This window comes from Klebsiella sp. 141251 (genome assembly GCF_050600725.1).
Classification (GTDB): Bacteria; Pseudomonadota; Gammaproteobacteria; order Enterobacterales; family Enterobacteriaceae; genus Klebsiella; species Klebsiella aerogenes.
Genome location: NZ_JAQIRG010000001.1, coordinates 749140 through 864482, shown reverse-complemented (window position 1 = coordinate 864482; position 115343 = coordinate 749140). Strand labels below are relative to the sequence as shown.

General features: G+C 55.0%; 105 protein-coding genes, 1 tRNA gene and 2 pseudogenes (2 of these 108 only partly in view). 41 read left to right on the top strand and 67 right to left on the bottom strand.

From position 1 onward, the window contains the following. Positions 1 to 34: the 3' portion of a hypothetical protein gene (locus tag PGR09_RS04105; protein WP_047077832.1), read on the top strand. It extends 203 nt beyond the left edge of the window; only the last 34 of its 237 coding nucleotides appear in the window; its start codon lies off the left edge, out of view; its stop codon occupies positions 32 to 34. Between the two features lie 278 nt (positions 35 to 312). On the opposite strand, the gene PGR09_RS04100 is transcribed toward PGR09_RS04105, so the two are convergent. Then, positions 313 to 1203, bottom strand: a complete 891-nt coding sequence (locus tag PGR09_RS04100; RefSeq protein ID WP_430915817.1) for a helix-turn-helix domain-containing protein — start codon at positions 1201 to 1203, stop codon at positions 313 to 315. Between the two features lie 100 nt (positions 1204 to 1303). On the opposite strand from PGR09_RS04100, the gene PGR09_RS04095 reads away from it, so the two are divergent. Then, entirely contained in the window at positions 1304 to 1711 is a 408-nt protein-coding gene (locus tag PGR09_RS04095; RefSeq protein WP_430915816.1) for an MAPEG family protein, read from the top strand. A gap of 2 nt (positions 1712 to 1713) precedes the next feature. Here the strand turns inward: PGR09_RS04095 and PGR09_RS04090 are convergent, their stop codons facing one another. Next, positions 1714 to 2649: a LysR family transcriptional regulator gene (locus PGR09_RS04090; RefSeq protein WP_430915815.1), complete on the bottom strand. Its 936-nt coding sequence runs from the start codon at positions 2647 to 2649 to the stop codon at positions 1714 to 1716. A 92-nt stretch (positions 2650 to 2741) separates the two neighbouring features. On the opposite strand from PGR09_RS04090, the gene PGR09_RS04085 reads away from it, so the two are divergent. Next, a complete protein-coding gene (locus tag PGR09_RS04085) occupies positions 2742 to 3221 on the top strand; it encodes a GNAT family N-acetyltransferase (protein WP_430915814.1) in 480 nt (159 codons plus the stop codon). Positions 3222 to 3702: 481 nt separating this feature from the next. On the opposite strand, the gene PGR09_RS04080 is transcribed toward PGR09_RS04085, so the two are convergent. From PGR09_RS04080 to PGR09_RS04070, 3 genes are all read right to left on the bottom strand, one after another. Further along, positions 3703 to 4719, bottom strand: a complete 1017-nt coding sequence (locus PGR09_RS04080) for a patatin-like phospholipase family protein (RefSeq protein ID WP_430915813.1) — start codon at positions 4717 to 4719, stop codon at positions 3703 to 3705. 78 nt (positions 4720 to 4797) lie between these two features. Further along, the gene (locus PGR09_RS04075; protein WP_430915811.1) at positions 4798 to 5373 is read right to left on the bottom strand and encodes a lysozyme; all 576 of its coding nucleotides are present in this window, start codon (positions 5371 to 5373) and stop codon (positions 4798 to 4800) included. A gap of 132 nt (positions 5374 to 5505) precedes the next feature. Continuing rightward, positions 5506 to 6162 (bottom strand): hypothetical protein, encoded by a 657-nt coding sequence (locus PGR09_RS04070; protein WP_430915810.1) that lies wholly within the window; start codon positions 6160 to 6162, stop codon positions 5506 to 5508. Between the two features lie 721 nt (positions 6163 to 6883). Between PGR09_RS04070 and PGR09_RS04065 the strand changes: the two genes are divergently transcribed. The 4 genes and pseudogenes from PGR09_RS04065 to PGR09_RS04050 all read left to right on the top strand — a co-directional run bounded on the left by PGR09_RS04065 (position 6884) and on the right by PGR09_RS04050 (position 11376). Beyond that, the gene (locus PGR09_RS04065; RefSeq protein WP_430915809.1) at positions 6884 to 8230 is read left to right on the top strand and encodes an amidohydrolase; all 1347 of its coding nucleotides are present in this window, start codon (positions 6884 to 6886) and stop codon (positions 8228 to 8230) included. Between the two features lie 35 nt (positions 8231 to 8265). After that, positions 8266 to 8693, top strand: a pseudogene (locus tag PGR09_RS04060) (LysE family translocator); the annotation flags it as partial. A 1028-nt stretch (positions 8694 to 9721) separates the two neighbouring features. Continuing rightward, positions 9722 to 10162, top strand: a complete 441-nt coding sequence (locus tag PGR09_RS04055) for a hypothetical protein (RefSeq protein ID WP_262854531.1) — start codon at positions 9722 to 9724, stop codon at positions 10160 to 10162. A 368-nt stretch (positions 10163 to 10530) separates the two neighbouring features. Next, complete coding sequence (locus PGR09_RS04050) at positions 10531 to 11376, top strand: hypothetical protein (protein ID WP_262854530.1); 846 nt, start codon at positions 10531 to 10533, stop codon at positions 11374 to 11376. 520 nt (positions 11377 to 11896) lie between these two features. On the opposite strand, the gene PGR09_RS04045 is transcribed toward PGR09_RS04050, so the two are convergent. Next, positions 11897 to 12388, bottom strand: coding sequence for a DUF2938 domain-containing protein (locus tag PGR09_RS04045; protein WP_430915840.1), 492 nt, complete (start codon positions 12386 to 12388; stop codon positions 11897 to 11899). A gap of 80 nt (positions 12389 to 12468) precedes the next feature. Here PGR09_RS04045 and PGR09_RS04040 point away from each other — a divergent pair, with 80 nt between their 5' ends. After that, entirely contained in the window at positions 12469 to 12867 is a 399-nt protein-coding gene (locus tag PGR09_RS04040; protein WP_020079217.1) for a helix-turn-helix domain-containing protein, read from the top strand. Between the two features lie 55 nt (positions 12868 to 12922). Here PGR09_RS04040 and PGR09_RS04035 read toward each other — a convergent pair whose 3' ends face one another. The 12 genes from PGR09_RS04035 to flgB all read right to left on the bottom strand — a co-directional run bounded on the left by PGR09_RS04035 (position 12923) and on the right by flgB (position 23619). After that, positions 12923 to 13309 carry a VOC family protein gene (locus tag PGR09_RS04035; protein WP_047043681.1) on the bottom strand — a complete coding sequence of 129 codons (387 nt, stop codon included), beginning with the start codon at positions 13307 to 13309 and terminating at the stop codon, positions 12923 to 12925. Between the two features lie 203 nt (positions 13310 to 13512). Beyond that, the gene (gene flgL, locus PGR09_RS04030) at positions 13513 to 14472 is read right to left on the bottom strand and encodes a flagellar hook-associated protein FlgL (RefSeq protein ID WP_015704938.1); all 960 of its coding nucleotides are present in this window, start codon (positions 14470 to 14472) and stop codon (positions 13513 to 13515) included. A 21-nt stretch (positions 14473 to 14493) separates the two neighbouring features. Continuing rightward, positions 14494 to 16143: a flagellar hook-associated protein FlgK gene (gene flgK / locus PGR09_RS04025; protein ID WP_015704937.1), complete on the bottom strand. Its 1650-nt coding sequence runs from the start codon at positions 16141 to 16143 to the stop codon at positions 14494 to 14496. A 250-nt stretch (positions 16144 to 16393) separates the two neighbouring features. After that, positions 16394 to 17338, bottom strand: a complete 945-nt coding sequence (flgJ, locus tag PGR09_RS04020) for a flagellar assembly peptidoglycan hydrolase FlgJ (RefSeq protein ID WP_430915808.1) — start codon at positions 17336 to 17338, stop codon at positions 16394 to 16396. After that, on the bottom strand, positions 17338 to 18438 hold the full coding sequence (locus PGR09_RS04015) for a flagellar basal body P-ring protein FlgI (RefSeq protein ID WP_015367323.1): 1101 nt from the start codon (positions 18436 to 18438) through the stop codon (positions 17338 to 17340). The genes flgJ and PGR09_RS04015 overlap by 1 nt, the downstream gene beginning before the upstream one ends. Positions 18439 to 18477: 39 nt before the next feature. Further along, a complete protein-coding gene (flgH, locus tag PGR09_RS04010; RefSeq protein ID WP_015367324.1) occupies positions 18478 to 19179 on the bottom strand; it encodes a flagellar basal body L-ring protein FlgH in 702 nt (233 codons plus the stop codon). Positions 19180 to 19261: 82 nt separating this feature from the next. Further along, positions 19262 to 20044: a flagellar basal-body rod protein FlgG gene (flgG, locus tag PGR09_RS04005; protein ID WP_015367325.1), complete on the bottom strand. Its 783-nt coding sequence runs from the start codon at positions 20042 to 20044 to the stop codon at positions 19262 to 19264. Positions 20045 to 20078: 34 nt separating this feature from the next. Further along, on the bottom strand, positions 20079 to 20834 hold the full coding sequence (locus PGR09_RS04000; RefSeq protein ID WP_430915806.1) for a flagellar basal body rod protein FlgF: 756 nt from the start codon (positions 20832 to 20834) through the stop codon (positions 20079 to 20081). Positions 20835 to 20846: 12 nt separating this feature from the next. Then, complete coding sequence (gene flgE / locus PGR09_RS03995) at positions 20847 to 22061, bottom strand: flagellar hook protein FlgE (RefSeq protein WP_015367327.1); 1215 nt, start codon at positions 22059 to 22061, stop codon at positions 20847 to 20849. 44 nt (positions 22062 to 22105) lie between these two features. Beyond that, positions 22106 to 22783 carry a flagellar hook assembly protein FlgD gene (gene flgD, locus PGR09_RS03990; RefSeq protein WP_430915805.1) on the bottom strand — a complete coding sequence of 226 codons (678 nt, stop codon included), beginning with the start codon at positions 22781 to 22783 and terminating at the stop codon, positions 22106 to 22108. Between the two features lie 12 nt (positions 22784 to 22795). After that, positions 22796 to 23200 carry a flagellar basal body rod protein FlgC gene (gene flgC / locus PGR09_RS03985; RefSeq protein WP_015367329.1) on the bottom strand — a complete coding sequence of 135 codons (405 nt, stop codon included), beginning with the start codon at positions 23198 to 23200 and terminating at the stop codon, positions 22796 to 22798. A gap of 5 nt (positions 23201 to 23205) precedes the next feature. Next, positions 23206 to 23619, bottom strand: coding sequence for a flagellar basal body rod protein FlgB (gene flgB, locus PGR09_RS03980; RefSeq protein ID WP_015367330.1), 414 nt, complete (start codon positions 23617 to 23619; stop codon positions 23206 to 23208). 159 nt (positions 23620 to 23778) lie between these two features. Between flgB and flgA the strand changes: the two genes are divergently transcribed. The 3 genes from flgA to PGR09_RS03965 all read left to right on the top strand — a co-directional run bounded on the left by flgA (position 23779) and on the right by PGR09_RS03965 (position 25253). After that, on the top strand, positions 23779 to 24429 hold the full coding sequence (gene flgA, locus PGR09_RS03975) for a flagellar basal body P-ring formation chaperone FlgA (RefSeq protein WP_430915619.1): 651 nt from the start codon (positions 23779 to 23781) through the stop codon (positions 24427 to 24429). 63 nt (positions 24430 to 24492) lie between these two features. Beyond that, positions 24493 to 24816, top strand: a complete 324-nt coding sequence (flgM, locus tag PGR09_RS03970) for a flagellar biosynthesis anti-sigma factor FlgM (protein ID WP_045397841.1) — start codon at positions 24493 to 24495, stop codon at positions 24814 to 24816. A 2-nt stretch (positions 24817 to 24818) separates the two neighbouring features. Then, on the top strand, positions 24819 to 25253 hold the full coding sequence (locus PGR09_RS03965; RefSeq protein ID WP_315712748.1) for a flagella synthesis protein FlgN: 435 nt from the start codon (positions 24819 to 24821) through the stop codon (positions 25251 to 25253). Between the two features lie 543 nt (positions 25254 to 25796). On the opposite strand, the gene PGR09_RS03960 is transcribed toward PGR09_RS03965, so the two are convergent. From PGR09_RS03960 to flhD, 15 genes are all read right to left on the bottom strand, one after another. Next, entirely contained in the window at positions 25797 to 26201 is a 405-nt protein-coding gene (locus PGR09_RS03960; protein WP_045397788.1) for a flagellar protein FlhE, read from the bottom strand. Beyond that, positions 26201 to 28279, bottom strand: coding sequence for a flagellar biosynthesis protein FlhA (gene flhA / locus PGR09_RS03955; protein WP_380377108.1), 2079 nt, complete (start codon positions 28277 to 28279; stop codon positions 26201 to 26203). The genes PGR09_RS03960 and flhA overlap by 1 nt, the downstream gene beginning before the upstream one ends. Further along, entirely contained in the window at positions 28272 to 29423 is a 1152-nt protein-coding gene (flhB, locus tag PGR09_RS03950) for a flagellar biosynthesis protein FlhB (protein ID WP_430915804.1), read from the bottom strand. The genes flhA and flhB overlap by 8 nt, the downstream gene beginning before the upstream one ends. A 150-nt stretch (positions 29424 to 29573) precedes the next feature. Continuing rightward, entirely contained in the window at positions 29574 to 30218 is a 645-nt protein-coding gene (cheZ, locus tag PGR09_RS03945; protein ID WP_430915803.1) for a protein phosphatase CheZ, read from the bottom strand. Positions 30219 to 30228: 10 nt separating this feature from the next. Continuing rightward, the gene (cheY, locus tag PGR09_RS03940; RefSeq protein ID WP_430915802.1) at positions 30229 to 30618 is read right to left on the bottom strand and encodes a chemotaxis response regulator CheY; all 390 of its coding nucleotides are present in this window, start codon (positions 30616 to 30618) and stop codon (positions 30229 to 30231) included. 70 nt (positions 30619 to 30688) lie between these two features. Further along, positions 30689 to 31738: a protein-glutamate methylesterase/protein-glutamine glutaminase gene (locus PGR09_RS03935; RefSeq protein ID WP_045397782.1), complete on the bottom strand. Its 1050-nt coding sequence runs from the start codon at positions 31736 to 31738 to the stop codon at positions 30689 to 30691. Beyond that, on the bottom strand, positions 31738 to 32610 hold the full coding sequence (gene cheR, locus PGR09_RS03930; protein WP_047043697.1) for a protein-glutamate O-methyltransferase CheR: 873 nt from the start codon (positions 32608 to 32610) through the stop codon (positions 31738 to 31740). Before cheR ends, PGR09_RS03935 begins: the two co-directional genes overlap by 1 nt. A gap of 28 nt (positions 32611 to 32638) precedes the next feature. Next, positions 32639 to 34249, bottom strand: coding sequence for a methyl-accepting chemotaxis protein (locus PGR09_RS03925; protein ID WP_049060369.1), 1611 nt, complete (start codon positions 34247 to 34249; stop codon positions 32639 to 32641). Between the two features lie 83 nt (positions 34250 to 34332). After that, positions 34333 to 36003 (bottom strand): methyl-accepting chemotaxis protein, encoded by a 1671-nt coding sequence (locus PGR09_RS03920; RefSeq protein WP_047065481.1) that lies wholly within the window; start codon positions 36001 to 36003, stop codon positions 34333 to 34335. A gap of 132 nt (positions 36004 to 36135) precedes the next feature. Next, positions 36136 to 36636, bottom strand: a complete 501-nt coding sequence (cheW, locus tag PGR09_RS03915; protein WP_015367343.1) for a chemotaxis protein CheW — start codon at positions 36634 to 36636, stop codon at positions 36136 to 36138. A gap of 33 nt (positions 36637 to 36669) precedes the next feature. Further along, positions 36670 to 38628 (bottom strand): chemotaxis protein CheA, encoded by a 1959-nt coding sequence (gene cheA, locus PGR09_RS03910; RefSeq protein WP_045397768.1) that lies wholly within the window; start codon positions 38626 to 38628, stop codon positions 36670 to 36672. Next, the gene (motB, locus tag PGR09_RS03905; RefSeq protein ID WP_042892855.1) at positions 38625 to 39548 is read right to left on the bottom strand and encodes a flagellar motor protein MotB; all 924 of its coding nucleotides are present in this window, start codon (positions 39546 to 39548) and stop codon (positions 38625 to 38627) included. The genes cheA and motB overlap by 4 nt, the downstream gene beginning before the upstream one ends. After that, positions 39545 to 40435, bottom strand: coding sequence for a flagellar motor stator protein MotA (motA, locus tag PGR09_RS03900; protein ID WP_015704927.1), 891 nt, complete (start codon positions 40433 to 40435; stop codon positions 39545 to 39547). Before motA ends, motB begins: the two co-directional genes overlap by 4 nt. Before the next feature lie 142 nt (positions 40436 to 40577). After that, positions 40578 to 41159: a flagellar transcriptional regulator FlhC gene (gene flhC, locus PGR09_RS03895; protein ID WP_045397765.1), complete on the bottom strand. Its 582-nt coding sequence runs from the start codon at positions 41157 to 41159 to the stop codon at positions 40578 to 40580. A gap of 2 nt (positions 41160 to 41161) precedes the next feature. Beyond that, positions 41162 to 41512 carry a flagellar transcriptional regulator FlhD gene (gene flhD / locus PGR09_RS03890; RefSeq protein WP_015367348.1) on the bottom strand — a complete coding sequence of 117 codons (351 nt, stop codon included), beginning with the start codon at positions 41510 to 41512 and terminating at the stop codon, positions 41162 to 41164. Between the two features lie 1251 nt (positions 41513 to 42763). Here flhD and PGR09_RS03885 point away from each other — a divergent pair. The 4 genes from PGR09_RS03885 (at position 42764) to PGR09_RS03870 (ending at position 47615) form a co-directional block, all read left to right on the top strand. Next, the gene (locus tag PGR09_RS03885; RefSeq protein WP_430915801.1) at positions 42764 to 43687 is read left to right on the top strand and encodes an aminoimidazole riboside kinase; all 924 of its coding nucleotides are present in this window, start codon (positions 42764 to 42766) and stop codon (positions 43685 to 43687) included. Between the two features lie 114 nt (positions 43688 to 43801). Beyond that, on the top strand, positions 43802 to 45172 hold the full coding sequence (locus PGR09_RS03880) for a sucrose-specific PTS transporter subunit IIBC (protein ID WP_045397759.1): 1371 nt from the start codon (positions 43802 to 43804) through the stop codon (positions 45170 to 45172). After that, positions 45172 to 46572, top strand: a complete 1401-nt coding sequence (locus tag PGR09_RS03875; protein WP_315709877.1) for a sucrose-6-phosphate hydrolase — start codon at positions 45172 to 45174, stop codon at positions 46570 to 46572. Before PGR09_RS03880 ends, PGR09_RS03875 begins: the two co-directional genes overlap by 1 nt. Positions 46573 to 46601: 29 nt before the next feature. Further along, positions 46602 to 47615, top strand: a complete 1014-nt coding sequence (locus PGR09_RS03870; RefSeq protein ID WP_045397754.1) for a LacI family DNA-binding transcriptional regulator — start codon at positions 46602 to 46604, stop codon at positions 47613 to 47615. Positions 47616 to 47666: 51 nt separating this feature from the next. On the opposite strand, the gene cynS is transcribed toward PGR09_RS03870, so the two are convergent. Both cynS and PGR09_RS03860 read right to left on the bottom strand, forming a co-directional pair. Beyond that, the gene (cynS, locus tag PGR09_RS03865) at positions 47667 to 48137 is read right to left on the bottom strand and encodes a cyanase (RefSeq protein WP_045397751.1); all 471 of its coding nucleotides are present in this window, start codon (positions 48135 to 48137) and stop codon (positions 47667 to 47669) included. A 36-nt stretch (positions 48138 to 48173) separates the two neighbouring features. Beyond that, positions 48174 to 48821: a carbonic anhydrase gene (locus tag PGR09_RS03860; protein ID WP_045397749.1), complete on the bottom strand. Its 648-nt coding sequence runs from the start codon at positions 48819 to 48821 to the stop codon at positions 48174 to 48176. A gap of 109 nt (positions 48822 to 48930) precedes the next feature. On the opposite strand from PGR09_RS03860, the gene cynR reads away from it, so the two are divergent. The 4 genes from cynR to PGR09_RS03840 all read left to right on the top strand — a co-directional run bounded on the left by cynR (position 48931) and on the right by PGR09_RS03840 (position 52901). After that, positions 48931 to 49818, top strand: a complete 888-nt coding sequence (gene cynR, locus PGR09_RS03855; protein WP_047065492.1) for a transcriptional regulator CynR — start codon at positions 48931 to 48933, stop codon at positions 49816 to 49818. 220 nt (positions 49819 to 50038) lie between these two features. Next, a complete protein-coding gene (locus tag PGR09_RS03850; protein ID WP_045397745.1) occupies positions 50039 to 50476 on the top strand; it encodes a DUF2231 domain-containing protein in 438 nt (145 codons plus the stop codon). Then, positions 50469 to 51773, top strand: a complete 1305-nt coding sequence (locus tag PGR09_RS03845) for a PQQ-dependent sugar dehydrogenase (protein WP_430915800.1) — start codon at positions 50469 to 50471, stop codon at positions 51771 to 51773. The genes PGR09_RS03850 and PGR09_RS03845 overlap by 8 nt, the downstream gene beginning before the upstream one ends. 195 nt (positions 51774 to 51968) lie before the next feature. Then, on the top strand, positions 51969 to 52901 hold the full coding sequence (locus PGR09_RS03840; protein ID WP_348876202.1) for a LysR family transcriptional regulator: 933 nt from the start codon (positions 51969 to 51971) through the stop codon (positions 52899 to 52901). 82 nt (positions 52902 to 52983) lie between these two features. Here PGR09_RS03840 and PGR09_RS03835 read toward each other — a convergent pair. Together PGR09_RS03835 and PGR09_RS03830 are read right to left on the bottom strand one after the other, a co-directional pair. Continuing rightward, positions 52984 to 53071, bottom strand: a tRNA-Ser gene (locus PGR09_RS03835). 143 nt (positions 53072 to 53214) lie between these two features. Then, complete coding sequence (locus tag PGR09_RS03830) at positions 53215 to 54843, bottom strand: ABC transporter substrate-binding protein (RefSeq protein ID WP_315709870.1); 1629 nt, start codon at positions 54841 to 54843, stop codon at positions 53215 to 53217. A gap of 265 nt (positions 54844 to 55108) precedes the next feature. Between PGR09_RS03830 and yccA the strand changes: the two genes are divergently transcribed. Both yccA and tusE read left to right on the top strand, forming a co-directional pair. Beyond that, on the top strand, positions 55109 to 55768 hold the full coding sequence (gene yccA, locus PGR09_RS03825) for an FtsH protease modulator YccA (protein ID WP_015704916.1): 660 nt from the start codon (positions 55109 to 55111) through the stop codon (positions 55766 to 55768). Positions 55769 to 55855: 87 nt separating this feature from the next. After that, positions 55856 to 56185 carry a sulfurtransferase TusE gene (gene tusE / locus PGR09_RS03820; RefSeq protein ID WP_045360166.1) on the top strand — a complete coding sequence of 110 codons (330 nt, stop codon included), beginning with the start codon at positions 55856 to 55858 and terminating at the stop codon, positions 56183 to 56185. On the opposite strand, the gene yccX is transcribed toward tusE, so the two are convergent. Beyond that, the gene (yccX, locus tag PGR09_RS03815; RefSeq protein ID WP_047065499.1) at positions 56182 to 56463 is read right to left on the bottom strand and encodes an acylphosphatase; all 282 of its coding nucleotides are present in this window, start codon (positions 56461 to 56463) and stop codon (positions 56182 to 56184) included. The two genes, tusE and yccX, sit on opposite strands and share 4 nt — an antisense overlap. A 181-nt stretch (positions 56464 to 56644) precedes the next feature. On the opposite strand from yccX, the gene rlmI reads away from it, so the two are divergent. Together rlmI and hspQ are read left to right on the top strand one after the other, a co-directional pair. After that, complete coding sequence (rlmI, locus tag PGR09_RS03810; protein ID WP_047077870.1) at positions 56645 to 57847, top strand: 23S rRNA (cytosine(1962)-C(5))-methyltransferase RlmI; 1203 nt, start codon at positions 56645 to 56647, stop codon at positions 57845 to 57847. A gap of 98 nt (positions 57848 to 57945) precedes the next feature. Beyond that, entirely contained in the window at positions 57946 to 58263 is a 318-nt protein-coding gene (hspQ, locus tag PGR09_RS03805) for a heat shock protein HspQ (protein ID WP_015367415.1), read from the top strand. A gap of 56 nt (positions 58264 to 58319) precedes the next feature. Here hspQ and PGR09_RS03800 read toward each other — a convergent pair whose 3' ends face one another. After that, the gene (locus PGR09_RS03800; protein ID WP_032714178.1) at positions 58320 to 58733 is read right to left on the bottom strand and encodes a CoA-binding protein; all 414 of its coding nucleotides are present in this window, start codon (positions 58731 to 58733) and stop codon (positions 58320 to 58322) included. A gap of 157 nt (positions 58734 to 58890) precedes the next feature. On the opposite strand from PGR09_RS03800, the gene mgsA reads away from it, so the two are divergent. Further along, on the top strand, positions 58891 to 59349 hold the full coding sequence (mgsA, locus tag PGR09_RS03795; RefSeq protein ID WP_045395636.1) for a methylglyoxal synthase: 459 nt from the start codon (positions 58891 to 58893) through the stop codon (positions 59347 to 59349). A 30-nt stretch (positions 59350 to 59379) separates the two neighbouring features. Here the strand turns inward: mgsA and helD are convergent, their stop codons facing one another. Continuing rightward, positions 59380 to 61434: a DNA helicase IV gene (helD, locus tag PGR09_RS03790; RefSeq protein ID WP_047045647.1), complete on the bottom strand. Its 2055-nt coding sequence runs from the start codon at positions 61432 to 61434 to the stop codon at positions 59380 to 59382. 123 nt (positions 61435 to 61557) lie between these two features. Here helD and PGR09_RS03785 point away from each other — a divergent pair, with 123 nt between their 5' ends. Together PGR09_RS03785 and yccS are read left to right on the top strand one after the other, a co-directional pair. Further along, positions 61558 to 62004 carry a YccF domain-containing protein gene (locus tag PGR09_RS03785; RefSeq protein WP_045395640.1) on the top strand — a complete coding sequence of 149 codons (447 nt, stop codon included), beginning with the start codon at positions 61558 to 61560 and terminating at the stop codon, positions 62002 to 62004. Between the two features lie 17 nt (positions 62005 to 62021). Beyond that, positions 62022 to 64157 (top strand): YccS family putative transporter, encoded by a 2136-nt coding sequence (gene yccS, locus PGR09_RS03780; RefSeq protein ID WP_047045644.1) that lies wholly within the window; start codon positions 62022 to 62024, stop codon positions 64155 to 64157. On the opposite strand, the gene PGR09_RS03775 is transcribed toward yccS, so the two are convergent. Beyond that, complete coding sequence (locus tag PGR09_RS03775) at positions 64145 to 64768, bottom strand: TfoX/Sxy family DNA transformation protein (protein ID WP_045395642.1); 624 nt, start codon at positions 64766 to 64768, stop codon at positions 64145 to 64147. The two genes, yccS and PGR09_RS03775, sit on opposite strands and share 13 nt — an antisense overlap. 450 nt (positions 64769 to 65218) lie before the next feature. Between PGR09_RS03775 and sulA the strand changes: the two genes are divergently transcribed. Both sulA and ompA read left to right on the top strand, forming a co-directional pair. After that, positions 65219 to 65728, top strand: a complete 510-nt coding sequence (gene sulA / locus PGR09_RS03770) for an SOS-induced cell division inhibitor SulA (protein ID WP_020079240.1) — start codon at positions 65219 to 65221, stop codon at positions 65726 to 65728. Positions 65729 to 66080: 352 nt separating this feature from the next. After that, positions 66081 to 67133: a porin OmpA gene (ompA, locus tag PGR09_RS03765; protein WP_080473199.1), complete on the top strand. Its 1053-nt coding sequence runs from the start codon at positions 66081 to 66083 to the stop codon at positions 67131 to 67133. A gap of 93 nt (positions 67134 to 67226) precedes the next feature. On the opposite strand, the gene matP is transcribed toward ompA, so the two are convergent. After that, positions 67227 to 67679 carry a macrodomain Ter protein MatP gene (gene matP, locus PGR09_RS03760; protein ID WP_015367432.1) on the bottom strand — a complete coding sequence of 151 codons (453 nt, stop codon included), beginning with the start codon at positions 67677 to 67679 and terminating at the stop codon, positions 67227 to 67229. 185 nt (positions 67680 to 67864) lie between these two features. Between matP and PGR09_RS03755 the strand changes: the two genes are divergently transcribed. Together PGR09_RS03755 and fabA are read left to right on the top strand one after the other, a co-directional pair. Further along, on the top strand, positions 67865 to 69622 hold the full coding sequence (locus tag PGR09_RS03755; RefSeq protein WP_430915799.1) for an AAA family ATPase: 1758 nt from the start codon (positions 67865 to 67867) through the stop codon (positions 69620 to 69622). 69 nt (positions 69623 to 69691) lie between these two features. Then, a complete protein-coding gene (fabA, locus tag PGR09_RS03750; protein WP_015704907.1) occupies positions 69692 to 70210 on the top strand; it encodes a bifunctional 3-hydroxydecanoyl-ACP dehydratase/trans-2-decenoyl-ACP isomerase in 519 nt (172 codons plus the stop codon). 93 nt (positions 70211 to 70303) lie between these two features. On the opposite strand, the gene rmf is transcribed toward fabA, so the two are convergent. From rmf to rlmKL, 6 genes are all read right to left on the bottom strand, one after another. Next, positions 70304 to 70471: a ribosome modulation factor gene (gene rmf, locus PGR09_RS03745; RefSeq protein WP_015704906.1), complete on the bottom strand. Its 168-nt coding sequence runs from the start codon at positions 70469 to 70471 to the stop codon at positions 70304 to 70306. A gap of 254 nt (positions 70472 to 70725) precedes the next feature. Beyond that, positions 70726 to 71289 (bottom strand): membrane integrity-associated transporter subunit PqiC, encoded by a 564-nt coding sequence (gene pqiC / locus PGR09_RS03740; RefSeq protein WP_015367436.1) that lies wholly within the window; start codon positions 71287 to 71289, stop codon positions 70726 to 70728. Further along, positions 71286 to 72926: an intermembrane transport protein PqiB gene (gene pqiB, locus PGR09_RS03735; protein ID WP_042892880.1), complete on the bottom strand. Its 1641-nt coding sequence runs from the start codon at positions 72924 to 72926 to the stop codon at positions 71286 to 71288. The genes pqiC and pqiB overlap by 4 nt, the downstream gene beginning before the upstream one ends. Further along, the gene (gene pqiA, locus PGR09_RS03730; RefSeq protein WP_063414327.1) at positions 72916 to 74184 is read right to left on the bottom strand and encodes a membrane integrity-associated transporter subunit PqiA; all 1269 of its coding nucleotides are present in this window, start codon (positions 74182 to 74184) and stop codon (positions 72916 to 72918) included. The genes pqiB and pqiA overlap by 11 nt, the downstream gene beginning before the upstream one ends. Positions 74185 to 74198: 14 nt before the next feature. After that, entirely contained in the window at positions 74199 to 76106 is a 1908-nt protein-coding gene (locus tag PGR09_RS03725) for an ABC transporter ATP-binding protein (RefSeq protein ID WP_063414325.1), read from the bottom strand. A gap of 12 nt (positions 76107 to 76118) precedes the next feature. Next, positions 76119 to 78224, bottom strand: coding sequence for a bifunctional 23S rRNA (guanine(2069)-N(7))-methyltransferase RlmK/23S rRNA (guanine(2445)-N(2))-methyltransferase RlmL (gene rlmKL, locus PGR09_RS03720; protein ID WP_047065508.1), 2106 nt, complete (start codon positions 78222 to 78224; stop codon positions 76119 to 76121). A 98-nt stretch (positions 78225 to 78322) separates the two neighbouring features. Here rlmKL and PGR09_RS03715 point away from each other — a divergent pair, with 98 nt between their 5' ends. Next, the gene (locus tag PGR09_RS03715; RefSeq protein ID WP_430915798.1) at positions 78323 to 79432 is read left to right on the top strand and encodes a YcbX family protein; all 1110 of its coding nucleotides are present in this window, start codon (positions 78323 to 78325) and stop codon (positions 79430 to 79432) included. Here the strand turns inward: PGR09_RS03715 and zapC are convergent. Next, positions 79429 to 79971, bottom strand: coding sequence for a cell division protein ZapC (gene zapC, locus PGR09_RS03710; RefSeq protein ID WP_045395659.1), 543 nt, complete (start codon positions 79969 to 79971; stop codon positions 79429 to 79431). The two genes, PGR09_RS03715 and zapC, sit on opposite strands and share 4 nt — an antisense overlap. Positions 79972 to 80140: 169 nt before the next feature. Beyond that, entirely contained in the window at positions 80141 to 81151 is a 1011-nt protein-coding gene (gene pyrD / locus PGR09_RS03705) for a quinone-dependent dihydroorotate dehydrogenase (protein WP_020079247.1), read from the bottom strand. 248 nt (positions 81152 to 81399) lie between these two features. Between pyrD and ssuE the strand changes: the two genes are divergently transcribed. Genes ssuE through ssuB form a run of 5 tightly spaced genes read left to right on the top strand, consistent with a single transcriptional unit; the run spans position 81400 to position 85644 of the window. Beyond that, positions 81400 to 81975: an NADPH-dependent FMN reductase gene (gene ssuE, locus PGR09_RS03700; RefSeq protein ID WP_045395662.1), complete on the top strand. Its 576-nt coding sequence runs from the start codon at positions 81400 to 81402 to the stop codon at positions 81973 to 81975. Then, on the top strand, positions 81968 to 82930 hold the full coding sequence (locus PGR09_RS03695; protein WP_213797505.1) for a sulfonate ABC transporter substrate-binding protein: 963 nt from the start codon (positions 81968 to 81970) through the stop codon (positions 82928 to 82930). The genes ssuE and PGR09_RS03695 overlap by 8 nt, the downstream gene beginning before the upstream one ends. Then, complete coding sequence (ssuD, locus tag PGR09_RS03690) at positions 82927 to 84072, top strand: FMNH2-dependent alkanesulfonate monooxygenase (RefSeq protein WP_045395668.1); 1146 nt, start codon at positions 82927 to 82929, stop codon at positions 84070 to 84072. The genes PGR09_RS03695 and ssuD overlap by 4 nt, the downstream gene beginning before the upstream one ends. A gap of 10 nt (positions 84073 to 84082) precedes the next feature. Beyond that, positions 84083 to 84874 carry an aliphatic sulfonate ABC transporter permease SsuC gene (gene ssuC, locus PGR09_RS03685; protein WP_015367447.1) on the top strand — a complete coding sequence of 264 codons (792 nt, stop codon included), beginning with the start codon at positions 84083 to 84085 and terminating at the stop codon, positions 84872 to 84874. Further along, the gene (gene ssuB / locus PGR09_RS03680; RefSeq protein WP_047045623.1) at positions 84871 to 85644 is read left to right on the top strand and encodes an aliphatic sulfonates ABC transporter ATP-binding protein; all 774 of its coding nucleotides are present in this window, start codon (positions 84871 to 84873) and stop codon (positions 85642 to 85644) included. Before ssuC ends, ssuB begins: the two co-directional genes overlap by 4 nt. A 173-nt stretch (positions 85645 to 85817) precedes the next feature. Here ssuB and pepN read toward each other — a convergent pair whose 3' ends face one another. Then, on the bottom strand, positions 85818 to 88433 hold the full coding sequence (gene pepN, locus PGR09_RS03675; protein WP_047065518.1) for an aminopeptidase N: 2616 nt from the start codon (positions 88431 to 88433) through the stop codon (positions 85818 to 85820). Positions 88434 to 88761: 328 nt separating this feature from the next. Here pepN and pncB point away from each other — a divergent pair, with 328 nt between their 5' ends. The 4 genes from pncB (at position 88762) to PGR09_RS03655 (ending at position 94578) form a co-directional block, all read left to right on the top strand. Then, entirely contained in the window at positions 88762 to 89964 is a 1203-nt protein-coding gene (gene pncB / locus PGR09_RS03670; RefSeq protein ID WP_047065560.1) for a nicotinate phosphoribosyltransferase, read from the top strand. Positions 89965 to 90128: 164 nt separating this feature from the next. After that, positions 90129 to 91529, top strand: coding sequence for an asparagine--tRNA ligase (asnS, locus tag PGR09_RS03665; RefSeq protein WP_047045619.1), 1401 nt, complete (start codon positions 90129 to 90131; stop codon positions 91527 to 91529). A 592-nt stretch (positions 91530 to 92121) separates the two neighbouring features. Beyond that, positions 92122 to 93201 carry a porin OmpK35 gene (gene ompK35 / locus PGR09_RS03660; protein WP_213797511.1) on the top strand — a complete coding sequence of 360 codons (1080 nt, stop codon included), beginning with the start codon at positions 92122 to 92124 and terminating at the stop codon, positions 93199 to 93201. Positions 93202 to 93387: 186 nt separating this feature from the next. Next, the gene (locus PGR09_RS03655) at positions 93388 to 94578 is read left to right on the top strand and encodes an amino acid aminotransferase (protein WP_045395708.1); all 1191 of its coding nucleotides are present in this window, start codon (positions 93388 to 93390) and stop codon (positions 94576 to 94578) included. Positions 94579 to 94644: 66 nt separating this feature from the next. Here PGR09_RS03655 and PGR09_RS03650 read toward each other — a convergent pair whose 3' ends face one another. From PGR09_RS03650 to cmoM, 7 genes and pseudogenes are all read right to left on the bottom strand, one after another. Next, entirely contained in the window at positions 94645 to 95292 is a 648-nt protein-coding gene (locus PGR09_RS03650; RefSeq protein ID WP_015367455.1) for an MBL fold metallo-hydrolase, read from the bottom strand. A 13-nt stretch (positions 95293 to 95305) separates the two neighbouring features. Further along, complete coding sequence (locus PGR09_RS03645) at positions 95306 to 95857, bottom strand: YcbK family protein (protein ID WP_015367456.1); 552 nt, start codon at positions 95855 to 95857, stop codon at positions 95306 to 95308. A 302-nt stretch (positions 95858 to 96159) separates the two neighbouring features. After that, complete coding sequence (gene ldtD / locus PGR09_RS03640; RefSeq protein WP_348876210.1) at positions 96160 to 97962, bottom strand: L,D-transpeptidase; 1803 nt, start codon at positions 97960 to 97962, stop codon at positions 96160 to 96162. Positions 97963 to 98146: 184 nt separating this feature from the next. Beyond that, entirely contained in the window at positions 98147 to 102595 is a 4449-nt protein-coding gene (gene mukB, locus PGR09_RS03635; protein ID WP_047045610.1) for a chromosome partition protein MukB, read from the bottom strand. Beyond that, complete coding sequence (gene mukE / locus PGR09_RS03630; protein WP_015367459.1) at positions 102595 to 103299, bottom strand: chromosome partition protein MukE; 705 nt, start codon at positions 103297 to 103299, stop codon at positions 102595 to 102597. The genes mukB and mukE overlap by 1 nt, the downstream gene beginning before the upstream one ends. Beyond that, positions 103280 to 104602, bottom strand: a complete 1323-nt coding sequence (gene mukF, locus PGR09_RS03625) for a chromosome partition protein MukF (RefSeq protein WP_015367460.1) — start codon at positions 104600 to 104602, stop codon at positions 103280 to 103282. The genes mukE and mukF overlap by 20 nt, the downstream gene beginning before the upstream one ends. Further along, a pseudogene (gene cmoM / locus PGR09_RS03620) lies at positions 104599 to 105403 on the bottom strand (tRNA uridine 5-oxyacetic acid(34) methyltransferase CmoM). Before cmoM ends, mukF begins: the two are co-directional and overlap by 4 nt. 121 nt (positions 105404 to 105524) lie before the next feature. Between cmoM and elyC the strand changes: the two are divergent. After that, entirely contained in the window at positions 105525 to 106304 is a 780-nt protein-coding gene (gene elyC, locus PGR09_RS03615) for an envelope biogenesis factor ElyC (protein ID WP_047077864.1), read from the top strand. Here elyC and PGR09_RS03610 read toward each other — a convergent pair. The 9 genes from PGR09_RS03610 to rpsA form a co-directional block, all read right to left on the bottom strand. Further along, positions 106281 to 107174: a YcbJ family phosphotransferase gene (locus PGR09_RS03610; protein WP_047077871.1), complete on the bottom strand. Its 894-nt coding sequence runs from the start codon at positions 107172 to 107174 to the stop codon at positions 106281 to 106283. The two genes, elyC and PGR09_RS03610, sit on opposite strands and share 24 nt — an antisense overlap. A 130-nt stretch (positions 107175 to 107304) precedes the next feature. Beyond that, entirely contained in the window at positions 107305 to 108051 is a 747-nt protein-coding gene (gene kdsB / locus PGR09_RS03605; RefSeq protein ID WP_045395726.1) for a 3-deoxy-manno-octulosonate cytidylyltransferase, read from the bottom strand. Beyond that, entirely contained in the window at positions 108048 to 108230 is a 183-nt protein-coding gene (gene ycaR / locus PGR09_RS03600) for a protein YcaR (RefSeq protein ID WP_042892909.1), read from the bottom strand. Before ycaR ends, kdsB begins: the two co-directional genes overlap by 4 nt. 62 nt (positions 108231 to 108292) lie before the next feature. Then, the gene (locus tag PGR09_RS03595; RefSeq protein WP_430915797.1) at positions 108293 to 109522 is read right to left on the bottom strand and encodes a winged helix-turn-helix domain-containing protein; all 1230 of its coding nucleotides are present in this window, start codon (positions 109520 to 109522) and stop codon (positions 108293 to 108295) included. A 54-nt stretch (positions 109523 to 109576) separates the two neighbouring features. Beyond that, complete coding sequence (gene lpxK, locus PGR09_RS03590) at positions 109577 to 110557, bottom strand: tetraacyldisaccharide 4'-kinase (protein WP_430915796.1); 981 nt, start codon at positions 110555 to 110557, stop codon at positions 109577 to 109579. After that, the gene (gene msbA, locus PGR09_RS03585) at positions 110554 to 112302 is read right to left on the bottom strand and encodes a lipid A ABC transporter ATP-binding protein/permease MsbA (protein ID WP_032707692.1); all 1749 of its coding nucleotides are present in this window, start codon (positions 112300 to 112302) and stop codon (positions 110554 to 110556) included. The genes lpxK and msbA overlap by 4 nt, the downstream gene beginning before the upstream one ends. A gap of 36 nt (positions 112303 to 112338) precedes the next feature. Beyond that, complete coding sequence (locus tag PGR09_RS03580; protein WP_430915795.1) at positions 112339 to 114603, bottom strand: ComEC family protein; 2265 nt, start codon at positions 114601 to 114603, stop codon at positions 112339 to 112341. A 205-nt stretch (positions 114604 to 114808) separates the two neighbouring features. Next, complete coding sequence (gene ihfB / locus PGR09_RS03575; RefSeq protein ID WP_004100704.1) at positions 114809 to 115096, bottom strand: integration host factor subunit beta; 288 nt, start codon at positions 115094 to 115096, stop codon at positions 114809 to 114811. 150 nt (positions 115097 to 115246) lie between these two features. Further along, positions 115247 to 115343, bottom strand: the 3' end of a protein-coding gene (rpsA, locus tag PGR09_RS03570) for a 30S ribosomal protein S1 (protein WP_015367470.1). The gene runs 1577 nt beyond the window's last position; only the last 97 of its 1674 coding nucleotides appear in the window; its start codon lies beyond the right edge, outside the window — the gene reads right to left on this strand; its stop codon occupies positions 115247 to 115249.

Sequence of the window (115343 nt, the reverse complement as noted above, 5' to 3'; positions counted from 1 at the left end):
CGTGGTATTTTTAAAGATTAAAAAGGTGATGTAATGCCCTGTTTATCTCCTTTTTTTAAAGAAATACTTAACGACCTTAAAGTTTATGTCATTATCATTTCTCTTTTTACATTTTATTACTTTACAATTCCAGGATACTGGTTTCTATGCAGTATAGTTACAATAATAATTTATGGTATTATTAAAATAGTTATAGCGTCAAAAAAAAGTAATAAAGGTGCTATTAAATAGTGATGTTACTTTTGGTCGCATTCACTGGTAGCCTGCTCAGAATAATAACTTACCGCATCTTACCCTGACTAATAAATAAAATCACACAGCATGACGCAGCGCCCGTATTCCCTTTCCAGTCTGACGGCGCAGCAACGCCAGCAGCGTTGACACTTCTGAATAACCCACGTCAGCGGTAATCGTCTCAATATCTTTCCCCTCGGCAAGCAGCTGCTTTACTCGTTCGACCCGCAATTGCTGGAAAAAAGCCAACGGTGATTTCCCCAGCGTGGCTTCCATTCTGCGCTGTAAGGTGCGTGGATGCACGTTAAGCGCGCCGGCAGCCGCCTGCAGGGAAAATCCCTGCGCCAGATGCGCTCGCGACCAGTGCGCAAAGCGGTTGATCAGGTCATCGGCATGCTGAGGATAACCTGCCGGCAGGCGTGAAACCTGAGGATGGCGGATATCAGCCGCCATCGCTTTTGCCAGCAAATCGGCAAGCGGCGGGCTGCTCTGGCGAATCAGCCACAGCGCCAGCTCCACATGGCCCATCATTGCGCCGGGAAGGATCGGCGCAGCCGCATTGAGCCATGACGCAGCGGCGGTCTGCTCATTGAGCAAACGGCTATCCGCCAGGATGAAGGTATTTAAACAGGCGGCGGCAATTTTAACGCCGCGCTTCGCCATGTTTTGCAAAAACCGCTTAGCGTCAGCAATATCGTGCCAGCCATCCGGCGGCGATTGTCGTGCGTGAACGTTGATCGCCGGCACCACAATCCAGTCGGGATAATCCAAACCCGATGCCTGATGAGCAGGAATACTCAATCCATGGGCTGATTTAACCTGCCCGGTCACGGCAATCATCTGCACCTCAAAGCGAGAAATATTCATGCTCTGGCGTCGCGCCATATCATTGGCCGCGGCGAACGTATCCAGCAACGTCGATAAGCCGGTGTCGAAAACGCCATCCAGAGTCAGAATATTTATCTTCATGTCGTTAATGGTATTGAAATTGTCATTTTTGCATATGGTTCCATTTTAACCTTAGCCATAGACTTTCCTCTATCGTTATTAATTACCAGAGTCAATTGCCATGAAAAATAATCCTGAACTGATTATCCTTACGTTAATTTGTCTGCTAACGGTTATGATGTGGATACCCTATATTATTGCCCGAGCCGCGCGCGCTAACGTCGCGCCCGCAGCGGGAAACGGCCATTCGTCATCAACCGGGCTGGCGCCCTGGGCGCAGCGTGCGCAAAAGGCGCACGCCAACGCGGTAGAAAACCTCGTTATTTTTGCCCCACTGGTGGTGGTCGCCGCGTTGCTTAACGTCAATAACGCCATAACGTTAATTGCGGCTAAAGTTTATTTGCTCGCGCGCATTGTCCATTATATTGCGCATACCGCCGGGATCCCCGTTATCCGAACGCTCGCCTTTCAGACCGGTTTTGTCGCGACGGTTACCATAGCGATAGTTATTTTAAGTTCGGTTTTTTGAGGTTAAAAACTCCCGGCATTCTCTGCCAACGCCAGGCTTTGTAGCGCCGTCTTAAGCCATTTGGTTGCTCCTCGCTGCCCGCCGCGTTTATGGGAATAGATCTTCACGGTAAACGGGCTTATGGCGAACGGCAAAGGAAAAATCGCGATCGGGGCGGCATGAAGGAACTTCTCTGCGGCATAACGAGGAATCGCCATTAACAGATCGCTTTGCGCCACAATAAACGGCGCGCTGAGCATCGAAGGGGTTTTGAGCGCTATCTGCCGCGTATAGCCTAATTCCTGCAGGCGTAAATCCAACACTCCCTGCTTTTCATTCCACGGCGTGACCACCAGATGCCGCGCGGCGAGATAATCCGCCAGCGTCAGCGCCGTGCGACGGGTATTGCTGATAACCACGTACTCATCCTCAAACCAGTCAATTTCCTCCAGTTCATGATGCCGGATATCTTCAGCGGTGCTGAAGCCCAGCGCCAGATCCACCTCTCCCGCCAGCAGCTCCGTCAGTGCCGGGCTATGCGGCAAATAACGGAGTTCAAAACGCAGTCCCGGCACTTCATGCTGCAGCTTTTGCATCAGCGCAGGAAAAATGCATAACGCGGTGAAATCGGTAATGGCTATCTGGATCCGCTCGGTGCTGTCGGCGGCAATAAACTCTGGCTGTCGCGTGAGTTCCTGATTAAGCAATTTCAATACTGAAGCGATGGAGGGCGCGAGCTGAGTGGCATAGACGCTCGGGCACATCCGATGTCCTTCGCGAAAAAACAACGGATCGTTCAGCGCCACGCGCAGCCGCGACAGCGCGTGGCTCAACGCGGAGGTACTCATCGCCAGCTCATCGGCGGCAAGCCGAACGGAACAGTGGCGATAGATAGCATCAAAAACGAGCAGCAGATTGAGATCGAGGCGTCTGAGCGCCGGATGCATAATATTCATCATTGGGTGATTTCATTGCACTTAATTCTTCTGACAATACCCCCTATGCTTAGCGTCATCAATATCGTTAACGTGTGAAAACGACAGGAAAAATTATGAGTATTACGATTAGACAGGCCCGTGCGGATGACGCTTCCGCCATCTACAACATGATTTATGAACTGGCGGTGTACGAAAAAGCCCCGCAGGAAGTGGTCACCACCCCCGAAGAGATCCGCGAAACCCTGTTTGGCGACGACAGTAAAACCGAAGCGCTGATCTGCGAAATTGACGGTAAAACGGCGGGCTATGCCGTGTTCTTCACCAGCTATTCAACCTGGCTCGGACGCAACGGTATTTATATGGAAGATTTGTATATCTCGCCGGACTATCGCGGCCAGGGCACGGGCCGAGCGCTGCTAAAAACCATTGCCCGGTATGCGGTTGCGCGCCGCTGCGGACGCCTTGAGTGGAGCGTGCTGGACTGGAACCAGCCGGCCATTGATTTTTACCTCAGTATTGGCGCCGCGGCGCAAAGCGAATGGGTCCGCTATCGCCTCGATGGCGAAGCGCTGGTTAATTTTGCGGAGCAATAACCGTGTCTTTTCGTTGTTGGGCTAACGCGACTGTATTTTTTGAAGTGGGTAATAGCATGGCTGTACTGCGAAGAGCGAAGTATCGATCTTAGTCTGCCCGAAGGTATTTTATAAAATCCATGACATTTAACAACATACCGCATAGTAAATACTATGCGGTCTTATTGATCGGCTGTGAATGTAATCAGGTTGCTTGTGAAATAATATTAATCATTGCATTATAAAGATCATCAGATGCTCCACGTAGAGCATCTATACCCTAAATAACTCGAGTTGCAGGAAGGCGGCGACGCAGGGAATCCCCAGGAGCTTACTCCAGTAAGTGACTGGGGTGAGCGAGGAAAGCCAACGCACATGCAACTTGAAGTATGACGGGTATAAACCATGTAATTCAATAGAAACTTATATTCTACCTCCTCATGAATTAGCGCAAAACAATAATGTCAAATTCGGTCCGAGCCGGTATAAATGAAGAGCCCCCCTACGTCTTAAACTTGAAATCCCCACCATTACTGACCAACAAATTAGCAATTTCAGTTAATGTCTCATCAAATACAGCTGCGTTTTGTCGTCCTGCATTACGCAAAAGTTCTAAATTTTCTCGCGATGCGTTATCTAAAGCAGGGTCTGCGCCATATAGCTCAGGCTGTATTCTGTAGTACTTAGAGTTAGTTACCGTTGAGGCAATTTGTTGTAAATAATACGCGGTCATCTGTGGCCCCCCTTCGAGAGCAATATCGATCACAGGTTTTGCCCAACCAAAAGGGCCCCAGTCCTTAATTTCGGAATAGGAGTAACCCTGTAATTTTTTACCAGTACCAAGCGAAACAATAATCATATCTTTGATGCCAGCAACATTGCTGAATTTAATGGCTTCAGAGTAGGCACAGAGCGCAGGGTCGTTTGCCGCCACACCACCATCTACAAGAACAAATTTTTCTGGTACAGGGAGCAATGAGTAAATTCGCGCCGCCTCAAAATACGTAGGTGCCGCAGAAGTACCGCGTAAAACATCTCTGACAAGAAAATCTCGATTCTTAGCTACTGCTGAGTGCTGTTTAAAAATAATGGGGAGACGATTGCTTACATCATAAGCAACAAAACAGGTCGGCCTTAATAATTCGCTCAGTTTAATGTCACCAAATGCCGTGTTTAACACCCTCTCCAGCTCTTTTGCTGAATATTTCTCATCAGCTGCGCCGCCTAATGAACTGATTGTTTTCCAGAGACCAACATCGAAAATATCATCACCGTCCTCAAGATAAAAATTAACAGCTTCTTGAGCGGTGAATTTTGGTTTTCTTTTAGCTCCTGGGCATACATAAGCAGCGCAAAGAATAGCACCAGTACTGGTTCCAGCGACTAAATCAAAATAATCAGCAATTCTTGCTTCTGGTTTCCCTGATATTGATTGTAGTTTTTTCTCCAACTCGACCAGAATCATACCGGGAAGGATGCCTCTGATCCCTCCGCCATCTATAGAAAGTATTCTCATCATAGTTTTCACTCCTCTAAATAAATACAGAACAATATAGGTTTTGCTCCTTTTAGGATACCCACGAACTGAGAACAAAAATTATTTAAATGTTGGCCAATCATTGAGGCTATCGATTTCATTCCATGCTCTAATACAAGCATTTACGGAATCGATACCGATAAAAATGGCCGCTTCTGCCCAGCGACGTCGCAACAAACCAAGGAGTGGTTTACCCTCCTGGCCGATCCACTTACGCATTTCATCTGGCACCTTTGTCTTTTGGTCCGAGTTTATATATTTTAACATTGTTGATTTAGTTAGATTTCCAGCTCCGAGATTATATGTCCACGAGATTAAAGCTGCTGCCTCCCACTCCAGTAGTGGTACGTGGACTCGTTGCTGGACAGTATGTGCAGCTCCTTTCATATCCCGAAGAAGCAAACTTTCTGCATCAGCCTCCGTAATTGGCGCCGTTTGCGGAGTAACCGCTTTGCCTGTTGCATCAATTATGGTGCCATACCCGATAGTCCATGTGCCTCCAGGGATTGAACCGTTATCGTCATAGGGCGAACTATAGAACCCCTCAATTCGCTTGATTACAGATGTAGCAGATTTTGGTACCGTCGCTCGATCCCACTGATTCATGCCAGTAATAATGTTTGAGGTATTAGTCATCATATCTCCAGTTAATGTCTTAATTATCAATAAAACCCATGTAGAAAAACACATGAAAATATAATCACAAAAGAATGACACCATAAGTTATTAAAACCAATACAACTGCAGAGAAAAATAAATTATAAATCCCTAAGGCGTATCAATTTGTTTGTTCTGAGGATGATTATTCTCTTGGGTTAATTCATTACTTTTTTGCACAAATGAACCGATAAACGCCCCAAGAGTTAGTTGAGCCAGATCATAGAACTTAGGAAATACAAGACTTAAAAAAGCTAAAACAACTGTCAAAACGATTGTCGCCAAAGGAAGACCTGTAAGCCCAATCTTTGTAAAAGTACCAGTCATACCAGATAAACTGCTTAATCGAATGTATTCTGTTATAGCCTTTTCATTACCTTCTTTTATTGCAGGGGCTAAAAGCGAATAGTCCTGTGGTGGTATAACCTGCTGCGAGACTGCTCCTGCAGAACGCAACAAACGCATGCCAACCAAGGCGCAAATAACAGCAGATATACACATCAATAGAGGCATCATAAGGAATGAAATTATTGCACCAAAAAAATTATATTTATCTTTCTCGGTCATTACTGTTGAAGTAGGTAATTTAGCATCAAAAGTCTCCCTCACACTAATCATTGGACCTTGTTGAGCAAGATAAAATAAACAATAACCCAAAAGTAAAAAAAGGACTGATGCGCAAAGCAAAAAGAATAACCCACTGTATAAAAATATAGCTGGAGATTTGTGTGTTTGATTGAACAAAGGAACTTCCACAGGAGCAACCATAATTTACCTCCAGTGTACGACAACTAACATTAATTTTAGCCAAGCTCAAAAGAAGAGCATTACAATGTTGACCCGCAAGAATTGTGTCCGCTAACAAATCGTTAAAGCGAAAACCAACCTGAATGGCTATCGCTGATTATAGCCCGCCTTTTTTAAATTATACGCTATCGGATGAAAAAATATTTAATCACATTAGCGATGGGTGCTATGTTTCAGGTTACCCACACTCGGATACCGCCTCTGAAGCTGCGCTGCCAGAGATTACGCAAAAATGGACCAATACCCTGTAGGCTATAGATAAGCAATGTCTTCTGTTGACATATAGTACACCTCCTGAAGCACCGCAAACTCTGCGCACAACGGAAAGCCATCTGAATTCATATATAATATCTGGGGAGAATGACGGTAAGATCCGCTCCGCCCCCGGGGGACACAATAACTTTGGCCGATAAGATAATGTAATCATACCATGTACAACAGGCGTTACCGTACCTTCGCATAAATCGCTATTCTCCCCCTACCTTGCGGCTAAAAAGAACATTTCTCCTACGGGAAGTTAGTAACCCATTGTTACTATGCTGTTTTAGCCGTTTCGCCTCACAAAAACAAATAACGCATTTGACGAATGGATGCTGCTGACGCATACACAAATACCTGTGCTATTCAGTGAGCGGGTTATTTTCCGCGTTCAGGGCAATAATAAAATAAGGAATCAATTAAGATGATGATATCCCGGAGATCGCTTATCGGCAGCGCCATTGCCAGCAGCGCGCTAATGGCCGTAGCGAGTGGACGTGCGTTTGCGCAAAATGCGCCAGCACAGGCGGCCGACAATAAACCGAAGCTGCCTGCGTCAGCGTCGCCGATTTTGCTAAAGAACATCGTTATTGGAACGGCAAGCGCGCCAACGGATGTCCTGATTGCAGAAGGCAAAATAGCCCGTACGGGCCACGCCTTATCCGCAGCGAATGCGCAATCGATAGATTGCACGAGTTGTCTGCTGTTACCCTCTTTCATTGATACCCACGTCCACCTCGACAAAACGCGCTTCGGCGCGCCGGAGCGTCTACACCATATTGCCACCGCCAGCGTAGCGGAACGAGCGGCCAACGAACGCAAACTGCGCGTAGAGCTTAAACATGACCCCTACCTTTATGGTTCCAACCTTGTACGGCAGATGGCGGCAATGGGTACGACGCATCTGCGCAGCCATATCGACATCGACCCGCTTACTAAGCTGTCCGACGTTGAAGCCCTGATGCGCATTCGTGAGAATTTTAAGGGCTACATGAGCATGGAGTTCGTCGCTTTTCCGCAATCAGGGATTATTAAATCGCCAGGCGTTGCGGATTACATGGCTCAGGCGCTGGATATGGGCGTGGAATACATCGGCGGCCTCGACCCGCAGGGTTTTGATAACGACCGCAAAGGCCACCTCGATGTCCTCTTTGCCCTGGCGGAAAAGACCGGTAAGCCGATCGATATTCATTTGCACGAGCCGGGTCACATGGGGCTGGCTTCCATCAAAGAGATTATTGTTCGCGGCAAGGCGCTGGGGATGAAGGATAAAATCACTCTCTCACACGCGTTTTCACTCGGACAAATATCCGAAAGCGAACTGAACGCCGTTCTGGCCGACATGGCTGACTTAGGCGTCCGCGTTATCGGCACGGCTCCGGGCAATGTCGCATTCCCGCCTATCGAACCACTATTGGATGCCGGAATTCTCTACGCCGCGGCGAATGACAATATTCAGGATATGTGGTCACCCTGGGGAGATGGCGATCAACTGCAACGCGCGAGAACTTTCGCCTATAGCGCCAATTACCGTGCGGATGCGCCGTTGATGCGTCCCTTCGAGATGATAACCCGTATTCCGGCCCAGCATATTAATCTGCCGAACCACGGGCTGGAACATCTGAAGGAAGGTAACGCCGCCAACCTGGTGGTTCTGGAAGCCAGCGACGTACCGGCGTCCGTGTTATACACGCCGCCGCGCAAGCTAGTATTCAAAGACGGTATTATTATTGGTCGTGACGGCAAGAGCGCTATACCGCAGAAAATCTGAGTTCACAGGGATAATCTGGTGCGAGCCAATCGCATTTGCTGGCGGTTTCAACGTTGGCTTACACAATTCTGAAAATCGGCGGCACCGCCTATCTGTGCTGGCCTGGCATACAGCTACTGTGCGGCCTCAATCGTCTTTCAACCACGATAATGGCAGCGTATCTTCACACAACAACTGGTTTATCAGAGGGATGCCTGGGAATGTGCTTAACCCCAAAATGGGCATATTCTATATCTCGTTTTTGCCTCAGTTTATTCCTGCCGGGCACTCCCCTTTACTATGGACATTTATCCTGGTCAGCATTCACGTCACGATCGGCACTCTCTGGTCAGTGACGCTTATACTGTCCACGCATTTTGCTTCAACCACCCTGAAAAAAAGCAGTGTTATCAGCATCATGGACAGAGCAACCGGCGGCTTATTTTTGTTTTTGGCGGCTAAACTGGCTATCAGTTCGAGATAATCCTGGCCGATAAATGATGCCCATCTATGGCATCGCTCGGGAGATATGCTTTGAGCGAGAAGCGGAAGTTGGAACTCCCGAAGCCTTGCCTATTCACCCGTCCACTTGGCGCAGACTTCTCCGCTTAACATTATGCTGGTAAATTACCCATGCTATGTCATTGATGGTTCAGGGTTTCTTTTATGTTATCGACTCTGACATTCCTGATATCCGAACTGCGCGAAGATCCATAACGTAAAATCACCTGCTTTAAGTAACTGAATCACGGCAAAAACCGATAAGGTCAAGAGGTGAGTAGCGCATGGTCGTCCATTCACGCTCTGAAACCATTTATGGACATCATATTGCAGAGGATTTAATGGTGGTACATGCATATTTCAGAGCAGGGGTAACAGCAAGGGAGCACTTAACTCACATCAGATTTACCTAACAAAGAAGAACAATTGAGTCACATGCAGTATATTATTCTTGTAAAAATAGACAAATAGTTTATTAGATCGAATATTAGAAAATTCCGAGATTAACATCTTATTTATGCAATATAAAAACCTGCAACCACCGGAGCCAACAAATACACTTTGCATCAACTAGTTATGTATATACACCACAGAATCCAGAGCTTTTTTGCATCCTTGAAATTCAACAAGTTAAATAACCAATAACTTGTAACTCTAAATACTAAACGAGTTGTATAAAAAAATAATGAACCTAAACTTTTGCATTAGGCGACTCAATGGATAGATTATTACCAATCAAAGCAAAGACACTTGCTGTTAAATTCGAGTCATCTGCAGCATTAACAATAACCGCTGTTGATATTAATCAATGGTGCAGGCTTGCGTCTTAATAAATATGGTACGTCTCTTAGCTCAGCATTCCTACAACAGTCATAAAGAGAGAGGTTTTTCATTTAAAAATTTTTAATCAAAAAATATGCAATACCTACCGTGGATATTTCAACAATGTTTTATGATAAAAACAACCACAACACATCTATAAACTAATAATTTTAAAACGAAGAGGTTAAAATGAGAACAAATAATATTCTATATGCTGTAACTGGCATTATCTTCATTATGTCAACAACGACTAACGCAAGCGAAAAAGTACCGAAAGGTGCGTTAGTTGTTCGTTACGGCGCCGCAAATATGGATGAGAATTATGAAAATCAGGATGGATATCCCGATAACTTGCAAAATGTTTCGGCTCTTTGCTCCCGAAAAGACTCTGGCGCGAACCAGGGTTTAGTAAATGATTTAATAGGCTCGGATAAGACTCGAAAGAGCATCTGGAAAAAAGCAGGAGCGACAAAAGCCTCAACTTTAATAAATAAAAATGCCAAAATTGAAGCAGACCCGCTACCAAAGAATCCGAATCATTGTTTAATCAGTAACATTAGCTTAGCGAATATCAAGGGGACATGGGTTATTTATGTTAACCCCCCAGAGTTAAGTGTTCATGGACAATAACTCGCGGACTTAAAAGAACTGCATTTGTTGATATCGCGCAAATGTGTGTAGATATATGCCACTGGTCAGCATGATAAGACTCTATAGCGTATCTACAATCAATTAAAATAAACACACTTCACTAATTACGGAGGTAATATGCATAACTGAAAAATATAATATGCTTATAAACATTTATAGTTAATGTGATTATTTTTAATTCGAGTGTTTCATTTTCGGCATAAGCGAAGGCTCAAACTATATGGCTAGTAATTTAACAAATAACTTGTCATGTAAAGTTATATCATCATCTACATCTAACCTAAATCAAATGTTTTCGTGTTGATTCCATTTGATGTTTACGAAAAACAATATTATAGGAGTTTGCTATGTTCAATGAAAATGCAGTACAGTCGGCACATGAATATTTCAGAAAAATTTATGATTTAAAAGATGCTGAGGTTCTTTCAGAGGATCTTCCACTTGTTCAAGGGCTTTCTAAGGAGGGCGCTGTTCAATATCAAACATATCAATTTAATGATGCTCCAGAAAATTTGAAGGAACAGGTCAAAGTAGGTCGTTTACTAATGGAACGCTTCGTAGGTGTAGCCAGTGCAGCTGTTAATAAAAAGGCACCCAGTAGCACCGACAAGTATAATTTCGAGCAATGGCAAGAAGTCACTAAGTATCTTACCAATGCGTTTTTCACAGATCCTGTTTCAGGTGACAGAAGTTTAAATACGTCAGTACAAGGTATTGAGATTGCAAAAAGTGTAATTAACTTTGCATGTAACGTTATAGCAGGCGATGTTACAGCCTTCGCAAACTTTCTGAAGGGATTTGGCGACGGCCTCAGTGCACAAATGAGCAAAACGCAAGCTGACTATAATTATTTATATGCATATTCTACTCATGATTTATTCAAAGACCAAAGCGGTAACATATTTTACAAACCTAGCTTTCTTGTATATGGAACTTACTTTAGCCAGGAGCAAAAGAAAATATCTACATCCTGTGCCTCATATAATGAAGTCAACCTTAAATTTGGTGTAAATACAATTGGCGGGACATTTAAAATTGAAGAATACATGAGCAACGATAAGTTTAAGGCAGCAGTTGATGATTTTCTGGATAAATATGAAGGGAAATCAATCAAAGATACAGATTCATACTTTGACGGGATATTTAATAACTCATCCCCTTCTGCATCTTATCAATACAAAAAGTCAGAATAAGCCTATTTATCCAATCAAGGTAGAAGATTGACTTATTTAAAAGACTATAAGAGAGTAGGCATTATTTGCCTACTCTCAGTTTTTACAAAAATAAGCAGCGTGTTGATTTTTATATAACTCGACCAAGTAAGGTGGAATTGGTGCTATAAAGCTATACCAGACTGCACGAAAGGTAAGAGCAAGCCCTAAAAGTAGATTCCTCTATTTGCTATCGGAAGGTCCACTTTTGGCTGTGAGTTCTTCGTTTCATGGCCCCCCTTGATTAAGGATAGCGTTGCATCGGCCCATTGAACTCACAGCAAAAAGCAGGTTTCGACGTACAAATGCAACGCGCTAAAAAACTCAATGCTAACAATCTTCTGCAGCTTCTTGTCCAGAAACGTGAGCCTGTACATGAGAGCCCACCACGCTTCTTCCGCCTGGCAAAAAAGCACGTCTTCCGCGTGTAAAAAGAGTCTGCTGCGATACGCCTGCTATACCTGCATTCGCTGACGGTAAAACGCGTACCAGCGAATACCTATCAAAGTAATGAGCACCACGAAAGTACGCTCGTCGCCAGATACAGCCCGATTCCGTAGGCCAGGTGCGCCACCAGGCTCAGCGAACGCGCCAGCCACGGTCGGGGAGTCCGTGAGGCCGCGACGCCAAAACCAAATGCGGGCTGCAGGATCAAGAACGGCGCGAATAAGGTTACGACCCCTGACAGCAGCGCTGTCGCCAGAGTGGGGGCATAAAACCAATCGGCGCCGCTCAACACAAGCGGCACCGCCGCAAAAGCGATACCGATCAGATAATGGCATAACCAGCCAATAAAACGCTCACCCTCTAGCGGAGGGGTTGCGGCGATGGTGTTATGCCGCACTTTCCCCCGCGAAAGCCATAACGCCCAGCGACCGACCAGCGCATAGTTCAGCGGCGCAATCTTGAGTATATGCTTCTGAAAGAGCGACCATAAATCCATGACTAACGTGGCGCCGAGGCCCGTCAGCAAAATTTGCACAGCAACAATCATCTTCAATTTATTCTTCCTTTTTATGAGCCAATGCTACTCTGTTGACCAGTGTGCAACTTAAAGCGAGGTTTAAGTCAATCATGAAAGAACTGGATATCCGCGAGGTCGCGACGCTGTCCGGCATTACGCCTTCAGCGCTGCGTTTTTATGAAAAGAAAGGTTTGATCAAACCGATTGGTCGTCATGGTCTGCGAAGGCAGTACCATGAAAATGTGCTGAACAAGCTGGAACTGATCGTGCTGGGACAGGCCGCCGGCTTTTCGCTTTCTGAAATAGCCGGGATATTTAACGCTGACGGCAAGATAGCCATTGATAACCAACGGCTTGAGCAGCGCGCGCAGGAAATTGATAACACCATTCGTCGGTTACAGCTGTTAAGCCAGGGGCTAAAACACGCCGCCCGCTGTACTGCGCCGGAACATATGCAATGCCCTGAATTTAAAAAAATTGTGGCGAAGGGCATTAGACTGTTTAAATGAACATCCCTGTATTGGGGCTTGCTGAGGAAGAATTAGCGCATTGAGGCGCGAGTCTTTATCCCCACGCTTTATTCTGGAGTACCACCCTGTAGCCATCTGGATCAACGAACGTTTGGCCATTGACATCCCAGTAAGGGTTAAAAGAATTCGTCAAGTTAAAGCCCGCTTCGCGCATTCTGGCGCAAGCATCTAGCCACTCCTTCTTATCCGGGTAATACAGCACGAGTAAATCTTCCTCCGTCTGCAAGGGTTGCACGGGATGATACTGGCACCAGGTAAATTCTATATGCCAGCCGAGCCCCTGTCGCCCTAACATTATTCCATTAAAACCATCGTGATCGTTGAATTCAGCAATTTTGTGTAAGCCCAGTCCCTGGCAGTACATCAAACAGGACCGTGCAAGATCGGTGACGGGTTTAGCGATACGCATATGAGTAAACATCCTGGATTCTCCTGAAGAGGATACGGTGTAAAGGTTGGGATCCGGTTTGAGTTTACACGCTACGATGTGGTGAATTTGTCGCTGAGAGCCCACCCGCTCTCTTCCCTAATCAGGCCCCCGAAAAAAAGGGCACCTCACCCCGCGTACACAGAGAGAACGGGATGTGGTGCCAAGGTGCTAAATGAAAAAGTGGATATTCGTGATTAGCGATTCATCTGAAACAGCGACATGCCCTGCATATCGCTGAAGGTTTTATAAGATGCCTGCAGCGCCGCCTGCTGCATAAAATAAGAAGAGATAGATTCCGCAAGGTCAGCATCAGTCAGGGCGCTCATCTGCAGCTGGTTGGTCATATCACGCTCTTTGCCGATGCTATCGAGCTGATCCATCTCCTGTAGCTGATTGCCCAGCTCAGCGCGCACGCTCAATACTTTGTTGTAGGAGTTATCGAGGCCGCGGTTGGCCTTCGCCAGCGCATCGTTCACCTGCTGTTTGGTGGCGTCATCGGCCCCCTGCAGCGGCGTTTTCAACGCCTCCAGCGCAATATCGATACTGGCGAACACATCGGCGACCGGCGCACTGCCGTCCGGCTCCGGCTTCGGATTGCTGGTCAGCGCCATAAATACCGAATTACCGGTATGGCCGATGGTCATCGTACGGTTGGCGTCAACCTTCTGTTCCACGGTTTTATTGCCGCCCTGATAGCTAATCTTGCCGTTAGTATCGACAAACGGCGGCTTATCATTCTCATAGCCGCCAAACAGGTAGCGTCCGTTGCCATCGGTACTGTTGGCCTGGTTGAGCAGTTGATCCTTCAGCCCCTGTAGCTGGGTCGCCAGCGAATCGCGGTCGTTATCGCTCTCGGTGCCGCCGGCGTTAACAATCAGCGCCTTGATATCAGATATCGTCGAGGTGGCTCCGGAAAGCACGGTCTCTTCCATTGATACGCTCTGGCGGGCGAATGTGCGCGCCAGAGTATACTGATTGTTCTCGGCCTGCGATTGCGACAGCATCACCGCCCGCGATGCCGCCAGCGGATCGTCGGAGGGATTAATCACCTTCTTGCCGGTTGAAAGCTGCTCGGCGGCCTTCATAAACAGCGACTGATTGCCGGTGATGCCGGTCATGTTCTGTTGGTACATCATGCTGGTGCTCATGCGCATGCTGTCAGTTCCTCAATACAATCAACGAATATTCAGCAGCGCGTCGAACAGCGAGCTGGCGGTCTGGATCACCTGGGCGTTCGCCATGTAGTACTGCTGGAAACGCAGGAGCTCGCCATACTCTTCGTCGAGGTTTACCCCGGAGAGCGACTGCTGTTGACGGGCCAGTTGGGTGACGATACTGGACTGCGATTCGCTGCTCACCTTCGCGGCGGCGGTCTGGTTGCCCACGCCGCTGACGATCCCGGCGTAGGCGCCGCTGAGCGTCGCTTTGCCATCCACCAGGTTTTTGGTCTGCAGGTCGAGCAGTTTTTTAGCGTTATCGTTATCGCCGCGGCCGCTGTCATCTTTACCGGCGGCGGCGATTTTCGCTGAATCGGTAATCGCCACTTTCAGGTTGCCCGCCACGTCGCTGACCGGCTTCACCGTAAAGCTATCTTTCTGCTGCGGGTTGCCATCAATGCTGACTTCGAGACCATCAAAGCTCAGCGTCGGGTTACCGTCTGCATCTTTACCGGCGGTGGCGTTGACTTTGACGTTGTCCGGCAGACGGCTGACCTGCCAGTTGGCGCCGTCATACTCCACGCGGTAGTCGTTGGCTTTTACCTTGCTGGTATCGGTATAGGAGACCGACAGCGAGGCATCGCCGGTATTGCGCGTGTTATCAACCACCCGCGCGCCGCTGAAACTGAAGAAATCGCCCCCCTGCTCACCGTTGAGATCGAAGCCCTCGCGGTGCTGCTGGTTAAAGCTATCGGCCATCGCCAGCGCCAGTTGCCCGAGCTGATTGCGCACGCCGTCCAGCGTCTCGCTGCGAAAACGCAGCACGCCGCTCAGGCTGCCGCTGGTGATCTGCCCTTCCGGCACTTCGCTGGCGCCGCTGCCGCGGTTATAGCCGAGAGTCAGGCGCGAAGGGTCGCTGCTGGAAGGGATCGCTTCCACCTGATAGCTGTTGTTGCCCTGCACCAGGGTCAGGCCGTTGGCGAAGGAGACGGTATAAGCGTCGCCGTCCTGCTGGGTTACCTGAACGCCCACCAGTTGGTTGAGTTCGCTAACCAGCTGATCGCGCTGATCGAGCAGCGCGTTCGGTTCGCCGCTGGCGCTGCCGCGCAGGCGGGTAATCTCATCGTTAAGACGGGCAATCTGCTGGCTATAGCTGTTAATCTGCTGGGCGGTGTCGTTAATCTGCTGATTAACGCCGCTGTCCATGTCGCGCAGATATTTATCGGTATTATTAAACTGGTTGACCAGGCCGTTAGCCTTACCCAGTACCGTCTGGCGCGCCGCGTCGTCGCCGGCGTTGCTCACCAGGTTCTGCAAATTGGTGAAAAAATCCTGCAGGCTCCCCGACAGGGTATTAGTTTTGCTGGCCAGCAGATTATCGATCTGCGAAATCTTTTCGTAGTAGGCGTTCTGCGAACCGGCCGCGCTCTGCGCGCCGCGCAGCTGATTAGTGATGAACTGGTTATATTCGCGGTTGACGCTGGTCACGGTCACGCCGTTACCGATAAAACCGTTCATAGTGGCCAGGCCGCCGTTTTGGGCCAGAATCGCCGTCTGCCGGTTATAACCCGCCACGTTGTAGTTAGAGATATTGTTGCTGACGGTACTGAGCGCCACCTGCGCCGCATTCAGTCCGCTCATCGCCGTATTGATTAAGCTATTGGACATCAGGGTTCCTTATGCTGCCAAGTCAATTCGCTCAGCTTGCCCTTGTTATCGGTCAGAGAAGTAAAAACTTGAGTAAATCTGCCTGCAAAATTCCGCAGCCGCTTTTATGCCGGATGTCGCTACCGCTTACCGGGCTACAGCACTGTGCGATGTGGTAGCCCGGACAAGGCGCAATGCGCCGCCTCCGGGAAAACATATCGCAGCAGAATTAACCGGGAGCGCGAGCCGGGAGAAGGCGCGACCTTCGAACCTAGAACAGATCGTTAATATCCGCGGCATAGGCTTTCACCGCCTGCGCCCCGGCGTGCTTCATCTGCTGAATCACGCTGACCAGCTTGCTGGCGTATTGCGGGTCGGTGGCGTAGCCCGCGCGCTGCAGCTCGTGCGCCGCCTGCTCCGGAGTGGACGCTTCGGCAACCGAGGCATAACGCGGGTTGTTGGTCAGCAGCTTGACGTAGTCAGCAATCGCCGAGAAATACGAATCGTAGACGCGGAATTTGGCCTTCACCTTCTTCGCCACCCCCTGTTCAAATTCGGTAGTGGTGATCTCGGTAACCGGCCCCTTCCAGTTGCCCCCGGCCTTAATACCAAACAGGTTGTAGCTCGGGGTACCGTCAGCGGTCAGGATTTCGCGCTGCCCCCAGCCGGATTCCAGCGCCGCCTGGGCGACTATCAGCTGATGCGGGATCCCGCTGCGCTCACTGGCGGCACGCGCCGGCATTGACAGACGGGCAACGAAGTTGCCGTTGTTGAGCGATAGCGGCGCGGCAGCTGGCGGCGCTTTCGGTACCGCCTGGCGGATCATCTGCTCCAGCGCCTGATTCGGCAGCGTCTGCAGCACCTCATTATCCAGCGCCATCGGCGCGGTGCCCGCCGTTTCGCTGGGGACCGCGTTGGCATTGCTCATCTGCTTGACCATCATGTCGGCCAGCCCTAATCCCTTTTGCGACATCTGCTGGGCAATCTGCTGATCGTACATCGAGGTATAGAGCCGGGTCTGGTCGCTGCTGAGTACGCCATCCTGCGGTAGCGCGGCGCGCATGCTCTTTAGCATCATCTGTACAAACATGCCTTCGACCTGCTGCGCCACCTGCTTGAGGTTGCCCTGCGGATCGGCGGCGGCATCGCGCTTCAGGCCGTTCAGCGCCTGGGCGTCATAGGCGGCGCCCGACATCGCCATAACATCGCTGGCCATTAGATAATTTCCAGTTTGGCGCGCAGGCAGCCGGCGCTTTGCATGGCTTGCAGAATCGACATCAGGTCGATTGGCGTCGCCCCCAGCGCGTTCAGCGCGCGCACCACGTTGTTGAGGTTGGCGCTGGCGTTGATTTTCTGCAGCGAACCGCCCTGCTGCTGCATTGAAATCTGGGTATTCGGCGTGACCACCGTCTGGCCGCCGCCGAACGGCGTCGTCGGCTGGCTGACGCTGGTTTGTCGGTCGACCACCACCGACAGGTTACCCTGAGCCACCGCGCAGGAATCAAGAATCACCTCGCGATTCATCACCACCGAACCGGTACGCGAGTTGATAATCACTTTGGCATCCATGGCGCCAACGTTAACGTTGATATTCTGGATCTCGGCGAGGAATCGCACCTGCGAGCTATTGCCCTGCGGCACCAGTACCTGAATGGTACGCGCATCGAGCGGCGATGCGGTGCCGCCGCCGCGCTGGCGGTTAATCGCATCGCTAATCTGCTGCGCGAGGGTGAAATCTTCATCATTGAGCTGCAGGTTGAGCACCCCGCCGCTGCCGAAAGTAGTCGGCAGTTCGCGCTCGATGGTGGCGCCGTTGCTGATGCGTCCGCCAGCCAACTGATTGACCTGTACGCTGCTGCCGCCCGCCGCCGCGCCGGCGCCGCCCACCAGCACGTTGCCCTGGGCCAGCGCATAAACCTGGTTATCCACCCCTTTGAGCGGCGTCATCAGCAAGGTCCCGCCGCGCAGGCTTTTAGCGTTGCCCATTGATGAGACCACCACATCGATATTCTGCCCCGCGCGCGCGAAGGGCGGCAGCTTCGCCGTGACCATCACCGCGGCGACGTTTTTCAGCTGCATGTTAGTGCCCGGCGGCACGGTAATGCCGAGCTGCGATAGCATGTTGCTCAGGCTTTGGGTGGTAAACGGCGTTTGCATGGTCTGGTCGCCGGAGCCGTCGAGCCCCACCACCAGGCCGTAGCCGATTAAGGCGTTATCGCGCACGCCCTGTACCGTCACCAGATCGCGAATACGCTCCGCCGTCGCCGGTAAGCTGGCCGCGCCGATTAATAGCGCAATGATGAGTTTTTTAACCATGTGAATCTCTTTTCAGTAACACCGCAAATGGCCCGCCCATTAGTACGGGGAGACGTTGAGGAAGAACCGCTGCAGCCAGCCCATCGTCTGCGCTTCATTGATGTAGCCGTTGCCGACATACTCGATGCGCGCGTCCGCCACCTGCGTTGAGGTGACCGAGTTGCTACCGCTGATGGTGCGCGGGTTAACCACCCCGGAGAAGCGAATGAATTCGGTGCCCTGGTTAATGGCGATCTGTTTTTCCCCCACCACGTGCAGGTTGCCGTTGCTCAGTACCTGATTAACGGTGACGGTAATGGTGCCGTTGAAGGTGTTATTGGCATTCGCCCCGCCTTTGCCGCCGAAACTGTTATCGCCGGAAATATCCATATCGGCGCGGGCGTTGCCCAACAGGCCGTCTAAGTAGCGCGGCGCGGTGGCGACGCCAAACTTGCTGGAACCGTTACGGCTGGCATTGGCGGAAGAACTCTTGCTGGCGCTGACGTTTTCCTGCAGCACGATGGTTAGCGTATCGCCAACGTTGCGCGGGCGGCGGTCTTCAAACAGCGGCTGATAGCCGTAGTTCATCGGCTGCGCGGCCTGAAAAATAGAGCCGTTCGGTACCGGCGCGGTCGGCGGCGCGGGCTGCGCCGAGGTCGAGCCATCGACCAACGGTTTATGCGGAATGTACGCGCAGCCGCTCAGCGTCAGCATCACCATGCCCGCCAGCAAGCGTTGTCCCTGGCGCGGCAGGGTGGCCATCGAATGTGTGGTTACCACGGGGTATCGCCTTTGTTACACCAAAAAAGCGACGGGCGCAGCAGGCGACGCCCGTCATCAAACATTACAGCTGGGTCAGCTTCTGCAGCATCTGATCCGACGTAGAAACCGCTTTGCTGTTGATTTCATAGGCGCGCTGGGTCTGGATCATGTTGACCAACTCTTCCGCCACGTTGACGTTAGAGGTCTCGACATAACCCTGGTAGAGCATGCCGGCGCCGTTCAGGCCCGGCGTGCTCTCATTCGGCGCGCCGGAGCTCTCCGTTTCCTGGTACAGGTTCTCGCCCACGCTTTCGAGGCCGCTGTCGTTAATAAAGGTGGTTAACGTCAGTTGCCCGACCTGCTGGGCGGCGGTCTGACCTTGCTGGGTGACGCTCACGATGCCATCGCGGGCGATGGTAATGGTCAACGCGTTGGCCGGAATAGTGATCGCCGGCTGCACCTGGAAACCGCTGGCGGTCACCAGTTGGCCGTTCTGATCGATCTGGAACGAGCCGTCGCGGGTGTAGGCCTGGCTGCCGTCCGGCAGCAGCACCTGGAAGAAGCCCTGGCCTTTAATCGCCACGTCTTTGCTGTTGTTGGTCTGCGACAAGTTACCCTGGCTATGCAGACGTTCGGTGGCGACCGGGCGCACGCCGGTACCGATCTGCAGGCCGGAAGGCAGCGTGGTCTGTTCGGAGGACTGCGCCCCCGGCTGACGCATGGTCTGATACAGCAGGTCTTCAAACACCGCGCGCTGGCGTTTAAAACCGTTGGTGCTGACGTTCGCCAGGTTGTTGGCGATCACGTCCATATTGGTCTGCTGCGCATCAAGACCGGTTTTCGCAATCCATAAAGAGGGAATCATTGGTTATTTCCTTTGGCCGCGGGCCGACTGGCTATCAGCTTACTGACAGCAGAGAATTCGCCCGCTGTTCGTTCTCATCCACGCTGTGGATGACCTTCATTTGCATTTCAAAGCGACGGGCGTTGGCGATCATATCGACCATGGTCTCCATCGGCTTGACGTTACTGCCCTCCAGCACGCCCGGCATGACCCGCACCTGCGGGTCGTTGGCCAACTGGTTGCCGCGGCGCTGCTGGGTTTCCGGGGTCAGGCGAAAAAAGCCATCATCGCCGCGCATCACTTCGCGCGCATCGGCTTTCACCAGCTTCAGGCGGCCAATCTGTGCGATGGTGTTCGGCGGGTCGCCGGGATTCAGCGCCGAAATGGTGCCGTCGGCGGCGATAGTGATTTCCGCCGACGGCGGCACCTCAATCGGCCCGCCGTCGCCCTGCAGCGGCATCCCCTGCACCGTTAGTTGACCGTTGGCCGAAACCTGAATGCTACCGTTGCGGGTATAGGCTTCGTCGCCGCCCGGCAGGCTGAGCGCCAGAAAACCGTCCTGCTGCAGCGCCACGTCCAGCGGGCGCCCGGTGTAGTTCAGCGCCCCCTGGCTCATATCGGCGCCCGGCGTCGAGGCCGCCACCAGCGTGCGGGTGGCGAGGCTCGGCCCGTCTACCGGCACCGCGCGCAGCGCGGCGAGCTGGGCGCGAAAGCCCGGCGTCGAGGCGTTGGCGAGATTGTTGGCGGTAATCGACTGTTGCTCCAGCGTCTGGCGCGCGGCGCCCATCGCGGTATAAATCGCGTGATCCATAACTCAGTTCCGTTAGCGCAGGCTGACCAGCGTCTGCAGGATCGAATCCTGCGTCTTGATGGTCTGGGCGTTGGACTGATAGTTACGCTGGGCGACAATCATGTTCACCAGCTCCTGGCTCAGGTCGACGTTGGACGACTCCAGCGCGCCGCTGGTCAGCTTGCCAAAACCGCCGCCGCCGGAGAGTCCCACCCGTGGCTGGCCCGAGGCGCCGGTCTCCTGCCAGACGTTATCGCCCTGTGACGCCAGCCCTTCCGGGTTGGAGAAGTTGGCCATCACAATCTGCCCCAGGACCTGGGTCTGCTGGTTGGAGTAGATACCGACGACGGTACCGTCATCGTTAATCTGGAAGTTGGTGTATTCACCGGCGGCATAACCATCCTGCGCCACTTTACTCACCGAATCGCTACCAACGTTCTGCTGCATACTACCGGCGAAGCTGAGCGTGAAGTTCTGCGCCGGGGCGCCGTCTTTCGCGCTCATCGGAATGGTCATACTGAACTCGCCCGCCTGGCCGTTAACGCTGACCAGGTTGCCGCTGGTATTGAACTCCATGGTGCCCGCGCTGACCGCAGCAGCGCTGCCGTCCTGGGTATAGACCTGCCATTTGTTATCGTCGGTTTTCACGAAATAGGCGTTGATGTTGTGGGCGTTACCCAGCGAATCGTAGGCGGTGATGGTGTTGACGTAGTTATAGCTATCCTGCTTCGCCGGGTCGAAGGTCTTGTTCTCCGGTACTTTATGCGTCGACTTCAGATTGGCGACCATTTCGCCGGAAGTCGACGCTTTGGCGTTCATCATCCCTTCCGGAATGCTCAGCGGTACCGGGTTGGCGCCCTGCTGAATGGTCGGCGGCGTGCCGGCGGCCGGATAGCCGGTAAGCTGCAGCCCCTGCATATTGGTCAGATTGCGGTTTTCGTCCAGCTTAAACTGGCCGTTGCGGGTATAGAAAATGCCGCCGTCTTTATCCTGCATGCGGAAAAAGCCGTTGCCGTTAATCGCCACATCCAGCGCGCGGCTGGTGCCGGTAGTGGTGCCGCCTTTAAAGTTCTGGGTGATCCCGGAAACTTTAACCCCCAGCCCGACCTGCGAACCGGCGAACATATCGGCGAACGACACGCTGCCGGATTTAAAACCCGCGGTCGCGGAGTTAGCGATATTGTTGCCAATCACGTCGAGATTGGTGGCCGCCGCATTTAAGCCGCTGACTGCCTGAGAAAAGGCCATGTTACTCTCCAAATATTGAGGATATCGATAAAATCAGGTGCGAATTACAGGATCTGCCGTACTTCTTCGAGACTGGCGTTACCGGCAAGGCCGAGATCCAGCTTCGCGCCGTTGCTGTCGTTAATCACACCGTTAACCATGCCGAAGTGCAGGCTACGCGCCACCAGCTGCTCGCCGTTGCCCTTGGCGTTAATCGCCACTTTATAGGCGCCGTCCGGCGCGGCGGTACCATCATCCAGCGAGCCGTCCCAAGTAAAGGCGTGCACCCCGGCGGTGAGGCCGCCAATCTCAATGGTCCGCACCACCTGGCCGTTGGCGTTGGTAATGGTTGCCGTGACCTGATCGGCGGCACGCTCCAGTTCGACGCCAAACGGCGTGGTGCTGACCTGGCCTTCTTTGCTGCCGACCAGAATGTTATTACCCGGTACCATCACGCCGTGGCCGATCAGCGCGCTGGCCTGCAGCGACTGGTTGCTGTTGATCTGCCCGGAGATCGCGCCAAGGGTGGTGTTGAGTTTTTCGATGCCCTGTACGGTATTAATCTGCGCCAGCTGCGAGGTCAGCTCGTTGTTCTGCATCGGCTTGGTCGGGTCTTGATTTTTCAACTGCGCCACCAGCAGCGTCAGGAAGCTGTTATGCAAATCCTGGCTGGTGCTGCTTTTGCTGGCGGAATCAAGAACCGCGTTATTGGTCGATTCATTGGTGGTTGCGGCGATAGCCATCGGGATCTCCGGTTACTGACCCAGCGTCAGGGTTTTCATCATCATCGACTTAGTGGTGTTGAGCACTTCGACGTTGGCCTGATAGCTGCGGGAGGCGGAGATGGTGTTAACCATTTCGCTCACCACATCGACATTCGGCATCCGCACGTAGCCCTTAGCATCGGCCAGCGGATTACCCGGTTGATAAACCATCCGCGCGGGCGCCGGATCGTCAACCACCTGTGAGACGCGCACGCCGCCGGTCTGCTGCCCTGGCGCCGCGGCCACTTCGAACACCACCTGCTTCGCGCGATAGGGTTCGCCATCCGGGCCGGTGACGCTATCGGCGTTGGCCATATTGCTGGCGCTGACGTTCATCCGCTGCGACTGGGCCGAGAGCGCCGAGCCGGAGATATCAAAAATATTGAGTAAAGACATTCGCCTTATCCTTGTTGCAGCACCGACATCATCCCTTTGATCTGACCGTTGAGCAGCGTCAGGTCGGTCTGATATTTCAGGCTGTTGTCAGCGAAGTTGGTGCGTTCGCGATCCATGTCCACCGTGTTGCCGTCCATCGACGGCTGGTCCGGCACCCGAAACAGCAGATCCAGCTCCGGTGGCTGCATGGTTTGCGCCGGAATATGACGCGCCGCCGTCAGGTTCAGCGCCATGCCGTTGCCGTTTACCCGCCCCTGTTGCAGGACTTTATTCAGTTGGCTGGCGAAATCGATATCCCGCGCCTGATAGCCCGGCGTGTCTGCGTTGGCGATATTGGCGGCCAGTATTTCCTGGCGCTGGGCGCGCAGGTTCAGCGCCTCCTGGCCAAAACGCAGAGCAGCGTCCAGTTTGTCGAGCATGCTCCCTCCGCAAGGTTAGAATTTGGAGCCGACAGCATAAACGCCCCCTGCGCCAACCTATCGCGGGAATAGGGGCAAAATGGAGCGCTATTTATCTGTTTAGTCCCTCAGGGCAGCCGTTACACTTAACCCCTTTCCGGGTGGCGTGAGGGGAACGCGATGAAAAGTAAAATCCTGCTGGTCGGTCTGCTGTGCAGCCTGAACGCCCGCGCCGACACGCTGGCGACGCAAATCGAAAGCTTCATTAAAAGTAAATTCAACGATAATGCCGTGCAGGTGAAAGTGCTGGTGCGCACGCCGCCCGCCCAGTGGCCGCCGTGTGAATTACCGCAGCTGTCGCTGGCGCCCAATGCGCGAATCGGCGGCAATATCAGCGTTTCCGCCCGCTGCGGACAGGAGCGGCGGTTTATTCAGACCCAGGTGCAGGTATTTGGCCGTTATCTGACGGCGGCGCGCGGTATTAGCGGCGGAACGCCGCTGACCCCGGCGGATGTGGTGCTAAAATCAGGCAGGCTCGATACCCTGCCGCCGCGTACGCTGACCGACAGCAAGAAAGCGCTGGGCGCCGTGACGCTGCGTAATATCAGCCCAGGGCAACCGCTGACGCTGTCGATGCTGCGTCGCGCGTGGGTGATTAAAGCCGGTCAGCCGGTGCAGGTCATGGCCGAGGGCGACGGCTTTAGTATCAGCGGTTCCGGTAAGGCGATGAATAACGCGGCGGCCGAAGATAGCGTGCGCGTGCGCATGGTTTCCGGCAAAATCGTCAGCGGTATCGCCGGGGAGGATGGATCCATTCGTATTACGTTATAAAAAAGTAAAGGTTTGCCAGCCCCTGCCGATAACCCCATTAGAAACCCATTTTGGAGATGGACCATGAGTATCGATCGCACCCAGCGGTTACAGCCGGTTTCCACGGTGCAGCCGCGTGAAACCCCGGCCGACAACCCGCTTCAGCCGCGTAAGGCCGCCGTGGCGGAAACCGCCGTTAGCGCCACCAAAGTGAAACTGAGCGATGCGCAGGCGCGGCTGATGCAGCCAGGCACCCAGGATATTGATATGAACCGGGTTGAGGCCATCAAACAGGCGATTCGCAGCGGCGAACTGAAAATGGACGCGGGCAAAATCGCCGACGCCCTGCTGCAGGATGCGCACAACGATATCCAGCGCCTTGCCGGTAGCAAAACAGATAAGGCCTGATGATGGACAGATTACGCACTCTGCTGGATAAACTGGCGGAAACCCTGCGGACGCTGGATGACGTGCTGGCGCAAGAGCAACAGTTGCTATGTGCGGATGAACTGCCCGGCGTGGCGCTGCAGCGCATCACCGATAGCAAGAGCCAGCTGCTGGCGACGGTGGCCTGGCTTGAGCAACAGCGCCCGACGCTGGAAGCCAACCTTGCGCTACGCGCGCCTTACCCCGGCCATGAAAGCTTCGGCGAACGCTGGCGGCAGATCCAGCAGTTAAGCCAGAGCCTACGTGAAAAGAATCAGCATAACGGTCTGTTGCTCAATCAACAGATCGCCCATAACCAGCAGGCGCTGGCAATTCTTAGCCAGAATAATAAATCGCTGTACGGGCCGGATGGCCAGTCGCGCGCCGCGAGTCTGCTGGGCCGTAAAATCGGCGTCTGAACGCCTTTCTCTGTATTTTCCCCGCTGGTGACGATTACCCGTAGCGCCGTTTTTTGTCAGGTGGCGCTACGCTTACCTGACCTACGCCGGCATGTGATCTGTAAGCCCGCGCAAGCGTAGCGCCGCCGGGCAATAACCGCGGGTAACGACCCATTTTCGCGCCGGATGGCGGCTGCGCCTTATCCGGCCTACGGTCCGTGCTATTGTGAGCTTAAGATCTCTATCTTGTCCCCATGGCTACTGAAACTGCCGGTGTTGGTGGCCTCAAAATCGCTGAGACGTTCCCGGAAGGCCGGGGCAGCCCGCATGGATGCGGGCTGAGGGCCGTGTTTTGCACGGACGCTGCCTCGGCCCGTCCCGAAGCCTGACGGGATAAGTCGAAGGTACCACGAAGTGGCGATTTTGGCGGCCAGAGCCCGGGGGTACAGGGGGCGGCGGCGATTGGCCGCCCCCTGTGCGCTCCCTGCGCCAGGAGAGACATAACGCGGAAGACATTTCGGGAGCGCAATGTGCTCTGTATTAATACAAAACTTTTCCCCACAACTACTGATAATTAACGATAACCTGATTGGCAATCGCCCGCAGCGGCGGGTTTAACGGCCCGCGGGTCTGTACGGAATAGACAAAACGCAGCGGCCCTTCTGCCGCCTCGCCGGCCAACGCGTGGCTGGTGCCGCTGGCGCTGGTCAGCGGAATACAGCGATTCAGGCTACATAAATGCACCTGCAGCCCCGCCGGCTCCGCTGACAGCAGACGATAGCGCCAGCTAACGGTCTCGATGCGCGCATTGCCGCCAGGCAGCGTATTGGGCGGCAGCAGCGCGGCGGAGGAATCACTCATCCCGCCCTGTTCAAGAGTGACGCCGGGCCCTTCGGCAATCCATGAGCCCGACGCCGCGCCGGCGGCAACCGGCAATAAAAGGCACAATAAAGGAAGAAAGCGCGTCATCAGGCCGCTCCAATGGTTGAGGTCATGCGAATCTGGCGATCGTCGTTGATCTCCAGGTTGGAAAGCACCGCCATCTGCGGCAGGCTACGACGCAGGAAGCGCGCCAGCAGCGGGCGCAGCGCGTGGTTAACCAACAGCACCGGCGGCGCGCTAAGCATCTCCTGGCGCTGCAGCGCCTGCCGCGCCTGCTCCAGCAGGCGGTCGGCAAGGCCCGGTTCGAGACCGCCGCCGCCCTGCAGCGCCTGTAGCAGCAGTCGTTCCAGTTGGGTATCCAGGCCGATAACCTGAATTTCGCCATTGCCGGGGAACCACTGCTGGGCAATCGCCCGCCCCAGCGCCACGCGCACGACGGTGGTCAGCTCGTAGGGATCGCTTTGCGTCGGCGCATGCTCCGCCAGCGTCTCGATAATGGTACGCATATCGCGGATCGATACCCGCTCGGCCAGCAGATTCTGCAACACCTTATGCAACGTGGTCAGCGACACCACGCCCGGTACGAAATCTTCGGTCAGCTTCGGCATCTCCTGCGACACGCGATCGAGCAGTTGCTGCGTCTCCTGGCGGCCAAACAGCTCGCTGGCGAACTGGCCGATGAGATGGTTGAGATGGGTCGCCACCACCGTACTGGCCTCCACTACCGTATAGCCCTGGATTTGCGCCTGCTCGCGCAACGCGCTATCGATCCACACCGCCTCCAGGCCGAAGGCCGGATCGATGGTTTTATCCCCCGCCAGCTCGCCGATAGCGTTGCCGGGGTTAATCGCCAGCCAGCGCCCCGGCTGCGCTTCGCCGCTGCCGATTTCCACTCCTTTCATCAGAATGCGGTAGCGGGCGGGCGCCAGTTCAAGGTTATCGCGAATATGCACCACCGGCGGCAGATAGCCCATCTCCTGGGCGAATTTCTTGCGGATCCCGCGGATACGCCCAAGCAGCTCGCCATTTTGCTGAAAATCGACCATCGGGATCAGCCGGTAACCCACTTCCATACCCAGCGGATCTTCCAACTGGACATCGGCCCAGCTGGCTTCCGCGGCCTGGGTATTCTCCTGCACAATGGGTTCGTCGGCGGCTTTCGGCGCCTGTTTTTCGCGCCCGCGCAGCCACCAGGCCAGCCCGAGCAGCGCGGCGGTAAACAGCAGGAAGACCAGGTTCGGCATTCCCGGCACCAGCCCCAGCAGCCCAAGTACCGCGGCACACAGCAGCATGACCTTTGGGTTATTGAATAGCTGGCCGACCATCTGTTCGCCGACGTCCTGATCGGTCGCCACCCGGGTCACGATGACCCCGGCGGCGGTAGAGATCACCAGCGCCGGGATTTGCGCCACCAGCCCGTCGCCGATGGTCAGCAAGGTGTAGCTTTCCGCCGCCGCGCCCAGCTCCATACCGTGCTGCACCACGCCGACCAGCAGTCCGCCGACCACGTTAATCACCATAATCATTAGCCCGGCGATGGCGTCGCCGCGGACAAACTTGCTGGCGCCGTCCATCGAACCGTAGAAATCGGCTTCCTGCGTGACTTCAGCGCGACGTTTTTTCGCCTCGTCTTCGCCGATAAGCCCGGCGTTCATGTCGGCATCGATCGCCATCTGTTTACCCGGCATGCCGTCGAGCACGAAACGCGCCCCCACCTCGGCAATACGCCCGGCACCTTTGGTGATAACCATGAAGTTGATCAACACGAGGATAATAAACACCACGATACCGATGGCGAAATTACCGCCGACCAGGAAGTGGCCGAAGGCCTCCACGACCCGCCCCGCGGCGGCGGCCCCGGTATGCCCTTCCATCAAAATGATGCGCGTCGAGGCGACGTTGAGCGACAGGCGCAGCAGCGTCGAGAACAGCAGAATGGTCGGAAACGCGGCGAAGTCCAGCGTGCGCTGGGTAAACATCGCCACCAGCAGTACCATGATCGACAATGCGATGTTGAAGGTGAAAAGCAGGTCGAGAATAAACGCCGGCAGCGGCAGCACCATCATCGACAAAATCAGCAGGATCAAGATTGGGCCGGCCAGCACCTGCCATTGTGTATCTTTAATATTCCCCGGCAAACGCAGCAGGGAGGCCAAATTAGCCATCAGAGTCACTCTCTTTTGCAAAATCCAGTGCTTCCGGCACCGGTAAACGTTGAGGTTTTTTCGGGATCAGGCCGCCCTCGCGCCGCCAGCGGCGCAGTTGATAAACCCAGGCCAGCACTTCGGCGACCGCGGCATAGAGGGTGGCGGGAATATGCTGGCCAATCTCGCTATGGCGGTAGAGCGCGCGGGCCAGCGGCGGCGCTTCGAGCATCGGAATACGGTGTTGCGCCCCCAGTTCGCGAATGCGCAGCGCAATCTCCCCCGCCCCTTTAGCCAACACCTTCGGCGCGCTCATTTTTTTATCGTTGTACTGCAACGCCACAGCATAGTGGGTCGGGTTAGTGACTATCACATCCGCTTTCGGCAAATCGGCCATCATCCGCCGCTGGGCAATCGCCCGCTGCTGTTGACGGATCCGCCCTTTAACATGCGGGTCGCCTTCCTGATCTTTGAATTCGTCGCGGATATCCTGTTTGGTCATCTTCAGCTTTTTGAAGTGGCTCCACAGCTGATAAAAAACGTCAAACGCCACCATCGGCGTCAATCCGAGCACCACCAGAAATCCGCAATAGAGGATCATCTGCAGCGCATTGGCCAACGCGTCGAGCGGCTGTTGGGTCATCAGATGCAGCATCGCCGCCCAGTTGTGCCACAGGTACAGCCCGGTTACCCAACCGACCAGCGTGGCTTTGAGGATCCCTTTTAACAGCTCCGCCAGCACCTGGGTGGAGAACATGCGTTTCAGACCGGAAAGCGGATTCAGCCGTTTAAGATCGAATTTGAGCGACTTGGTGCTGAATAAAATGCCGCCAAGCAGCATCGGCGCGGCCAGCGCCACCAGCACCAGCCCGGCCATTACCGGCAGCAATGCCAGCACCGCCTGACGCAGCAGCATTCCCAGCTGGCGCAGCATTTGTTTGTCATTGCTGACCATTCCGTGGTCAAAGTGCAGGCCCTGCGTCAGCATCTCCGCCAGTTGGCGAGTGATATTGCTGCCGGACATCAGGATAATGGCGAGCCCGGCCACCAGCATCAGCACCGAGGTCAGCTCGCGCGATCGCGGGATCTGGCCCTCTTCACGCGCCTTCTCCAACCGGTGAGCGGTGGGGGCCTCGCTTTTTTCCAGATCGCTGTCTTCCGCCAAGCCTGCAGTTCCTGTGTCGGGAGGGTAAAGAATGGCGGTCAGCATGCCAAAAAATTGGCGAAGTCATTGGCGGAACAACGGCGAAAAAGAGGGGTTATTTCACGGATGAGGGAAAGGCGGCAGGGGCGCAGCAACTGCGCCCCGTCATATTCAGAAACCGAGACTATCGAGCAGATCGTCAACCTGCGCCTGGTTGGCGATAACGCCGACGCCGTTCTGGTCAAGCTGCGGGCCGTTAAGCAGGCTGTCGTTGGTCCGTTTCTCTTTCACCGGCGGCTCCGGCATGTTTTCCATCAGCACCATCAGCAGCTGCTTTTCAATTTCCTGCACCACGTCCATCATGCGCTTGATAACCTGACCGGTCAGGTCCTGGAAATCCTGCGCCATCATGATTTCCATCAGTTGGGCGTTGGTAAAGGATGTATGGCCCGGCACCTGATCCAGATACTCACGGGTGTCGGTCACCAGCGCGCGCACGTCATCCAGTTCGATCGGATTGGCGAACCACTCATCCCAGCGCGATTTTAGCGCGCTGGCGCCGGACTCCAGTTCGGCCTGGCGCGGCTGCGCCGCCTCCACGCAGCTCAACGCCCGTTCCGCCGCCTGCGCCGTCATGGTGACAACGTAATCAAGGCGGTCGCGGGCATCCGGGATCGCCTCGGCCGCCTGGGCAATCGCCTGATCGAGCCCCAGCTCGCGCATGCTGTCGCGCAGCATGCGGGTGAGCTGGCCGATACGGGAGATTATCTCTCCCGCGGTCGCTGCATCGCTGGCAGGCATTGGAATCTCTCTCATCGCCCTCTCCTTACATGCCCAATTTTTCGAAAATCTTGTTGAGCTTTTCTTCCAGCGTCGCCGCCGTAAAAGGTTTCACCACATAACCGCTGGCGCCTGCCTGCGCGGCGGCAATAATATTTTCTTTTTTCGCTTCCGCCGTCACCATTAGTACCGGCATCGCCGCCAGCGCGGCATCGGCACGAATGGTCTGCAGTAGCTCCAGACCGTCGACGTTGGGCATGTTCCAGTCGGAGACCACGAAATCAAAGCTGCTGGTCCGCAGCTTATTTAGCGCGTCCGCGCCATCTTCCGCCTCTTCGACGTTGTTGAAGCCGAGCTCTTTAAGCAAATTTCTGATGATACGACGCATGGTGGAAAAGTCGTCGACGACCAGAAAACGGAGATTCTTATCTGCCATTACTACCCCTGAACAGTGTCATTTTTAACTCACTTCACACCACGCCGCCGGGACTCCTGGCGGCGTGAATTTAAATTCGCAGCGCCTGGCCGCCGGCTATCTGCGCCAGCATGCGTTGGCTCATGCGCTCCAGTTCAACCACTTCGCTGACCCCGCCGCTGGCGATGGCCTCGCGCGGCATGCCGAACACCACGCAGCTCGCTTCGCTCTGCGCCAGGGTATAGGCCCCGGCGCGATGCATCTCCAGCATCCCCTGCGCGCCGTCGTTACCCATGCCGGTGAGGATCACCCCCACCGCATTGCGCCCGGCGTGGCGGGCCACCGAGCGAAACAGCACATCCACCGAGGGACGATGGCGATTCACCGCCGGGCCGTCGTGCAGCTTGACCTGATAGTTAGCGCCGCTACGCGCCAGTTCCAGATGGCGATCCCCAGGCGCGATATAGGCGTGTCCCGGCAGCACGCGTTCCCCCTCTTCCGCCTCTTTCACCGTGATTTGGCACAGCTTATTCAGCCGTTCGGCGAACGAGCGGGTAAATCCCGGCGGCATATGCTGGGTGATCAGCAGCGCCGGGCTGGTGGCCGGCAACGGTTGAAGCACCTGACGAATCGCTTCGGTGCCGCCGGTGGAAGCGCCAATGGCGATCAGCTTCTCGCTGCTCAGCAGCGGTCCGTGGCTTAAAATCGCCGGCGGCTGGCCATTGGCACGCTGCGGCAGCCGCGCCCGCGCTGCGGTGCGAATCTTTTCGCCTATCAGTTCGCTGTAGGCCAGCATGCCTTCGCGGATCCCGAGCTGCGGTTTGGTGACGAAATCCACCGCCCCCAGCTCCAGCGCGCGCAGGGTAATTTCCGAACCTTTACCGGTCAGCGACGAAACCATCACCACCGGCATCGGCCGCAGGCGCATCAGCTTTTCGAGGAAATCGAGGCCGTCCATGCGCGGCATTTCGACGTCCAGCGTCAGCACCTGTGGGTTAAATTTTTTGATCAGATCGCGTGCGACCAGCGGGTCCGGGGCCACCGCCACCATCTCCATATCGGCGTGGCCGTTGACGATCTCGGTCATCAGCTGGCGCATCAGGGCCGAATCATCAACACATAACACTCTGATTTTACTCATCACTTCTCCTTGGTCAGCCCATACACGGTCTGTCCACGCAGGTAGAAATCCCGGCTGATCTGGCTGAAATTCTCGGAGTGACCGGCAAACAGCAGCCCCCCCGGTTTAAGCAAGGGGACAAAGCGGCGCAGGATGCGCTCCTGCGTCGGCTTATCGAAATAGATCATCACGTTGCGGCAAAAAATCGCGTCGAACGGCCCCGGCAGCGCCCACTCTGGCGCCAGCAGATTCAGCGGCTGGAAGTTGACCCGCGCCGCCAGTTCCTGACGCACGCGCACCAGCCCCTGATGCGGCCCGGTGCCACGCAGAAAATAACGCTGCATCTGCCCGGCCGTCAGGGTACGCAGATCTTCATGGCGATAAATCCCCGCTTCGGCTTTCTCCAGCACCTGGGTATCAATGTCGCTGGCCCAGACCTGGCAACCGCTGGCGCGCTCCCCCAGCGCATCGCCGAGCGTGATGGCAATGGAGTAAGGTTCTTCGCCTGTCGAAGCGGCGGTACTCCACACGCTATAGCCGCCCGGACGCGAGCGCGCATGCTCCGCCAGAATCGGAAAGTGGTGCGCCTCGCGAAAAAAGGCCGTCAGGTTGGTGGTCAGCGCATTGATAAACGCCTGCCACTCGGCGCTGTGCGGGTCGCTTTCCAGCAGCGCCAGGTAGTCGCCGAAATCATGAATGCCCAGCAGACGTAAGCGGCGCACCAGCCGGTTGTACACCATCTCGCGCTTATGCGCCGCCAGCACGATCCCGGCGCGCTGATAGATAAGCTGGCTGATGCGGCGAAAATGCGCGTCGGAGAGCGGCAGACGCTGGGCCATCTGCGCCAGCGCCGAGCCGCTTTCGCGCGGCGCGGTTGATGTTGTCTGCTTCATGCCGGCTCACCGGCAAAAAACGAGCGGTTTATGCGGTTTGACAATCCAGGGTCTCCTTTACCGTGGATGAGGTTTCCGGCGCGACGAAGTTGTCATCCGCCAGACGGAATACCGCCACTGCATCGGCGAGGGTAATCGCCTGCTCTTCCAGCGCAGCGGCGGCGGAAGCGGATTCCACCACCAGGGCGGCGTTCTGTTGCGTGACCTGATCCATCTGGGTTACCGCCTGCGTCACCTGCTCAATGCCGCGGCTTTGCTCATCGGAGGCGGAGGCGATTTCGCCCATGATGTCGGTGACCCGGGTTACCGAGCGCACGATGTCCTGCATAGTGGCGCCGGAATTTTCCACCAGCACCGAGCCGTGTTTGACGCGGCTGACGGATTCGTCGATCAGCAGCTTAATTTCTTTTGCCGCCTGGGCGCTGCGGCTGGCCAGGTTACGCACCTCACCGGCTACCACCGCAAAGCCGCGCCCCTGCTCACCGGCGCGCGCCGCCTCCACCGCCGCGTTAAGCGCCAGAATATTGGTCTGGAAGGCGATGCCGTCGATGACGCTGGTAATCGCGCCGATTTTTTGCGAACTGTTGGCGATGTCGTGCATCGTGGTGACCACATCATCCGCCAGCTCGCCGCCTTTGGCCGCGGTTGAAGAAGCATCACGCGCCAGCTGCGATGCCTGGCGGGCGTTATCGGCATTCTGTTTTACCGTCGCCGTTAGCTGCTCCATACTGGCGGCGGTCTCTTCCAGCGAAGCCGCCTGCTGTTCGGTGCGCGAGGAGAGATCGTTGTTGCCTTCTGAAATCTCCTGCAGGCCGATAAGAATCGACTCCGCACCGTCGCGTACCGCGCCGACGGTACCAATCAGCGACTGTTGCATGCGCTGCAGGCTGGCAAATAGCTGGCTGATTTCGTTGCGCCCATAGACCGCAATCGGCGCCGAAAGATCGCCGCTGGCGATACGTTCAAAGTGGCCGCGAATAATATTCAGCGGCTGCACCAGCATGGTTCGCAGCCACCACATCGCGCTGAGGGTGACCACCAAGAGCATCAGCACCGCCCCGGCAACCAACCAGATCGACCAGCCGTAGGCCCGCTGGCTGGAGGCGCTGGCTTCATCGGTCGTCGCCTTCGCCAGCTGCAGATATTGCACAAAGTCGGCCTCGAAGCGGTCCTGTATTTTCTGCGTCGGCTGGTCCATAAAGGCCTGCAGGTTGCGATTTTCGAGGAACACGATCAGCTCGCGCAGCGCGCCGCGCAGATTCTCGTAGCTATCGCGCGTGGCATCGGCCAACTGCTGCTCCTGCTCATCCGCGCGAGGCGTGTCGAGGAACTGGTTAAAGTAGAGATCGGCTTTTTGCAGCGAGCTGCGGGCGCCGCCCATCAGCGCATCCACCTGCTCCTGCGGCACCTTCAGCGCCGCACGGGTACCGGCGCGGTTAAGGGTATTTCGCGCCTGCAGCAGCGATACCCAGCTCAGGCTAAGCGCATCGCGCTGCTGGCTACTGACGGTAATACGTTCAAGATTGTGGTTGTCGGCGCGCAGCGCGACGTAAGAGAGCCCGGTGCTGATCAGTTGCATGATGCAAAAGGAGATCAGCAGCAGGAAAAGACTGGTAGAGATACGGATTCGGTTAAACATAGCAATCTCCTTGGTAGCCGGTCTCGGCCGGCTTACAACGCAAGAGAGGCCGCCGCGTGTAGGGATGCGGCGGCCGGTACCCGTTAGAACGTCTCCCAGTTATCCTGGTAGTCGCTGGCGCTGGTTTTTTTATGCGTAGCGATGGCGGCAGGCGCGGTTTTATTGCTGACCGGCGCTTTATACTCTTCCTGCCCTTCCGACTTCAGACGGAAGACGGCAACCGACTGCGTCAGCAGGCTGGCCTGCTCTTCCAGCGCGGCGGCGGCGGAGGCCGACTCTTCCACCAGCGAGGCGTTCTGCTGGGTGACGCGATCCATTTCCGCTACCGCCTGGCCGACCTGGTCGATGCCGCGGCTCTGCTCATCGGAAGCAGAGGCGATTTCGCCCATGATGTCGGTCACGCGGGTGACCGCATTGACGATATCGCCCATGGTGTCGCCGGCGCTTTCCACCAGCACCGAGCCCATATCCACGCGGTTGACCGAGTCCTCGATCAGCGCTTTGATCTCTTTGGCCGCCTGGGCGCTGCGCTGCGCCAGGTTGCGGACTTCGCCCGCCACGACCGCGAAACCGCGGCCCTGTTCACCGGCGCGCGCCGCTTCTACCGCGGCGTTAAGCGCCAGGATGTTGGTCTGGAAGGCGATGCCGTCGATAACGCCGGTGATATCGGCAATTTTCTGCGAGCTGCTGGCGATGTCGTGCATGGTTTCCACCACGTTGGCCACCACTTTGCCGCCCTTCTGCGCGGTTTCGGAGGCGCTCAGCGCCAGCTGGCTGGCCTGACGCGCGTTTTCGGCGTTCTGTTTCACCGTCGCCGTCAGCTGTTCCATACTGGCGGCGGTCTCTTCCAGCGATGCCGCCTGCTGTTCGGTGCGCGATGAGAGATCGTTATTCCCGGCGGCGATTTCCGACGCGCCGCTATAGATGGCATCCGCCCCCTGACGCACGCCGCTCACCGTTTCGATAAGCTCGTTCTGCATGTGCTTGAGGCTGGCGGCCAGCACGCCGATTTCATTACGGCTGGTCACCGGGATAGGCTGGGTCAGGTCGCCGGACGCGATCCGTTTGATGTGTTCAATCATGCGGTTCAGCGGGCGCACCAGGATATGGTGGATACCCATCCACACGCCGACGATCGCCGCCAGCACCACGATGATGACCACAATTAAGGTCCAGATCGCCGAGCTATAAGAGCTGTTGCTACCGTCAACGGCGATTTGGTACAGCTTGCCGTTTTGCTGCAGATAGGCGTTATAAGTCTGCTCGAAATCGTCCTGGTATTTTTGCGTCGGCTGGTCGAAGAAGGCGTTGATTTTACCCTCGCCCAGCAGTTGGATAAGCTCCGACAACGCGCCGTACAGGATGCCATACTGCTGCTTAAGCTTTTCCGTCGCCTGCGGATCCTGACGCGGGTCCTGCGGGATTTTTTCATAGGCGGCATAGTTGCGCTCGGCGCGGGCCAGCTCTTCTTTCGCTTTCGCCAACAGCTCGTCGATAGTCGCGCCGCTGCCGATTTTGTTGGTATCCATCATGTAGCGGATCCCTGCGCGGTTCAGGGAGTTACGCGCCTGCAGCAGATCGACCCGGCTTTCACTTAGCAGCAACTGCTGCTGACGGATGGTTTGCAGGACGGTGAAGTTCTCTTTATCGCTTTTCAGCGACGAAAAAAACAGACCGCCTGAAATCAGCTGCAATGCGCCAAATAGCACCAGCACTAATAAGAGACTGGTGACGACCTTAATACGATTAAACATGTTTCCCCTTCCTGGAAGCCTGAACGGCCAGGCTTTACGTATGTGACTGAAAGGGTTATCGGCGTACGGGAGGGGAACTTTATGCCAGGCGGGGACTATTTTTACCGGGCGCGACCGGGCGCGCCCGATTGCTTAGTGGCTTTTGGCGACGTTATCGACCAGCGCCATCTCTTCGCTGCTGAGCAGCTTTTCGATATCCACAAGGATCAACATGCGTTCGCCGAGCGCGCCAAGACCGGTGAGATACTCGGTCGCCAGCGTCACCGCGAATTCCGGCGCCGGGCGGATCTGTTCAGCGGTGAGAGACAACACGTCGGAGACGCCGTCGACCACAATCCCCACCACCCGCTGGCCGAAGTTAAGCACGATAACCACCGTGTTTTCATCATAAGAGACGCCCTGCTGAGCGAATTTTACCCGCAGATCGATAATCGGCACGATCACCCCGCGCAGATTGGTGACGCCTTTGATGAAATCCGGGGTGTTGGCGATACGCGTCACCTGGTCATAGCCGCGGATCTCCTGCACTTTCAGAATATCGATGCCGTATTCTTCATTGCCGAGGGTAAAAATTAAAAACTCCTGACCTACCGTTTCGCCAGCCAGTTTGCTGACGGTTGCTAATCCTGCCATGGTCTGCACCTGTTAATTTTATGAGATGAGTCGTTACGCGGCCGCTGCGCTCAGCAGCTTTTCCCGGTTGAGCATTTGCAGCGCCGACACGTCGACGATCAGCGCCACGCTGCCGTCGCCGAGGATCGTCGCCGCGGAAATTCCCGGCACTTTGCGGTAATTGCTTTCCAGATTTTTCACCACTACCTGATGCTGGCCGATCAGCTGATCCACCAGCAGCGCATAGCGGCGGCCGGCGCTTTGCAGAATCACCACGATGCCCTGGGTGGCCTCGGTTTTCGCCCCGGCGACATCAAACACCCGGTAGAGCTCCACCAGCGGCAGATACTCGCCGCGGACCTGTAGCATCCGCTCGCCGCCGGCCATCGGATGCAGGTCTTCAGCCTGCGGCTGCAGCGATTCCATGACCGCATTGAGCGGCAGAATAAAGACCTCTTCATTGACCTTGACCGACATGCCGTCGAGGATGGCGAGCGTCAGCGGCAGCAAAATACGAATCGAGGTCCCTTTGCCCGCCCGGGAATGGATTTCAACGTGACCGCCCATCTCCTGGATATTCCGTTTCACGACGTCCATGCCGACGCCGCGGCCAGAGACGTCGGTCACCTGTTCCGCGGTCGAAAAGCCCGGCGCGAAAATGAGCATTCCGACCTCTTCATCACTCATGCTGTCGCTGACCGCCAGCCCCTGCGCCGCCGCTTTGGCGAGAATTTTTTCGCGATTAAGCCCGGCGCCGTCATCGATCACTTCGATGCAGATATTGCCGCCCTGATGTTCAGCGGAAAGAATCAGATTGCCCACCTCAGACTTACCTGCCGCCAGACGGGTTTGCGGATCTTCAATACCGTGGTCGAGGCTATTGCGCACCAGGTGGGTCAACGGGTCGATAATGCGCTCGATCAGGCTCTTATCAAGTTCGGTAGAGCTGCCCTGTAGCGTCAGTTCCACCTGCTTATTGAGCTTGCCGGCCAGGTCGCGCACCAGCCGCGGGTAGCGGCTGAATACATATTCCATCGGCATCATGCGAATCGACATCACCGATTCCTGCAGGTCGCGGGCATTACGTTCCAGCTGGCTCATGCTGTTGAGCAGATCGCCATGGGTTACCGGATCCAGATTGCCAGAGCGCTGCGCCAGCATTGACTGGGTGATCACCAGTTCGCCGACGAGGTTAATCAACTGGTCAACTTTCTCTACCGCCACGCGAATGCTGGTCGATTCGCTGGCCTTCGCTCTCGGCGCTTTGGGCGGCTCGACGGCAGCAGGCTGCGGCTGGGCGACAGGCGGCGGCACAACTTCGGCCGACGCCAATGGTTTAGCGGCAGTCGTTGGCGGCGTGGTAAAGCTGATTTGTTCCGGCTCAAGGACAAAACAGAGCACCGCGCAGATGTCTTCTTCGCTGGCGGTGGTCAGCAGGGTCACCTCAAGGCTATTGTCAGTTTGCAGCGGATCCTGTACCTCGCCGAGATTGCCAAGCTCTTCCAGCATCAGCGGAATTTCATTGGCTTTTAGCCCGGTTAAGCTTACTCGCATACCGCCGGCGACGGCCGTCGGCGCAGGCTGGGCCACGACGGGCGGCGCGGCTGGCGCGTCCTGCTGCTGTGCTTCCAGCGCCAGCTGCCGCAGCGCCTGGCAGATATAGTCAAAGCTCTCAGCGTCAGGCTGCTGCGAGGTTTTATAGGCGTCCAGTTGCTCCTGCATAATATCTTTGGTTTCCAGAAACAGATTGATAATTTCGGTGCTCAAGCGCATCTCTTCGCGCCGGGCGCCGTCGAGCAGGTTCTCCAGCAGATGGGTGGTTTCCTGCAATACGGAAAAGCCAAACGTCGCCGCGCCGCCTTTGATCGAGTGCGCCGCGCGAAAAATCGCGTTCAGCGGTTCGATATCGGGGGCCTGCGGATCCAGCTCCAGCAGGTGTTGCTCCATGTCTGCCAGCAGCTCGTCTGCTTCATCAAAAAAAGTCTGATAAAAAGCGCTAATATCCATGCTCATGGGGTCACCTCTGGGTGTGAATCACGGTTAACCGGCGCGGGCGCGACCAGCTTTGGCAGCGCATCCGGCTGGCTAATCTCCAGCGCATTGCTTTCGCCATTTTCATGCTCAATGCTCTGCTGGGTCTCTTTGTTAAGCACCAGTACGGTAATGCGGCGATTAATGGCATCATCAGCGCCGTGCTGTTTCAGGCTCATGGTCGCCGCCATACCGACCACCCGCAGCACCTTCCCTTCCGCCAGGCCGCCGGCAATCAGTTCGCGGCGCGAGGCGTTGGCGCGATCCGCCGACAGTTCCCAGTTACTGTAACCGCGTTCGCCGCTGGCATAGGGGATGTCATCGGTGTGGCCGGAGAGGCTTATCTTGTTCGGCAAATCATTGAGGATTGGCGCTATCGCCCGCAGGATATCGCGCATATAGCTTTCCACCTGGGCGCTACCGGTTTTAAACATCGGGCGATTCTGGCTATCGATAATCTGAATGCGCAGTCCTTCGTCCATCATGTTGATCAGCAGATGCGGACGTAGCGCCTTCAGACGCGGGTCTGACTCAATCAACTGATCGAGCTTGTCACGCAGTTTGTTAAGCCGTAGCTCTTCGGCGCGTTTATCCGCGGTATTGATCTGTTTGCTGACCAGCCCGACTTCACGGGTCGGGTCTTCGCCGCCGCCGGGGATCGGGCTGCTTTCCGAGCTGCTTTTATCTCCGCTGGTCAGCGCCACTTTCAGCGGCGTGCGAAAATATTCGGCAATCTGCGTCAGCTCCTGCGGGCTGGCGATCGCCAGCAGCCACATGACCAGGAAGAAAGCCATCATCGCCGTCATAAAATCGGCATAGGCAATCTTCCATGAACCGCCGTGATGGGCGGGCTGGTGCGATTTGCGTTTTCTGACCAGTACCACCGGGTGATTATGCTTCATGCTTCTTCGCTTTCCGTCGCCTGCGCGGCGGGCGCTTTCACCTGGCGCACGTGCTCTTCGAGCTCAACAAACGACGGGCGCTCGGTGGTATACAGCGTTTTGCGGCCGAATTCGACGGCGATTTGCGGCGCGTAGCCGTTGAGGCTGGAGAGCAATGTCACCTTGATGCACTGCATCATCTTGACCGTCTCGGCGCTTTTTTGCCGCAGCAGCGTCGACAGCGGCGAGATAAATCCATAGGCCAGCAGAATGCCGAGGAAAGTCCCCACCATCGCGTTGGCGATAAGCGCCCCGAGCTCTGCCGCCGGACGGTCCGCCGAGGCCAGCGCGTGCACCACCCCCATTACCGCCGCGACAATACCAAATGCCGGCAGAGAGTCGCCGACCATCGCCAGGCTGCCGGCGGGCACTTCGCTCTCCTGTTCGAAGGTTTCGATCTCTTCGTCCATCAGCGCTTCAATTTCAAAAGCATTCATGTTGCCGCTCACCATCAGGCGTAAATAATCGGTTATGAACTCCACCAGATGGTTATCGGCAAGGATGCGCGGATAATTAGCGAAAATTTCACTTTCCTGAGGATTATCGATATCGAATTCAAGCGACAGCATCCCCTGTTGACGGGATTTAGCGAGCAACAGGAACAGCAGCGCCATCAGATCCATATACAGCGCCTTGCTGTATTTGGAGCGACGTACCATTTTGGGCAACGCCCGCAGCGTGGATTTGATGGCCTTTCCGTTGTTGCCGACGATAAACGCGCCGATGCCGGCGCCGCCGATAATCAGAAATTCCGCCGGTTGGTACAGCGCGCCCAGGTGCCCCCCCACCAGTAAATAGCCGCCAAATACCGCTCCCAGGACCACGAGATAACCCAATATCACTAGCACACGCATACCTCAAATTAACAATGTGGATGGCAAGCGAGGCTAACGCGCCCTGGCGTAAACCAGGCGGGGAATGGGGGGCGGCATGCCGCCCCTGCGTATTACACGTCGAAAATGGATTGCCGTAAGTCGTCGGAACGGCGACCTACATGACGCGTTTAGCCTGCTCGTCCAGCAGTTGAGAGGTTATATCGGCCAGTTGCGGAGAAAGTTTACGTCTTTTTACGGCGCGTGACGGCGGTTGGCATAACGTGCAGACGAAATCGTGCTGCGGATGGTGCGCGTGGGTGATGAATGAGCCGCCGCAGCTATTGCAGGCAGAGAGCTGCAGCATACCGCTATCAACAAAGCGCACCAGCGTCCAGGCGCGGGTCAACGCCAGTAGCGGCGCTTCGCCCGCCTCTTGAGGACACTGTTCGAGGTACAGGCGATAGGCTTTGATCACCGCTTCCACTCCGCTGCATTTGCCGCTCTTCAGCAGGAACAAATAGGCGTTGTAGAACATCGACGAATGAATATTCTGCTCCCAGGTCATAAACCAATCGGTCGAGAACGGCAGCATCCCTTTCGGCGGCGGGCTTCCGCGCAGCTCTTTGTAGAGTTTAATTAAGCGCCCGCGGCTGAGCTGAGTTTCACTCTCCAGCATCTGCAGACGCGCGCCGAGAGATATCAGCTCCATGGCGAGCTGAATATCCTTCGCTTCCTGAACAATACTTTTCTCAGCCATTATCAAACACTTTTCTTCGCCGCAGCGCCTTCTTTGGCGCGGAGCTCTTGCAGCAGGTGACTGGAAAGCAGGATACCGGTATGGATCTGCTGGAGGTCATCAACGCGCGACTCTTTGGTCAATTGCTCGATAGTCTGATGGTCGCTGAAGCGCAGATTACACACCAGCTGATTAGTTTCAGCCAGTTTCACCATCTGCGGTAACGTCAGCTGCGCCAGGGTATCAACCATGGTTTCGTCAATTCCCAAACGAAACATTGCGGATACTTTTTCATCGTTGATCAGCCGCTGTGCTAAAAATAAATACGACAGGTTGAAGTCATAAATATGCTTAAGTAATTCGGAGGTACCCATAATCCCTATCCCGATAAGCCATGTTAGAAAACATACACGGGGCGTGATACTTAATCGCCCGTGACCTCAGTCATTTCCCCAAGACGGCAATTAAAACGCTCACTCGCGATAGCTAAAAATTCAGCTAATCGTCAAATTCGCCCCACTGTTAATAGTTTGTTACAGGTGCAAACTGGAGTGGAGGATGTAAAGAATTTGCTTCGAGAGAGTTGAATTGCCATGAAACTATTTTTAGAAATTCTATAAGAATATTCTTAAGGCGGCGCAACTCTACTCCCGAATCATTAGCACACACAATTAAGTATGGGGAAATTTTGAATATAATGAGATATAGATCACAAAAACAAAAAATAATACCGGTAACAACACCCCATTTCGATCACTTTATAACCAACATTCGATCATTTAACGATCACAAGTAAATGAATTATCTTAAAAAAAGTGTTATCAACCATTGCAATTAGTTTTTTCTGGCACATTTAGAACAAAAAAATAACATTATAAAAATTGAAGAATAAAAATCTGAACAAGCGTTAAATTCAACGTAAATCATTAGTTTTCACCGTAAAAAATAACCATGGTGTAATACAAGGATATTAGATCTACTACTCGGATGATAGTGACGGGAAGAGTATAAAAATCGAACAAAAACGACCTGAGTTAGCCTGTTTTTTCAGCTCAACCAATTGTACAAGATGCGTTCAATTCACCCTATATCGCGACGCCTGACGCTATTTTTCCGCCCCTACTCGTGGCTGAACGCCTCCAGATATGGATAAATTTTTTATAACATTTACGGCCTGACGTATTACCCCAAATAGGTATTTTTCCCGGGTTATTTTTCTAACATTCTTTTAACGAAACGGGCTTATTATCACGTTGTAATAATAAAAAATGAGAAGTAATTAACGGTGTCAAACCCTGGCATAAAGCCATCAGGAATATATTTTTTAGCCGCACCCTGACGGCAAGTTAATATTAATAAATAGATATATGAGGATTTTTCATCCGACAATAAGCGCTCTTTCAACCAGACCTCCCTCCCCCTTATTATTGGTAGGGAAAATGACAGTTCATTTGCCTATTTGTAGTAAAGGAAAAATAGCTAGCGCTAAGCGCGCAATATCGCGGCTGGATCACATTTTATCGTAGCCGATCGCATTTTCATCACTTCCGCGTTCCGTTGGGTTAGGGGTTATGTTTAAATTAGCTAAACCGGTTTAACAAAGTTTAGCAAGAAGGAATTTCAGTATGACAAGTAAAGTATGGGTACTCGGCGATGCGGTCGTCGACCTGCTGCCTGAGGGTGATGGCCGCTTATTACAATGTCCGGGCGGCGCACCGGCTAACGTCGCGGTCGGCGTCGCGCGGCTTGGCGGCAATAGCGGGTTCATCGGTCGGGTTGGCGATGATCCTTTTGGCCGCTTTATGCGCCAGACGCTACGACAAGAGAGCGTGGATATCCGCCACCTTTCTTTAGACCCCGCACAGCGCACCTCAACCGTCGTGGTCGCGTTGGATGAACACGGCGAACGCACCTTTACCTTTATGGTCCGTCCGAGCGCCGATCTTTTTCTACAACCAGACGATCTCCCCCCTTTCGCGGCCGGCCAGTGGCTGCACGTCTGCTCTATCGCCCTCAGCGCCGAGCCCAGCCGCAGCAGCGCCTTTATGGCAATGGAACAGATTAAACGCGCCGGCGGTAGCGTCAGCTTCGACCCGAATATCCGCAGCGATCTGTGGCAGGATCCCCTGTTGTTACGGCGTTGTCTCGAACAGGCGCTGGCATTGGCTGACGTAGTGAAACTATCGGAAGAGGAACTGGCCTTTATTAGCGGTGGCGACGATATCGCCAGCGGTATTGCGCGATTCCGCGAGCGCTTTCAGCCAAAACTGCTGTTGGTCACGCAAGGAAAAGCCGGGGTGCAGGCGCTGTTCCAGCAACAGCATATTCACTTCCCGGCCCGTCCGGTGGTCAGCGTTGATACCACCGGAGCCGGTGATGCCTTTGTTGCCGGGCTACTCGCCAGCCTCGCCGCTCACGGCTTCCCTGACGATGTCGCCGCGCTGGAGCCGATCGTCGCGCTGGCGCAAACCTGCGGCGCGCTGGCGACCACCGCCAAAGGCGCGATGACCGCCTTACCGTACCAGGCCGATGTGAACCGCCAGTTTTAACGATGCAGGCAGGCAAAATAATTAAAACGTTTTAGCAAAATTAGCAAAGCGGCGGTTCGGGGATTCGGACATCCCCAATTGCCCATGATGATGACAGACTTTGTAGAGGGTACTATGGATTTTCAACAGATTTCTCGCACGCTGCTGCCGCTGCTTGGCGGCAAAGAAAATATCGCCAGCGCCGCGCATTGCGCCACCCGCTTGCGTCTGGTACTGGTCGATGACGCGCTCGCCGACCAGCAGGCCATCGGCAAAATTGAGGGGGTAAAAGGCTGCTTTCGCAACGCCGGCCAGATGCAAATCATCTTCGGTACCGGCGTGGTTAATAAAGTGTATGCCGCCTTTATTCAGGCCGCCGGTATTAGCGAGTCGAGCAAATCCGAAGCCGCAGATCTGGCGGCGAAAAAACTGAATCCGTTCCAGCGGATCGCCCGCCTGCTGTCGAACATCTTTGTGCCCATTATCCCGGCTATCGTCGCCTCCGGCCTGCTAATGGGACTACTGGGAATGGTGAAAACCTACGGCTGGGTCGATCCGGGCAACGCCATCTACCTGATCCTCGATATGTGTAGTTCGGCCGCTTTTATTATTCTGCCAATCCTGATCGGGTTTACCGCCGCGCGTGAATTCGGCGGCAACCCTTATCTTGGCGCAACCCTCGGCGGTATTCTTACCCACCCGGCGCTGACCAACGCCTGGGGAGTGGCTTCGGGCTTCCACACCATGAATTTCTTCGGCCTCGAAGTGGCGATGATCGGTTATCAGGGGACGGTGTTCCCGGTGCTGCTGGCGGTGTGGTTTATGAGCCTGCTTGAGAAGCAACTGCGACGCCTGATTCCCGACGCGCTGGATCTGATCCTCACCCCGTTCCTGACGGTTATTATCTCCGGTTTTATCGCCCTGTTGATAATCGGTCCGGCCGGTCGTGCCCTCGGCGACGGCATCTCCTTTATTCTCAGCACGCTCATTGCCCACGCCGGTTGGCTGGCGGGACTCCTGTTCGGTGGGCTGTATTCGGTGATTGTTATTACCGGTATTCACCACAGCTTCCATGCCATCGAAGCCGGGCTGCTCGGCAACCCGTCGATCGGCGTCAATTTCCTGCTGCCTATCTGGGCGATGGCTAATATTGCCCAGGGCGGCGCCTGTCTGGCAGTGTGGTTTAAAACCAAAGATGTAAAAGTGAAAGCCATTGCCCTCCCCTCAGCCTTTTCGGCGATGCTTGGCATCACCGAAGCGGCGATATTCGGCATCAACCTGCGCTTCGTTAAGCCATTTATCGCCGCATTGATTGGCGGCGCGGCGGGTGGCGCCTGGGTGGTCTCCATGCACGTCTATATGACCGCCGTCGGCCTGACGGCCATCCCCGGCATGGCTATCGTGCAGGCCAGTTCCCTGCTTAACTACATCATCGGGCTGGCTATTGCGTTTGTGGTCGCCTTTATCGTTTCGCTGACGCTCAAATACAAAACGGATGCTGAATAATGACGCAGCCTTCTTTGTTACCGGCGGTCCTGCAGGCCGTCATGAACCACCAGCCGCGCGCGCGGCGGGATGTCCACTATCCGCAGTGGCATCTGGCGCCGGTATGTGGGCTACTGAACGATCCAAACGGCTTTATCCACTTCAATGGCCGTTATCATCTGTTTTATCAGTGGAATCCCCTCGCCTGCGATCATCGTTATAAAGGCTGGGGACACTGGAGTTCACCGGATCTACTGCACTGGCGGCACGAACCGATTGCCCTGCTGCCAGACGAGGAGTACGACCGTAACGGCTGTTACTCCGGCAGTGCGGTAGATAACAACGGCGTCCTGACGCTGTGCTACACCGGTAATGTGAAATTTAACGATGGCAGCCGTACCGCCTGGCAGTGTCTGGCGACGCAAAATCCCGACGGTACTTTTCGCAAGCAGGGCCCCGTGCTGGCGCTGCCAGCCGGCTATAGCGGACACGTGCGCGACCCCAAAGTCTGGCGCGATGGCGATCGCTGGTTGATGGTGCTGGGCGCGCGCGATCTGGCCGACCGCGGTAAGGTACTGCTATTCAGCTCCGCTGATTTGATGCAGTGGAGCAGCCATGGCGAAATAGCAGGTAGCGGGCTTAACGGCCTGAACGATGGCGGTTATATGTGGGAATGCCCGGATCTGTTCCCACTCGGGGATCGGTATATATTACTAAGCTGCCCACAGGGGCTACCGCGAGAAGCCCAGCGCTTCCTGAACACCTATCCGGCGGTCTGGATGCACGGGCATTTCGACAATGCTGACGCGACTTTTAGCCACGGCGCGCTCGAAGAGCTGGATAGCGGCTTCGAATTCTATGCGCCGCAAACCACCCTGGCGGAAGATGGTCGGCGCCTATTGGTTGGCTGGATGGGCGTTCCCGACGGAGAAGAGATGCAGCAACCTACGCGGGCCCACGGCTGGATCCATCAGATGAGCTGCCTGCGGGAACTGAGGTGGTGCCACGGCACGCTATATCAAAATCCCGTACGCGAACTGGCGGCGCTGCGCGGCGAGGCGCAAGGCTGGCAGACCGAACCGCTGGCGCTGCAGCCGATGGAACTGGCCTTCGAGGTCATGCCAGGCGATGCGCTGAGGCTGGATTTCGCGGGTGCGCTGCAGCTTTCGCTGGACAGTCGCGGCGTACGCCTGGCCCGTCGAAGCCTGGTAGCTGATACTGTCGATTACCGTTACTGGCGCGGCTCGGCGCATAAACTGCAGATCCTCATCGATCGTTCCAGCGTCGAAATTTTTATTAATGATGGCGCCGGGGTGATGAGCAGCCGCTTCTTTGCCGATTATCCAGGAGAACTGGTATTCAGCGGCGCGACGCCGGGGGCATTCTGCTGCTGGCCGCTGCGGCCATGCATGGTAGAATAAGCGTTTTGCTTTCAGGCGCCTGGCTCGTGATGAAACCCAAACGCATTACCATAAAAGATATCGCCGAACTGGCTGGCGTCTCCAAAGCCACCGCCAGTCTGGTCTTGAACGGTCGCGGCAAAGAGCTGCGCGTGGCGCAGGAGACGCGCGAACGGGTGCTGGCTATCGCCCGCGAGCAGCACTACCAGCCGAGCATTCACGCCCGTTCACTGCGCGATAGCCGCAGCCATACCATTGGTCTGGTGGTACCCGAGATCACTAACTATGGTTTTGCCGTTTTTTCTCACGAGCTGGAAACCCTGTGCCGCGAAGCCGGCGTACAGCTCCTTATCTCTTGCACCGATGAGAATCCCGGTCAGGAGAGCATGGTGGTCAATAATATGATTGCCCGTCAGGTCGATGGCCTGATTGTCGCCTCTTGTATGCACAGCGACGCCGACTATCTGAAGCTCAGCGAACAGCTGCCGGTGGTGCTGTTCGATCGCAATCCAAACGATAGCGCCCTGCCGTTGGTGATGACCGACTCACTGGCGCCGACGGCGGAACTTATCGCCCGTATCGCCGGGCAACACCCGGATGAGTTCTGGTTTCTCGGCGGGCAGCCGCGGCTCTCGCCTTCGCGCGATCGGCTGGCCGGATTTAGTCAGGGATTAGCCCAGGCAGGCGTTGAGTTGCGCCCGGAGTGGATCATCAACGGCAACTATCACCCAAGCTCAGGCTATGAGATGTTTGCCGCGCTGTGCGCCCGCCTCGGGCGGCCGCCTAAGGCGCTGTTTACCGCCGCCTGCGGCTTGCTGGAAGGGGTACTACGCTATATGAGCCAGCATAACCTGCTGGATTCCGGGATCCATTTAGCCAGCTTCGATGACCACTATCTGTATGATTCGCTGTCGCTGCGCATCGACACCATCCAGCAGGACAACCGCCAGTTGGCCTGGCACTGCTACGATCTCATCAGTCAGTTGATCGATGGTAAAACGCCACAGCCGCTGCAGCGTTATCTGCCCGCCACATTGCAAATGCGTTATCAGCCCGCCAGATAATAACGGGCCCGGATCGTGGTTCAGGCCCGTGCTGTTAACGGTTAATTGTCATCAGAAAGGTTTCGTTGGCAGATATTTTCCATCGAAGGTGATCACCGCGCGATGTCCGCCTTCCGGATCGCTGACCTTTTTCACATCCAGCTTAAAATTAATCGCGCTGATGATCCCGTCGCCGAATTTTTCATGAATGAGCGCTTTCAGGGTGGTGTCGTAGACCTGCAGCATTTCATAGAAGCGATACATCGTCGGGTCCGTTGGTACGCGGTCTTCAATAGAACCTCTGACCGGGATGGTTTGCAGCAGCAAAATATCATCGTCGCTGAGCTCCAGTTTTGCGCCTACCATTTTCGCGACTTCGGCAGGCAGCGGATGCTGGCCCAATAGCGCGGCCGTCACGAAGGCTTCTGATAAACCGGTGCCTTCAACAAGCTGTGCAAAGGAGAGATCCTTTTTGGCTTTAATCAGCAAAATTTTATTCGCTAACTCCAGACGAACTTCGCGGCTAACTTGAGACTGAATCATGGTGTTACCTCGTTATATCGTAGTGAAATGAAATGACTAACCGTAAACCGGCACCGCTCGGGTATCCGGATGACCGGCCAGCGAAATAAAAGCTCTGGCATTGCCGTCATAGGCGGCAATCTCTCCCGTTTCAATGTCATACACCCAGCCGTGTAGCGCCAGACGTCCTTCCTCAAGCGCCAGACGCACCGCCGGATGGGTTTGAATATTCGCCAACTGGGCAATCACGTTTTCATGCACCATCGCCGCGGTTTTGGCCTGCGGGTCGCGATGCTCGCGGGCATCGTTCACCACTTTTGCCGAATCCGCATATTGCAACCAGTGCTTAACGGCGGGGACATGATCCAGACAGCTACACTGCGCAATCGCCGTCATCGCCCCGCAATCGGAGTGACCGCAAATCACAATATCCGTGACCTTCAGGACGGCAACGGCATATTCCACCGATGCCGACACGCCGCCGGGCTCCGGACCGTAAGAAGGGACGATATTGCCGGCATTACGGATGACAAATAGATCGCCGGGTTCTCGCTGGGTAACCAACTCAGGAACCATCCGGCTATCGGAGCATGAAATAAACAGCGTACGGGGGCTCTGCCGGGAGGCTAAACTTTTAAACAGTTCAGCGCGTTCAGGAAATGCATCACGTTGAAATTTAAGAAAACCATCAATGATTTCTTTCATGATAATGTCTACCTCGCTGTGGAATGTCAGGGAGGTTACGCGCCGCGTGGCATAAAATAAAAGTCTTGTTTATAATCAAATTCATTCAAAAAACTTATGAGTTGAACGTGTGAATATTCGCTATGTCAGATATTTCCTCGCCGTCGCCGAACATCAGGGCTTTACCCGCGCGGCGGAAGCCCTGCACATTTCGCAGCCTGCGCTCTCACAGCAAATCAGGATGTTAGAAGAGAGCCTGGATGCGCAGCTTTTTGACCGCAGCGGCCGGCATATTCACCTGACAGATGCAGGTGAGGTGTTTTTGCAGTATGCGCGCCAGGCATTTCAACTGCTGGATGAGGGCCAACGCGCCATTCATGATGTCGAAGACCTCAGTCGCGGTTCTCTACGCATTGCCGTGACGCCCACCTTTACTTCCTATTTCGTCGTCCCATTAGTGGCGGAATTTCATGCGCGTTATCCGCATATCACGCTGGATATACAGGAGATGTCGCAGGAGAAAATGGAAGGTATGCTGCTGGAAAATGAGCTGGATATTGGTATTGCCTTTGCTGGCGGAATTGCGCCGGACATCGTTTCCACCCCATTGCTACAGGAGGTGCTGGCGCTAGTTGTCGCGGACCATCACCCGCTGGCCCGCGAAGACTCCCTTTCGTTGAGCCAGCTGGCCGCGGAGGAGTTTATTCTGCTTAATCATCATTTCGCCACCCGGTTGCAAATTGACCACTGCTTACAACAAGCCGGTTTCCACCCGCAGGTGACCATTGAAATGCATTCGATCAACGCCATCCTCGATATCATCCAGCGAACCCAATTAGTGTCCATTCTGCCGCTGAAGGTCGCCGCCCAGCGTACCGGCCTGACGACCCGATTGCTTAAAGAAGCCGCGCTTGAGAGAACCGCGGTGTTAATGCAGCGCAAAGGCGCCCGGCCAAAAGCTGCAGCGCGGATTTTCGCCGAAATGGCCCAGCAGCTGGCTGCCCGAATAGAAAGTTAAACGTACGATGGCGCGGCCAGCATCTGGCCCGCCTCCTCCCTTCTGCAACAATCTTACCGTAGCCAGTATGACCATTTGCGCAAAACAGATTTCCCGCGATTGGCATACTGAAATTGTTAACAATATGTATAATTTTATCTGCTAAGCGGTATTCATTATTCCGGCTTGAACGTCAGCATTATTTTCATCCTACCTTATTCCCCCTGACAAGGAATTGACAATGAGTGAACGCTCTCATGACCGAGGTAATAGCCTTGCGATGGTCATATATAATCTACTCAATCCGGTGCCTTACGGCTTTTTTATCGCCGGTCTCATCTTCGATATTATTTATCTCTACAGTACGAACGTGATGTGGGGAAAAAGTGCCAGCTGGCTTATTGCCCTTGGCCTTATTTTTGCCATCATTCCGCGATTGATTAATCTGGCGCAGGTGTGGTTTTTTACTCCTCGACGCCCGGCGGCAAAAATTGATTTCTGGCTAAACCTTATCGCTATTATTGCCGCGTTGGTAAACTGTTTTGTTCATAGCCGCGACGCCTGGGCGATTGCGCCGCAGAACGTAATCTATTCATCGATTACCGTTATCTGCCTGCTGGTCGCCAATATTATCAGCTCCACTTGCCTGGCTAATAATAAGGGGATTCGCCATGAATAAATTACTACTGCCCCTGCCCGTTATGCTCGCCATGGCGCTTGCCCTGTCCGGATGCGATGAGAAAGCGAAACTTAGCCCGGATCAGCAGGTAGGGCCCGATCCCGTAATGCCGAAGGCCCAGGATTTCCTGATGCCGCCGATGCAGGTTCCCCGCGGCGTGGGCTGGAAGACAGATGGGCAACCGGCGGTTGCCCAGGGGCTGAAAATAGAAAAAATAGCCAATGGATTCCTGCATCCCAGAATGGTCTATGTCCTGCCAAACGACGATGTACTGGTCGTTGAAAGCAACGGTCCTGGCGAGGAGCCGCTGACTACGCCGAAGCAGCTGATTGCCGGGATAGTGAAAAATCAGTCAGGCAAAGGTGGAAAAGGCGGGAATCGCATTACGCTATTGCGTAAAAACGCCAGCGGCTGGGAAAAACATATTTTCCTTGAACACCTGCACTCGCCTTTCGGTGTCCAGCTGATTGGCGATAATCTATACGTCGCCAATACCGGCAACATCATGCGTTATCACTACCAGCCAGGGGCGACACATATCAGCGATGCGGGGAGCGAGCTGGCTGACCTGCCCAGCACCGTCAATCACCACTGGACCAAAGCGTTACTGGCAAGCCCGGATGGTAAGAAGCTGTATGTGGGCGTCGGCTCGAACAGTAATATCACCGAGAATGGGCTGGATATCGAATATCGTCGCGCCACCGTTCTGGAGGTTGATACGGCAACCGGCGCAAGCCGTATCTTCGCCAGCGGTATCAGGAATCCTACCGGACTCGGCTGGGAACCGCAGACGGGCAAGCTTTGGGCCATTGCCAATGAGCGCGATGAGATCGGCGCCGACCTGGTGCCTGATTATTTAACTTCGGTGCAGGATGGCGGATTTTATGGCTGGCCGTGGAGCTATTTCGGACAGCATGTGGATCGCCGCGTACAGCCGCCGCGCCCGGACATGGTCGCTAAAGCGATCAAACCGGATTATGCCCTGAGTTCCCACGTTGCGCCGCTGGGAATGCTGTTTTATACCGGAAAAATTTTGCCGCAGACCTATCAGGGCGGCGTGTTTATCAGCGAACACGGCAGCTGGGACCGTTCGCCGCTGAATGGCTACAAAGTCAGCTTTGTCGCCTTTAAAGACGGCAAGCCGGTCGGTAAACCTGAGAGCGTGGTCACCGGCTTTGTCTCCCGCGATGAGAAAGAATTGTACGGCGCGCCGGTCGGACTCGCGCAGGATAACGAAGGAGCGTTAATCATTGCCGACGATGTCGGTAATACCGTCTGGCGCGTCAGCGCAAAATAAAATATAACTATCAATTATCCGGCTTCCCGCAGTCAGGGAAGCCTTTTTTATATCCTGAGAATCATTATCCATAGATATTGCCGGGAATAATTCGAGAAACAAAGTGATAAGCTGTGACATCAGGACCGCTATTGTAGTCGGCTACACCAGAACAGGTTGCTGAGAAACATTCATCATCAATGAGACGTAAAACAGATGAACCATTTATCCGCAATCAGAACCTTCGTCAGCGCCGCTGATCATCAAAGTTTCAGCGCCGCCGCCAAAGCCTTAAATATTGAAGTATCCACCGTCTCTCGCCATATTTCCGAGCTGGAAGCGTATTTACAGGTGACGTTGTTTAACCGCTCTACCCGCGGATTAGCATTAACCGAAACCGGAGCTTTTTTTTACTCGCACGCCCAACAACTGTTATTACAATGGGAGGAAACCCGCCAGTTAACTTCCGCACTGGATAAACAACCTTCCGGCCTGCTGCGGTTAAGCGTACCCAGTACCTTTGGCCGTCTGCACGTTATGCCTTTTGTTGATGAATTTCTTCGCCTGCACCCCAACATTTCGCTGGATATCAGTTTTAACGATGAAGTGCAGGATCTGATTGAAGCGCGCATCGACCTGAGTATTCGCATTGGCATTTTGCCTGACTCCTCGATTCATGCCCGTAAACTGGCTTCTCAGACGCGTTCAGCCTGGGCCAGCCCGCAGTGGATTGCGGAAAACCGCCCTTCTGCCACGCCGGGCGCCGACCAGCAGCAGATCAATATCGTGATGTTTTCTCGTCTGCATGGCGCCGGTTGGTATACCCGTAAGACGGGTTCAGAAGATGAATGGCAGCGCATCCCGATTCACTACCGACTGAGCGTTAGCGATAGCGCCGCCATGCTTTATGCCTGCGTCAATCACACCGGGATTGCGATTTTACCGAACTGGCTATCGCAGCAGGCTGAAGAACAAGGGCTTATTCAACGCGTCTTCCCGGAGTGGGAATTTAGTATGTTCCCCAGCGAAACCGCCATCTGGATGCTGTACCCGCAAAACAGGAGAGTGCCGCATAAAGTCCGGGCCTTTATCGACTTTATGGTTGAAAAGATTGGGATGCCGCCCTACTGGGAGGAAGAGATTCATTAACGACGAGAATGGGTGAAGCAGTGATGTGCCGGAGGATCCCAAAGCAAAAAGGGGTTACCTTTCGGTAACCCCTTTTCATATTTGGCGGAAGCGTAGAGATTCGAACTCTAGAACCCTTTCGGGTCGCCGGTTTTCAAGACCGGTGCCTTCAACCGCTCGGCCACGCTTCCGGTATGGGGCGCACTATAAACACCTCTGCCGATGCTGTAAAGCATCATTTTGTTCAACTGCCTTAAAAACAAACAAATCTGCGTTATTCGTCTGAATTTCAGGCAGTTTGCGCAGAAATTCGGCGTTAAGAACGCCCTTTGACTCAATGTTTTATGATGTACATATCTTTGGTGTAGTAATAGCCCAGCTTATCCGGCTCGAACCCGCCGACCCACGGCTTCACTAAATGGGTACGCACATAGTGATAAACAGGAATCGCGGGCACATCCTCAGCCAACAGATCCTCCGCTTGCTGATAGAATTTGCCTCGCGCGGCGGTATCCGCCGCCTTCGCCGCATCATGCAGCGCTTTATCATAGGCCGGGTTACTGTATTGGCTGGTGTTTTCGCTATCGCCGGTGCGGAAGTTATTCAGGAATGACGCCGCATCGTCATAATCGGCGATCCAGGCATAACGCACGGCATCAAAATTATGCGTATGCATGGTATCCAGCATCGTCTTCCACTCCTGGTTCTGCAGCTTCGCCTCTACGCCGAGATTTTTCTTCCACATTGAACTGGCGGCGATGGCAATGCGCTGGTGCGTCTCCGAGGTGTTATAAAGCAGGTTAAAGACTAAAGGATGACTTTCGTTAAAGCCCGCCTCGTTAAGCAGTTTTTTTGCCTCGGCAATGCGTTTGTCGCGCGGCCAGCTGGCGTAATCCGGTTGTTTCAGCGTGACGCCGCCAATATCGGGCTGGCTAATTAGCCATGCCGGACGCTGTCCCTGCCCCATCACCTTATCGGCGATGATATCTTTATCCAGCCCCATGTTGAGCGCCCGGCGCACTCTGGGGTCATTAAAGGGCGGTTTAGTGGTATTGAGTTCGTAATAGTAGGTCGCCAGCTGCGGAGAAACATTCAGCTGCGAGCCCATCGTTTTCTTTAGTAACGCAAACTGGTTCACCGGCACCGTATAAACAATATCTATCTCACCGGCTTTATAACGATTCACATCCGCCGCTTCGGAGGTAATCGGCAGATAGGTCACTTTATTAATTACCGTATGTTCATTATCCCAGTACTTAGGGTTGCGTTGCGCCACGATGCGCTCGTTGACGACCCACTTCGAAAGCGTATAAGGGCCGCTGGTGACAATATGTTCCGGTTTAGTCCATTTGTCACCAAAGCGCTCCACCAGCACCTTATCAATAGGCACCAGCGACGGGTGAGCAAGCATTGCGAGGAAGGCGGCGTTAGGCTGATCTAACGTGATCTGCAGCGTGGTATCGTCCAGCGCTTTTACGCCGAGAGTTTCCGGCGGCTGTTTTCCCTCCGAGATATCGCGGGCGTTAACGATATGCATATTACCCGGATAGCTGGCGTACGGCGAAGCGGTGGTCGGCGTGACCAGCCGCTGCCAGCTCCAGACGATATCCTGCGCGGTAATCACGGTCCCATCGGACCAGGTGATGCCAGGACGCAGATGGAAAGTCCAGACGAGGTTATCTTTATTCTCCCACTTCAGCGCCAGCCGCGGCTGAATCTCACCCTGCGGCGAAACGCTCACCAGCCCTTCGAACAGATCGCTGATGATATTAAACTCGACGTCGCTTTCGACCTTATGCGGGTCGAGCGAAGCGGGTTCATTACCGTTGTTCCTGACGAGCTCCTGTTTTGCTGCAAGTTCGGTACCCTGCGGGACCTGGGCGGCCATTGCCGTGGCCGCGCTGCCGAGTAAACCCAGGACCAATAATGCGTGTGTGATGTGGTTATATTGTTGTCGTTTCATTTCCCTTGCCTTTATGCTTCGTTGATACCCTTTCCACACTTAGTCGCTGACTGGCATTAAGGCAATATTTTTCAGTGACCTATAAGATTCAGATCTGCTTTCCGTCGTTGAACGCATAAACATACTGTCTTAATCTATTTTACCAGAATAAAACGCTACCCAACCGGCACCGGGATCTGAGTAAAGATGGGTAAAAGCATTATGGCTTTCGGCTCGCTTTTCTTATGCTTCATAACTAATTACATCTGTCATAAGAGAGTGACTCATGGATCGTATAATTACCTCATCACGTGACCGTTCATCGCTGCTCAGCACGCACAAAGTTCTGCGTAACACCTATTTTCTGCTTAGCCTGACGCTGGCGTTTTCGGCGATCACCGCCACCGCCAGCACCGTGCTGATGCTGCCGTCTCCGGGGCTCATCCTCACCCTGGTGGGCATGTATGGTCTGATGTTCCTGACCTACAAACTGGCTAATAAACCAAGCGGTATTCTGGCGGCCTTCGCCTTTACCGGCTTCCTCGGCTACATCCTGGGGCCAATGCTGAACGCTTACCTGTCCGCAGGCATGGGCGATTTGATCGGTCTGGCGCTGGGCGGCACCGCGCTGGTCTTCTTCTGCTGCTCGGCTTACGTATTAACGACGCGCAAAGACATGTCTTTCCTCGGCGGCATGCTGATGGCGGGCGTGGTGGTCGTCCTGATTGGTATGGTGGCGAACATCTTCCTGCAGCTGCCGGCTCTGCACCTGGCCATCAGCGCGGTGTTCATCCTTATCTCTTCCGGCGCGATTTTGTTTGAAACCAGCAACATCATCCGCGGCGGCGAGACCAACTACATTCGCGCCACCGTTAGCCTGTATGTTTCGCTGTACAATATCTTCGTCAGCCTGCTGAGCATCCTCGGCTTCGCCAGCAGAGACTAACCTTCTCTCCTGCAACACCAGGCCTCGCTTATGCGGGGCCTTATTTTTTGCTACACTGCGCGCAGTTTCCGCATTATGTGAAAAATCATGTTTATCTTTGAAGGCAGTGAAATAGAGACCGATAGCGAAGGCTATCTGAAAGAGACGACTCAGTGGAGTGAAGCGATGGCGGAAGTTATCGCCGCTCAGGAAGGGATCACCCTGTCCGTCGAACACTGGGAAGTGGTGCGCTTCGTGCGCGATTTTTATCTGGAGTTCAACACTTCGCCAGCCATCCGTATGCTGGTCAAAGCGATGGCGAATAAATTCGGTGAAGAGAAAGGCAACAGCCGCTACCTGTATCGATTATTCCCCAAAGGCCCGGCTAAACAGGCGACTAAAATCGCCGGTCTGCCGAAGCCCGTAAAATGCATTTAATAGAGAATAGCGAATTTTTGCCACTCTCTGGTGGGTTGATGGGGCTCGGTTAACACCCTGTCGACCCTTGCGCTACGCGGCCCGCCGGCCTTAAGCCAGGCAATCAGTTTCTCCACCTGCTCCACTTCCCCGCAGGCCAGCACTTCCACGCTGCCATCATCCAGATTTCGCGCATAACCTGTAAGCCCCAGCTGCAGCGCTTCACGCTGCGTTGAATAGCGGAATCCCACGCCCTGAACGACTCCGTGAACCCATGCCATCGTGCATACCTTCGCCATATTACCCCCTCTACTACGCTATCCTGTTGCAGAGAATAGCAAATTCTCTCCAGCATACTCACTTTTGCCTGACGCTAAAACATCCGCCCGGCGGCGGCAGGAATGGTGCTTGCCCCAGCCAGTTATGCTAATCTACGCGCCATTTTTCGGTGCCAACGCTCCGTCGCTTAAAGGTAGCCCCATGACAGATTCCATTATCCCACGCTTAGTATTAGCCAAAGGACGCGAGAAATCCCTGCTGCGTCGCCATCCATGGATTTTCTCCGGCGCCGTCGCCCGGATGGAAGGTAAAGCTCGTTCCGGCGAGACGATTGATATCGTTGATTCCCAAGGGAAATGGCTCGCTCGCGGCGCCTATTCGCCCTCCTCGCAGATCCGCGCCCGTGTCTGGAGTTTCGATCGTCATGAAGCTATCGATAATGCTTTTTTCGAGCGTCACCTGCAGCAGGCGCAAACCTGGCGTCAATGGCTGGCAGAGCGCGATGGTCTTGACAGCTATCGTTTAATCGCCGGGGAATCCGACGGCCTGCCTGGCGTGACAATCGATCGCTTTGGCGATTTCTTCGTCCTGCAGTTGTTGAGCGCCGGCGCCGAATATCAGCGTGCGGCCATTGTCAGCGCCCTGCAGACCCTGTTCCCGCAATGCTCTATTTACGATCGCAGCGATGTGGCGGTGCGTAAAAAAGAAGGGTTGGATCTGGCGCAGGGCCCGGTGGTAGGCGAACTGCCGCCGGCGCTGCTGCCCATTACCGAGCACGGTATGCAGTTGCTGGTAGATATCCAGGGCGGCCATAAAACCGGCTACTATCTCGATCAGCGCGATAGCCGTCTGGCGACCCGCCGCTACGTCGCCGATAAGCGCGTCCTCAACTGCTTCTCTTATACCGGTGGATTCGCGGTTTCTGCGCTGATGGGCGGCTGCCGTCAGGTCACTAGCGTTGATACTTCACAGGAGGCGCTGGACGTCGCCCGGCAGAACGTTGAGCTCAATAAGCTGGATCTGTCCAAAGCTGAATTCGTGCGCGATGACGTATTCAAACTGCTGCGTAAATATCGCGATCAGGGGGAAAAATTCGATGTCATCGTCATGGATCCGCCAAAATTCGTCGAAAACAAAAGCCAACTGATGGGCGCCTGCCGCGGCTATAAAGACATCAACATGCTGGCGATCCAGCTGTTGAACCCCGGCGGCGTGCTGTTGACTTTCTCCTGTTCCGGCCTGATGACCACCGATTTATTTCAGAAAATCATCGCCGATGCCGCAATAGACGCCGGGCGTGATGTACAATTTATAGAGCAGTTCCGTCAGGCTGCCGATCACCCGGTGATCGCAACCTACCCGGAAGGACTGTATCTGAAAGGGTTTGCCTGTCGCGTCATGTAACTTGAAAAGCGGAACATCGCCCACACGTTATTCTCATGACTCAAGAACATTTGAAGATGATGGATACAGTGGGCGCCAGCGTTTCCCGGGAGGTGACTATGATTGCCAGCAAATTCGGTATCGGCCAACAGGTTCGCCATACGCTACTCGGCTACCTTGGCGTAATCGTTGATATCGATCCAGAGTATTCGCTTGACGAGCCCGCCGCGGATGAAATCGGCGCCAACGATGAACTGCGCGCGGCCCCCTGGTATCATGTTGTGATGGAAGATGAGGACGGCCAGCCGGTCCACACCTACCTCGCGGAAGCGCAGCTCAGTAGTGAAGCCAGCGATGAGCATCCTGAGCAGCCATCGATGGACGAACTGGCGCAGACTATCCGTAAACAGCTGCAGGCGCCGCGGCTGCGGAACTGACTGGCCTTTGTTCCCGATGCTTTGTTAAAAACCCCGTTAACACGGGGTTTTTTATTTTACTTCGCTAGCCCAAGCCGCGGAATTTCAATCGCAGGGCAGCGGTCCATGACCACATTTAACCCCGCTTCACGCGCCATAACCGCTGCCTGTTCATTAATAACGCCAAGCTGCATCCACAACGTCTTCGCTCCGATGGCGACGGCCTCTTGCGCCACGCCCCACGCCGCTTCGGAATTGCGGAACACATCGACCATATCGACCTTTTCAGGTACCTCCGCCAGGGTGGCATAGCCTTGTTGACCGAGCAGCGTTTTGCCCGCCACCTTGGGCGAAACAGGAATGACATGATAGCCCTGTTCCAACAGATATCTCATTACCCGATAGCTCGGGCGATCGGGCTTGTCGCTGGCGCCTACCAGCGCAATCGTCCGCGTCGCGGTTAGAATGCCGGCAATATCGTTCTCTTTCATCATAATCCTCCTGCTCTTTAGCCCTAGTGTAAGCTAATACGGGTAAAGCAGCCATCCAGACTAACTCACAGATACAGCAAAAATTTTCTCCCCAACGCTTGCAGCATCAGTCACTTCCAGTAATCTGTCTGCAAGTTAATATAAGTGGAACCCCATTATGGAACTGACAACACGCACCTTGCCCGCACGCAAACATATCGCGCTGGTAGCACACGATCACTGCAAAGATCTGCTGATGAAATGGGTCGAACGTCACCAGGCGCTACTGGCTCAGCACCAGCTCTATGCAACCGGGACCACCGGCAACCTGGTCTCACGCACCACCGGGCTGGAAGTGAAAGCGATGCTGAGCGGCCCGATGGGCGGCGACCAGCAGGTGGGCGCGCTGATTTCTGAAGGGAAAATTGATGTGCTGATCTTCTTCTGGGATCCGCTGAATGCGGTGCCCCACGATCCTGACGTCAAAGCGCTCCTGCGTCTGGCGACGGTGTGGAATATCCCGGTTGCCACGAATGCCGCCACCGCTGACTTTATTATTCAGTCGCCGGATTTCAACCAGCCTATCGATATTCTCATCCCTGATTACCAGCGTTACCTTGCCGAACGCCTGAAGTAATTCCCACGGCGGCCAGACGGCCGCCGATGATCAGGGCTTTCGCGCCACCGGCACGCCCAACTCCTGCAAAACCTCAACAAACGGCGATGGTCGTTCTTTATTGAACAGCAGCCAGACCCGCAGGCGGGCGCGGGTTATCGCCACATACAGTAGCCTACGCTCTTCAGCATCAGGGAAATCTTCCGGCTGTGGGAGCAATGCCTGTTCCATCACCGACTCTCTTGCCGGCGCCGGGAAGGCGTCATCACCCTCCTGCAAGCCCAACACAATAACAAAGTCAGCCTGCTGGCCTTTGCTGGCATGAATTGTCATAAAATCTAGCTGCAGATGCGGCCAGCGGGTCGCGGCTTTTTCCAGCGCGGCGGGTTTCAGATGGTGATAGCGCGCCAGCAGCAAAATCCGCTGTTGCGGTTTAACGTAGCCGCTCAACTTGTCGAGCAGATCGTCGAGTTTATCGTCGGGCAGCAGGGTCACCGCTTTCTTATCGCCAGCGGTCAGACTATTCAGCGGTTTAGCCAACTGATGCGGGTTTTGCTGAATAAAACCGTTGGCGATTTCGCCGATACGACCATTAAATCGATAGGTGGTATCCAGCGCGCAACAGTCCCCTTCGCCAAAGTAGTGGTTAAATGCCGTGGTTAAAGAGAGCTGCGCGCCGCTAAAGCGATAGATAGCCTGCCAGTCGTCACCCACCGCAAATAACGTGGTCTGTTTATTTTGCCGGCGCAGCGCCGCCAGCAATTCAGCGCGCTGTGGAGAGATATCCTGAAATTCATCCACCAGAATATGTTTCCAGGGGCTCACAAAACGGCCTTTATCCAGTATGTTAACGGCCTGGTGAATAAGCCCGGAGAAATCAACGGCATTCTCCTCTTTCAACGCCGTTTTCCAGGCTTTCAGTAGCGGGGCCATCAGTTTCACACGCTTATTAAAGAGGTCGCGTACTTCTTCAGGCGCGCTGGCGATCATCTCCGCCTGCGAGCCGCCATGCATACGCATCAAACTAACCCAGCGGTCAAGACGGCCAGCCAGGCGACGCAGCAGCGCGCGATCCTGCCAGAAATCGCCTTCGTCAATCTGCCACTCCATCTCATCCATCAACCACTGACGCCAGCCTTTAGCCTGCGCTTTTTTCTCCTGACACTGCTGCTGCCAGGCCTTCAACAAAAGCTTTTGCCGGGCGGCGGTATCGTTTTCCAGCTTACTGATCGCCGGAACCTTCTTACTACCCTGCTGAATAATATGTAACGCCAGTGAATGAAAGGTCCGCGCAGCAATCTCGTCGGTTCCCAATCGCTCCTGAATACGTTCATCCATTTCCTGAGCAGCCTGACGGCCAAACGCCAGGAGCAGGATCTGATCGGCTGCCGCCTCGCCGCGATTTAACAACCACCCTGCACGGGCGACCAGCACCGAGGTTTTTCCGCTACCGGCGCCGGCAAGCACCAGCAACGAACGCTCGCCGTTAACCACCGCCCGCGCCTGCGCCGGGTTGAGCGGTGAAGACTCGACCTTATCGAAGAAAGCACGATACTGTTCCAGCATGGCTTCGGTATAGGCTTGATTATGTGCCAGGCGAGCCTCGTCGATATCGCTAAGCCAGCATTGACACTGGCGCCACAGTTCGCGGCAGTTATCAAATTCATCCAGACGGCTCTCAGGGAAAGGCAGTCCGGTTAAGGCGCGGCGTATCTTCGCCTGAACATCGGCGACCTGCTGGCGGGTCAGCCACTTACCTTCGGCGCTGGCGCGTTCAATTTCACTTAACTGTTGGCGCAGTAATTGCGCGGCAATTTCACTCATCTCCGCGCTCCACTGCTGCCAGAGATTATTGAGATGATGATAGAAATGTTGCGTCTCAGCCCACTCGGTACCATGCAAACGCACAACTTTGCTTTCAGGCAGTGCGAACTCCAGCTCGCCCCACACCAGGCCACGCTTACATTGAACTGACAATAACTGATTGAAAGGTATAAGATACTCATGACGATCGCCGGAGACTTTAACCCCGGCATTCAGCAACTGCACCCGATCATAAGGATGCTGCGCCATGCGTTTGCCCAATGTTGTCGCTTTAAGTTCCATATATCGCCAAATTTCAATCAGTTTGAATGTTTTTAAGTTTAACCGCCCGCGAGCAGGTGCTCCAGCGCAAAAAAACGTTACAATTGCCGGGTCTTATTATCCATAGGGTTAACCAGAGGGTTTATGCGTACCATTCTGAATATTTTAAACTTTGTTCTTGGCGGTTTCGCCACCACGCTCGGTTGGCTACTGGCGACGCTGGTCAGTATTGTTTTGATTTTCACGTTACCGCTGACCCGTTCATGTTGGGAAATCACCAGGTTATCGCTTTTCCCCTACGGTAATGAAGCCATTCATGTTGATGAACTGGAACCTGAAGCAAAAAACAGCTTACTGAACGCGGGCGGCACTATTTTGAATATTTTGTGGTTCATGTTCTTTGGCTGGTGGCTGTGCCTGATGCATATCTTCAGCGGTATCGCCCAGTGCCTGACCATCATTGGTATCCCTGTCGGGATCGCCAACTTTAAAATTGCCGCTATTGCGCTTTGGCCAGTAGGACGCCGCGTGGTCTCCGTTGAAACGGCTCGCGCCGCACGCGAAGCCAACGCCCGCCGCCGCTTTCAGTAATTGTACGGATCACTGTTATGTTAAGCCCCCTGCTCCGCCGTTATACATGGAATAGCGCCTGGTTATATAACGCCAGGATTTTTATTGCGCTTTGTGGCACCACGGTTGCGCCGTGGTGGATTGGCGAAGTCAAACTCACGATCCCGTTAACGCTCGGGGTGGTAGCCGCGGCGTTGACCGACCTCGACGATCGCCTCACCGGGCGGCTACGTAATCTCGCCATTACGCTGGTCTGCTTCTTTATTGCTTCCGCATCGGTGGAATTACTGTTTCCGTGGCCATGGCTGTTTGCTATAGGCTTAACCCTGTCCACGACGGGCTTTATCTTGCTCGGCGGTCTGGGTCAACGCTATGCCACCATTGCTTTCGGCGCCTTACTGATCGCTATCTACACCATGTTAGGGGTCACTCTGTATAACAGTTGGTACCTGCAGCCGCTCTTTTTGCTGGCTGGCGCCATCTGGTACAACGTATTAACACTCGCCGGTCATCTTATTTTCCCCATTCGTCCGCTGCAGGATAACCTTGCGCGCAGCTATGAACAGCTGGCGCAGTATCTTGAACTTAAATCACGGTTGTTCGATCCGGATATCGAAGATGAAAGTCAGGCGCCGTTGTACGATCTGGCGCTCGCCAACGGCAAACTGGTTGCGATGCTGAACCAGACGAAAGCGTCTTTACTGACGCGCCTGCGCGGCGACCGCGGGCAACGCGGTACTCGTCGTACCCTACAGTACTATTTCGTCGCTCAGGACATTCATGAGCGTGCCAGCTCGTCGCATATTCAGTATCAGACGCTTCGCGACCATTTCCGCTACAGCGATGTGATGTTCCGTTTCCAGCGGATGCTGTCGATGCAGGCGCAGGCGTGTCAGAAACTCTCCCGCGCCATCCTCTTACGCGTTCCGTATCAGCATGATGCGCATTTTGAACGCGCCTTTATGCATCTTGACGCGGCGCTGGATCGCGTTCGCGCCAGCGGCGCGCCGCAAGATCAGGTCAAAGCGCTGGGTTTTCTACTCAATAACCTACGCGCCATTGATGCGCAATTGGCAACCATCGAATCGGTGCAAACCAGCGTGCTGGCCAGCAACCATCCCGAAAACCTGCTTGCAGACGATCGCCCCAGCGGCTTTAGCGATATCTGGCTACGGCTGCGCAGCAATATGACGCCGGAATCGGCGCTTTTCCGCCATGCGGTGCGCATGTCACTGGTGCTGTGCGCGGGCTATGCCTTCATTCAGTTTACCGGCCTCAACCACGGTTACTGGATTCTGCTGACCAGCCTGTTTGTTTGCCAGCCGAACTATAACGCTACCCGGCATCGCCTGGCGTTAAGGATCATCGGGACATTGGTAGGGGTCGCTATCGGGCTACCGGTGCTGCTGCTGGTTCCCTCGGTCGAAGGCCAGCTATTGCTCATTGTACTAACCGGTGTGCTGTTTTTCGCCTTTCGCAACGTCCAGTATGCGCATGCCACTATGTTTATCACGCTGCTGGTACTGCTGTGCTTTAACCTGTTGGGCGAGGGATTCGAAGTCGCTTTACCGCGTATCCTCGATACATTAATCGGCTGCGCTATCGCCTGGGCGGCAGTGACCTTTATCTGGCCAGACTGGAACTTCCGTAATTTACCTCGGGTACTTGATCAGGCTATCAACGCTAACTGCCGTTATCTGGACGCTATTCTTGAGCAGTACCATCAGGGGCGCGACAACCGTCTTGAGTATCGCGTCGCCCGACGTAATGCACATAACCGGGATAGCGAGCTGGCATCAGTGGTATCCAATTTATCCACAGAGCCAAAAGCCGACAACACAATGCGTGAAACCGCATTCCGCCTGCTGTGCCTTAACCATACGTTTACCAGCTATATTTCCGCGTTGGGGGCGCACAGGGAGAAGCTGACGACGCCGGAAATACTGGCGTTACTCGATGATGCCGTCTGCTACGTCGATGATGCGCTGCATCATTCTCCCGCGGACGAACAGCGCGTTCAGCAGGCGCTCAGCAACCTGCAATCACGTATTCAACACCTGGAACCGCGAGCCGACAGCAAAGAACCATTGGTCCTGCAGCAGATTGGGCTACTGCTCGCACTGCTGCCGGAAATATGTCGCCTGCAGCGCCGGATTGCCGGTCAACCAGAATAATCCTCCACGCCGTACCCTTGCGTATTAGCCCACTCCCGTAGCTCCTGGCGCCGCTGCGCCGGGAGCGCGGCGGAATGGGTGCCGGCAATCGCGCCCGCCAGGGACTCAAGGACATTGATTGATATTCCTTTATTATGCTCCCTCAATTTTAACCAGCTTTTTTCCGCACCAATTGTACGCAGCATTTTCACATCGGTTATTCCGGCATGAATCAACATCAATTCCATGTGGAAACTGATATTAGGCAAATCTTTTAGCCTGCCAGAATCACGCTGATGCTGCTTTTCGCTACGCGCCGTATGCAAAGACAGCTCCGAGAGGTGAAACAGCATTTTACTGTCCTGCCATAATGCTTCATCTATACGGTAATATTTTAGCGCTACCGGCCGACCATTTTTGCGCATGGTTAACATTGGGCTATGATGCTCGACCCGATATTCTGCGCTTTGCTCACACACTCTAAGATAGATTTCGCCTTCGGCCACCATGGCAAACACGGTATTGTCTATCGCCAGGCTGTAACCGCCAAATAGAGGCCGGCTACTGATTTTGCCTAAGGGAGAAAGGCACTCCTGAAACTGGAGGAACCGTAATTTTGATAGTTTCTTCATGATCATTCCTTTGGTAATCATGCATATAAAAGTAATTTTTATTAACGGATCCGTTATTGAAGAAAATAAGTGAGTTCGTTTTGTGCAGCAAGATGAATTTTGGCTTCATTTCAACCAGCTCGCCGTTTTGCGAGGCGCTTTCAGGAAAAAGTTATTCTGCAAATCGTGTTGCAGAGACTCGCTGAATACTTAAGCAATGTTAATTGATAAACAGCATATCGGCCCCATCGACATCATGCCCGGTAGCCGTGAAGCAAAGATAAATAGAGGGAAATATCTCCTGCGGCTTCAGCATGGGGACAGTGAATTCATATAAACAAGTCGCCGCGGCTCTGATTCATAGCCGGGTAGAGTGCATAAAATATATGCAAAAGTGGGAAAATGAGGTTGACGTTAACCCCTGGTGGATATACTGTATATGCATACAGTAACTCACAGGCGAGATAGACTATGTTTACTTCAGCTCACGCAAATCGTTCACCACTGACTTCGGCTTCAGTACGTCGCCCTTCGCACAGCGTCGTCGAACATTCAGCCACTGGGCTGATTAGTGAAATCGTCTATCGCGAAGATCAACCCATGATGACGCAGCTTTTGTTGCTACCTTTATTACAACAGTTGGGCCAGCAGTCGCGCTGGCAACTGTGGCTCACGCCGCAGCAGAAGCTGAGTAAAGAATGGGTACAATCATCCGGCCTGCCGCTATCAAAAGTGATGCAAATTAACCAGATGTCGCCCTGCAACACTCTGGAATCGATGATTCGCGCTTTACGTACCGGGAATTATAGCGTGGTTATTGGCTGGCTGACGGATGAACTTACTGAACAAGAGCATGAACGCCTGGCGCTCGCCGCAGAAGAAGGTCATGCGATGGGCTTTATCATGCGCCCGGTGAGAAATACAAGCCAGCCTGGGAGACAATTAAGTGGGCTAAAAATTCACTCAAATTTATATCATTGAGTGAAATTAGGATTAATCCTGGAATTTTTTTTGCCTCATCAAAAACCATTCTCGTAAAGTGGTTAATTTCACAGAGATCCCGGTGTGGTGCGGTTTCGCGACTTTTTACCGTGTTCACAAATTAACCATATTTGTTAAATATTGTGTATACAACCCTTTTTTTTCATATGCCTGACCGAGTTCACACTTGTAAGTTTCTAACTAAGTTGTAGACTTTACATCGCCAGGGGTGATCGGCTTACGCTGCATGTATCAGCATAGTTAACAACGAGTCACGCCCCCGGTGAAGGATTTAACCGTGAGGTCTTATGTACCATCATGGCGAATTTTGGATGATAATGAGGCGCAAAAAATGAAAAAGACAGCTATCGCGATTGCAGTGGCACTGGCTGGCTTCGCTACCGTAGCGCAGGCCGCTCCGAAAGATAACACCTGGTATGCAGGTGGTAAACTGGGTTGGTCCCAGTTCCATGACACCGGCTGGTACAACAGCAACCTGAACAACAATGGCCCGACCCACGAAAGCCAGCTGGGCGCTGGTGCGTTCGGTGGTTATCAGGTTAACCCGTACCTCGGTTTCGAAATGGGTTACGACTGGCTGGGCCGTATGCCTTACAAAGGCGACAAAGTTAACGGCGCATTCAAAGCTCAGGGCGTTCAGCTGACCGCTAAACTGGGTTACCCGATCACTGACGATCTGGACATCTACACCCGTCTGGGCGGCATGGTATGGCGCGCTGACTCCAGCAACAGCATCGCTGGCGACAACCACGACACCGGCGTTTCCCCAGTATTCGCTGGCGGCGTTGAGTGGGCAATGACCCGTGACATCGCTACCCGTCTGGAATACCAGTGGGTTAACAACATCGGCGACGCAGGCACTGTAGGCGTTCGTCCGGACAACGGCATGCTGAGCGTTGGTGTTTCCTACCGTTTCGGTCAGGAAGACAATGCACCGGTTGTAGCTCCGGCTCCGGCTCCGGCTCCAGAAGTCACCACCAAGACCTTCACCCTGAAGTCTGACGTACTGTTCAACTTCAACAAAGCAACTCTGAAACCAGAAGGTCAGCAGGCTCTGGATCAGCTGTACACCCAGCTGAGCAACATGGACCCGAAAGACGGTTCTGCAGTTGTTCTGGGTTACACCGACCGCATCGGTTCCGAGCAGTACAACCAGAAACTGTCTGAGAAACGTGCTCAGTCCGTTGTTGACTACCTCGTAGCTAAAGGCATCCCGGCTAACAAGATCTCTGCTCGCGGTATGGGCGAATCTGATCCGGTTACCGGCAACACCTGTGACAACGTGAAAGCTCGCGCTGCACTGATCGACTGCCTGGCTCCGGATCGTCGCGTAGCGATCGAAGTTAAAGGTTACAAAGACGTAGTAACTCAGCCGCAGGCTTAAGTTTTCTACGATAAAAAACCCCGCTGATGCGGGGTTTTTTTTGGCCTGATTTTGAGCTCAAAAGAAAAATCACAAGCAACGTCGCGACAATACTTACTCTTTTCCTAAGAGCACCTGCAGATCGTGCTTCAGGCTCGACATCTTGCTGGCATATTTTTCTTTATGCTCGGCGTCTTCAATCAGCTGTACGATGGTTTCTGATAATGTCTTTCCTCGCCGTTGGGCAAGCCCGGCCAGGCGTTGCCAGACAACGAACTCCAGATCGATGGACTTTTTCCGCGTATGCTGATGCTCGGCGTTAAAATGACGCTTGCGTCGTGCGCGAATAGTCTGCTTCATCCGGTTAGCCAGCTCCGGATTCATATGCTGATCGATCCAGGTATTCACCAGAACAGGTTCATTTTCGAGCGTCAGCAAGACATCGACCGCGGCTTGCGCAGCGCTGGCTTCAATGTAGCGGGTAATCAGCTCACCTTCCCGGTGCTTCTTTACCAGATATTTCCATTTCCAGCCGCTTTCAAGGTTTTCCAGTTGTTGATATTTCATTGCGATCTCAATGTGACCGTGTAACTCATTTCAGGATATCAGTTTTTTCTGGATGTGCTGAGAATAAATCATCTTTCGTGATGTGGACGATTCCATTATCAGCGTGATAAACGCAATCCTCCGTGTGCTCAGACGCGGCATCGGGTATAATCGCTCGTTTTACATCTGACTAAAAAACAGCGACTTTGACCATTACGAAACTTACCCGAAACGACCTCGCTCCTGATACGGAAAGTTATCAGGCGCTGTTTACCCAGGTCAATCTCGCCGAGGCAGAGGCATCCCTCGCCGGCGATCTACAGCCCCGTTTATTTTATGCGCTGGAACAGCTTCTGATCACGCCAGCCATTTCATCTTTTATGCTGGTAAAGGCGCCGGAAGAACAGGAATATCTGCATTGGATAGCCGAAGCCGCCCGCAGCCTGCAGCAACCCACAACAGCGCTCTTCGGTGTACGCTATCAGGTCAACGGCGGCAACGTAACCCTGTCGCCAGCCCAAAGCGCGGAAGACAATTTTGCCAGCAGCGGTCCGGTTGAATCCGCCGACTGGATTGAAGCGGAACAGCTCTTTGGCTGCGTACGCCAGTTTAACGGCGAAATTTCGCTGCAACCGGGCCTCGTGCATCGCGCGAACGGCGGCGTCCTGTTGCTCTCCCTGCGCGCGCTGCTGGCCCAGCCGCTGCTGTGGATGCGCCTGAAGAACATGGTGACCCGTCAGCGCTTTGACTGGCTGTCTATTGACGAATCCCGCCCTCTTCCCGTTAGCATTCCCTCCATGCCGCTGAACCTGAGGATCATTCTGATCGGCGAGCGCGATGCGCTGGCTGATTTCCAGGAGATGGAACCGGAACTCGCCTCGCAGGCCATTTATAGCGAGTATGAAGACAACCTGCAGATAGCCGATGCCGAGACCCTGAAACTCTGGTGTCAGTGGGTCTGGCAAAATGCTCGCCAGCTTTCGCTACCGGGGCCGGCGGCAGACGCATGGCCGCTGCTGATTGCAGAAGGCGCTCGAGACACCGGCGATCAGGAGACGCTTCCGCTTTCCCCTCTCTGGATTAGCCGCCAGCTGCGTGAAGCGGCAGCCTTCTGCGAAGGCGAATGGATTAGCGGCGCGGAGATGCAAACCATGCTTGAGCGCCGTGAATGGCGTGAAGGCTATCTTGCCGAGCGGATGCGCGATGAAATTCTTCTCGATCAGATCATGATTGATACCGAAGGCGAATGCATCGGTCAGATCAACGCCCTGTCGGTAATCGAATTTCCAGGCCACCCGCGCGCCTTTGGCGAACCTTCGCGTATCAGCTGCGTAGTGCATATCGGCGACGGCGAATTCATTGATGTAGAACGCAAAGCTGAACTCGGCGGCAATATTCACGCCAAAGGCATGATGATCATGCAGGCGTTTATCATGTCCGAGCTTGAACTTGAACAGCAGCTGCCGTTTAGCGCATCGCTGACCTTCGAACAGTCCTACAGCGAAGTGGATGGCGATAGCGCCTCAATGGCCGAGCTGTGCGCTCTCATCAGCGCGCTGGCCAATGTGCCGATTAACCAGAGTATTGCGATTACCGGTTCGGTCGATCAGTTCGGTCGCGTCCAGCCGGTCGGCGGTCTGAACGAAAAGATTGAAGGTTTCTTCACTATCTGCCAGCAGCGCGGATTAACAGGCAAGCAAGGCGTCATTATCCCGTCTGCCAACGTCCGTCATCTGAGCCTCGCCCAGGAACTTCGCCAGGCAGTGGCTGACGAGCAGTTCTTTATCTGGGCCATTGACGACGTTACCGAAGCCCTGCCGCTTCTCACCCAGCTGCAATGGGATGGCGAAGGACAAACGCTACGACAAACTATTCAGGAACGGATTGCGCAGGCGATGCAACAAGAGACTCGCCATCGTTTTCCATGGCCGCTACGCTGGTTAGGCGGATCAAATTCGAACTGATCGGACTTGTTCAGCTTACACGTGTTAGCTATCCTGCGTCCCGAACTCAAAATAAGGCTTACTGAAAACATGGTAGATAAACGCGAATCCTATACAAAAGAAGATCTTCTTGCCTCTGGTCGTGGTGAACTGTTTGGCGCGAAAGGCCCGCAACTGCCGGCGCCAAGCATGCTGATGATGGACCGCGTCGTCAAGATGACCGAAACCGGCGGCAACTACGACAAAGGTTACGTTGAAGCTGAGCTCGACATCAACCCGGACCTGTGGTTCTTCGGTTGTCACTTCATCGGCGACCCGGTAATGCCTGGCTGCCTGGGTCTGGACGCAATGTGGCAACTGGTTGGCTTCTATCTGGGCTGGCTGGGCGGCGAAGGGAAAGGCCGCGCGCTGGGCGTAGGCGAAGTGAAATTTACCGGTCAGATTCTGCCGACGGCGAAAAAAGTCACCTATCGTATCCACTTCAAACGCATTGTAAACCGTCGCCTGATCATGGGCCTGGCGGATGGCGAAGTGCTGGTTGATGGTCGTCTGATCTACTCTGCAACTGACCTGAAAGTCGGTCTGTTCCAGGATACTTCCGCGTTCTGATTTACCTTCCGTACTTATCCTGAAGTACAAAAGGTCCTGAAGTACAAAAGGCGAAGCCTTCGCAGAGCGAAGGCTTCTTTTTTAAAGAGACAGTCAGGCAGTTTGCACCCTGTCCTCCATGGCTTCTCGCCAACCTCCTAGCCAATGGGACCTCTGATTAAGGGTCTGGTAGGGACACATTTCTTTCGATCTGCCGGTAATGCCGGCCTGATATCCACGCTGATGTGCCCGTTCCAGGCGATCTCGTTTTTGTCTCTTCATGCCTCGTTTCCCTCATTATTTGATCTGGTGGAAAAGAAAACAGTGGTCACTAAATATGCAACCACGTATAACCTTTACCGCGAAACGCAGGCAGCGTCAATGCGCAAAATTCACGCCAGTGTCATATTTGTGAGCTATATGAAAGTTCATTTGTACAAAAATCGTGAGCCAGCACAACTATCAACCTGACGCGGCAAATAAAAAAGCCGCGGCGATTTTTCAGGTCGCGGCGGCTTGTATTGTATTAATTTTACTTATGGCAGGCGGTTCAGCTCACTCGCAATCGCGGTGGCTTCCTGGCTCCAGGCTTGCGCCAGGGTCTTAACCATCGCGTCGTAGCCATCCTGCTGTTGCTTAAGTTCAATATTGAACGGACGCTTAATTAACTGCCCCTGATGCTTAAGCAGCCATTCACCGCTAACGATGACCCGGCCGTCGTAGCGACCGTGGAAACCGCTTACGGAGACGTTAAGCGTATCCTGCTCGCTGCCTAACGGCTGCGATGCCACCACCCAGCCCGGCAGTTGGTTACTCAGATTCGCCACCAGCGTGGTACGTAACTGCTGGTCCAGCGGGCTGGCCCACAGATTGTTATTAGCAATCACATACTGCACATCGGTCGTCTGATAAACCACGCCATTGCCGGCCAGATAATCAGGGATACTGACCTGCTCAACCCACAGCAAATTCTTGCTCTGGTTGACGGCGCTTTGCGCGCCGCTCTTTGCTACCGGTAACTGATAGTAAGTTTTACTCTCACCACCGCTGCTGCAGGCCGTCAGTACGCATACCGCTGCCGCCACTAACCACTTTTTCATTGTTTCGCTCCCTTCGGCTGCGGATCTTTTTTATCCTTGGCCTCAAATACCAGCGCATTGCTCTTGTCGTTGAGGGTTTTCAGTACCGGCTGCAGTTCACGAAGCACTTGATCCAGCCGCTGCATATCCGCAACCATCTTATTGTAGGCCGCCGAGCCCGGCTGGAAGCCCTGCATACTGCGATTCAACTCGCGCAACGTGCTCTGCATATCGGCAGGAAGCTGCTGCATCGACTGGCTTGAAGTGATCTTATTCAAGTTGTCGAGCGTAGTCTGGACACGCTGCATGGTTTTCTGGCTCTGCGCCAGGGTACTGGTCGCCTGCTCCAGCAGTGGGTTAATCGGCAGGTTGTTAATCTTATCGAGCGCATCCATCAGACGCTGCTGGATCTGCGCCAGACCGCCGCTGACGGTTGGAATGATCGGATAGCCGCCGAACTCCTGAATCTTGCCGCGCGGAGGCGCTTTCGGATAGAAGTCGAGATCGATATACAGCGCCCCGGTGACCAGGTTGCCGGTTTTCAGCGAACCGCGCAGGCCGCGGTTGATCAGATCGTCAATATGCGCGCGAATGTTAGGGTCGCCGCCCAGCTGGTTGATTAGACGTTCCGGCTCAATACGCACTTCTACCGGGATACGATAATCATCGTTCAGGCTCTGTTTCAAACCGGGGATAAAGAACGGTACTTTGCCGACGGTACCAAGGCGAATACCGCGGAATTCAACCGGCGCTCCCGGCTGCAGACCACGCACCGAATCTTTAAAGAACAGGACGTAATCGATATGCTGGGTGAACACCGAATCCTGGATACTCTTCTGATCGTCAAACAGGTGGTATTCCGTTTTATTCGCCACCGGCTCGCCGAGATCCAATCCTTCCGGAATATCAAAGCTTACACCGCCGCCAAACAGCGTCGACAGCGATCCCATCTCAACGCGCATTCCCGCAGAGGTAAGATCAACCGCAATACCACTATCTTTCCAGAAGCGAACGTTAGTGGTCACCAGACGGTCGTTCGGCGCGTTGATAAACAGCTGATAAGTGATGCGGCGCTTCTGCGTATCAAAGGTGCTGGTTTCAACCGAACCAACGCGATAGCCGCGGAACAGCACCGGATCGCCGGGCGAGAGTTGCCCGGCTTTGCTACTTTCCAGCAAAACACGGATACCTTTGGCATCCGGTGAAGCCAGTGGCGGCGAATCCAACAGCGGATACTGCGGCGCGACAGAGCCTTCTTTACCCGGCTGTAATTCGATATAGGCGCCGGAAAGCAAAGTGCCGAGGCCGCTGATCCCCTCGCGCCCCACCTGCGGTTTCACCACCCAGAACACCGAATCTTTATGCAGTAGCTTCTGCATCCCCGAGTTCAGACGCGCTTTAATTTCTACGTGTTTCAGGTCATCAGTCAGGATAGCGCTTTCCACCACCCCGACATCAACGCTGCGGCTCTTGATACGCGTTTTACCCCCTTCAATGCCTTCGGCGTTGGTGGTAATAAGCGTCACCTCCGGCCCCTGATGGCTGTAGTGGTAAAACAGTATCCATGCGCCGATGAGCACAGTCACAATCGGAAAGATCCAGACCGGTGACCAGTTCTTCACCTTCTGCACTTTCGCTTCTCCGCTCTTATTTTCCATGCTGTTGCATTTCCTCATGGCTTGGATCTGGTTCACGGTCCCACAATAGACGTGGGTCAAACATCATGGCCGAGAACATGGTCATGACAACGACCAGCGCGAACATCACCGCGCCTATCGCCGGATAGATATTCATCAAGCCTCCCATGCGCACCAGCGCCGAGAGTACCGCGATGACAAAAACGTCGATCATTGACCAACGGCCAACAAATTCAACCACTTCATAAATCAGGTGCATACGCTCTGAATCACGCGCGCCGTTTCCGTTCGCGCTCCAGCACAGCCAGCCGATAGCGATCATTTTTAACGTCGGCACCATGATACTGGCGATAAAGATAACCAGCGCGACCGGGTAAGAGCCCTCACTCCACAGCAGAACGACGCCCGCCATGATTGTCGACGGCATTTTATCGCCCAGCAGATCGGTAATCATAATCGGCAGAATATTGGCGGGTAAATAGAGCACAAACGACGTCATCAGCAGCGCCAGCGTCCACTGCAGGCTGTTTTTACGCCGCGGGGTACCTTTGGTGCGACAGCGCGGACACTCTTTCTCATCCGCTGGCAGCACCGCCGTGCAGCACGAGCAGGAGCGCAGACCCTGACGCAGCCCCGGCACGCCAGGGCGCAGCGGCTGCTTGATGACCGGCATTGGCGCAATATCGTCCCACAGCCAGCGGCGATCGACGCACTGAAACGCCCGCAACTGCAGCAGGCAGAACAGACACCAGGGAACAAAGCTCAGTCCAACGCCGATATCACCGTAGGCCATGAGTTTAACGAAGCTGACCAGCACCCCGGCGAGGAAAATCTCGGCCATCCCCCAGCTTTTGAGGTGAAACAAAATCCGCGCCAGAAACGCCTTCAAGCGTGAAGGCATATGAACGCGATTGACCAACAATAATATGGTCACCAGACAAAACGCCGGGACCAGTTGGACAAACAGTAAAAAGAACGTACCAAGGCTGGCGTAATCCTCGGTGAACAGCACGTTTGGTATTTCCAGCAGCTCAATTTCGCTGCTGATCCCGCCGACTTTCATATAAACAAAAGGGAACAGGTTTGCCAGTAGCAGCATGAACAGCGCCACCAGCGCATAGGCCGTGGGACGCTGCCGCGGCGCGTCCCACGATGTGGTGAGCGTGGTGCCGCAGCGTGGGCATGCGGCTTTCTGGCGATGCTCCAGCGGCGGCAAAGCCACCAGCAGATCACATTGTGGGCACAATATGTGCCGCGCAGCATGATGATGATCGCACATGAACACTCCTCAGCTTAAGCGCCGTTTTTGAGTCCTTCGAGATATTCCCAGCGTTCAAAGGCCGCTTCCAGGGCCTGTTCCGCTTCCGCTAACTGCGCCAGCACCTGCTGGGTCTGGTCATGCGGCTGGCCGAAGAACGAAGGATCGGCAACTTTTTCCTGCAGCGTCTGCAGTTGAATTTCCAGATCTTCCAGCTTCTGCGGCAGCTGTTCCAGTTCGCGCTGCAGGTTATAGCTTAGTTTGCTGGCGGCGCGTTTGACACTTTCTGCTTTCGGTTGAGCGACTTCCGCCGGTTTTTTTACAATCGTCTGTTTATTCGCCAGCGACTGCGCTTGCTGTCCGCGCGCGTCGTGATAACCGCCGATATATTGGCCGATACGGCCGCCGCCCTCGAAGATCCAGCACTCGGTCACGGTGTTGTCGACAAACTGACGATCGTGGCTCACCAGCATCACGGTGCCCTGGTAGCCATCGATCAGCTCTTCCAGCAGCTCCAGCGTTTCGACATCAAGGTCGTTAGTCGGTTCATCGAGGATCAATAAGTTACTGGGTTTCAGGAACAAGCGCGCGAGCAGCAGGCGGTTACGCTCCCCGCCGGACAACGCGCGTACCGGAGTCATCGCCCGTTTTGGATGGAACAGGAAGTCCTGCAGATAGCCCAACACGTGACGCGGCTTACCGTTAACCATCACCTCTTGCTTACCTTCCGCAAGGTTATCCATCACCGTCCGATCCGGATCCAGCTCCGCGCGGTGCTGGTCGAAGTAGGCGACTTCCAGCTTGGTACCGACGTGAATACGCCCGCTATCGGCCTGTAGCTGGCCGAGCATCAGCTTCAGCAACGTGGTTTTACCGCAGCCGTTCGGGCCAATCAGCGCAATCTTGTCGCCACGCTGGATTTGCGCGGAGAAATCTTTGACCAGCACTTTGCCGTCAACCTGATAGTTGACGTTTTCCATCTCAAAGACGATTTTGCCGGAGCGAGAAGCCTCCTCGACCTGCATCTTCGCGCTGCCCATCACTTCACGGCGTTCGCCGCGCTCGCGACGCATCGCCTTCAGCGCGCGGACGCGCCCTTCGTTGCGGGTACGACGCGCTTTAATCCCCTGGCGGATCCACACCTCTTCCTGCGCCAGCTTGCGGTCGAATTCAGCATTCTGCAGCTCTTCGACGCGCAGCGCTTCTTCTTTATCCAGCAGATATTGATCGTAATTGCCCGGATAGGTCACCAGCTTGCCGCGATCGAGGTCGACGATGCGCGTTGCCATATTGCGGATGAAAGAACGGTCGTGCGAAATAAAGATGATGGTGCCTTTAAAGGATTTGAGGAACCCTTCCAGCCAGTCGATAGTTTCGATATCGAGGTGGTTGGTCGGTTCATCCAGCAGCAGCACGCGCGGCCCGCTGACCAGCGCGCGACCCAGCGCCGCTTTACGCAGCCAGCCGCCGGAGAGCGACGCCAGCTGCGCGTCGGCGTTAAGGCCAAGCTGCTCGATCACTTCATTAATACGGCTATCTAACTGCCACAGCCCAAGGTTATCCAGCTGTTCCTGCAGGCGAGCCAGTTCATTTAAATTTTTGTCGCTCGGATCGGTCATCACCTGATGCGAAACATCATGGTAGGATTTCAGGTACGCCGCCTGCTCGGCAATACCTTCCGCGACAAAATCGTACACCGTGCCGGCGACATTACGCGGAGGATCCTGCTGCAGACGCGCGACGATCAGATCCTGTTCATAAATAATACGCCCATCGTCCAGCCCCTGCTCGCGGTTGAGGATTTTCATCAGGGTCGATTTGCCGGCGCCGTTACGCCCTACCAGGCAGACGCGTTCGTTATCTTCGATATGCAGTTCAGCGTTATCCAGCAGCGGCGCATCGCTGAACGAAAGCCAGGCGCCGTGCATACTAATCAGTGACATTCTTTATTCCTTTCAGGCCGCGGTAATCAGCCAGCAGTTGTGGATCTGACGGTTGCGGGCAAAATCCTGCGACAGCGTTTTTTGCGAAATTTCTTGCGCCTTCAGGCCAAGCGCCGCCAGCCCGTCATGATCCATACGGAAACCGCGTTTGTTATTCGAGAACATAATCGTGCCGCCTTTACGCAGCAGACGTTTTAAATCGGTCATCAGACGGATATGGTCGCGCTGCACGTCAAAGGCATCTTCCATACGTTTGGAGTTGGAGAAGGTCGGCGGATCGATAAAGATCAGATCGAACTGCTCGGTGCTTTCCCGCAGCCAACCCAGTACGTCCGCCTGCATCAGGCGATGCGCGCGGCCGGTTAAGCCGTTCAGACGCAGGTTGCGTTCCGCCCACTCCAGATAGGTGCGCGACATATCGACGGTCGTGGTGGAGCGCGCGCCGCCGAGACCGGCGTGGACGCTGGCGCTGCCGGTATAGGAGAACAGGTTGAGGAAATCCTTACCCTTGCTCATCTGGCCCAGCATACGACGGGCAATACGGTGGTCGAGGAACAGACCGGTGTCGAGATAGTCGGTAAGGTTAACCCACAGACGCGCGTTATACTCCTGTACCTCGATAAAGTCGCCCTTCTCCGCCATCTTCTGGTACTGATTTTTACCCTTCTGCCGCTCGCGGGTCTTCAGCACCAGCTTATTCGGCGCGATCCCTAACACCGCGATAGTCGCGGCGATAATATCGAACAGACGCTGGCGCGCTTTGTGCGCATCGACGGTTTTCGGCGGCGCATACTCCTGCACCACCACCCACTCGCCGTAGCGGTCAATAGCCACGTTGTATTCCGGCAAATCGGCATCGTACAGGCGATAGCATTCAATGCCTTCCTGACGCGCCCACTTTTCAAACTTCTTCAGGTTTTTACGTAAGCGGTTGGCGAAATCTTCCGCCAGCATCGCCGGCTTGCCGCCTTCGCTTTCCGCCAGATGATAGTTCTTCTGTACGCAGTCCAGCGGGCCGTTTTTGGCTTTAAACTGTTTATCGGCACGCAGTTGCAGGCAGCTCAGCAATTCCGGCGAGGCGCTGAAGACCGACAGGTTCCAGCCGCCAAACTGGTTTTTCATAATCCGCCCCAGCAGGCTGTGCAGGGCAATCAGCGCCGGTTCGCTTTCCAGGCGCTCGCCGTACGGCGGGTTGCTGATAACGGTGCCGTACGGGCCTTTCGGCAGCGGATTATTGAGCTGTGCGACGTCTTTCACTTCAAAGTTGATGAGCTCGCCAATTCCGGCGCGGCGGGCGTTGCGGCGCGCGCGTTCAATCACGCGCTCGTCGACGTCAGAACCATAGAAGCGCGATTCATAAGCGGCCAGCCCCTGGCGCGCGCGCGTTTGTGCCTCGGCTTTCACCTCTTTCCAGATGACGTCATCATGCTGTGCCCAACCGCCAAAGCCCCAGTGGCCGCGGTGCAGGCCCGGCGCGCGATCGGTCGCCAGCATCGCCGCTTCAATCAGCAGTGTGCCGGAGCCGCACATCGGATCGAGCAGCGGTGTTCCCGCTACCCAGCCGGAGCGCATAACGATTGCCGCCGCGAGGTTTTCTTTGATAGGCGCCATGCCGGTACCGTCACGGTAGCCGCGCAGATGCAGGCCTTCGCCGCTCAGATCCAGCGAGATATGCGCCGTCTCTTTGTTCAGCCAGACGTTGATACGCAGATCGGGGTTTTCACGATCGACATTCGGACGCGGCAGGTTTTTACGTGTGAAGCTATCGACGATAGCGTCTTTGACTTTCAATGCGCCATACTGACTGTTGCGGATCTCCTCGTTGAGGCCGCTAAAATGCACCGCAAAGGTGGCGTCAGTGGTAAAGATCTCCGTCCACGGAATCGATTGAACCCCCAGGTAGAGATCCAGATCGCTATACACGCTGCACTCACCCAGCGGCAGCATGATGCGCGAGGCCAGCCGGCTCCACATCAGGCTTTGATACAGCAGTCGCGTATCTCCCTGAAAATGAACCCCGCCCTGGACAACCTGGCACTCCGTGGCGCCAAGTCCTTCCAGTTCAGTTTTTAACAGCTCTTCAAGACCACGAGCCGTGCTGGCAAACAGAGATTTCATATCGTCACTTTTACTTAAAGAAAATTGGTGCGCATTATAGCCAATATGTGCCCTATGTCATAAAGTTAAAGGCTTATTTTTGAACCCAGGGGCAGCGTATGGTAACGCTATCGAAACTTTTTATTCATCCCGTCAAATCCATGCGCGGAATTGGCGTCACCCATGCCTTTGCCGATATTAGCGGCATGGCCTTCGACCGCATCTTTATGCTGACCGAAACCGACGGTACGTTTATTACCGCGCGTCAGTTTCCGCAGATGGTAAAATTCCTGCCTTCTCCGCTTCACGACGGCCTGCATTTGACCGCGCCGGATGGCAGCAGCGCGCTGGTGCGCTTTGATGATTTCGCTCCCCAGAGCGAGCCGACGGAGGTCTGGGGCAACCATTTCACCGCCTTGATCGCGCCAGCCGCCATCAACCAGTGGCTCAGCGGCTTCTTCAACCGCGACGTCCAACTGCGCTGGCTCGGGCCGCAGCTAACCCGGCGAGTAAAACGTCACGACGCGGTGCCGCTCTCCTTCGCCGACGGTTATCCCTACCTGCTCGCCAACGAGGCCTCGCTTCGCGACCTGCAGCAGCGGTGCCCTGCCAGCGTAAGCATAGAACAATTTCGCCCTAATCTGGTGGTCACCGGCGCGGCGGCGTGGGATGAAGATAGCTGGAAAGTCATTCGCATCGGCGAGGTAGTATTTGACGTCGCCAAACCCTGCAGCCGCTGCATTTTTACCACCGTCAGCCCGGAACGTGGGCAAAAGCATCCGTCCGGCGAGCCGCTGGAGACGTTAAAGCGTTTTCGTACCGCGCAGGATAATGGCGATGTCGATTTTGGCCAGAATCTGATCGCCCGCAACAGCGGCGTGATCCGCGTGGGTGATGAAGTGGAAGTGCTGACCCGTGGTCCGGCTAAAGCCTATGGCGCCGGCGATAGCGACGATACCCTGGCGGCGGATACGCAGCCAAAAGCGACGGTTGAGATTGAGTGGCAAGAGCAACAGTTTACCGGCAATAACCAGCAGGTACTGCTGGAGCAACTGGAACAACAGGGTATTCGTATCCCTTATTCCTGCCGCGCCGGGATCTGCGGCAGCTGTCGTATCCGCCTCGAAGAGGGAGAAGTGAGTCCGTTAAAGAAAAATGCGGTCGCCGCGGATGGCACCATTTTATGCTGCAGCTGCGTACCGAAAACCGCGCTGCGCCTGGCGCCTTAAACCGCCTGCCCGAGGCTGTAGCTGGCCGCGCTCTGCGCCGGCTGCAGCCTGTCATTCATAATTTTTATCACATCGCCTAACTGCATCACCCGGCCAGCCAGAGTTAGTCCAGGCTGCGCCAGCAGGCAAAGCGTGGCGTTTTCACCCGGTTCGACCACCAGCAAATTGACCTGCTCGCCGGTATCGCTGATCCACACGCTGGCAGCGTCGCCGCTGGCGGGTTGCCAGTTCTGCTGATGCGTGGTGAAATGCCAGCTCTTCGGCATCTGCGGTTTTAGAAAACGGATCGCGGTTAAGGCATTTAATACTAATTCGGCACGCTGCTCTTTGTTTAATTCAATTTCGCGGCATTTTTCTTCAAAAGAAAAATAAAGCGCCGCGTCATCGACGCAGAATCCCGACGGTGCGAAAGCGTCAGGCGTTAACATGCGCCGGGCAAAACGTGAGCGAAATAACATACCATTGGCCAGATCGAGCATCATGCGGTCATGCTCTTCGTCGTAATACCAACGCCAGTTATCGTCAGGTTTAATCCGCATTTCTACCCCCGTCCTCTTCCACTTCCTTCTGCAAAGCAATGGCATCCTGCTACAGAATAATTTCTAAAATTAAGAAAAGACTAAAATGTCTAAATAAGCAACAATGAAGGAATATAAAACAACCAGGGCCGGAAATAAAGCCCTGGGGAAGATTCAGAGACGGAAAAGATTAGATGTGTGTAACAATTTCTTTAATCAGCGGCGGGCCTTTAAAAATAAACCCGGAATAAATCTGCACCAGCGTGGCGCCAGCAGCCAGCTTTTCACGAGCGGCAATCACCGAGTCAATACCGCCAACTCCGATAATTGGCAAACGACCATTTAATTCCGTCGCCAGCATACGAATAATTTCGGTGCTTTTTAATTGTAATGGACGACCACTCAACCCACCGGTTTCATCACAATGCTTCATCCCCTGGACCAGTGAACGATCGAGGGTGGTATTGGTAGCAATGACGCCATCAATATTATGGCGAACTAAGCTGTCGGCCACCTGGATCAATTCCTCGACGGAAAGATCCGGGGCGATCTTCACCGCCACAGGAACATATTTTTGATGTTTCTGTTGAAGTTCGAGCTGCTTATTTTTAATACCGCCGAGTAAATCATCCAGCGCTTCACCATATTGTAGAGTACGTAGCCCTGGGGTATTCGGCGAGGAGATATTAATGGCGATATATCCAGCGTATGGATAGACTTTTTCCATACAAATCAGATAATCATCTTTACCCTGCTCAACCGGGGTATCTTTATTTTTACCGATATTAATCCCCAGTACGCCGTCAAAATGCGCTTTTTTCACATTCTCGACCAGGTTATCAACACCGTGGTTATTAAAGCCCATGCGGTTGATCAAACCTTCGGCATCGACGAGACGGAAGATCCTCGGCTTGTCATTGCCCGGCTGTGGACGCGGGGTTACGGTACCAATTTCAATTGAGCCGAAGCCCATCGCACCGAGCGCATCAATGCACTCGCCGTTTTTATCAAGCCCGGCCGCCAGCCCCAGCGGATTCTTGAAAGTGAGCCCCATGCAGGTAACGGGTTTCGACGGTACTTTTTGCCGAACCAGTATTTCCAGCGGCGTGCCGGTTACGCGGCGTAATTGTTGGAAGGTTACTTCATGAGCGCGCTCAGGATCGAGCTGAAAAAGAGCTTTACGAACGAAGGGATAGTACATGAACTCTCCTGGATTCCCGGTGTGCAAACCGGGGGCGTATTATGTTCGATCCGCGCCCGAAAGGGAATTGACCTGCGACAAAAAATCACGTGTCCAACGCAAACGTTTACTTCTCTACCGCCTGTTATGCGCATTTTGGCAATTTAACGCCGGAAAAATCATTTAGGGAAATAAACGCCCTCTGTCACACTGCCATAAAATGTTATCAATTATAGATAAATGCAAACATTTGGTTATAAGGAGAGAGTATGCGCGTTATTACACTCGCGGGCAGTCCCCGCTACCCTTCTCGCTCAAGCGCATTGCTGGAGTACACCAGAGAGAAACTTGCCGCAGCCGACATCGAAGTCTATCACTGGCATTTACAGAATTTTGATCCCGAAGATCTGCTTTACGCCCGCTTCGATAACCCCGCTCTGCATACCTTAAATGAACAACTGGCCGGCGCCGATGGCCTGATTATCGCTACCCCCGTCTATAAAGCCTCTTTTTCCGGCGCGCTGAAGACGCTGCTCGATCTGCTGCCGGAACGCGCTCTGGAAGGCAAAATTGTCCTGCCGCTGGCGACAGGCGGCACCATCGCCCATATGCTGGCGGTCGATTACGCTCTGAAACCGGTGCTTAATGCCCTGAAAGCGCAGGAAATCTTACATGGCGTTTTCGCCGATGATAGCCAGGTCACCGATTATCAACACAAGCCGCAGTTCACACCGAATCTGCAAAACCGTCTCGACCAGGCGCTGGAGACCTTCTGGCAGGCGCTGAATCGCCGCAACAGCCGTATCTCCGGACTAAAGACATTACAGGGGGTTGAGCATGCTTAATCCTCTGCGCGCCCTGACTCTCGGCGGGCTACTCATGCTTTCCTTTATTACGCTTGCGGCCCCGCAGGCGCCGCAAGCGTTACGCATCGGCTATCAGAAAGGCAGCGTCAGTATGGTGCTGGCGAAGAGCCATCAGTTGCTGGAGCAGCGCTATCCGCAAACTAAGATCTCATGGGTCGAGTTTCCCGCCGGGCCGCAAATGCTGGAAGCGCTGAACGTCGGCAGTATTGATATCGGCAGTACTGGCGATATTCCACCAATTTTCGCTCAGGCTGCCGGCGCCGATCTGGTCTATATCGGCGCGGAACCCGCGAAACCGAAAGCGGAAGTGATTCTGGTCGCCGATAACAGCCCAATCAAAAGCGTGGCAGAACTGAAAGGACGTAAGGTGGCGTTCCAGAAGGGCTCCAGCTCGCACAATCTGCTGCTGCGCGCTCTGCAGCAGGCAGGCCTGAAATTCAGCGATATCCAGCCGGTATATCTTGCCCCCGCCGATGCCCGCGCCGCATTTCAGCAGGGTAATGTCGACGCCTGGGCTATCTGGGATCCCTATTACTCTGCGGCGCTGCTGCAAGGCGGGGTACGGGTACTGAAAGATGGTAGCGACCTGAAGCAGACCGGTTCGTTCTATCTTGCCGCCCGTCCTTATGCCGAAAAGAACGGCGCCTTTATCGAAGGCGTGTTGGCGACCTTTAGCCAGGCGGATGCCCTGACCATCAGCCATCGCCAGGAAAGTATTGCCCTGCTGGCCAAAACGATGGGGCTACCCGAAGCGGTAATCGCCAGCTATCTCGACCATCGTCCGCCAACCGCGATATCCCCGGTAAGCGCGGAAACGGCCGCTCGCCAACAGCAAACCGCCGATCTGTTCTATGAGAACAAGCTGGTACCGAAAAAAATCACTATTCAAAACCGTATCTGGCAGCCTGCCCCCGCACAAGGAGCGAAATCATGAGTCTGAATATGTTCTGGTTCTTACCCACCCACGGTGACGGCCGCTATCTGGGCACCGACGAAGGGGCGCGCCCGGTAGACTACAGCTATCTGCAGCAAATCGCCCAGACCGCCGACCGACTCGGCTTTACCGGCGTACTTATTCCCACCGGACGCTCCTGTGAAGATGCCTGGCTGGTTGCCGCTTCAATGATCCCCGTCACCCAGCGGCTGAAGTTCCTCGTCGCGCTGCGCCCAAGCGTCGTATCGCCTACCGTCGCCGCGCGCCAGGCAGCTACGCTTGATCGACTCTCTAATGGCCGGGCCTTGTTCAACCTGGTCACCGGCAGCGATCCAAATGAATTAGCCGGCGATGGCGTATTCCTCGACCACACCGAACGCTATGAAGCCTCCGCCGAGTTCACCCATATCTGGCGCAAGCTGATGGAAGGCGAAACCGTGACCTTTCACGGCAAACATCAGCACGTACGCGGGGCGAAACTGCTCTTCCCGCCGCAGCAACAGCCGCGACCGCCGCTCTACTTTGGCGGCTCCTCGGACGTTGCCCAGGATCTGGCCGCCGAACAGGTAGACCTCTATCTGACCTGGGGCGAACCGCCGGCGCAGGTGGCGGAAAAAATCGCCCAGGTGCGTGAGAAAGCCGCGCGCCTCGGCCGCAGCGTCCGCTTTGGTATTCGTTTACACGTGATTGTTCGCGAAACCAATGAAGAGGCATGGCAAGCGGCGGAAAGCTTAATTTCCCATCTGGATGACGAGACCATCGCCCGCGCGCAGGCAGCCTTCGCGCAAACCGATTCTGTTGGCCAGCACCGCATGGCGGCGCTGCACAACGGCCGTCGCGACAAATTGGAGATCAGCCCGAACCTGTGGGCCGGGGTCGGGCTGGCGCGCGGCGGCGCGGGCACTGCGCTGGTTGGCGATGCGGCCACCGTCGCTGAACGTATTAATGAATACGCCGAACTTGGCATCGACAGTTTTATCTTCTCCGGCTACCCGCACCTTGAGGAAGCCTGGCGAGTCGGCGAACTGCTGTTCCCGCTGCTCGATGTCAACGTTCCGACGATCCCTCAGCCGCAAAACCTGCGCCTGCAGGGGGAAGCGGTAGCGAATGAATTTATCCCGCGTAAAGCGGCGCAAAGTTAGGGAGCGAACTATGGCAGCCTCTTCGCAAAAACTTCTGTTACGCCTCGCCCCCTGGTTTTTACCGGTAGGCACCGTGTTGATCTGGCAATTGGCGTCCTCGGTAGGCTGGCTCTCAACCCGTATTCTCCCCTCTCCGGAGGGGGTACTGAAAGCCTTCTGGACGCTCTCCGCCAGCGGCGAACTGTGGCAACATCTGGCGATCAGTTCCTGGCGCGCCTTGCTTGGCTTCGCCATCGGCGGCTCCATCGGCCTGACGCTCGGGCTCATTAGCGGGCTCTCGCGTTGGGGCGAACGCCTGCTGGATACCTCCATCCAGATGTTGCGCAATGTGCCGCATCTGGCGCTGATCCCCCTGGTAATTTTGTGGTTCGGTATTGATGAAAGCGCCAAAATATTTCTTGTCGCGCTGGGGACGATGTTTCCGATTTATATCAATACCTGGCACGGCATTCGCAATATCGATCGCGGTCTGGTGGAAATGGCGCGTAGCTATGGCTTATCCGGATTCGCTCTTTTCCGCCACGTGATCCTCCCCGGCGCCCTGCCCTCGATTATGGTCGGCATTCGCTTCGCCCTCGGATTGATGTGGCTGACGCTTATCGTCGCTGAGACCATCTCCGCCAATGCCGGCATCGGCTATCTGGCGATGAACGCCCGCGAATTTCTGCAAACCGATGTGGTGGTGGTCGCCATTATTCTTTACGCCATACTCGGCAAGCTCGCCGATTTCAGCGCGCAACTGCTGGAACGCGTCTGGCTGCGCTGGAACCCGGCGTACCGTCTTCAGGAGGCTAACGCATGAATACTGCTCGTCTTAATCCCGGGATCCCGCTGTTACTCAATGGGGTCAGCAAACGCTACGGCGACAATGTCATTCTCAATGAGCTGGATTTACATATTCCTACCGGGCAATTTGTCGCGGTGGTCGGCCGCAGCGGCGGCGGTAAAAGCACCCTGTTGCGCCTGCTGGCCGGGTTGGAAAAACCCAACGGCGGCGAACTACTGGCAGGCGCGACGCCGCTTGCGCAGATTCAGGAGGATACGCGCATGATGTTCCAGGACGCGCGGTTGCTGCCCTGGAAGACGGTTATCGACAACGTTGGGCTTGGGCTGAAGGGCCAGTGGCGCGATGCCGCCCGCCAGGCGCTGGCCAGCGTCGGGCTGGAAGAGAGAGCCGATGAGTGGCCGGCCGCGCTTTCCGGCGGGCAAAAACAGCGCGTTGCGCTGGCCCGCGCGCTGATCCATCGCCCGCGTCTGCTGCTGCTGGATGAACCGCTAGGGGCGCTTGATGCCCTCACCCGCCTGGAAATGCAGGAATTGATTGTTTCGCTCTGGCAGGAGCACGGCTTTACCGTGTTGCTGGTAACCCATGATGTGAGTGAAGCGGTGGCGATGGCCGACCGGGTGCTGTTAATAGAAGAAAAGAAAATCGGCCTCGATTTGAACGTGGATATTCCACGTCCGCGGCGGTTCGGCTCGGCGAAGCTGGCGGAACTGGAAGCACAGGTGCTCGATCGGGTGATGAAGCGCGGCGACAGCGAGCGCGCGCCGCGTTTGTTTAGTCATGGCTAACTAACGTCCCCGGCCCGCGCTTCGCTCGGCCGGACTACCAAATCGCAAAGCGCTGTAGCCCCGGTAAGCGAGTGCGCCACCGGGGATTTTGCGGCCACCAACACCGGCAGTTTCAGCCAGCGTAGTGAACCCGGATAAGGCGCTTGCGCCGCTATCCGGGATTTGCACCGCCGTTACGCCAGCGCCTTGGCGATCTTCTCGAACAGATCGCCGGAGAGATTCTCCAGCCCTTTAAGCTGTTCCAGCGCCGCACGCATCTTGGCCTGACGTTTCTCATCGTAGCGTTTCAGACGAATCAGCGGCTCAATCAGACGCGACGCCACCTGCGGGTTGCGGCTATTGAGCTCGGTCAGCATTTCCACCAGGAACTGGTAACCGCTGCCGTCTTCGGCATGGAACGCCGCCGGGTTGCTACTCGCGAAGGCGCCGATCAGCGAACGTACCCGGTTCGGGTTGCTCATCGTGAATGAACGGTGCTTGAGCAATCCGCGTACCGTCTCAACCACATTGGCCGCCGGGCTGGTGGACTGCAGGATGAACCACTTGTCCATCACCAGACCGTCCTGGTGCCACTTATCGTCATACTCCTGCATCAATGCATCACGGCACGGCAACTCCGCCGCCACCGCCGACGACAGCGCAGCCAGCGCGTCGGTCATGTTGTCAGCATGATGATACTGGGCTTGCACTAGCTTATCTGCCAACTCAACATCGCCAAAAGCCAGATAGCGCAGGCAGGTATTGCGCAGAGAACGTTTACCGATATCGGCATGGTCTACGCGATAGCTGTCGAGCTTGTTGGCGTTGTAAACCACCAGCAACTCATCGGCCAGCTCTTTCGCCAGCGTACGGGTCAGCGCTTCGCGCACCGCCGCGATGGCAATCGGATCGATGATGGTGAACAGTTCAGCGATTTCGTTGGCCGACGGCAGCGTTAAAATTTCCGCCGCCAGCGCCGGATCGATTTTTTCGTCGAGCAGGATCGCGCGGAAGGCGTCAGCGACGTGGATCGGCAGCGACAGCGGCTGTCCCTGCTGATGACGATTAACGTTGAGCTTGATGTAGGTCGCCAGCAGACTCTGCGCGGCATCCCAGCGCGAGAAGTCGTTACGCGCGTGGCGCATCAGGAACGTCAGCTGCTGGTCGCTCCATTTATATTCAAGCTTGACCGGCGCGGAGAATTCACACAGCAGCGCCGGTACCGGCTGGAAGTAAACGTTATCAAAGACGAATGTCTGCTCCGCCTGGGTCACGTTCAGCACGTGGTGCACCGGATGACCGCCCTTCTGCAGCGGGATCGCTTTGCCTTCGTTATCGTACAGCTCGATACTGAACGGGATGTGCAACGGCTGCTTGTCGGCCTGTTCCGCGGTCGGCGGCGTACGCTGGCTGATAGTCAGCGTGTACTGCTCGGTTTCCGGGTTATAGTCGTCATGCACGGTCACGACCGGCGTGCCGGACTGGCTGTACCAGCGACGGAAATGCGACAGATCCACGTTCGAAGCATCTTCCATCGCCTGCACGAAATCATCGCAGGTGGCGGCGCTGCCGTCGTGGCGTTCAAAGTACAACTGCATCCCTTTCTGGAAATTGGCTTCGCCTAACAGGGTGTGCAGCATACGGATCACTTCCGCGCCCTTTTCGTAGACCGTCAGGGTGTAGAAGTTGTTCATTTCAATAACCATATCCGGACGGATCGGGTGCGCCATCGGGCTGGCGTCTTCGGCAAACTGCAGCCCGCGCATGGTACGCACGTTGTTGATACGGTTTACCGCACGCGAGCCGAGATCGGAACTGAACTCCTGATCGCGAAATACGGTCAGCCCTTCTTTCAGGCTGAGCTGGAACCAGTCGCGACAGGTCACACGGTTGCCGGTCCAGTTATGGAAATATTCGTGACCAATGACGCGCTCGATATCGAGATAGTCTTTATCGGTCGCGGTATCGGTACGGGCCAGCACATATTTAGAGTTAAAGACGTTGAGGCCTTTGTTCTCCATCGCGCCCATGTTGAAGAAGTCGACGGCGACGATCATATAGATGTCGAGGTCATATTCGAGACCGAAACGGGTTTCGTCCCACTTCATTGAGTTTTTCAGCGAGGTCATCGCCCACGGCGCGCGGTCGAGATTGCCGCGGTCAACGTACAGTTCGAGCGCGACTTCACGCCCGGAACGGGTGGTGAAGGTATCACGCAGCACGTCGAAATCGCCGGCCACCAGCGCGAACAGGTAACAGGGTTTTGGGAACGGATCCTGCCACTGGATCCAGTGACGGCCATTGTCCAGCTCGCCCTGCGCTACGCGGTTGCCGTTAGAAAGCAGGTAGGGGTATTTCGCTTTATCGGCGATGATTTTGGTGGTGAAGCGCGCCAGCACGTCCGGGCGGTCGAGGTACCAGGTAATATGGCGGAAGCCTTCTGCTTCGCACTGGGTACATAGCGCTTCGCCTGACTGATACAGGCCTTCCAGCGCGGTGTTCGCCGCCGGGCTAATTTCATTGACGATAGTCAGGGTGAAACTGTCCGGCAAACCGCTAATCACCAGCTGATTGTTTTCTTCTTTATAGTCGTTCCACGGCTGGCCGTTCACCTGCAGTGAAATCAGGGTCAGGTCTTCGCCATCCAGACGCAATGGCACATCAGACGCAGCCGCGTGACGGGAAACCTTACTCTCGGCCGTGACAACGGTTTTCGCGGCATCCAGGTCAAAGGTCAAATCAATATCGCTAATCAGATAATCCGGCGCACGGTAGTCGTGGCGGTATTTGGCTTGGGGCTGTTGTGTCATAAAAAACCTTTAGCGTGTCTGTAAAGTATCGGCTCCAGTCTATTCCTGTTGCGCAGATCGCGCTATGCAGAATCTTCATCTTTTCAACGTTCAACACGAAAATCGCTACATATTGATAACACATGAGGCACGAAATGCGCTCGACCCGGCGCAAAGCTTGTGGTGTGATCCGTGTTCAATATATTAAACTAGGCCTCGCAAATGACCGTCAGCGTTACCGTCGAGCCATCGCAGCAGGACAGCACCGGGTATTAAAGGTATACTCCGCCTCCTTTTTTCTGCTTTGGTTTGAATGGAACGCCCCAGTGAGAGGATGCTACTGCGCACCATGACACAATTCACTTCTCCTGTACTGCACTCGCTGCTTGATACGGATGCCTATAAGCTGCATATGCAGCAGGCCGTCTTCCACCGCTACTATGATGTGGAGGTGGCGGCAGAGTTCCGCTGCCGCGGAGACGATCTGCTCGGCATCTATGCCGACGCGATTCGCGAGCAGGTCGAAACCATGCGCGACCTGAAGCTGCAGGACGATGAGTATCACTGGCTGTCCACCCTGCCGTTCTTCTCGCAGGACTATCTCGACTGGCTGCGCGACTTCCGCTACGACCCGAGCCAGGTCACCGTCATCAACGATCATGGCAAGCTGAATATTCGCCTCGCCGGGCCGTGGCGCGAAGTGATCATGTGGGAAGTGCCGCTGCTGGCGGTCATCAGCGAACTGGTGCACCACTACCGTTCGCCGGAAATCGGCGTCGATCTGGCGCTGGAGACGCTCGAACATAAGCTTGCCGACTTCGCCGACATGACCGCCGACATCGATATGTCGGCATTCCGCCTGATGGATTTCGGCACCCGCCGCCGCTTCTCCCGTGAAGTACAGCAGGCTATCGTGCAGCGCTTGCAGCAGGAGCCGTGGTTTGTCGGCACCAGCAACTACGATCTGGCCCGCCGACTCAATTTAACCCCGATGGGCACCCAGGCGCACGAATGGTTCCAGGCCCACCAGCAAATCAGTCCAAACCTGGCCAGCAGCCAGCGCGCGGCGCTAGCCGCCTGGCTGGCGGAATATCCGGATCAACTGGGTATCGCCCTGACCGACTGCATCACCATGGACGCTTTCCTGCGTGATTTCGGTCCTGAATTCGCTACCCGCTATCAGGGACTGCGTCATGACTCCGGGGATCCGCTGGAGTGGGGCGAAAAAGCAATCGCCCATTATCAGAAATTGGGTATCGACCCGATGAGTAAAGTGCTGGTGTTCTCCGATAACCTCGACCTCGGCAAAGCGGTCGAACTGTATCGCCACTTCTCCTCGCGGGTGAAGCTCAGCTTCGGTATCGGCACCCGGTTAACCTGCGACATCCCACAGGTGAAACCGCTAAATATCGTAATAAAACTAGTAGAATGTAACGGCAAGCCGGTGGCGAAACTCTCCGATAGCCCGGGAAAAACCATCTGCCACGATAAGGCGTTCGTCCGCGCCCTGCGCGAGGCCTTCGACCTGCCGCCGATTAAAAAGGCGAGTTAATTTCAACAAGGAGCCTCTCAGGCTCCTTTTTCTTTATTATTTATTGTCAAATTATCCCTTTATGATGCGAATTCTGCTTGTCTGATGGAAGATGACAGGTAACATAGATATCCCCCCGTTGAAGGGGAAGAGACTTTTTTATTGGACTATATAGAGAGAATATTATGAGCGTTGTGCCTGTAGCCGACGTACTCCAGGGCCGCGTTGCCGTTGACAGCGAAGTCACCGTGCGCGGATGGGTGCGTACCCGCCGAGATTCTAAAGCTGGCTTTTCTTTCCTCGCCGTCTATGACGGTTCCTGCTTTGATCCTGTACAGGCCGTTATTAATAATTCTCTGCCCAATTACAATCAGGAAGTGTTGCGCCTGACCACCGGCTGCTCGGTTATCGTCACCGGTAAAGTCGTGGCCTCCCAGGGTCAGGGCCAGAGCTTTGAAATCCAGGCCTCCAGCGTGGAAGTCACCGGCTGGGTTGAAGATCCGGACACCTACCCGATGGCGGCGAAACGCCACAGCATCGAGTATCTGCGTGAAGTGGCGCACCTGCGTCCGCGCACCAACCTGATTGGCGCGGTAGCGCGCGTACGCCACACCCTGGCGCAGGCGCTGCATCGCTTCTTCGACGAACAGGGTTTCTTCTGGGTATCCACCCCGCTTATCACCGCTTCCGATACCGAAGGCGCCGGTGAAATGTTCCGCGTATCGACGCTGGATCTGGAAAACCTGCCGCGTAACGACCAGGGTAAAGTCGATTTCGATAAAGACTTCTTCGGTAAAGAGTCGTTCCTGACCGTTTCCGGCCAGTTGAACGGTGAGACCTATGCCTGCGCATTGTCCAAAATCTATACCTTCGGCCCAACCTTCCGCGCCGAAAACTCCAACACCAGCCGCCACCTGGCGGAGTTCTGGATGCTGGAGCCAGAAGTTGCCTTCGCCAGCCTCAACGATGTTGCCGGTCTGGCGGAAGCCATGCTGAAGTACGTCTTCAAGGCGGTACTGGAAGAGCGTGCGGATGACATGAAGTTCTTTGCCGAGCGCGTGGATAAAGACGCCATCGACCGTCTGCAGCGTTTTGTCTCTGCTGATTTCGCCCAGGTTGATTACACCGACGCCGTCACTATCCTGGAAAACTGCGGCAAGCAGTTTGAAAACCCGGTGTACTGGGGCGTGGATCTCTCCTCAGAGCATGAGCGTTATCTGGCCGAAGAGCACTTCAAAGCGCCTGTGGTCGTGAAAAACTATCCGAAAGACATTAAGGCGTTCTACATGCGCCTTAACGAAGACGGTAAAACCGTCGCCGCAATGGACGTTCTGGCGCCGGGCATCGGTGAAATCATCGGCGGCTCCCAGCGTGAAGAACGTCTCGACGTGCTGGACGCGCGTATGGCCGAAATGGGCCTGAATAAAGAAGACTACTGGTGGTATCGCGACCTGCGCCGTTACGGCACCGTACCGCATTCTGGCTTCGGTCTGGGCTTCGAGCGTCTTATCGCCTACGTAACAGGGGTACAGAACGTTCGCGACGTGATTCCTTTCCCACGTACGCCACGTAACGCCACATTCTAATCGCGTTTCGTTAAAACACTGACAAGGTCGGCGCAAGCCGGCCTTTTTTTATGTCAATTTTCGTGAGCGAATTTCAACAAACTTAAACATCAACCTTCACAATTCGTAATTATGTTACTCACTATTTCCTTACCCTTAGTACGTAGATTTCGCACCTTATGTTAAGACACAAATGAATACACTGATTGAATTGGCTATTTTTTAATCATTACGCGCACGTTATGCAAAAAAGGCGCCTGAACGAAAAAGGAGCCAAACTGAGACAAAAAATAATCAAATCTGTCTTTAGCGAAAATATTCATAACTAATTCATATAGATATATATAAGAAGGTGACAATCTTCGCAAAGTGGAACGGAATTTTGATTGAGTTCACAAAGTTCCCAAAAATAAATATTTGGTTACATGTTTTTTCTTTTTGTTACTATTTTACGATATTGGTAGCATTTTCCGGCTAGCGAAACGGCACTACCGATGGAAAGATGCCTTCAGACACCAAACTATCTTCAATAGTTCTGTAAATTTTCATTGACGGAATTTATTGGCGGCGGTGGCAAGTGTCATATAAAAAATATTAATGAGGGTAATAAATAATGATGAAGCGCAATATTCTGGCAGTGGTGATCCCTGCCCTGCTGGTAGCCGGTGCGGCCAACGCTGCGGAAATCTATAACAAAAATGGTAACAAGCTGGATTTCTACGGAAAAATGGTTGGCGAACATGTCTGGACCACCAATGGTGACACCAGCAGCGACGACACCACCTATGCCCGTATCGGCCTGAAAGGCGAAACCCAAATCAACGACCAGTTGATCGGTTACGGCCAGTGGGAATACAACATGGATGCGTCCAACGTTGAAGGTTCCCAGACCACTAAAACCCGTCTGGCCTTCGCCGGTCTGAAAGCGGGCGAATATGGTTCATTCGACTATGGCCGTAACTACGGCGCCATCTACGACGTCGAATCCGCAACCGATATGCTGGTTGAGTGGGGCGGCGACGGCTGGAACTACACCGATAACTACATGACCGGCCGTACTAACGGCGTGGCCACCTACCGTAACTCAGACTTCTTCGGTCTGGTTGACGGTCTGAGCTTCGCGCTGCAGTACCAGGGTAAAAACGATCACGACCGTGTGATTCGTAAACAGAACGGCGACGGCTTCAGCACCGCGGCAACCTACGCGTTTGATAACGGTATCGCGCTGTCCGCAGGTTACGCTAACTCCAACCGTAGCGTTGACCAGAAGCGCGACGGCAACGGTAACAAAGCTGAAGCATGGGCAACCTCTGCTAAGTACGATGCTAACAACATCTACGCCGCTGTTATGTACTCCCAGACTTACAACATGACCCCGGAAGAAGATAACTACTTCGCGGGCAAAACTCAGAACTTCGAAGCTGTGGTTCAGTATCAGTTCGATTTCGGTCTGCGTCCGTCCCTCGGCTACGTGCAGACTAAAGGTAAAAATCTGCAGGCTCGCGGCGGCTTCGGCGGCGGCGATGCGGACCTGGTTAAATACGTAGAACTGGGTACCTGGTACTACTTCAACAAAAACATGAACGTGTACGCGGCGTACAAGTTCAACCAACTGGACGACAATTCCTATACTCGTGAAGCAGGCGTTGCCACCGACGACCAGGCTGCGGTTGGTATCGTTTACCAGTTCTAATCTGTAGTACACCCCTTCGTGATATGCCTAAAAAGCAGGACTTCGGTCCTGCTTTTCTGCGTTACTAAGACGAAGATCGTAACTTGCAAAAACCTTCTCGCTTTTTGTCGCAAACGGTTGGCAATTTGTAAATCTACCGTTACCCTGATAGCGGATTTCCCTCAGTAATCACAATGGAACCTCGTCATGTTTGAGAACATTACAGCCGCCCCTGCCGACCCTATTCTGGGCCTGGCCGATCTGTTTCGTGCCGATGACCGCCCAGGCAAAATTAACCTCGGAATTGGTGTTTACAAAGATGAGACAGGTAAAACGCCTGTTCTGACCAGCGTAAAAAAAGCCGAGCAATATCTGCTGGAAAATGAAACCACCAAAAACTACCTCGGTATTGATGGTATTCCGGAGTTTGGTCGTTGCACTCAGGAGCTGCTGTTCGGTAAAGGAAGCGCAATTATCAGCGATAAGCGCGCCCGTACCGCCCAAACCCCAGGCGGCACCGGCGGCCTGCGCGTAGCGGCTGATTTCCTTGCCAAAAACACCGACGTTAAACGGGTATGGGTAAGCAACCCAAGCTGGCCGAACCATAAAAGCGTTTTCGGCGCTGCCGGGCTGGAAGTGCGTGAGTACGCTTACTACGATGCCGCTAACCACCAGCTTGATTTCGACGGTCTGCTGGCCAGCCTGAACGAAGCGCAGGCGGGCGACGTTGTGCTGTTCCACGGCTGCTGCCACAACCCAACCGGCATCGATCCAACGCTGGAACAGTGGCAACAGCTGGCGCAGATGTCCGCCGAAAAAGGCTGGCTGCCGCTGTTTGACTTCGCCTACCAGGGCTTCGCCCGCGGTCTGGAAGAAGACGCTGAAGGCCTGCGCGCGTTTGCCGCGCTGCATAAAGAGCTACTGGTCGCCAGCTCTTACTCGAAAAACTTCGGCCTGTATAACGAGCGCGTTGGCGCCTGTACGCTGGTTGCCGCCGATCAGGACACCGTCGATCGCGCGTTCAGCCAGATGAAAGCGGTTATCCGCGCCAACTACTCAAACCCGCCGGCGCACGGCGCCTCGGTGGTGGCGACGATTCTCAGCAACGACGCGCTGCGCGCCATCTGGGAACAAGAACTCACCGATATGCGCCAGCGTATTCAGCGCATGCGCTTACTGTTTGTGAATACTCTGCAGGAAAAAGGCGCCAGCCGCGACTTTACCTTCATCACCAAACAGAATGGGATGTTCTCGTTTAGCGGCCTGACCAAAGAGCAGGTACTGCGTCTGCGTGAAGAGTTCGCTATTTATGCGGTCGCGTCCGGGCGTATCAACGTTGCCGGCATGACGCCTGATAATATGGCGCCGCTGTGCGAAGCCATCGTCGCGGTGCTGTAATTCCCAGCCCTGACACATAAGAAAAGGCCGCAATCGCGGCCTTTTTTACTTCCTTGAGGTAAGGCATTACCAGACCGGCATTTCATCCTGCAGGAACGGATTATGCAGGCGCTCATATCCCAGCGTCGATAACGGGCCATGACCGGGGATAAACGTCACGTCGTCGCCCAAAGGCAACAGTTTACGTTTAATCGCATCAATCAGCTGGCCGTGGTCGCCGCGCGGGAAGTCGCTGCGTCCTACTCCGCCTTTGAAAATCACATCGCCGGAAATCAGCAGACGCGAGGCATCGTCAAAGAAAACCACGTGCCCCGGCGTATGGCCAGGACAGTGCAATACCTGCAAAGCGATATTGCCGACGGTTACCACATCCCCTTCATTCAGCCAGCGGTCCGGCTGCAAAGGCTGACATTCATCCAGCCCGAACATGCGGCTTTGCGCCGGCAATCCTTCCAGCCAGAACTCATCTTCTTTTTCCGGTCCAATAATTGGCACACCGTAATGTTGCGCCAGCTCGGCTGCCGCGCCGACGTGATCCAGGTGACCATGCGTCAACAGGATCTGCATCAGGCTGACGCCTGCCGCCGCGACTTCTTCCTTGATGCGCTCGGCATCGCCGCCAGGATCGACCAGAGCGGCAAGCCGGGTTTGTTCACACCAAATTAAAGAACAGTTCTGGGCGAACGCCGTGACCGGAATAATACGATAGTTCATGATGCTCCTTTCGTTACCAGTGCCGTACCGGACCGGTATCAATATGCACAAAGTTGCTACGTGGGTAGTATCCTACACCACCTGAGCGCATAGATAACGCCGCTTTGCGAATATTGCTTAAGGCAACGCCTTCAATGTGGAAATCCATCGCCTGGCCTTTGGTGTGATAGCTATGTTTCGCTACACCACGGCTTCGTGCGCGAAGTTCATCGTTGGTATCGACGGAGCGATAACCGGAGATGAGCTGGACAGGCTTATTGGTGCCGAGTAGTCCCTGTAGGCGATAAAGCTGATCGAATAATCCTGGGTCAATAGACTTAATTTTATTCGCGCGGAAATCACGGAAAAAATGGTTAAGTCTTGCTAATTCATCCTGAATATAGCCTCTACCATCGAAAAACTCCGCCTTGAGTGATTCACCGGTGTGCAGGTTATTCAGCGTCAAAATACGCGGTCGGGGGGTCGAGAGGGTGGCAAATGCCGGCGCAGGGAGAATGGCGGCAGCACCGAGGGCAGCGCCACCCAACGCCAGCAATCTGCGGCGATTAGCGTCAAATTTGTCCATGATAATCAGGTCTACAGGTAAATGAATCGTAATATACTATTCCGCTACAACGTATTTGGCTGACGACGCGCTAACGCTCCCTTACCGCTAATAAAGCTCAGCAGGAGAGCGTTTTCGTACTGACCGCCGCAATACATTTTTGCGGATTATATGTATATGCACTTCTGGCGCACGAAAGGCACCTTACCGGGCATTATTGCCAACGTCAAGGCAGCCTCACCCCAGGAAATACGGGCCTTGTAGACGACCATGGCCCGATTTCGTTCAGTGCTAGGACAACATTTTTCGCAGAACTACTTCATTTACCTGATTAATTGTTCCGCTTTTGGCAGAATTTGTGCGCTGGATCGCGCGGTGAGATCGTAATTGTAAATATCTGTTCGATATTGTGTACGTCCATCAGCGCCAACAAAGGCAGTTAAATAATATAAATTAACCGGAATATTTTGCCGAATATTGACGTAGCGCGTATCCCCTTGTTTCAGCGCGTCGGAAATGCGTGAATCATTCCAGCCCGCATCCTGCAATAGCATATTCGCCAGTTCAGATGCTTTATTGACGCGAACGCAGCCCGAGCTCAACGCGCGAACATCTTTCTGGAACAGATTGTGGTTCGGCGTATCGTGGAGATAAATAGCATCCGAGCTTGGCATATTGAACTTATACCGCCCCAGCGAGTTGCGCGCGCCCGGCGCCTGCTGGAAACGGAACGGTAGATTCTTCTCGGTGATGGTAGACCAATCGACACCATACGGATCGATAGCTTCTTTGCTGTTCCAGCCGCGCATCAACGTATAACCATGCTGCTCCAGATAGCCTGGATTGTTGCGCACCTTCGGCAGGATATCTTTGCGCGCCAGCGTCGGCGGCACGTTCCACGGCGGGTTGACCACCACGTTGTTCAACGCGCTGCTCATCATCGGCGTTTTACGATCCGGACGACCGACAATGACCCGCGATGCCAGCACCTGACTGCCGTCCTGATAGTAGACCAGCGAGAACGCCGGAATATTGACCATGATACCGGTGGACAATTTACTCGGTAGCAAACGCAGACGCTGGATATTCAGCGCCAGCACCCCGGCACGCTGCGCCGAAGAGACGTTCAGCCAGTCGCGGGTAGACTGGCCGATGACGCCGTCAGCGCCCAGCCCCTGCCAGGCCTGAAAGCGTTTAACGCCCTCGACCAGTTGGCGATCGTACACGCCACGCGCGGCAGGTTTTGTTTTCGATTTCGGTTTCGCCGATGGGCTTACCACATCGCCCGGCAGGGCGATTTTCGCCGAATCATCCAGCATGCCGGTACGCTGCAGGATTTCACGCAGCGCGCCAATATCGTTGCTCCACTCTCCCGGACGTAGCGAGGCGTTGCTGGTCAGTTGCGGCCACGGACGGTTATCCGCCACCAGCGTCAGCAGCGCCTGATGCATTGCTTCATATTGTGAATGTTGCGGCGCCAGTCCGGCAATAAATTGCGTTAACGAACCGTTATCCAGCGCCAGCTGCCACTGATTGATGACCGAGAGCGGCGGCGTCGTCATTTTGTAAGGCGTTGAGCCGTACAGCCAACGGTTCCCCTGCATCGGAATACCGCTAATAAAATGCAGATATCCCATCATGGCGTCGGAGAGCACGACATCGCGGGCCAGGCCGCTGACTGACGGGTCAGTCAGTAGGCTCACCCAGGTGGTGAACTGCGGCTGGAAGCCAGCGATAGCGACCTCCGCCAGCTGCTGCTGGAAGGCCTGTACCGCTTCGCGGTTCTCCCACATGGGTTTCATGTCGCGGGCAGCGTACAGCGCTACCAGCGGATTGATATAAACCGGATGATAACCAGACGGCAGTAAGCCCTCGATTTCAGCACGGCTTTTCGCCACCGCATCCGCCGCCAGCGGCTTCTCGCCGGCCATTTGCGCGACCGCAGCGGACTGGCCGTCGCTTTGGGCTAATGCCGACGACAGATCGCCCACCGTCGCGGAACTATCTGTGGGTATAACTTCAGGCTCTGCGGCCTGGACATTGAACAGCGGAGCAAATGCAAAAGCCAGGCTCAGGCTCAGGCTGAGCACCGACAATTGTCGACCATACCGTTTCTTTAGCAACATCCCTTGCCCCCTGTTAACACATTGCTGCCCGCCTAATGGGGCTTATTCTCAGTATATAAAGGCGAAAACGCTTTTGCCTTACCAAATGTAAAGAAGTTTAAAGACTATACCTTGTTAGCGTACTGTACAGAAAAACAAAAAGGGCGACAAATTGTCACCCTTTTTCCTATTAATCGGCACCCTTTCAGGAGGCGTCAGCGGTTCCAGGCAGCGCTTCCGGCACCGGCGCGGCAAAACCGCGCAGGCCGACAACGTGTACGTGTTCGTGATTATTAAACACTTTACGCACCAGTTTATAAGTTGTGCCTTTTTCCGGGCTGATATTTTCAGGCGCCGCGATAATCAACTGCATCTCCAGACGTTCGCACAGTTCGAACAGCGTGGCGATAGAGCGAGCATCAAGACGCGCTGCTTCATCGAGGAACAGCAGACGGCAAGGCGAGATATCCTTACCGCGCAGACGACGGGATTCATCTTCCCAGCTCTGCACCACCATCACCAGAATCGACATCCCGGTACCGATCGCTTCACCGGTTGACAGCGCGCCGGACTCCGCGCGCAGCCAGCCGTCGGAACCACGGTTAACTTCCACTTCCATCTCCAGATAGTTGCGGTAGTCGAGCAGCTCCTCGCCGATGGTTTGCGGCGTACGTTGCCCCATATCAATCTGCGGATTCAGGCGCTGATAAAGTTTCGCTAGCGCTTCCGAGAAGGTCAGGCGATTACTGTTAAACAGATCCTGATGCTGCTCATGCTGTTCGGAGAGGACATCAAGCAGCGTCGAGTGGGTTTCACGCACGTTGACGTTCAGACGCACGCTGTTGACCTGACCAAACGATACGCTCTGCAGCCCCTGGTTGAGCATGCGAATACGGTTCTGCTCACGCTGAATGGTCTTGCGAATGATATTCGCCACGCTGCGTGAGCTGATCGCCAGCTTCTGTTCGCGGTTGGTCAGCTCTTCGGTCAGACGGCTGAGTTCGATTTCCATCTGCTCGATCGCTTCTACCGGATCATCGGTGCGAATAATATCCTGGCGGATACGCTCGCGCAGATGCTGATAAACGGCAACGAAGAACTGAATTTTGCGCTCCGGACGTTTCGGATCTTCCGAAATACGCAGGACGTCGCGCAGGTGCTCGTTATCAGCGACCGCCAGACGCAGCGCACCCAGCGCCTTATCCGACATCGAACGCAGTTCGTCGGCGGAGAGATAGGCCAGCTCGCGGCGGTGCAGACGACGTTCCACGCCGTTGTCTTTCACCAGACGCATCACCGCGCACCAGCCCGCTTTAGCGCTCACCACCTGCTCGCGCATTTCGCAGTAATCGCGCTCCAGCTTGCGCAGCTTGCGGGTCAGGTTGTCCATCTCCGCTTCGCAGAAGGTCAACGCTTTTTCCAGCTGATTACGGCGGGAGCGGTTGTTGCTCAGCTGCATATGCAGCTCATCACGACGCGCGCGCGCGCGCTCTTCCGCGCCGGCATCGGCACGCACGCCGATATCCTGCAGCTCTTTATACAGATCGTTGAGCAGCTCTTTCTTGGTGTCATACGAACTTTTCAGCGACGCCAGCACCTGGTTGTACTGGTTCAACTGCGCAACGTGGCTACGCATCGCTTCGCGAGCGCGGCTACGCTCGGATTCAGCTTGTTGCAGGCGCTGGCGCAGCTTCTCGTTAAGATCGCTGTTGCCGCTGAGCATCTCCGCCGAGTCAGAGTAGCTGAAGTGGGCGCGGCGCTGCACGACTTCCGCCAGCGCGAAAGCCTGCTGGCGCGCATCGCGCTGGATTTGCTGCGAATAGGCGTAGTCTTCTTTCAGCTGTTCGAACTGTTCCGGATCGCTCTGCAGTACCGAGACAATCGGTTCCAGTTTCGCCAGCTGATTGCCATGCTGCTGGATAAAGCGCGCCGCTTCCTGCGCTTCATCCAGACGCTCCTGGATTTCATCTACGCGATCGGCCAGCGTCTCATCGGCCAGCAGATTCAGGCGCGGCAGCAGGCGGTTAAGCGCCGACACGCCCTCTTTCGCCTGCTCATACTGGACGCGGTTCTGCTGGTTATCGCTTTCATGCGCATTCAGCGCGCGCTCCAGTTCGCCGCGGCGGCTATTGAGTTTGCGGATCTCTTCTTCCGGATCGTCATCAAAGGCAACCGCCAGATGGCTACCGATGAAGCGGCTGAAGGCCTGATGCAGGCGCTGCGTTTTCTGCACGTCAAACGACAGCGTAGCAAAACGCTCGGAGAGGCTTTCACGCTCGGCGTGCAGCGTTTCGATGCGGTTTTCACGCGCGGCGCGGCCAAACAGCGGCAGCGTCGGGAAGCGCGAATAGCGCCACTGGCGGTCTGCAATTTTCACGACCACCGCTTTTTCCAGCTCATCGACGCTGAAAACGCTGTCATCGAAGGACTGCGGATCGCCTTCGATCAGATACAGGTCTTCCGGGCAATCTTCCAGCCCTTCGAGCTGCTCCGCCACCTGTGACAGATCCGGAACCACGATCGCATGGCGCGATGGGCCATACAGCGCGGAGAAGTACGGCGCATCTTCGAGGCTAACGTCGTCGTAGATTTCCGACAACAGCACGCCGCCAAAGCGCTCCGCCAGCGCGTTCAGACGCGGGTCTTCAGAACCGCCCGGCTGGCTGAGACGCTCGATTTCTTCGTCGATGGCGCGCTTACGGGCGCCGACTTCATCGCGCTCAACGATTGCTTCGCGCTCGCGCTCCAGCAGCTGCTGCAGGTACTCGGTAACGTCCTGGCTTGATTCAAACTGCTCGCCGCTCTGCTCGCACAGCTGGTTGAGGCTGTTTTGCGCCGCCAGCCAAATCGGCGCCCGGCGCATCAGCGTCTGGGTACGCGACTGCAGCTGCTCCAGCTCCTGACGCAGAGCCATGCGCTGTTCCTGAGCGTTAGAAACGCTGTCGGCTAACGAAGCGATACGCGCTTCCAGCTCCTGATGCAGCGTTTCCAAATCGTCGATATCGTAGCGTTTGCCCTGGCGCTTACAGAACTCGGCCAGCTGGCGCTCGGCGTCCTGTTGTTCACGCAGGCGCTGCTCCAGCTCGTTGAGACGGCTACGCAACCCATGAGCCTGCTCCGCCAGATGACGCTGGTTGACGCCATCGCGTAGTAATTCACGCGCCACATCCCAGGCTTCATTACGCGCCAGCGGGCCGTTGATCGCCGCAACCAGCTGATACGCTTGTTCAAACTGGCTGTGCGCGGTTTGCGCCACGCTCATTTTTTGTTCCAGCGACAGCATTTTTTCCGTCGCTTCCAGCTCTTTCGCCTGGAAAGTTTCCAGCCATTCATCGGCGCTATCGGCGGTTAAATCCGGCAGGTGGCACAGCGCGCGCGCGCGTTCCAGCGCCTGAAGCGCCTGATTGTACTGAATGGCGCGAGTCTGCTGCACGTCGAGCGCCTGCTGGTAATCGGCGAGCTGGCTTTTCAGCTCATCCACTTCCAGTTCGGCGGCCTCGGCGCGGGCTTCGTTCTCTTCCTGCTGGTCGGCGGCTTCCGCCACCACTTCATTTTGCTCTTCCAGACGAATCTGCAGTTCGTCGAGATCCGCCTCGTAGCGCTCGATTTTTTCCTGCTGACGCAGCGCGGTTTGTACCAGGTTCAGGTGATCGCTGGCGGCCTGATAATCAGCTTCTAGATCGCCTTCTGCGCCGTTGTGTTCCTGCAGCTCGCGCGCCATATCGACATGTTTGTACTGCTCTGCCGCCAGCTGCGAACGCGAGGTAAAGAGCTCGCGACGGTACTCCAGCGCTTTATCCAGATGGATTCGCCGCTCGTTGGCATGGCGCATGTAGTCCGCCGCCACGTAGTTGGTGGCTTCGCTGATAAGGTGCTTAAACAGATCGCGATCGGACTGAGTTACGCGAATCGCTTCCAGGGTCATACGGTTTTCACGCAGCGCCGCTTCCATATCCTGGAACGCCTTACGCACACCGCTGTTTTCCGGCAGCAGGTAATCGCGCAGGGAGCGGGTAATGGTGCTGGAGATCCCGCCGTACAGCGAGGCCTCAATCAGGCGGTAGTATTTGCTACGATCGGATGCTGAACGCAGACGACGGGCCACCACGCCCAAATCAAACATCAGCGAGTGATATTCGGTGATCGAGTTGAACTGTTTGAACTGCACCCCTTCCATCGCGTCGAGCTTGTCTTTCAGCTCGTTGAGGCTCACGACGCGCGCCTGGCGCTCGTTGAGCGTTTCGGTCAACAGTTGGGTCGGCTGGATCGAGGTTGGCAATCCCTGGATGGCAAATGGCTTAATATCGACTTTACGGTCGCGCCCGGCAACCTGCTGCAGACGTACGCCGACAACCACGCGCTGGTGGCGCGAGTTGATCACGTCGAGCACCGAGTAACAGACGCCGGCACGCAGTTTACCGTGCAGGCCTTTATCGCGCGAACCGCTGGTGGCGCCCGCTTCGGTGGTGTTACGGAAGTGCAGCAGGGTTAAATCGGGGATCAGCGCCGTGACGAAAGCCGCCATGGTTGTCGATTTACCGGCGCCGTTACCCCCGGAGAGCGTCGTTACCAGCTCATCAAGATCGAAGGTCCGGGCAAAAAAACCGTTCCAGTTAACCAGCGTCAGCGAGCGAAACTTACCGCGTTCAATCATTATTCTTCCTCCCCGCTATCCGGCTGATTCTCTTCATTCTCGTCATTGAGCTGCAGGTGATTCTCCAGCGCCATTGCTTCGCCATCGCGGATCATGCGCAGCTGCGCTTCGCGCGGATCGTCGCCGACGCGCACATCAGCGCCAAAGCGGAACACCGATTCGGTGATGCGGAATTTACTGCTGTCGTGGCCCATAAACCACACCATGCCGAGGCGACGCAGGCGGTTGAGAGACGCACGCATTTTCTCCTGCAGCTTCTGGCGGTCGAGGTCGGAGCCGGTGGAACGGTTGTTCACCAGCTTCAGCAATTTGCTTTCATCCGCCAGCGTCAGAAGCTCATCGTAGAGCTCCTGCTGGGTGAAGATGCCTTCATTAGCCAGACGTTCGGGGCTGAGGTAGAGGTAGCAAAGAATTTTGCCGACCATCATATCCAGCTCTGATAATACCGAGCGCGGAATCAACGTCGTAGAGCGCGGGCGCAGGTAGAAGAACCCCTCCGGCGCGCGGATCAGCTCAACGTTGTAGCGCGCATAAAACTCTTCCAGGTAATCCTGAAAATCCATCAAAAATGCGTGATTATCCAGCTCATCCAGGCCAATGTGACGACCTGCGCGCAGGGCGCTATCCAGCGCCGGAAATAACGGATTGGCCAACGCCTGCGCCAGCTTAGCTGGCATCACTTGTTCAATATTTGTCAATGACATGCGCCTGTACCTTGGCTCCGTAATCATTAATCGGCTGCCATTTTGCCGGCAGTCCGGTGAAATCTGCCTGGGCGACGCCCAGCTGTACCGCCTGGTCAACGACGATTCGCGCGACGTCAAAATGGCGCGCACGCGGATATTGCGCCAGGAACTCTCGCGCCACCAGGCCGAGATCCAGCGGCATACCTTTCTCTTTGTAGACCGCCAGCTGCGCTTCAATCAGCGCGGCCAGCTGCTCGCGAATTTCGTTGAACTCTTCGAATTCGAGGTCTGCCGGCAGCTCGCCGGTGACTTCTTCATCGCGCAACGCCATCTCTTCATCGCGCATATCCAGCAAACGGTCGGCGCTAGCGTAGGTCAGCGCCCACGGAGCATCGAAGTAGGTCTGCACCGACTGACGCAAACGCTGGGCGAAAACGCGGTTTTTATCCATATCGATGGCGGTACGGATAAATTTATGTACGTGACGATCGTAACCGATCCACAGGTCGATAGCCTGTTGGCCCCAGCTGACGATACGGTCGAGCTTGCTTTGCAGGTCGAACACCAGACGGTCGACAAAGTGCAGATCGTCGCGCGCGATGGTAGCGTCCTGGATACGCAGCAGGTTGGCCTGCAGCTTATCGCCCGCCGCATCCAGGGTATCCTGCAATTCGCGCAGGGTGCCGGAGGTTTCGGACAGCAGCAGTTCGCAGCTAGAAATCGCCGCGCGCCAGTCTTTGTTCAGCAGTTGGGCGATATCGTCTTTCACCTGCTGCTGCTGCTCATCCATGATGCGTTGAGTCAGATCGATACTATCGAAGATTTCCGCCACCGAATATTTCAGCGGCGCAAAAACGTTGCGATGCCAGTGGAATTCATCGCCACCCTCATCCGCGGAATCTGCAGCCCGCTTCAGTTCGCCGGCCACAATCGACAGCTGCATCGACAAACGCAGGGTGGAAAATTCACGCTGGCGAATGTAGTAATCGGTAATGCCGATACCTAACGGCGTCAGGCGATAGATAGCATTCCCTTCCGTTATTTCGCTGGTAAAGCGGTTCAGCAGACGCTGGCGCACCATATCGTTGATGGCGTTATTGGCGCGCTGGCTGATGGTTTCGCTGGTCTGCTCAAACGCATCACTAACGTGGCGGAACGCGTCCACCAGTTCTCCCTCGGTCATTTCCCCTTCCAGCCGCTCGCCGTTCAGCGTGGCGACAGCCAGCAGAAAAGAGAGTCTGTCGACCGGCAGCGAGATGGAAAAATCATTTTTCCTGGCCCAGGCAACCAGTTCGGGGACTGTCTGGGAAAATTCACTCATAGTTTATCCTTGCATCTGCGGCTGTGCGCCTGGATCTTTCTTAAGCGCAGTGACATGAATATAGCGGCCCAGGCTGATATACGGCTCCTGGCGACAGTAGCGCGTTTCCAGCTCCAGCAGCACCGCAAAACTGTCATGCTGTTTACGTTTCTCACGCAGATAATCATGAAACACCCGCACGCCGGTTTTACCGGTTATCTGCCAACCGAGATCTTCCAGCCAGCCGTAAACCTGCTGCGGATCGCGCGGATAATCCGGCGACAGCGTGCGTTTTTTCTTTTTCGGCATGCCGATTTGTACGTAGTCGAAGTTTCCGGCGACCATATTGTGCATCAGCAGGCCGTTAGCATTGTAGAACATTAACGACAGCGCGCCGCCCGGGCGCAACACCGACCACAGCGTGCGCAACATTTCCTGCGGTTCCGCGACCCACTCAAGCACCGCATGAAACAGTATCAGATCGACGGGGCTTTCCAAATGCTGAGCAATATCCTGCGCCGCGCATTGTACAAAATGCATGTTGTCGATCACACCTTTATCGCGGGCCGCCTGCTGAGCGCGAGCCACCATTTCGGCGGAAAGATCGCATAGCGTGACGTGATGGCCTAATTCCGCGACGCGGATCGCCGTTTGCCCTTCGCCGCCGCCGGCATCAAGCACCCGCAACGGTCCTGGCCCCATCTGCTTAAGCAGCGGTTCCAGATCCTGCCAAAGGATCGCCTGACGCAGTTGGCCCTTGGTGGTGCCATAAATATTGCGCGAAAACTTTTCAGCGATGTCATCAAAATTGCGATCCTGCACGGACGACTCCACAAGCCAACACAAAACCGCTATTTTGTCATACCCACGGCGATAATGAAGCGATCTGTTATAAGATCCACGCAGAACTTTGCTTATATGGTTAAAAAAGGAACCATCCGGGATGCTTTTTACGCTGAAAAAGGTTTTTGGCGGTATGCTGTTGCCGCTTCCTCTGCTGTTATTGCTGATGGCGGTCGGCATCGCCCTGCTGTGGCGCAGCCGTTTTCAAAAAACCGGCAAGACGGTGGTCACTTTAAGCTGGCTGTTGCTGGCGCTATTAAGCCTGCAGCCGGTGGCTGATGGGTTATTAAAACCGATAGAAAAAAGCTACCCGACCTGGCGCGGCGGCAAATCCGTTGAGTATGTCGTGGTGCTGGGCGGCGGCTATACCTGGAACCCGCAGTGGGCACCGAGCTCCAACCTGATCAACAACAGTCTGCCGCGGCTGGCAGAAGGGATCCGCCTGTGGCGAGAAAACCCTGGCGCGAAAATGATTTTTACCGGCGCGGCGGCCAAAACCAATCCGGTCAGCACCGCCGAGGCGGGGGCACGCGTCGCCGAGAGCCTCGGCGTACCGCGCAGCGCCATTATCGTCCTTGACCGACCAAAAGATACCGAACAAGAAGCGGCTGAAGTGAAAAAAACCATCGGCGGCGCGCCATTCCTGCTGGTGACCTCAGCCTCGCACTTGCCGCGAGCGATGATATTTTTCCGCCATGCAGGGCTAAATCCGTTACCGGCACCAGCCAACCAGCTGGCGGTAGAGTCGGCGCTTAACCCTTGGGAACGCGCGCTGCCGTCACCGTATTGGCTGATGCACAGCGAACGCGCGATTTACGAGACTCTGGGGCGGGGCTGGCAGTGGCTAAAGGGAGCGTCAGGCGATCCAGGGCAGGATTGATTTCGCGGCAAATGAGAAACGGGCGCGATCGAAGCGCCCGGTATTTACCAGGCTTTCGACTTCATCCCATAACTGATATAACCAGCGCCGCCAGACGAAAGACTCCGCGACCGGCGCCCGCTGCAAATAACGCCATAGCAGCTGCTCCCCTAACCCGCCGTCGGCGAGGCGGAACAATTCATACTCGCGCGGCGCCCACAGCATCATCCCCGGCCCGACCATCGCCAACAGCTGATCGGTGCGCGCGTCTTTGAGCATGCTACGTAGCGTAAAGCAGCCATGGACCAGCACGCAGTTGTCGTTGAAATCACTAAACAATTGCGGCAGGCTTTCACGACTGCGGAATAAAATGCGCTTATCCTGCATTGTCAGCCCGGTGTCATGATAGAGGTTAAGCGTGCTCCACAGCATTTCTACCCGCTGGCGATACCAGTGCGGCCAGACGTTTTCCTGGGTGCTATCGACCATTCCCACACAGCCGCCGCTGTCGTGGCGGTGCCATGCCAGTAATCCTTCGACAATCTGATCCTGCAGTTGCTCCCACCGCTCGGGCGTGCGCGCCGGCGCTTCTACTGAAACGCCGCGTAACCGTTCAATCAGCAATACGTCAGGCCCTGGATGCTCTTCATGTGTCATGACGCCATACACCACCGGCAGACGAACGGTGCCGCTACGGGCAAGCATTGAGATTTTCCACGCCAGCTGGCGCGCCACGCCCGGCGTAGTGAAGCTTTTCGCCAACAGCGGCATCGGGTTTCCCTGCGCATCATACAGCGACCACAGCGCTGACGAGGGTTTCTCGCTAACGCATTCCACGCGGCTTAGCTTCTCGCCAAGCAGGTGGCTCAGTTCGGCTCGCAACTGTTCCATCATAGATACCCTCATGAAGACTACTGTTTTCATAATGAGCGTCTGGGGGCGACTTGTCAGCGGATAAGATCAAAAATGGGCTAATTAGCGGCAGAAATATGTCCCCTCCAGGCGAAGGGGACGGCAAGAATTAACGCAGTTCGGCGCGGACGCGTTCCAGATCTTCCGGGGTATCCACGCCAGTGCCAGGAACCACTTCCGCCACCGCAACGTGAATTTTTTCGCCATACCACAATACGCGCAGCTGTTCGAGCATCTCAATTTGTTCGAGCGGGCTTGGCGCCCAGCTGACGTAGCGGCGAATAAAACCAGCGCGGTAGCCGTAAATACCAATATGGCGCAGCAGGGAATCGCCAATTTGCTCACGCGATTTTGCAAAGCGATCGCGATCCCACGGAATCGTCGCTCGTGAGAAATAGAGCGCGTAGCCGTCGGCATCCATGACCACTTTGACCGCATTCGGGTTAAACGCTTCTTCGGCATCGTGGATAGGCACCGCCAGCGTTGCCATCCCGCTGGTGCTGGCCGCGAGGTTTTCCGCCACCTGGCGCACGATCGCCGACGGGATCATCGGTTCATCACCCTGAATATTGACGATGATGGTGTCATCGCTGAAAGCGCATTTTTCAACGACTTCCGCCAGACGCTCGGTGCCGGATTGATGGTCAGCGCGGGTCATGCAAACCTCGCCGCCCGCGGCTTCAACCGCACGCGCGACATCTTCATGATCGGTGGCGACGATAATGCGATCCGCGCCAGATTCGCGGGCGCGCTCCAGCACGTGGACGATCATCGGTTTACCGTTGATATCCTGCAGAGGTTTCCCCGGCAGACGCGTGGAGGCAAATCGGGCAGGGATAATGACGACGAAACTCATGGCTGGCTCTCTTCTACCGCGAGTGAGCGCGCTTCGTTTTCAAGTAGTACCGGGATCCCTTCGCGCAGCGGGAAGGCCAGACTGTCGGCTTTGCAGATAAGCTCTTGCTTATCCTGACTGTAATACAGCTTACCGTTACAAACCGGGCAGGCGATAATTTCAAGTAAACGGTGATCCATGATTCCTCCTGATGGACCGAATAGATTTATCAGCAGCATATCACAGGATGGTAGCCGGCGTATCACGCGGCTTCAACGCCCCAACCTTGCCGCTGGTTAGCAAATAGCGTCGCGGGTAGCTGGCGCAGCACAACCTCTTCTGCACCTTGCCAGCGCGCAAAATCGTTAATTGCCCGCTGGAGTCCGCTTTCCAGCCCGGCGGTCACTTTCACGCCCTCTTCCAGCCACAGCGAAAAGATCTCAAGCATGCCGTCCTTTCGGTGCAACTTGCTGTCCATCCTGCCAACCAGTTTTCCCTGATGCAGCAACGGTAGCACAAAGTAGCCGTATTGCCGTTTCGGCGCAGGGGTATAACATTCCAGTCGATAGCTGAAGTTGAATAACTGCTCGGCCCGTTTACGGTCCCACACTACCGGGTCAAACGGCGAGAGCACGGCGCTGTGGCTGGCGGTTAACTTACCGCCGGGTGCCGATTCCAGCGCCGCTTGCAGATCGCGATGCAGCCACATTTCCCCCAGTTCTTCAACCATAACCGGCACCACCAGCCCCTCATCCTGCCAGCCCTTCAGCAGCGCCGGTAATGCTGGCTGGCGTAGACGATAATAATCGGCCAGCCACTGCGGACGAAAAACGCCCAGGCTGCGCGCGCTGTTACGCAGCATAATAGACTCGGCCTCCTGGCGGGAGAGCGCGTCGCGCTCGTCATCCCAGTGCGGCATCGCCCGATGGGTTAAATCATAGACGCGATGAAAGTTACGCCGCTCAACGACCATCAGTTTGCCGGCGGTGAACAACCCTTCAAGATGACGTTTATGCGGTTTCCATTCCCACCAGCCGCTGGCTCCTTTACGCGGATGGGAGAAATCCGCTGAGCGAACCGGGCCATTTTGCGCGATATGCGCCAGCAACTCTTCTATGCTGGCGGCGTGTTCGTGCATCCACTCTTTATGGTATTTCCAACCCATCTTGTCAGGATTCAACATCCGGTGGCGCACGAGGGCGAAATCGCTACGCGGCAAAAAACAGGCCTCATGCGCCCAGTATTCCATCAGCTCGCCGCTACGCAGAGAATCATCCAACCAGTGCTGAGGATAACTGCCAAGACGACTAAACAGCACCAGATAAGGGCTACGGGCGACCACGTTGATCGTATCGATTTGCAGCAGCGACATCTGCTGAATAGTGGAAAGGATGTCATTCTGGCGAGCGCGACGCCGGGGCTTTTTCAGTAGCCCTTGCGCCGCGAGATGAAGATGGCGAGCCTCTTTTAGCGACAGTTGCAATACCGACATGCAGGTTCTCCGTAGGGGATTCAAGCACAGCGGCGAGCAAAACCAGCACGCAGGTTAACGTTGCGCCAGCGTCACTAAGTCCGCGAGCAACCGCTGTGCGCGTTCATCGGTCATTATGGCGTCAACCGGTAGATACCACCAGTTAGCGGCGGCAAATTCACGGCATTTAACCGCGTCCTTTTCGGTCATTAGCAGCGTCTGCTCCGAGCTTGCCAGTACAGCGACCGCGCTTTGACTAAGTGCCTGATGATCCGCCAGCGCCACGGTTTTCACCGGATGCACGCCGCAGCTTTCAAGCGTCGCGAAAAAGCGCGGCGGATGGCCAATGCCGGCCATCGCCACTACGTTGTCGAGGGTCGCAACATCGCGACGCTCGCCGGTAAGCAGGTTCACCGCCATGCCGGGACGCAACTGCATCGGGATTTCCCCCGGACGCGCGACGCCGCCGTTGACGATAACGGCATCGACGCTTTGCAAACGGGATGCGCGCTCGCGCATCGGACCGGCCGGCAACCACCAACCATTGCCAAAGCGGCGTACGCCGTCAATCACAACGATTTCTCTATCCCGCGCCAGCTTATAATGCTGAAGACCATCATCGGTGACGATAATTTGTAAATCGTGAGCGGCTAATAAGGCTTTTACCGCCTCGCTACGCAGTGGCGCAACCGCCACCGGCGCGCCGGTACGCTGATGAATTAACACCGGTTCATCGCCCGCCTGCGCTGTACTGGTGGCATTATCCAGCAGCAGCGGATAGCGGTCGGCTTTGCCGCCGTAGCCGCGAGATACCACGCCGACGCGTATGCCCCGCTGCTGCAGTTGTTCCACCAGCCAAACCACCACCGGCGTTTTACCGTTGCCGCCGGCGGTCAGATTACCGACCACGACCACCGGCACCGGCGCGCGCCAGGCTTTTTTCCACCCCAGTTTATAGCTGAGGCGGATAAAAGCGCTCACCAGGCCATACAGCCAGGAAAGCGGCAGCAATAGCCGCCATAGCGGCGATTCGCCGGACCAGATGCGCGCTATCATTGACCGAATTGCATCTTGTGTAACTGCGCGTAAACGCCTTTATGTTCCAGCAGATCCAGATGGCTGCCGCGTTCAACGATACGACCATCTTCTACCACCACGATTTCGTCAGCCTGTTCGATAGTCGACAGACGGTGGGCGATAACCAGCGAGGTGCGGTTTTTCTGCAGTTCATCCAGCGCCGCTTGAATTGCGCGTTCCGACTCGGTATCCAGCGCCGAGGTGGCTTCATCGAGGATCAGGATAGGGCTATTGCGCAGCAGCGCACGCGCAATAGCGATACGCTGACGTTGACCACCGGAGAGCATCACGCCATTCTCGCCGATAATCGTATCCAGTCCATTATCCATCTTGTTGATAAAGTCCATCGCATAGGCCATACGCGCCGCTTCTTCAATTTGCTCGCGGGTGTACTCTTCGGTACGCGCATAGGCGATGTTATTGGCGACGGTATCATTGAACAGATGCACGTTCTGCGAAACCAGCGCCACCTGATCGCGCAGGGAGCTCAGTTTGTACTCGCGTAAATCGTGGCCATCCAGCAGAATCTGCCCCTCGTCAACGTCGTAGAACCGGGTAATCAGGCTGGCGATGGTGGATTTACCTGAGCCTGAACGCCCTACCAGCGCAACGGTTTTCCCTTCCGGGATGCTCAGATTGATGTTACGCAGCGCGGCAACTTCGCGGCCAGGATAGCTAAAGGTGACGTTGTGGAACTCCAGGTTACCTTTGGCGCGCTCAATCACGCGAGTGCCTTCATCTTTCTCCTGCTCGGAATCCAGAATGGAGAAAAGCGTCTGACATGCGGCCATACCGCGCTGGAACTGCGCGTTGACGTTAGTCAGGGATTTCAGCGGGCGCATCAGCGCGATCATCGAAGAAAAGACCACGGTAATAGTACCGGCGGTCAGCGTTTCCATGACGCTTGGGAAGCTCGCCGCGTAGAGCACAAAGGCCAGCGCCAGAGAGGCAATCAGCTGAATGACCGGGTCGGAGATGGAGGACGCGGAGACCATTTTCATGCCCTGCAGGCGCATCTTATTACTGACCTTGTCAAAACGCTTGGTTTCAACCGCCTGACCGCCGAACATCAGCACTTCTTTATGCCCTTTGAGCATCTGTTCCGCGCTGGTGGTCACCTGCCCCATGGTGTTCTGCATATTCTTACTGATATTACGAAAACGCTTTGAAACCACCCGAATCGCCACAGAGACGATAGGCGCAAGCACGATAAGAATTAGCGACAATTGCCAGCTGTAATAGAACATCATGGCGAACAGGCCGATAATTGAGGCCCCTTCACGCACTACGGTTATCAACGCGCTGGAGGAAGATGAAGCGACCTGTTCGGAGTCGTAGGTGATACGCGACAGCAATGTCCCGGTGGACTGTTTGTCGAAGAAAGCGACAGGCATGCCCATCATATGACCGAACAGGCGGCGACGCATGGTCATCACCACTTTGCCGGAAACCCAGGAGATACAGTAGCTCGAGATATAGCTACTGATGCCACGCAGCACCATCAAACCGATCACCACCAGCGGCATCCATAACAGCACTGAGCGATCCGTTTTACCAAAACCATCATCCAATAACGGTTTAAGAAGCGATAACATGAAGGTATCACTTGCCGCGTTAAGCACCAACGCCACGGCCGCTACGATTAGCCCGGCTTTAAACGGCGCTATCATCGGCCAAAGTCGGCGGAAGGTCTGCCACGTGGAGAGATCTTTATCGTTCTGCATTCAATAAACCAGCTTATGTTGAAATAGCCGCATATTCTACCCGTTCTGCGCGTCCCCGCCAAACCACTGATGATACCAACGCGGTAAAAGTTGATCTCGTAAGCTATGGATTTGCCAACCTTCTGGAGAAAAAATAATCGTTATTTGCCCCGAGTGCGGCGTATCAAACCACCGATATCCCTGCTCACGATAGCGCTGCGCGACTTTTTGGGAAGGCATCTTCCATGCATTGTATCGCGCTGCCGAGGCGATAGCCGCCTCTCCCCCTACCCGCTGCAACAATGTCACGCCGGATGAAGTGTTGCTGCCGTGGTGCGGAACCTGAATAAGTGTAGACATAAGATGCTGCCAGTAATGGCTTATCATCTGCTGTTCGGCCGGGATTTCGATATCGCCGGTAAGTAAAACGCTACGCTTGCCGTCATCGACCCTAACCACACAGGAACCATTGTTCCCTTTATGCTCACCCGCAGGCAATGGCCAAAGCGCCTGAAATCGGAGCCCTCGCCAGCGCCAGGTTTCCCCTCTGCGACAGGGTAGATGCCCGCGCGCTTTAAGCGGACTACGAATAACGAGATTGGGCCACGCCTGAATAATCGCATTCAGGCCACCGCGATGATCAAGATGTTCGTGGCTCAATATTATGCCTTCCGGATGAAGACCGCGCCAGCGTAGCCAGGGTACGATAAGCCGCTCACCGCTATCGCCTCCCGGCCAGGCTGGGCCGGTATCGTACAAAATTGCCGCGCCCTGACGCTCGATGACCACCGCCAGCCCTTGTCCGACATCCAGCATCGTCACCCGCCACTCGCCCGGTGAGGCGGCGCGCCAGAAAGGCCAACTGAGTAGCGCCACGCCGCTAATACAGAGTAACGGCATCTGACGCCAGGCCTGAAAACGCCATACCAGAAGCGCCAGCCACGGCAGTAAACTGACCGCCAGCCAGCGTTCGTCAAGCGATACCCATCCCGCAGGCAAATGGCGTAAGAACCAGAATAAGATTGCCAGCAACCGATCGGCGAGTTGCCATAACGCCATTTCAAGCAATGCCGGACCGCTGAGATGCAGTAGCATGGCCGCTAAAATCAGCGGGACTATTAGAAATGTCACCAGCGGAACGGCAATCAGGTTCGCTATCAGTGATGTCAGACTAATACCATGGAACAGGGCTATCTGCAGCGGCGCCAATAATAGCATCAGGCCACACTGCAGGTGGCTCAGCGCCAGCAGGTGCCGCCACGGTGAATGACAGCGGTAAGGGCGAAGCGGCGCAAGCTGATACCAGAAAATCAACGCAGCAACCGCAAAGACCGATAACCACAGGCTTTCTGAAATTATCGCCAGTGGATCGGCCAGCAGTATTGCCGCAATACAACAGCAAAATATTTGCCAGGGCGACCAGCGCCTGGCCTGTAGCCGCAACAGACATCCTGCGGTTAAGGCCGCACAGGTACGTAGCGCCGGGGGTTGCATGCCGGTAAGCCAGGCGTAAAACAGCGCGCAACCTAACCCGGCAAGCAGCGGTATTCGCCAGCCTATCCAGCGGCACGGAAGAAAGAACTGTATTCCGCGAACCAGCAACCAGCCAAGTGACGCCCCCAGCGCAATATGCAGGCCGGAGATAGCCATTAAATGAGATGTCCCCGTCTCCTGCATTAACCTTTTTATCTCATCCGCAACCGCAAGGCGCTCCCCCATTCCCAGCCCCAGCATCACCGTTCTCCACGGATAATCTGCGAGTGATCGGTTCAACGAGGCCAGATAGCGAGCCCGGGAACTACAACGTGAATCAAGCGATGAGGCATTCAGAAAACGTCCGCTAAGCGGACGATGTTGAGCAAGGGCGTAGCGCTGGCTATCGAAGCCGCCCTCATTTAACTGCCCATGTACCGGACGAGCGCGGATGGTCATCAGCCAGCGCTGCCCAACGCAGCCTGCTGCAGGCAGTTCGCCGCCGTAGAGGGTGATCCCAACCGCGGGATATAAACGCCGCCCCTCAAGACGGATTATCTTACCTTGCCAGCTCGTCAGGCCATCACCGCCTACCAGCTCAATAACGGCCTGCCGGTTGCGGCCGGGAATGTGCTCAGTGGGCCACAGCGCCTGCCGGGCATGTAATATTCCCCACACGAGAAATAGCAACGTCAATGCGGCATACGTTGTGTAAGGTTTGCGCAGCGTTGCCATGATTATCGCAACGCCAATAAGACACCAAACGCTTAGCATATTCGGTAGTGCCGGTAGCCAAAGCAGCGGCGAAATTCCGATTATGGCGCAGCCTGCCAGATGTGGTAATCGCATAACACCTCCCTGTTATCGGGGAGTGTCAGACAATTCGCCGCCGCGATCATGTTGAAAAGAATGGCATTGCGTCGCGCTGTCCGGGAAATATTGTCTCTTGCTATCAGGTAACAAAAGTTTTGCGAGCGGACACGGAAAACAGGCATAAAAAAAGCACCCTCAGGTGCTTTTTTATTAAGTAAGTCTTTGCCTGATGAGGAAAAACTTACTCTTCGTAAATATTGGCGCGGTCGCGTAGTTCTTTCCCAGGCTTAAAGTGCGGAACGTATTTACCTTCCAGTTCCACTTTATCGCCAGTCTTCGGGTTACGCCCGGTGCGAGGTGCTCGATAGTGCAGAGAGAAGCTGCCGAAACCGCGGATTTCAATGCGCTCACCTTGAGCAAGCGTTGAGGCCATATGTTCCAGCATTTCTTTAACAGCATCTTCCACCGCTTTCGCCGGGATATGAGATTGCTGGCTGGCAAGTCTTTCTATCAATTCTGACTTGGTCATTTTTCCTCCGGTTTCCTTCAAGGCAAAGTTAGCTTACAGCTTAAACAAGGGCGGCCGTAGCCGCCCTTTGTGCTTGATTACAGGACGAATCCTGCAATCTGTCAAGTAAACTCGTCATTATTCAGACCGTTGTGGCCTGAATAACTAAGATTACTCGCCTTTAGCTGCTTTGAAAGCTTCAGCCATTGCGTTGTTAGAGAAGTTTGCATCTTCCTGTTTGTTAACAGTTGCGATTGCATCTTTCTCG

Bases quoted from the DNA above. Each gene is read 5' to 3' on its own strand.
- PGR09_RS04100 (WP_430915817.1), bottom strand. From the start codon at position 1,203: ATGAAGATAAATATTCTGACTCTGGATGGCGTTTTCGACACCGGCTTA.
- PGR09_RS04095 (WP_430915816.1), top strand. From the start codon at position 1,304: ATGAAAAATAATCCTGAACTGATTATCCTTACGTTAATTTGTCTGCTA.
- PGR09_RS04090 (WP_430915815.1), bottom strand. From the start codon at position 2,649: ATGATGAATATTATGCATCCGGCGCTCAGACGCCTCGATCTCAATCTG.
- PGR09_RS04085 (WP_430915814.1), top strand. From the start codon at position 2,742: ATGAGTATTACGATTAGACAGGCCCGTGCGGATGACGCTTCCGCCATC.
- PGR09_RS04080 (WP_430915813.1), bottom strand. From the start codon at position 4,719: ATGATGAGAATACTTTCTATAGATGGCGGAGGGATCAGAGGCATCCTT.
- PGR09_RS04075 (WP_430915811.1), bottom strand. From the start codon at position 5,373: ATGACTAATACCTCAAACATTATTACTGGCATGAATCAGTGGGATCGA.
- PGR09_RS04070 (WP_430915810.1), bottom strand. From the start codon at position 6,162: ATGGTTGCTCCTGTGGAAGTTCCTTTGTTCAATCAAACACACAAATCT.
- PGR09_RS04065 (WP_430915809.1), top strand. From the start codon at position 6,884: ATGATGATATCCCGGAGATCGCTTATCGGCAGCGCCATTGCCAGCAGC.
- PGR09_RS04055 (WP_262854531.1), top strand. From the start codon at position 9,722: ATGAGAACAAATAATATTCTATATGCTGTAACTGGCATTATCTTCATT.
- PGR09_RS04050 (WP_262854530.1), top strand. From the start codon at position 10,531: ATGTTCAATGAAAATGCAGTACAGTCGGCACATGAATATTTCAGAAAA.
- PGR09_RS04045 (WP_430915840.1), bottom strand. From the start codon at position 12,388: ATGATTGTTGCTGTGCAAATTTTGCTGACGGGCCTCGGCGCCACGTTA.
- PGR09_RS04040 (WP_020079217.1), top strand. From the start codon at position 12,469: ATGAAAGAACTGGATATCCGCGAGGTCGCGACGCTGTCCGGCATTACG.
- PGR09_RS04035 (WP_047043681.1), bottom strand. From the start codon at position 13,309: ATGTTTACTCATATGCGTATCGCTAAACCCGTCACCGATCTTGCACGG.
- flgL (WP_015704938.1), bottom strand. From the start codon at position 14,472: ATGCGCATGAGCACCAGCATGATGTACCAACAGAACATGACCGGCATC.
- flgK (WP_015704937.1), bottom strand. From the start codon at position 16,143: ATGTCCAATAGCTTAATCAATACGGCGATGAGCGGACTGAATGCGGCG.
- flgJ (WP_430915808.1), bottom strand. From the start codon at position 17,338: ATGGCCAGCGATGTTATGGCGATGTCGGGCGCCGCCTATGACGCCCAG.
- PGR09_RS04015 (WP_015367323.1), bottom strand. From the start codon at position 18,438: ATGGTTAAAAAACTCATCATTGCGCTATTAATCGGCGCGGCCAGCTTA.
- flgH (WP_015367324.1), bottom strand. From the start codon at position 19,179: ATGGCCACCCTGCCGCGCCAGGGACAACGCTTGCTGGCGGGCATGGTG.
- flgG (WP_015367325.1), bottom strand. From the start codon at position 20,044: ATGATTCCCTCTTTATGGATTGCGAAAACCGGTCTTGATGCGCAGCAG.
- PGR09_RS04000 (WP_430915806.1), bottom strand. From the start codon at position 20,834: ATGGATCACGCGATTTATACCGCGATGGGCGCCGCGCGCCAGACGCTG.
- flgE (WP_015367327.1), bottom strand. From the start codon at position 22,061: ATGGCCTTTTCTCAGGCAGTCAGCGGCTTAAATGCGGCGGCCACCAAT.
- flgD (WP_430915805.1), bottom strand. From the start codon at position 22,783: ATGGCTATCGCCGCAACCACCAATGAATCGACCAATAACGCGGTTCTT.
- flgC (WP_015367329.1), bottom strand. From the start codon at position 23,200: ATGTCTTTACTCAATATTTTTGATATCTCCGGCTCGGCGCTCTCGGCC.
- flgB (WP_015367330.1), bottom strand. From the start codon at position 23,619: ATGCTCGACAAACTGGACGCTGCTCTGCGTTTTGGCCAGGAGGCGCTG.
- flgA (WP_430915619.1), top strand. From the start codon at position 23,779: ATGAAAAGTAAAATCCTGCTGGTCGGTCTGCTGTGCAGCCTGAACGCC.
- flgM (WP_045397841.1), top strand. From the start codon at position 24,493: ATGAGTATCGATCGCACCCAGCGGTTACAGCCGGTTTCCACGGTGCAG.
- PGR09_RS03965 (WP_315712748.1), top strand. From the start codon at position 24,819: ATGGACAGATTACGCACTCTGCTGGATAAACTGGCGGAAACCCTGCGG.
- PGR09_RS03960 (WP_045397788.1), bottom strand. From the start codon at position 26,201: ATGACGCGCTTTCTTCCTTTATTGTGCCTTTTATTGCCGGTTGCCGCC.
- flhA (WP_380377108.1), bottom strand. From the start codon at position 28,279: ATGGCTAATTTGGCCTCCCTGCTGCGTTTGCCGGGGAATATTAAAGAT.
- cheZ (WP_430915803.1), bottom strand. From the start codon at position 30,218: ATGAGAGAGATTCCAATGCCTGCCAGCGATGCAGCGACCGCGGGAGAG.
- cheY (WP_430915802.1), bottom strand. From the start codon at position 30,618: ATGGCAGATAAGAATCTCCGTTTTCTGGTCGTCGACGACTTTTCCACC.
- PGR09_RS03935 (WP_045397782.1), bottom strand. From the start codon at position 31,738: ATGAGTAAAATCAGAGTGTTATGTGTTGATGATTCGGCCCTGATGCGC.
- cheR (WP_047043697.1), bottom strand. From the start codon at position 32,610: ATGAAGCAGACAACATCAACCGCGCCGCGCGAAAGCGGCTCGGCGCTG.
- PGR09_RS03925 (WP_049060369.1), bottom strand. From the start codon at position 34,249: ATGTTTAACCGAATCCGTATCTCTACCAGTCTTTTCCTGCTGCTGATC.
- PGR09_RS03920 (WP_047065481.1), bottom strand. From the start codon at position 36,003: ATGTTTAATCGTATTAAGGTCGTCACCAGTCTCTTATTAGTGCTGGTG.
- cheW (WP_015367343.1), bottom strand. From the start codon at position 36,636: ATGGCAGGATTAGCAACCGTCAGCAAACTGGCTGGCGAAACGGTAGGT.
- cheA (WP_045397768.1), bottom strand. From the start codon at position 38,628: ATGAGCATGGATATTAGCGCTTTTTATCAGACTTTTTTTGATGAAGCA.
- motB (WP_042892855.1), bottom strand. From the start codon at position 39,548: ATGAAGCATAATCACCCGGTGGTACTGGTCAGAAAACGCAAATCGCAC.
- flhC (WP_045397765.1), bottom strand. From the start codon at position 41,159: ATGGCTGAGAAAAGTATTGTTCAGGAAGCGAAGGATATTCAGCTCGCC.
- flhD (WP_015367348.1), bottom strand. From the start codon at position 41,512: ATGGGTACCTCCGAATTACTTAAGCATATTTATGACTTCAACCTGTCG.
- PGR09_RS03885 (WP_430915801.1), top strand. From the start codon at position 42,764: ATGACAAGTAAAGTATGGGTACTCGGCGATGCGGTCGTCGACCTGCTG.
- PGR09_RS03880 (WP_045397759.1), top strand. From the start codon at position 43,802: ATGGATTTTCAACAGATTTCTCGCACGCTGCTGCCGCTGCTTGGCGGC.
- PGR09_RS03875 (WP_315709877.1), top strand. From the start codon at position 45,172: ATGACGCAGCCTTCTTTGTTACCGGCGGTCCTGCAGGCCGTCATGAAC.
- PGR09_RS03870 (WP_045397754.1), top strand. From the start codon at position 46,602: ATGAAACCCAAACGCATTACCATAAAAGATATCGCCGAACTGGCTGGC.
- cynS (WP_045397751.1), bottom strand. From the start codon at position 48,137: ATGATTCAGTCTCAAGTTAGCCGCGAAGTTCGTCTGGAGTTAGCGAAT.
- PGR09_RS03860 (WP_045397749.1), bottom strand. From the start codon at position 48,821: ATGAAAGAAATCATTGATGGTTTTCTTAAATTTCAACGTGATGCATTT.
- PGR09_RS03850 (WP_045397745.1), top strand. From the start codon at position 50,039: ATGAGTGAACGCTCTCATGACCGAGGTAATAGCCTTGCGATGGTCATA.
- PGR09_RS03845 (WP_430915800.1), top strand. From the start codon at position 50,469: ATGAATAAATTACTACTGCCCCTGCCCGTTATGCTCGCCATGGCGCTT.
- PGR09_RS03840 (WP_348876202.1), top strand. From the start codon at position 51,969: ATGAACCATTTATCCGCAATCAGAACCTTCGTCAGCGCCGCTGATCAT.
- PGR09_RS03830 (WP_315709870.1), bottom strand. From the start codon at position 54,843: ATGAAACGACAACAATATAACCACATCACACACGCATTATTGGTCCTG.
- yccA (WP_015704916.1), top strand. From the start codon at position 55,109: ATGGATCGTATAATTACCTCATCACGTGACCGTTCATCGCTGCTCAGC.
- tusE (WP_045360166.1), top strand. From the start codon at position 55,856: ATGTTTATCTTTGAAGGCAGTGAAATAGAGACCGATAGCGAAGGCTAT.
- yccX (WP_047065499.1), bottom strand. From the start codon at position 56,463: ATGGCGAAGGTATGCACGATGGCATGGGTTCACGGAGTCGTTCAGGGC.
- rlmI (WP_047077870.1), top strand. From the start codon at position 56,645: ATGACAGATTCCATTATCCCACGCTTAGTATTAGCCAAAGGACGCGAG.
- hspQ (WP_015367415.1), top strand. From the start codon at position 57,946: ATGATTGCCAGCAAATTCGGTATCGGCCAACAGGTTCGCCATACGCTA.
- PGR09_RS03800 (WP_032714178.1), bottom strand. From the start codon at position 58,733: ATGAAAGAGAACGATATTGCCGGCATTCTAACCGCGACGCGGACGATT.
- mgsA (WP_045395636.1), top strand. From the start codon at position 58,891: ATGGAACTGACAACACGCACCTTGCCCGCACGCAAACATATCGCGCTG.
- helD (WP_047045647.1), bottom strand. From the start codon at position 61,434: ATGGAACTTAAAGCGACAACATTGGGCAAACGCATGGCGCAGCATCCT.
- PGR09_RS03785 (WP_045395640.1), top strand. From the start codon at position 61,558: ATGCGTACCATTCTGAATATTTTAAACTTTGTTCTTGGCGGTTTCGCC.
- yccS (WP_047045644.1), top strand. From the start codon at position 62,022: ATGTTAAGCCCCCTGCTCCGCCGTTATACATGGAATAGCGCCTGGTTA.
- PGR09_RS03775 (WP_045395642.1), bottom strand. From the start codon at position 64,768: ATGAAGAAACTATCAAAATTACGGTTCCTCCAGTTTCAGGAGTGCCTT.
- sulA (WP_020079240.1), top strand. From the start codon at position 65,219: ATGTTTACTTCAGCTCACGCAAATCGTTCACCACTGACTTCGGCTTCA.
- ompA (WP_080473199.1), top strand. From the start codon at position 66,081: ATGAAAAAGACAGCTATCGCGATTGCAGTGGCACTGGCTGGCTTCGCT.
- matP (WP_015367432.1), bottom strand. From the start codon at position 67,679: ATGAAATATCAACAACTGGAAAACCTTGAAAGCGGCTGGAAATGGAAA.
- fabA (WP_015704907.1), top strand. From the start codon at position 69,692: ATGGTAGATAAACGCGAATCCTATACAAAAGAAGATCTTCTTGCCTCT.
- rmf (WP_015704906.1), bottom strand. From the start codon at position 70,471: ATGAAGAGACAAAAACGAGATCGCCTGGAACGGGCACATCAGCGTGGA.
- pqiC (WP_015367436.1), bottom strand. From the start codon at position 71,289: ATGAAAAAGTGGTTAGTGGCGGCAGCGGTATGCGTACTGACGGCCTGC.
- pqiB (WP_042892880.1), bottom strand. From the start codon at position 72,926: ATGGAAAATAAGAGCGGAGAAGCGAAAGTGCAGAAGGTGAAGAACTGG.
- pqiA (WP_063414327.1), bottom strand. From the start codon at position 74,184: ATGTGCGATCATCATCATGCTGCGCGGCACATATTGTGCCCACAATGT.
- PGR09_RS03725 (WP_063414325.1), bottom strand. From the start codon at position 76,106: ATGTCACTGATTAGTATGCACGGCGCCTGGCTTTCGTTCAGCGATGCG.
- rlmKL (WP_047065508.1), bottom strand. From the start codon at position 78,224: ATGAAATCTCTGTTTGCCAGCACGGCTCGTGGTCTTGAAGAGCTGTTA.
- PGR09_RS03715 (WP_430915798.1), top strand. From the start codon at position 78,323: ATGGTAACGCTATCGAAACTTTTTATTCATCCCGTCAAATCCATGCGC.
- zapC (WP_045395659.1), bottom strand. From the start codon at position 79,971: ATGCGGATTAAACCTGACGATAACTGGCGTTGGTATTACGACGAAGAG.
- pyrD (WP_020079247.1), bottom strand. From the start codon at position 81,151: ATGTACTATCCCTTCGTTCGTAAAGCTCTTTTTCAGCTCGATCCTGAG.
- ssuE (WP_045395662.1), top strand. From the start codon at position 81,400: ATGCGCGTTATTACACTCGCGGGCAGTCCCCGCTACCCTTCTCGCTCA.
- PGR09_RS03695 (WP_213797505.1), top strand. From the start codon at position 81,968: ATGCTTAATCCTCTGCGCGCCCTGACTCTCGGCGGGCTACTCATGCTT.
- ssuD (WP_045395668.1), top strand. From the start codon at position 82,927: ATGAGTCTGAATATGTTCTGGTTCTTACCCACCCACGGTGACGGCCGC.
- ssuC (WP_015367447.1), top strand. From the start codon at position 84,083: ATGGCAGCCTCTTCGCAAAAACTTCTGTTACGCCTCGCCCCCTGGTTT.
- ssuB (WP_047045623.1), top strand. From the start codon at position 84,871: ATGAATACTGCTCGTCTTAATCCCGGGATCCCGCTGTTACTCAATGGG.
- pepN (WP_047065518.1), bottom strand. From the start codon at position 88,433: ATGACACAACAGCCCCAAGCCAAATACCGCCACGACTACCGTGCGCCG.
- pncB (WP_047065560.1), top strand. From the start codon at position 88,762: ATGACACAATTCACTTCTCCTGTACTGCACTCGCTGCTTGATACGGAT.
- asnS (WP_047045619.1), top strand. From the start codon at position 90,129: ATGAGCGTTGTGCCTGTAGCCGACGTACTCCAGGGCCGCGTTGCCGTT.
- ompK35 (WP_213797511.1), top strand. From the start codon at position 92,122: ATGATGAAGCGCAATATTCTGGCAGTGGTGATCCCTGCCCTGCTGGTA.
- PGR09_RS03655 (WP_045395708.1), top strand. From the start codon at position 93,388: ATGTTTGAGAACATTACAGCCGCCCCTGCCGACCCTATTCTGGGCCTG.
- PGR09_RS03650 (WP_015367455.1), bottom strand. From the start codon at position 95,292: ATGAACTATCGTATTATTCCGGTCACGGCGTTCGCCCAGAACTGTTCT.
- PGR09_RS03645 (WP_015367456.1), bottom strand. From the start codon at position 95,857: ATGGACAAATTTGACGCTAATCGCCGCAGATTGCTGGCGTTGGGTGGC.
- ldtD (WP_348876210.1), bottom strand. From the start codon at position 97,962: ATGTTGCTAAAGAAACGGTATGGTCGACAATTGTCGGTGCTCAGCCTG.
- mukB (WP_047045610.1), bottom strand. From the start codon at position 102,595: ATGATTGAACGCGGTAAGTTTCGCTCGCTGACGCTGGTTAACTGGAAC.
- mukE (WP_015367459.1), bottom strand. From the start codon at position 103,299: ATGTCATTGACAAATATTGAACAAGTGATGCCAGCTAAGCTGGCGCAG.
- mukF (WP_015367460.1), bottom strand. From the start codon at position 104,602: ATGAGTGAATTTTCCCAGACAGTCCCCGAACTGGTTGCCTGGGCCAGG.
- elyC (WP_047077864.1), top strand. From the start codon at position 105,525: ATGCTTTTTACGCTGAAAAAGGTTTTTGGCGGTATGCTGTTGCCGCTT.
- PGR09_RS03610 (WP_047077871.1), bottom strand. From the start codon at position 107,174: ATGGAACAGTTGCGAGCCGAACTGAGCCACCTGCTTGGCGAGAAGCTA.
- kdsB (WP_045395726.1), bottom strand. From the start codon at position 108,051: ATGAGTTTCGTCGTCATTATCCCTGCCCGATTTGCCTCCACGCGTCTG.
- ycaR (WP_042892909.1), bottom strand. From the start codon at position 108,230: ATGGATCACCGTTTACTTGAAATTATCGCCTGCCCGGTTTGTAACGGT.
- PGR09_RS03595 (WP_430915797.1), bottom strand. From the start codon at position 109,522: ATGTCGGTATTGCAACTGTCGCTAAAAGAGGCTCGCCATCTTCATCTC.
- lpxK (WP_430915796.1), bottom strand. From the start codon at position 110,557: ATGATAGCGCGCATCTGGTCCGGCGAATCGCCGCTATGGCGGCTATTG.
- msbA (WP_032707692.1), bottom strand. From the start codon at position 112,302: ATGCAGAACGATAAAGATCTCTCCACGTGGCAGACCTTCCGCCGACTT.
- PGR09_RS03580 (WP_430915795.1), bottom strand. From the start codon at position 114,603: ATGCGATTACCACATCTGGCAGGCTGCGCCATAATCGGAATTTCGCCG.
- ihfB (WP_004100704.1), bottom strand. From the start codon at position 115,096: ATGACCAAGTCAGAATTGATAGAAAGACTTGCCAGCCAGCAATCTCAT.